General features: G+C 46.7%; 101 protein-coding genes (2 of these 101 cut by a window edge). 48 read left to right on the top strand and 53 right to left on the bottom strand.

Going from position 1 to position 115343, the window contains the following annotated elements:
* On the top strand, nucleotides 1-335 hold the end of the coding sequence (gene malQ, locus H6F73_RS05360; RefSeq protein WP_190757774.1) for a 4-alpha-glucanotransferase. It extends 1177 nt beyond the left edge of the window; 335 of the gene's 1512 nt are visible here — the last part of the coding sequence; its start codon lies off the left edge, out of view; its stop codon occupies nucleotides 333-335.
* Nucleotides 336-491: 156 nt separating this feature from the next.
* Here the strand turns inward: malQ and H6F73_RS05355 are convergent, their stop codons facing one another.
* Together H6F73_RS05355 and H6F73_RS05350 are read right to left on the bottom strand one after the other, a co-directional pair.
* Nucleotides 492-1292, bottom strand: coding sequence for a RodZ domain-containing protein (locus tag H6F73_RS05355; protein ID WP_190757773.1), 801 nt, complete (start codon nucleotides 1290-1292; stop codon nucleotides 492-494).
* Entirely contained in the window at nucleotides 1289-2083 is a 795-nt protein-coding gene (locus tag H6F73_RS05350) for a pseudouridine synthase (protein WP_190757772.1), read from the bottom strand. The genes H6F73_RS05355 and H6F73_RS05350 overlap by 4 nt, the downstream gene beginning before the upstream one ends.
* 1077 nt (nucleotides 2084-3160) lie before the next feature.
* Between H6F73_RS05350 and H6F73_RS05345 the strand changes: the two genes are divergently transcribed.
* Nucleotides 3161-3907: a DUF2993 domain-containing protein gene (locus H6F73_RS05345; protein WP_190757771.1), complete on the top strand. Its 747-nt coding sequence runs from the start codon at nucleotides 3161-3163 to the stop codon at nucleotides 3905-3907.
* Between the two features lie 101 nt (nucleotides 3908-4008).
* On the opposite strand, the gene H6F73_RS05340 is transcribed toward H6F73_RS05345, so the two are convergent.
* The 3 genes from H6F73_RS05340 to H6F73_RS05330 form a co-directional block, all read right to left on the bottom strand.
* Nucleotides 4009-4878: a phosphatidate cytidylyltransferase gene (locus H6F73_RS05340; RefSeq protein WP_190757770.1), complete on the bottom strand. Its 870-nt coding sequence runs from the start codon at nucleotides 4876-4878 to the stop codon at nucleotides 4009-4011.
* Between the two features lie 330 nt (nucleotides 4879-5208).
* On the bottom strand, nucleotides 5209-5802 hold the full coding sequence (cbiT, locus tag H6F73_RS05335) for a precorrin-6Y C5,15-methyltransferase subunit CbiT (RefSeq protein WP_147689069.1): 594 nt from the start codon (nucleotides 5800-5802) through the stop codon (nucleotides 5209-5211).
* Nucleotides 5803-5881: 79 nt separating this feature from the next.
* Nucleotides 5882-7357 carry an aminotransferase class I/II-fold pyridoxal phosphate-dependent enzyme gene (locus H6F73_RS05330; protein WP_190757769.1) on the bottom strand — a complete coding sequence of 492 codons (1476 nt, stop codon included), beginning with the start codon at nucleotides 7355-7357 and terminating at the stop codon, nucleotides 5882-5884.
* A gap of 403 nt (nucleotides 7358-7760) precedes the next feature.
* Here H6F73_RS05330 and H6F73_RS05325 point away from each other — a divergent pair, with 403 nt between their 5' ends.
* The 4 genes from H6F73_RS05325 (at nucleotide 7761) to H6F73_RS05310 (ending at nucleotide 10698) form a co-directional block, all read left to right on the top strand.
* Complete coding sequence (locus H6F73_RS05325) at nucleotides 7761-7925, top strand: hypothetical protein (RefSeq protein WP_190757768.1); 165 nt, start codon at nucleotides 7761-7763, stop codon at nucleotides 7923-7925.
* A 40-nt stretch (nucleotides 7926-7965) separates the two neighbouring features.
* Nucleotides 7966-9057, top strand: coding sequence for a redox-regulated ATPase YchF (gene ychF, locus H6F73_RS05320; protein WP_190757767.1), 1092 nt, complete (start codon nucleotides 7966-7968; stop codon nucleotides 9055-9057).
* Between the two features lie 35 nt (nucleotides 9058-9092).
* Nucleotides 9093-9296, top strand: a complete 204-nt coding sequence (locus H6F73_RS05315) for a hypothetical protein (RefSeq protein ID WP_190757766.1) — start codon at nucleotides 9093-9095, stop codon at nucleotides 9294-9296.
* A gap of 376 nt (nucleotides 9297-9672) precedes the next feature.
* Nucleotides 9673-10698 (top strand): site-specific DNA-methyltransferase, encoded by a 1026-nt coding sequence (locus tag H6F73_RS05310; RefSeq protein ID WP_190757765.1) that lies wholly within the window; start codon nucleotides 9673-9675, stop codon nucleotides 10696-10698.
* Here the strand turns inward: H6F73_RS05310 and H6F73_RS05305 are convergent.
* Together H6F73_RS05305 and H6F73_RS05300 are read right to left on the bottom strand one after the other, a co-directional pair.
* Nucleotides 10695-11285, bottom strand: coding sequence for a ScaI family restriction endonuclease (locus H6F73_RS05305; RefSeq protein WP_190757764.1), 591 nt, complete (start codon nucleotides 11283-11285; stop codon nucleotides 10695-10697). The genes H6F73_RS05310 and H6F73_RS05305 overlap by 4 nt on opposite strands.
* Nucleotides 11285-11503: a helix-turn-helix transcriptional regulator gene (locus H6F73_RS05300; protein ID WP_190757763.1), complete on the bottom strand. Its 219-nt coding sequence runs from the start codon at nucleotides 11501-11503 to the stop codon at nucleotides 11285-11287. The genes H6F73_RS05305 and H6F73_RS05300 overlap by 1 nt, the downstream gene beginning before the upstream one ends.
* A 1192-nt stretch (nucleotides 11504-12695) precedes the next feature.
* On the opposite strand from H6F73_RS05300, the gene H6F73_RS05295 reads away from it, so the two are divergent.
* Together H6F73_RS05295 and H6F73_RS05290 are read left to right on the top strand one after the other, a co-directional pair.
* Nucleotides 12696-13235 carry a DUF1269 domain-containing protein gene (locus tag H6F73_RS05295; protein WP_190757762.1) on the top strand — a complete coding sequence of 180 codons (540 nt, stop codon included), beginning with the start codon at nucleotides 12696-12698 and terminating at the stop codon, nucleotides 13233-13235.
* A gap of 77 nt (nucleotides 13236-13312) precedes the next feature.
* Nucleotides 13313-14278, top strand: coding sequence for a TIGR03885 family FMN-dependent LLM class oxidoreductase (locus H6F73_RS05290; RefSeq protein ID WP_190757761.1), 966 nt, complete (start codon nucleotides 13313-13315; stop codon nucleotides 14276-14278).
* Between the two features lie 90 nt (nucleotides 14279-14368).
* Here H6F73_RS05290 and H6F73_RS05285 read toward each other — a convergent pair whose 3' ends face one another.
* From H6F73_RS05285 to H6F73_RS05270, 4 genes are all read right to left on the bottom strand, one after another.
* Nucleotides 14369-14554 carry a hypothetical protein gene (locus tag H6F73_RS05285; RefSeq protein ID WP_190757760.1) on the bottom strand — a complete coding sequence of 62 codons (186 nt, stop codon included), beginning with the start codon at nucleotides 14552-14554 and terminating at the stop codon, nucleotides 14369-14371.
* Between the two features lie 249 nt (nucleotides 14555-14803).
* A complete protein-coding gene (locus tag H6F73_RS05280; RefSeq protein ID WP_190757759.1) occupies nucleotides 14804-15388 on the bottom strand; it encodes a hypothetical protein in 585 nt (194 codons plus the stop codon).
* 99 nt (nucleotides 15389-15487) lie between these two features.
* The gene (locus H6F73_RS05275) at nucleotides 15488-16399 is read right to left on the bottom strand and encodes a pentapeptide repeat-containing protein (protein WP_190757758.1); all 912 of its coding nucleotides are present in this window, start codon (nucleotides 16397-16399) and stop codon (nucleotides 15488-15490) included.
* Between the two features lie 89 nt (nucleotides 16400-16488).
* The gene (locus tag H6F73_RS05270; RefSeq protein ID WP_190757757.1) at nucleotides 16489-17127 is read right to left on the bottom strand and encodes a hypothetical protein; all 639 of its coding nucleotides are present in this window, start codon (nucleotides 17125-17127) and stop codon (nucleotides 16489-16491) included.
* Nucleotides 17128-17745: 618 nt separating this feature from the next.
* Here H6F73_RS05270 and bla point away from each other — a divergent pair.
* Nucleotides 17746-18711 carry a class A beta-lactamase, subclass A2 gene (gene bla / locus H6F73_RS05265; protein WP_190757756.1) on the top strand — a complete coding sequence of 322 codons (966 nt, stop codon included), beginning with the start codon at nucleotides 17746-17748 and terminating at the stop codon, nucleotides 18709-18711.
* Nucleotides 18712-18807: 96 nt separating this feature from the next.
* Here the strand turns inward: bla and H6F73_RS05260 are convergent, their stop codons facing one another.
* The 5 genes from H6F73_RS05260 to tkt all read right to left on the bottom strand — a co-directional run bounded on the left by H6F73_RS05260 (nucleotide 18808) and on the right by tkt (nucleotide 24369).
* Complete coding sequence (locus tag H6F73_RS05260; protein ID WP_190757755.1) at nucleotides 18808-20415, bottom strand: hypothetical protein; 1608 nt, start codon at nucleotides 20413-20415, stop codon at nucleotides 18808-18810.
* Between the two features lie 283 nt (nucleotides 20416-20698).
* Entirely contained in the window at nucleotides 20699-21010 is a 312-nt protein-coding gene (locus H6F73_RS05255; RefSeq protein WP_190757754.1) for a hypothetical protein, read from the bottom strand.
* An 18-nt stretch (nucleotides 21011-21028) separates the two neighbouring features.
* Nucleotides 21029-21220, bottom strand: coding sequence for a hypothetical protein (locus tag H6F73_RS05250; RefSeq protein WP_190757753.1), 192 nt, complete (start codon nucleotides 21218-21220; stop codon nucleotides 21029-21031).
* 359 nt (nucleotides 21221-21579) lie between these two features.
* The gene (locus H6F73_RS05245; RefSeq protein ID WP_190757752.1) at nucleotides 21580-22059 is read right to left on the bottom strand and encodes a hypothetical protein; all 480 of its coding nucleotides are present in this window, start codon (nucleotides 22057-22059) and stop codon (nucleotides 21580-21582) included.
* 297 nt (nucleotides 22060-22356) lie between these two features.
* The gene (gene tkt, locus H6F73_RS05240) at nucleotides 22357-24369 is read right to left on the bottom strand and encodes a transketolase (protein WP_190757751.1); all 2013 of its coding nucleotides are present in this window, start codon (nucleotides 24367-24369) and stop codon (nucleotides 22357-22359) included.
* Nucleotides 24370-24410: 41 nt separating this feature from the next.
* Between tkt and H6F73_RS05235 the strand changes: the two genes are divergently transcribed.
* A complete protein-coding gene (locus tag H6F73_RS05235) occupies nucleotides 24411-24563 on the top strand; it encodes a hypothetical protein (protein WP_190757750.1) in 153 nt (50 codons plus the stop codon).
* Here H6F73_RS05235 and fabF read toward each other — a convergent pair.
* The 3 genes from fabF to H6F73_RS26880 all read right to left on the bottom strand — a co-directional run bounded on the left by fabF (nucleotide 24560) and on the right by H6F73_RS26880 (nucleotide 26494).
* The gene (gene fabF / locus H6F73_RS05230; protein ID WP_190757749.1) at nucleotides 24560-25810 is read right to left on the bottom strand and encodes a beta-ketoacyl-ACP synthase II; all 1251 of its coding nucleotides are present in this window, start codon (nucleotides 25808-25810) and stop codon (nucleotides 24560-24562) included. The two genes, H6F73_RS05235 and fabF, sit on opposite strands and share 4 nt — an antisense overlap.
* A 134-nt stretch (nucleotides 25811-25944) precedes the next feature.
* A complete protein-coding gene (gene acpP, locus H6F73_RS05225) occupies nucleotides 25945-26205 on the bottom strand; it encodes an acyl carrier protein (RefSeq protein WP_190757748.1) in 261 nt (86 codons plus the stop codon).
* A gap of 154 nt (nucleotides 26206-26359) precedes the next feature.
* Nucleotides 26360-26494: a hypothetical protein gene (locus tag H6F73_RS26880; protein ID WP_277882581.1), complete on the bottom strand. Its 135-nt coding sequence runs from the start codon at nucleotides 26492-26494 to the stop codon at nucleotides 26360-26362.
* A 66-nt stretch (nucleotides 26495-26560) separates the two neighbouring features.
* On the opposite strand from H6F73_RS26880, the gene H6F73_RS05220 reads away from it, so the two are divergent.
* The 4 genes from H6F73_RS05220 to H6F73_RS05205 all read left to right on the top strand — a co-directional run bounded on the left by H6F73_RS05220 (nucleotide 26561) and on the right by H6F73_RS05205 (nucleotide 33401).
* Nucleotides 26561-27466, top strand: coding sequence for a CoB--CoM heterodisulfide reductase iron-sulfur subunit B family protein (locus H6F73_RS05220; protein WP_190757747.1), 906 nt, complete (start codon nucleotides 26561-26563; stop codon nucleotides 27464-27466).
* Between the two features lie 110 nt (nucleotides 27467-27576).
* On the top strand, nucleotides 27577-29262 hold the full coding sequence (locus tag H6F73_RS05215; RefSeq protein WP_190757746.1) for an alpha/beta fold hydrolase: 1686 nt from the start codon (nucleotides 27577-27579) through the stop codon (nucleotides 29260-29262).
* A gap of 108 nt (nucleotides 29263-29370) precedes the next feature.
* Entirely contained in the window at nucleotides 29371-32130 is a 2760-nt protein-coding gene (locus H6F73_RS05210; RefSeq protein WP_190757745.1) for a tetratricopeptide repeat protein, read from the top strand.
* Nucleotides 32131-32228: 98 nt separating this feature from the next.
* The gene (locus H6F73_RS05205) at nucleotides 32229-33401 is read left to right on the top strand and encodes a GNAT family N-acetyltransferase (RefSeq protein ID WP_199330430.1); all 1173 of its coding nucleotides are present in this window, start codon (nucleotides 32229-32231) and stop codon (nucleotides 33399-33401) included.
* A gap of 180 nt (nucleotides 33402-33581) precedes the next feature.
* On the opposite strand, the gene mutS is transcribed toward H6F73_RS05205, so the two are convergent.
* From mutS to H6F73_RS05185, 4 genes are all read right to left on the bottom strand, one after another.
* Nucleotides 33582-36260 carry a DNA mismatch repair protein MutS gene (gene mutS, locus H6F73_RS05200; RefSeq protein ID WP_190757744.1) on the bottom strand — a complete coding sequence of 893 codons (2679 nt, stop codon included), beginning with the start codon at nucleotides 36258-36260 and terminating at the stop codon, nucleotides 33582-33584.
* Between the two features lie 438 nt (nucleotides 36261-36698).
* Nucleotides 36699-38072 carry a PIN-like domain-containing protein gene (locus H6F73_RS05195; protein WP_190757743.1) on the bottom strand — a complete coding sequence of 458 codons (1374 nt, stop codon included), beginning with the start codon at nucleotides 38070-38072 and terminating at the stop codon, nucleotides 36699-36701.
* Between the two features lie 239 nt (nucleotides 38073-38311).
* Entirely contained in the window at nucleotides 38312-39352 is a 1041-nt protein-coding gene (locus H6F73_RS05190) for an AI-2E family transporter (protein WP_190757742.1), read from the bottom strand.
* Between the two features lie 389 nt (nucleotides 39353-39741).
* The gene (locus H6F73_RS05185) at nucleotides 39742-41082 is read right to left on the bottom strand and encodes a diguanylate cyclase (protein ID WP_190757741.1); all 1341 of its coding nucleotides are present in this window, start codon (nucleotides 41080-41082) and stop codon (nucleotides 39742-39744) included.
* A gap of 325 nt (nucleotides 41083-41407) precedes the next feature.
* Here H6F73_RS05185 and H6F73_RS05180 point away from each other — a divergent pair, with 325 nt between their 5' ends.
* Nucleotides 41408-42445 carry an ABC transporter substrate-binding protein gene (locus H6F73_RS05180; RefSeq protein ID WP_190757740.1) on the top strand — a complete coding sequence of 346 codons (1038 nt, stop codon included), beginning with the start codon at nucleotides 41408-41410 and terminating at the stop codon, nucleotides 42443-42445.
* Between the two features lie 55 nt (nucleotides 42446-42500).
* Here H6F73_RS05180 and H6F73_RS05175 read toward each other — a convergent pair whose 3' ends face one another.
* Nucleotides 42501-42935, bottom strand: coding sequence for an NUDIX hydrolase (locus H6F73_RS05175; protein ID WP_190757739.1), 435 nt, complete (start codon nucleotides 42933-42935; stop codon nucleotides 42501-42503).
* A gap of 135 nt (nucleotides 42936-43070) precedes the next feature.
* Entirely contained in the window at nucleotides 43071-43442 is a 372-nt protein-coding gene (locus H6F73_RS05170; RefSeq protein WP_190757738.1) for a hypothetical protein, read from the bottom strand.
* 515 nt (nucleotides 43443-43957) lie between these two features.
* On the opposite strand from H6F73_RS05170, the gene folD reads away from it, so the two are divergent.
* The 3 genes from folD (at nucleotide 43958) to H6F73_RS05155 (ending at nucleotide 46430) form a co-directional block, all read left to right on the top strand.
* Nucleotides 43958-44836 carry a bifunctional methylenetetrahydrofolate dehydrogenase/methenyltetrahydrofolate cyclohydrolase FolD gene (gene folD / locus H6F73_RS05165; RefSeq protein WP_190757737.1) on the top strand — a complete coding sequence of 293 codons (879 nt, stop codon included), beginning with the start codon at nucleotides 43958-43960 and terminating at the stop codon, nucleotides 44834-44836.
* Between the two features lie 118 nt (nucleotides 44837-44954).
* Nucleotides 44955-45887 carry a geranylgeranyl diphosphate synthase CrtE gene (gene crtE, locus H6F73_RS05160; protein WP_190757736.1) on the top strand — a complete coding sequence of 311 codons (933 nt, stop codon included), beginning with the start codon at nucleotides 44955-44957 and terminating at the stop codon, nucleotides 45885-45887.
* An 87-nt stretch (nucleotides 45888-45974) separates the two neighbouring features.
* Nucleotides 45975-46430 (top strand): divergent PAP2 family protein, encoded by a 456-nt coding sequence (locus H6F73_RS05155; RefSeq protein ID WP_190757735.1) that lies wholly within the window; start codon nucleotides 45975-45977, stop codon nucleotides 46428-46430.
* A gap of 21 nt (nucleotides 46431-46451) precedes the next feature.
* Here H6F73_RS05155 and H6F73_RS05150 read toward each other — a convergent pair whose 3' ends face one another.
* From H6F73_RS05150 to H6F73_RS05130, 5 genes are all read right to left on the bottom strand, one after another.
* The gene (locus tag H6F73_RS05150) at nucleotides 46452-46598 is read right to left on the bottom strand and encodes a hypothetical protein (protein WP_190758384.1); all 147 of its coding nucleotides are present in this window, start codon (nucleotides 46596-46598) and stop codon (nucleotides 46452-46454) included.
* Nucleotides 46599-46620: 22 nt separating this feature from the next.
* A complete protein-coding gene (locus H6F73_RS05145) occupies nucleotides 46621-46950 on the bottom strand; it encodes an MgPME-cyclase complex family protein (protein WP_190757734.1) in 330 nt (109 codons plus the stop codon).
* An 80-nt stretch (nucleotides 46951-47030) separates the two neighbouring features.
* Nucleotides 47031-47753 (bottom strand): pyridoxine 5'-phosphate synthase, encoded by a 723-nt coding sequence (locus tag H6F73_RS05140; RefSeq protein WP_190667231.1) that lies wholly within the window; start codon nucleotides 47751-47753, stop codon nucleotides 47031-47033.
* A 148-nt stretch (nucleotides 47754-47901) separates the two neighbouring features.
* Nucleotides 47902-48915: a hypothetical protein gene (locus H6F73_RS26875; RefSeq protein ID WP_190757733.1), complete on the bottom strand. Its 1014-nt coding sequence runs from the start codon at nucleotides 48913-48915 to the stop codon at nucleotides 47902-47904.
* Between the two features lie 158 nt (nucleotides 48916-49073).
* Entirely contained in the window at nucleotides 49074-49871 is a 798-nt protein-coding gene (locus H6F73_RS05130) for a hypothetical protein (RefSeq protein WP_190757732.1), read from the bottom strand.
* A 198-nt stretch (nucleotides 49872-50069) separates the two neighbouring features.
* Between H6F73_RS05130 and H6F73_RS05125 the strand changes: the two genes are divergently transcribed.
* Nucleotides 50070-50234 (top strand): hypothetical protein, encoded by a 165-nt coding sequence (locus H6F73_RS05125; RefSeq protein WP_190757731.1) that lies wholly within the window; start codon nucleotides 50070-50072, stop codon nucleotides 50232-50234.
* Between the two features lie 166 nt (nucleotides 50235-50400).
* Nucleotides 50401-52479: an ABC transporter ATP-binding protein gene (locus H6F73_RS05120; protein WP_190757730.1), complete on the top strand. Its 2079-nt coding sequence runs from the start codon at nucleotides 50401-50403 to the stop codon at nucleotides 52477-52479.
* Nucleotides 52480-52662: 183 nt separating this feature from the next.
* Here the strand turns inward: H6F73_RS05120 and H6F73_RS05115 are convergent, their stop codons facing one another.
* The 3 genes from H6F73_RS05115 to H6F73_RS05105 all read right to left on the bottom strand — a co-directional run bounded on the left by H6F73_RS05115 (nucleotide 52663) and on the right by H6F73_RS05105 (nucleotide 53977).
* Nucleotides 52663-53424: a WecB/TagA/CpsF family glycosyltransferase gene (locus tag H6F73_RS05115; protein ID WP_190757729.1), complete on the bottom strand. Its 762-nt coding sequence runs from the start codon at nucleotides 53422-53424 to the stop codon at nucleotides 52663-52665.
* A gap of 68 nt (nucleotides 53425-53492) precedes the next feature.
* On the bottom strand, nucleotides 53493-53672 hold the full coding sequence (locus tag H6F73_RS05110) for a hypothetical protein (protein ID WP_190757728.1): 180 nt from the start codon (nucleotides 53670-53672) through the stop codon (nucleotides 53493-53495).
* Nucleotides 53669-53977 carry a hypothetical protein gene (locus H6F73_RS05105; protein WP_190757727.1) on the bottom strand — a complete coding sequence of 103 codons (309 nt, stop codon included), beginning with the start codon at nucleotides 53975-53977 and terminating at the stop codon, nucleotides 53669-53671. The genes H6F73_RS05110 and H6F73_RS05105 overlap by 4 nt, the downstream gene beginning before the upstream one ends.
* Nucleotides 53978-54117: 140 nt before the next feature.
* On the opposite strand from H6F73_RS05105, the gene H6F73_RS05100 reads away from it, so the two are divergent.
* The gene (locus H6F73_RS05100; RefSeq protein ID WP_190757726.1) at nucleotides 54118-57342 is read left to right on the top strand and encodes a glycoside hydrolase family 15 protein; all 3225 of its coding nucleotides are present in this window, start codon (nucleotides 54118-54120) and stop codon (nucleotides 57340-57342) included.
* A 170-nt stretch (nucleotides 57343-57512) separates the two neighbouring features.
* Here H6F73_RS05100 and H6F73_RS05095 read toward each other — a convergent pair whose 3' ends face one another.
* Nucleotides 57513-58559, bottom strand: a complete 1047-nt coding sequence (locus H6F73_RS05095; RefSeq protein ID WP_190757725.1) for a S1 family peptidase — start codon at nucleotides 58557-58559, stop codon at nucleotides 57513-57515.
* Nucleotides 58560-59214: 655 nt separating this feature from the next.
* Between H6F73_RS05095 and H6F73_RS05090 the strand changes: the two genes are divergently transcribed.
* Nucleotides 59215-60585, top strand: a complete 1371-nt coding sequence (locus H6F73_RS05090; RefSeq protein WP_190757724.1) for an ATP-binding protein — start codon at nucleotides 59215-59217, stop codon at nucleotides 60583-60585.
* Nucleotides 60586-60618: 33 nt separating this feature from the next.
* Here the strand turns inward: H6F73_RS05090 and H6F73_RS05085 are convergent, their stop codons facing one another.
* The 7 genes from H6F73_RS05085 to H6F73_RS05055 all read right to left on the bottom strand — a co-directional run bounded on the left by H6F73_RS05085 (nucleotide 60619) and on the right by H6F73_RS05055 (nucleotide 64673).
* Entirely contained in the window at nucleotides 60619-60963 is a 345-nt protein-coding gene (locus H6F73_RS05085) for a DUF86 domain-containing protein (protein ID WP_190757723.1), read from the bottom strand.
* Complete coding sequence (locus tag H6F73_RS05080) at nucleotides 60960-61250, bottom strand: nucleotidyltransferase family protein (RefSeq protein WP_190758315.1); 291 nt, start codon at nucleotides 61248-61250, stop codon at nucleotides 60960-60962. The genes H6F73_RS05085 and H6F73_RS05080 overlap by 4 nt, the downstream gene beginning before the upstream one ends.
* Before the next feature lie 153 nt (nucleotides 61251-61403).
* Nucleotides 61404-61652: a type II toxin-antitoxin system VapC family toxin gene (locus H6F73_RS05075; protein WP_199330429.1), complete on the bottom strand. Its 249-nt coding sequence runs from the start codon at nucleotides 61650-61652 to the stop codon at nucleotides 61404-61406.
* On the bottom strand, nucleotides 61639-61917 hold the full coding sequence (locus H6F73_RS05070) for an AbrB/MazE/SpoVT family DNA-binding domain-containing protein (protein WP_242072340.1): 279 nt from the start codon (nucleotides 61915-61917) through the stop codon (nucleotides 61639-61641). The genes H6F73_RS05075 and H6F73_RS05070 overlap by 14 nt, the downstream gene beginning before the upstream one ends.
* A gap of 286 nt (nucleotides 61918-62203) precedes the next feature.
* Nucleotides 62204-62554, bottom strand: coding sequence for a hypothetical protein (locus H6F73_RS05065; protein WP_190757722.1), 351 nt, complete (start codon nucleotides 62552-62554; stop codon nucleotides 62204-62206).
* Nucleotides 62555-62799: 245 nt separating this feature from the next.
* Entirely contained in the window at nucleotides 62800-63504 is a 705-nt protein-coding gene (locus H6F73_RS05060) for a DUF4157 domain-containing protein (RefSeq protein ID WP_190757721.1), read from the bottom strand.
* A 506-nt stretch (nucleotides 63505-64010) separates the two neighbouring features.
* A complete protein-coding gene (locus H6F73_RS05055; RefSeq protein ID WP_190757720.1) occupies nucleotides 64011-64673 on the bottom strand; it encodes a sigma-70 family RNA polymerase sigma factor in 663 nt (220 codons plus the stop codon).
* Between the two features lie 284 nt (nucleotides 64674-64957).
* Here H6F73_RS05055 and H6F73_RS05050 point away from each other — a divergent pair, with 284 nt between their 5' ends.
* From H6F73_RS05050 to H6F73_RS05025, 6 genes are all read left to right on the top strand, one after another.
* Complete coding sequence (locus tag H6F73_RS05050; RefSeq protein WP_190757719.1) at nucleotides 64958-65536, top strand: glyoxalase-like domain protein; 579 nt, start codon at nucleotides 64958-64960, stop codon at nucleotides 65534-65536.
* Nucleotides 65537-65789: 253 nt separating this feature from the next.
* Nucleotides 65790-71075 (top strand): PAS domain S-box protein, encoded by a 5286-nt coding sequence (locus H6F73_RS05045; RefSeq protein WP_190757718.1) that lies wholly within the window; start codon nucleotides 65790-65792, stop codon nucleotides 71073-71075.
* On the top strand, nucleotides 71050-71511 hold the full coding sequence (locus tag H6F73_RS05040) for a response regulator (protein ID WP_190757717.1): 462 nt from the start codon (nucleotides 71050-71052) through the stop codon (nucleotides 71509-71511). Before H6F73_RS05045 ends, H6F73_RS05040 begins: the two co-directional genes overlap by 26 nt.
* A 213-nt stretch (nucleotides 71512-71724) precedes the next feature.
* On the top strand, nucleotides 71725-74169 hold the full coding sequence (locus H6F73_RS05035; RefSeq protein WP_199330428.1) for a GAF domain-containing protein: 2445 nt from the start codon (nucleotides 71725-71727) through the stop codon (nucleotides 74167-74169).
* Nucleotides 74135-75664: an ATP-binding protein gene (locus H6F73_RS05030; protein WP_190757716.1), complete on the top strand. Its 1530-nt coding sequence runs from the start codon at nucleotides 74135-74137 to the stop codon at nucleotides 75662-75664. Before H6F73_RS05035 ends, H6F73_RS05030 begins: the two co-directional genes overlap by 35 nt.
* A 304-nt stretch (nucleotides 75665-75968) precedes the next feature.
* Nucleotides 75969-76469: a KTSC domain-containing protein gene (locus H6F73_RS05025; RefSeq protein WP_190757715.1), complete on the top strand. Its 501-nt coding sequence runs from the start codon at nucleotides 75969-75971 to the stop codon at nucleotides 76467-76469.
* A gap of 74 nt (nucleotides 76470-76543) precedes the next feature.
* Here the strand turns inward: H6F73_RS05025 and H6F73_RS05020 are convergent, their stop codons facing one another.
* Nucleotides 76544-78805 (bottom strand): bifunctional (p)ppGpp synthetase/guanosine-3',5'-bis(diphosphate) 3'-pyrophosphohydrolase, encoded by a 2262-nt coding sequence (locus H6F73_RS05020; RefSeq protein ID WP_190757714.1) that lies wholly within the window; start codon nucleotides 78803-78805, stop codon nucleotides 76544-76546.
* A gap of 292 nt (nucleotides 78806-79097) precedes the next feature.
* On the opposite strand from H6F73_RS05020, the gene patD reads away from it, so the two are divergent.
* On the top strand, nucleotides 79098-79466 hold the full coding sequence (gene patD / locus H6F73_RS05015) for a heterocyst frequency control protein PatD (protein WP_190757713.1): 369 nt from the start codon (nucleotides 79098-79100) through the stop codon (nucleotides 79464-79466).
* Between the two features lie 274 nt (nucleotides 79467-79740).
* Nucleotides 79741-81417: an ABC transporter ATP-binding protein gene (locus H6F73_RS05010; protein ID WP_190757712.1), complete on the top strand. Its 1677-nt coding sequence runs from the start codon at nucleotides 79741-79743 to the stop codon at nucleotides 81415-81417.
* Here the strand turns inward: H6F73_RS05010 and H6F73_RS05005 are convergent.
* Nucleotides 81384-82268 carry an Npun_R2479 family HD domain-containing metalloprotein gene (locus H6F73_RS05005; protein ID WP_190757711.1) on the bottom strand — a complete coding sequence of 295 codons (885 nt, stop codon included), beginning with the start codon at nucleotides 82266-82268 and terminating at the stop codon, nucleotides 81384-81386. The genes H6F73_RS05010 and H6F73_RS05005 overlap by 34 nt on opposite strands.
* A 1029-nt stretch (nucleotides 82269-83297) precedes the next feature.
* Here H6F73_RS05005 and H6F73_RS05000 point away from each other — a divergent pair.
* Nucleotides 83298-84917, top strand: coding sequence for an MFS transporter (locus H6F73_RS05000; RefSeq protein WP_190757710.1), 1620 nt, complete (start codon nucleotides 83298-83300; stop codon nucleotides 84915-84917).
* A gap of 67 nt (nucleotides 84918-84984) precedes the next feature.
* Here H6F73_RS05000 and H6F73_RS04995 read toward each other — a convergent pair whose 3' ends face one another.
* From H6F73_RS04995 to H6F73_RS04985, 3 genes are all read right to left on the bottom strand, one after another.
* Entirely contained in the window at nucleotides 84985-85152 is a 168-nt protein-coding gene (locus H6F73_RS04995) for a hypothetical protein (protein ID WP_190757709.1), read from the bottom strand.
* A gap of 335 nt (nucleotides 85153-85487) precedes the next feature.
* Nucleotides 85488-85934 (bottom strand): hypothetical protein, encoded by a 447-nt coding sequence (locus H6F73_RS04990; RefSeq protein ID WP_190757708.1) that lies wholly within the window; start codon nucleotides 85932-85934, stop codon nucleotides 85488-85490.
* A 364-nt stretch (nucleotides 85935-86298) separates the two neighbouring features.
* Nucleotides 86299-86913, bottom strand: coding sequence for a hypothetical protein (locus H6F73_RS04985; RefSeq protein WP_199330427.1), 615 nt, complete (start codon nucleotides 86911-86913; stop codon nucleotides 86299-86301).
* A 180-nt stretch (nucleotides 86914-87093) separates the two neighbouring features.
* On the opposite strand from H6F73_RS04985, the gene H6F73_RS04980 reads away from it, so the two are divergent.
* Both H6F73_RS04980 and H6F73_RS04975 read left to right on the top strand, forming a co-directional pair.
* Nucleotides 87094-88260 (top strand): FAD-dependent monooxygenase, encoded by a 1167-nt coding sequence (locus H6F73_RS04980; protein ID WP_199330426.1) that lies wholly within the window; start codon nucleotides 87094-87096, stop codon nucleotides 88258-88260.
* 269 nt (nucleotides 88261-88529) lie between these two features.
* The gene (locus tag H6F73_RS04975; RefSeq protein ID WP_190757706.1) at nucleotides 88530-89066 is read left to right on the top strand and encodes a GNAT family N-acetyltransferase; all 537 of its coding nucleotides are present in this window, start codon (nucleotides 88530-88532) and stop codon (nucleotides 89064-89066) included.
* 267 nt (nucleotides 89067-89333) lie between these two features.
* On the opposite strand, the gene H6F73_RS04970 is transcribed toward H6F73_RS04975, so the two are convergent.
* The 3 genes from H6F73_RS04970 to H6F73_RS04960 form a co-directional block, all read right to left on the bottom strand.
* Complete coding sequence (locus H6F73_RS04970; protein WP_190757705.1) at nucleotides 89334-91646, bottom strand: amylo-alpha-1,6-glucosidase; 2313 nt, start codon at nucleotides 91644-91646, stop codon at nucleotides 89334-89336.
* A gap of 80 nt (nucleotides 91647-91726) precedes the next feature.
* Entirely contained in the window at nucleotides 91727-92242 is a 516-nt protein-coding gene (locus tag H6F73_RS04965) for an isoprenylcysteine carboxylmethyltransferase family protein (RefSeq protein WP_190757704.1), read from the bottom strand.
* A 224-nt stretch (nucleotides 92243-92466) separates the two neighbouring features.
* On the bottom strand, nucleotides 92467-93411 hold the full coding sequence (locus H6F73_RS04960) for an aldo/keto reductase (protein WP_190757703.1): 945 nt from the start codon (nucleotides 93409-93411) through the stop codon (nucleotides 92467-92469).
* A gap of 215 nt (nucleotides 93412-93626) precedes the next feature.
* Here H6F73_RS04960 and H6F73_RS04955 point away from each other — a divergent pair, with 215 nt between their 5' ends.
* Entirely contained in the window at nucleotides 93627-95093 is a 1467-nt protein-coding gene (locus H6F73_RS04955) for a BCD family MFS transporter (RefSeq protein ID WP_199330425.1), read from the top strand.
* Nucleotides 95094-95107: 14 nt separating this feature from the next.
* Complete coding sequence (locus H6F73_RS04950; RefSeq protein WP_190757702.1) at nucleotides 95108-95959, top strand: inositol monophosphatase family protein; 852 nt, start codon at nucleotides 95108-95110, stop codon at nucleotides 95957-95959.
* Between the two features lie 78 nt (nucleotides 95960-96037).
* On the opposite strand, the gene H6F73_RS04945 is transcribed toward H6F73_RS04950, so the two are convergent.
* From H6F73_RS04945 to H6F73_RS04935, 3 genes are all read right to left on the bottom strand, one after another.
* Nucleotides 96038-96922, bottom strand: a complete 885-nt coding sequence (locus H6F73_RS04945; protein WP_190757701.1) for a ChaN family lipoprotein — start codon at nucleotides 96920-96922, stop codon at nucleotides 96038-96040.
* A 197-nt stretch (nucleotides 96923-97119) separates the two neighbouring features.
* Entirely contained in the window at nucleotides 97120-97422 is a 303-nt protein-coding gene (locus tag H6F73_RS04940) for a DUF2973 domain-containing protein (protein WP_190757700.1), read from the bottom strand.
* Between the two features lie 137 nt (nucleotides 97423-97559).
* Nucleotides 97560-97901 carry a DUF2605 domain-containing protein gene (locus H6F73_RS04935; protein ID WP_190757699.1) on the bottom strand — a complete coding sequence of 114 codons (342 nt, stop codon included), beginning with the start codon at nucleotides 97899-97901 and terminating at the stop codon, nucleotides 97560-97562.
* 381 nt (nucleotides 97902-98282) lie between these two features.
* Here H6F73_RS04935 and thrS point away from each other — a divergent pair, with 381 nt between their 5' ends.
* The 7 genes from thrS (at nucleotide 98283) to H6F73_RS04900 (ending at nucleotide 110609) form a co-directional block, all read left to right on the top strand.
* Nucleotides 98283-100109, top strand: coding sequence for a threonine--tRNA ligase (gene thrS / locus H6F73_RS04930; RefSeq protein WP_190757698.1), 1827 nt, complete (start codon nucleotides 98283-98285; stop codon nucleotides 100107-100109).
* An 856-nt stretch (nucleotides 100110-100965) separates the two neighbouring features.
* Nucleotides 100966-103791, top strand: coding sequence for an ATP-binding protein (locus H6F73_RS04925; RefSeq protein WP_242072370.1), 2826 nt, complete (start codon nucleotides 100966-100968; stop codon nucleotides 103789-103791).
* 17 nt (nucleotides 103792-103808) lie between these two features.
* A complete protein-coding gene (locus tag H6F73_RS04920) occupies nucleotides 103809-104177 on the top strand; it encodes a response regulator (protein ID WP_190757696.1) in 369 nt (122 codons plus the stop codon).
* Nucleotides 104178-104211: 34 nt separating this feature from the next.
* Entirely contained in the window at nucleotides 104212-105624 is a 1413-nt protein-coding gene (locus tag H6F73_RS04915) for an ATP-binding protein (protein WP_190757695.1), read from the top strand.
* Nucleotides 105625-105642: 18 nt separating this feature from the next.
* Nucleotides 105643-106569 carry a homoserine kinase gene (gene thrB, locus H6F73_RS04910; RefSeq protein WP_190757694.1) on the top strand — a complete coding sequence of 309 codons (927 nt, stop codon included), beginning with the start codon at nucleotides 105643-105645 and terminating at the stop codon, nucleotides 106567-106569.
* Nucleotides 106570-106910: 341 nt separating this feature from the next.
* Nucleotides 106911-108533: an NAD(P)H-quinone oxidoreductase subunit 4 gene (locus H6F73_RS04905; protein WP_190757693.1), complete on the top strand. Its 1623-nt coding sequence runs from the start codon at nucleotides 106911-106913 to the stop codon at nucleotides 108531-108533.
* A 204-nt stretch (nucleotides 108534-108737) separates the two neighbouring features.
* Nucleotides 108738-110609: a PAS domain-containing protein gene (locus tag H6F73_RS04900; protein WP_190757692.1), complete on the top strand. Its 1872-nt coding sequence runs from the start codon at nucleotides 108738-108740 to the stop codon at nucleotides 110607-110609.
* A gap of 36 nt (nucleotides 110610-110645) precedes the next feature.
* On the opposite strand, the gene H6F73_RS04895 is transcribed toward H6F73_RS04900, so the two are convergent.
* Complete coding sequence (locus H6F73_RS04895) at nucleotides 110646-111014, bottom strand: translation initiation factor (protein WP_190757691.1); 369 nt, start codon at nucleotides 111012-111014, stop codon at nucleotides 110646-110648.
* Between the two features lie 106 nt (nucleotides 111015-111120).
* Between H6F73_RS04895 and H6F73_RS04890 the strand changes: the two genes are divergently transcribed.
* The 6 genes from H6F73_RS04890 to H6F73_RS04865 all read left to right on the top strand — a co-directional run.
* A complete protein-coding gene (locus tag H6F73_RS04890) occupies nucleotides 111121-111498 on the top strand; it encodes a hypothetical protein (protein WP_242072339.1) in 378 nt (125 codons plus the stop codon).
* 91 nt (nucleotides 111499-111589) lie between these two features.
* Nucleotides 111590-112843, top strand: a complete 1254-nt coding sequence (gene trpB / locus H6F73_RS04885) for a tryptophan synthase subunit beta (RefSeq protein WP_190757690.1) — start codon at nucleotides 111590-111592, stop codon at nucleotides 112841-112843.
* Between the two features lie 8 nt (nucleotides 112844-112851).
* Nucleotides 112852-113478: a CAP domain-containing protein gene (locus H6F73_RS04880; RefSeq protein WP_190757689.1), complete on the top strand. Its 627-nt coding sequence runs from the start codon at nucleotides 112852-112854 to the stop codon at nucleotides 113476-113478.
* Between the two features lie 253 nt (nucleotides 113479-113731).
* On the top strand, nucleotides 113732-114889 hold the full coding sequence (locus H6F73_RS04875) for a methyltransferase domain-containing protein (RefSeq protein WP_190757688.1): 1158 nt from the start codon (nucleotides 113732-113734) through the stop codon (nucleotides 114887-114889).
* A 15-nt stretch (nucleotides 114890-114904) separates the two neighbouring features.
* Nucleotides 114905-115189 carry a hypothetical protein gene (locus tag H6F73_RS04870; protein ID WP_190757687.1) on the top strand — a complete coding sequence of 95 codons (285 nt, stop codon included), beginning with the start codon at nucleotides 114905-114907 and terminating at the stop codon, nucleotides 115187-115189.
* Between the two features lie 81 nt (nucleotides 115190-115270).
* A protein-coding gene (locus H6F73_RS04865; RefSeq protein WP_190757686.1) for a ribonuclease D crosses the window boundary here: on the top strand, nucleotides 115271-115343 show its 5' portion. Its footprint extends 551 nt past the window's final position; only the first 73 of its 624 coding nucleotides appear in the window; the start codon lies at nucleotides 115271-115273; its stop codon lies beyond the right edge, outside the window.

Genomic DNA, 115343 nt, shown 5'->3' with positions numbered 1-115343 from the left:
ACACCGGCACCCACGATAATGACACAACCGTTGGCTGGTTCAGCCAAGCGTCTGAACAGGAAAAAGAGTCTTTGTCGCGTTATTTAGGTTGCACCGGCAACGATGGAATTCATTGGGATCTCATCCGTTTAGCCTTGAGTTCTGTCTCTACCCAAGCCATTATTCCTCTGCAAGATATTTTAGGACTAGGCAGCGATGCCCGGATGAATTTTCCCAGCAAAGCAGAAGGAAATTGGGAGTGGCGCTATTGGCACAACGCGTTAACCGACGACTTGCGAGATCGCCTCAAAAGCTTGACAGAAACCTATGGCCGAGTTCCGAAAAAGAGTGACTAGAGGTTAGGGGCTAGGGGAAGAGTGAAGCAGGACTAATCTTCAGTCCTTAATCTCCCTTCTGGCGGACAGGCGAGGATTGTCACTCTGTCTATGTTCAATCCCCCATGCCCCATGCCCCTACCTTTAGGTTGGCGAAGCCTTGACCCATTCCCCTCTTTAAGACTGAGGATTCGCCTTAACCGTTACTTCTTCAACCTTTCCGGGTTCGCCCATTTGCTTGGCTTGCCCGTCATTAACCGCGACTAAAACGCCCCCCGCATTGCCGGCGATTACAACCAGTTGCTGTTTGGCTTCCCAACTGCGCTGCGTTCCTTCCGACAAAACCCCCTCAAACTCAATTTTGCCGTCGGCAACAATTTGTATCCAAGATTCCGCCTTTAAAGTAAGCCCAACTCTGACAGCCTGATTGGAATTTGCGACGTTTTTCAATAAGCTAGCGTTCTCTACCTTTGCCAGTTGGCCGGTTGGCGCTTGGTTTCCCTGAGGCGGCTGGTTCTTTAACTCCTGCTTATTGTCCAAACCGCTCACCTGCACAACAGAACGGTTGATCATATAAGACATCCCGTTAACTGAGCACATAATGAGGAATATGTAAACCAAATACAGATGAATTGGTCTTAATTGAGGCGGGGATAAGTGTATCCAAGAAGAATATTTGAACAATCGCATATTCGTTTCCGTGGGGAAATCACTCGCCAGGGCGGCACCATTCAACCCTAGGGCATCAGCAAACCGGCGGATAAATCCCTGAATGTAAACCGGCTCTGGCAGGTGTTGTAACTTGCCTTCCTCAATGGCGTGCAGCATTCCCGACCGGATCATCGTCCTAGCCGCAACATCTTCTAGGGACAAATCTTGGTTTTCACGGACTTGACGCAGGTGTGATCCCAGCTCTGAAAGCTTTTCTGCGCGTTCTTGCTCGAAATTGCGTATAGGTTTTTTCTTATTCTTCATCATAAGGTGTGCTCCTCAATGTCTGCTGGCACATTAACTGATGTTAGGTTGAGCTGGGTTTGCAAGAACCTTAGCTCAAAATCTTTCAGAGGGCGGTAAGTACCAGGTTTCAACATTGGTTCTCCGGGGGGTTCCAATAAAATGGGTCCTATTGCCGTGCGGTGCAGGTTAACCACTGGATATCCTAACTGTTCTGCGACCCGTCTAATCTGCCGGTTTCTACCCTCTTTAAGAATTACTTCCAAAAGTGTTTGAGAACCAGGATACTTTGCCAGGGCACGGACTTGGGCGGGTAATGTTTTTTTGCCAGACAGGATAACGCCTCTACGCCATGCTTCCAAAACCGATTCGGGGGGATAACCCTGCACCCAGACTTGATAGGTTTTGGGAATGCCGTGACGGGGGTGAGTGAGGCCAAATGTCAGCCCTCCGTCATTAGTCAGCAGCAACGCTCCTGTTGATTCAGCGTCTAAGCGTCCGATGGGATGCAAGCCCTGACCTTTGCGAAGTGATGCCGGCAGTAAGTCCAACACTGTAGACCGCTTCCAGGGGTCGCTACAGGTAGATACTACTCCCTTGGGCTTGTGAAGCAATAGATACACCGACTGAGGACGATAAGCCGGCTTGAGGGGGACTCCATCAACTTCAATTTCATCGCGCTCTGGATTGGCTTTTTGCCCCAGCTGCACCACTTGGCCATTCAGCCGCACTCGCCCTTCTAGAATCATTTTTTCAGCTTGCCGGCGCGAGGCAACTCCCCATTCAGAGAGAATTTTTTGCAGTCGTTCCTCCATGCTCAGACAAATGTGTGAGGTTTTGAATCGTTTAATTGAGCGGTTAATCTGTCGTCAGCACAGACTATGTACAAATATTACAAGACAGGTGGTTCTAGAGGCGTCCCTGTTGTCACGAGGTTTCGCGAACTGTTCCCCAGCGCAAAAACTCTAAGCCAAAGCTCGTGAGCTGTAAAGTGGTGCTTCCACCTTCTGGCTCAGAACTAAGACTGCCGGTATCTACCCTATCAACTGCTCAGCTTTCACACAGACCAGAGCTAGGGATTGAGCGTGAGCGGCTAGCTGAGAAGCCAATCGTTTCTGATGACTGAGCGATCCTCCGCCTCTCCTCGCTCCCACCCTCTTAAGAAAGACGGTTATGCTGTCTACAATATTTTGTACGGAAATAAGACATGAGTGGGTCTTCGTTTAGCTAAATCAGCTAAGTTTCAAACCTTGGGACTTGTCCGGACGTAAATAAAATCCGGGCAAAGCCTCAGTTTTTTCTACCAGTTTACATACTTATTTTTTGAATGATAATTGAATCATACCGGAGAAAGCTCCAGATCGCACATTATTTTAAACAATCTCAATCGCATTAGCAATCGTCTGAGCCAGAAATTATAAGTAAACTTGATAGTCTTTCTAGAAATAGGGATATCTCTGGATTAGATCGGCGATTCAAAAATTTTCAGGAGGGTAAAAAGGTAAGAAGATATACCTTTTCGCCGGCTGCAAACCATTTAAGGCTCAAGCGGGCCTATGCAAACGGCTGGCCTTCCTTTTTAAAAAGAGTGATATGACCCTAACCGGCTGCAAAGCAAAGCGGGACAAAACTAGCCAGACAACCCGACATTTCAGCAGAACCCAGGTGCTCGCAGAGAAAGGAAACAGAAGTTTAATCTGCAGTAATCATTGAGTAAAATGCTCTCATCGTTATTAGCCCAAACTTCGTCTCAATCCTTTGAGGTTAAAACTTGAGTTCAACAAGATTGGGCCGGCACGTTTGAACAGATTTTTTTTAACAATCGTTCGCACATATAGACTTTAATTCCGTACAATCGAAGTTTATCTCTCAGGAGGCCGATCAATCTGTCAATGCACAATCAAGATCCCAATTCACAAGCCTTGACGCAAAAACAGAGCCGGCTGATCGGTAAAGTTCTATCTCCCGCAGTCGGGCTATGGTTGCGCTCACAAGTCGAGCAAGTCGAACATCTACAAGTAAAAATTGAGGGAGGCGACCGGCAAATCCTCTCAGGCTGTATTCCTGGCGTATCCATCACCGCTAAAGGTGCAGTCTATCAAGGATTGCATCTGGGGGAAATTCAGCTCACCGGCACCGGCATTCGCATCAACATCGGCCAAGTCATCAAAGGCAAACCTCTACGCCTTCTAGAACCGATCCCCGTTGCCGGTGAGCTGAAACTGCCTGAAGCCGATCTCAACGCCTCCCTGCAAGCTCCCTTACTGGCTAACGCTTTAATCGAGTTTCTGCTTCCCCTACTACAAACCAACGATCCTGCGCCCCAACCGGCAGCCTATCGCTTGCTAAATTCCCGAATGGCCCTAGATAGTGGCCAACTAACCATTAGCGCCCAGTTAGTGTCTGCTGCCGGCAACCCGACGCCCTTTGTCCTGCGTAGCGGCTTGCAGCTAGCCAGCAGTCATGAATTGCAGTTTGTCCGCACCCACCTGCAGACCTCACAACCATTGCCGGCGGCCAATTTAGATGGCTTCATTCTCGATTTAGGCCCAGAAGTTGATATTCAGGAACTCAGCCTCAGTCCCGGACTCCTCACTTGTCGGGGCCGGATCATGGTGATCCCACTGGAAGAGAGTTAAGGATTAGGGTGAACAGAGAGGGAGAGACTCAGCACTCAGAACTCTCTCACTCTCCCACTCTCTCACTCAGGACTCAGCACTCAGGACTCAGCACTTTCCCTCTAGCTTTGCAACAGCGGCAACAAAAGGGTGACGAAGTAATAAACTAAGGGAGCTGTAAACACATAGCTGTCAGCACGATCTAGGATGCCGCCATGTCCCGGAATCAACTGGCCAGAATCTTTGACACCGGCATCACGCTTCATCATTGACTCGGTTAAGTCGCCCAGCAAACTCGCGATCCCGATCAGCAAGCCCAGCGCCAAACCTGTCCATTCCCAAGCCGGCCACTGTAAATACCACGCCCCACCTAATGCCACCGCCACACTGCCGGCAACTCCAAAGACTGCTCCTTCAACCGTCTTCTTCGGGCTAATTTCAGAAAGGCGAGTCCGTCCAAAAAATTTACCGAAAGTGTAAGCGCCAATATCTGCGGCCCAAATACAAAAGAAGGCCAGCACAGTTACGATCAATCCCTGTGGCATTGTTTGCAGATGCAGGCCGGTTTCTGGCCAGTATCCGCCCATTGGCAGGTTACTACATGAAGCACTGCCTAATGAGCGTAAACGCACCCAATAACTGGGTAAATAACCCCCATAAAACAGCCCTAAAATTGAAGCAGAAATATCAGCAATTGTGGCGAATTTTGGCTGAAACAGCAGATAGAAACAAATAAACGTCCCCGCTACCGGCACGACTGCGTCAGCGAGTGGAGAAGAAATGGTAGAAATTACTAACAAGGCTTGGCTGACGACTAAGGTAGTTTTGCCGGCGGGCGCAATTCCTTTGGCTCTAACCAACTGGAAGTATTCTAACTGGCCTAAATATACAATAATGGCGAAACCGAGGGTGAAGTACCACCCTCCCAGGAGAGTCATCCCCAGAGCAAGGGCGATCGCAACAATTCCACTGAGGATACGAGACCAAGGCATAGGACGCTTTTCTCTTGAAGACAGCAATAATTAATTAAAAATTACAAATTACAAAAAGAAAGTTTTTCTTCCTGTTCTAATTTATAATTTTCCTTTTTTAATTAATTCTCTAGAGGCAGGCTGATTAAATGGCCGGCAGGCACTTTGGTAGCCGGTCGCCAACACAGGTAGAGAGGTTAATTAAAGGTTAATACTATTTTCCTAGGTCGGTGTCTGGAACGCTATAAATTTGATTTATTCGTTCTCAAAGCCTGCCGGATAGAATAACCTTGCTAGGAGTTGGGGAGAAGAGATGGGCTAAGAGGAAAAGTGTAAGCCGGCATGGAGGGATCAATCCAATTTTTCCCCACTAAGGATAAAGATGGGATTGACAGCAGCAAACACCTGATGAGTGCCGCGCGTCTCCAGCCGGTTGACGGCAGACTGGACAATCTCAATATTGCGGACTTGCAGTTCGGAAAAACTTTCTGAGATGGCATATAAACTCTCCAGATTGGCTGCTGTCACCACAACCCGACCTTGCGGCAGCAAATAGCGCCACACTTCTTGCAAAATCGGTTTAATCGGACGTCCTCCCTCAATGCACACGCGGTGAGGTTTTTGTGGCAGGCTTTTGAGACACTCTGGGGCACTGCCTTCAATAATGTCTACATTGCGGACACCAAAGCGCTCACAGTTACGCTGGATTAGGCTAACGACTTCCTCATCCCGTTCGACAGCGATAATTCGACCTTGGGGACAAAGTAAGCCGGTTTCCACGGGGATCGTGCCGGTGCCGGCACCAATATCCCACAACACAGAATCTGGCTTTAACCGCAGATGAGAGATGATCAGCAACCGAACTTCTCGCTTGCTTAAGGGAATTCCAGGCAAGCGCTCGAACAGCTCATCCGGAATGCCAGGGGTGATATAAGGCCAAAGCATAGAAAGTTTTGCGAATTGTTCATTATAAATTGCTAATTGCCAAGCCCGACCGTTAGCCCTTAGCGACAAAGGATAGTCTTTACTCTCGCACAACCTTAAGCGTTTTAAGGTTAGGGTCACTACACCCTGTTATTGTCCCACCATTACGCTGCACCTGTTGCAAGTAGTCCAGGGCTGTTGCGGTAATGGTTTCACCGGCTATTAAAACGGGAATACCCGGAGGATAGGGACAGACACTCTCAGCGCTGATGCGAGTACAAGTTTGCTCCACCGGCAGCGTTTCTGTTGCAGCAAAAAAGGCATCACGAGGAGAGAGTGCTGAGTGCTGAGTGCTGAGTGCTGAGTGCTGAGGTGGAGGAGTGGGGGAGAGTGTGGCTTTATTTTCTGCTGCGTAATCGGGCAAGGTGGTGAAGGCTTGCACTAGGCGTTCGATATCTGCCGCAGTGTTACCCAGGCTGATGATAAAGGTTAGTTGGCGCAGGCTGGGCAACTCGGCAGTGACACCTAGTTGTTGATGGAGAATTTCATCCGCTTGGTAGCCGGTGATCCCCAAACCGGCAACGCTGACTGTCAGGCGTGTAGCATCGAGAGCGACAAAACCGGCTTGAGTGGGTGCCGGTGCTTCTAAAACCGATAGTCCGGAAATTTGGGCAATTCGCGCTCTTGCTTCCTGTGCTAGCTGCAATGTCTGGGTTAAGAGTTGCTTGCCTTCTGTAGCCATTTGTTGCCGCGCTGCATCCAGAGAAGCCAGCAATAAATAGCTAGGGCTGGTGGATTGCACTAATTGCAAGGCTTGAGCCAGCCGGTGCCGGTTAATGCGGTTGCCCTGGACGTGCAGCATGGATGCTTGAGTCATGGCTGCCAGAACTTTGTGAATCGATTGCACGGTTAAGTCGGCACCGGCAGACAGTGCAGAGCTTGGCAAGTCGGGGTGAAAGGCAAAATGTGGGCCGTGGGCTTCGTCTACCAAAAGGGGGATATTGTGCCGGTGCGCCAGCTCTGCAATTGCCGGCAAATCACCACAAACGCCTTGATAAGTTGGGTAAAGCATCATCACCGCTTTGGCATCTGGATGCGCTGCTAAGGCGTCTGCAACGGCTGCCGGTGTGATGCTGTGGGCGAGATCCCAAGCCGGGTCATATTCAGGATTAACAAAGATGGGGATCGCGCCAGAGAGGATCAGTCCTGAAATGGCAGAGCGGTGGGCGTTTCGAGGCAGAATAATTTTGTCGCCGGCCCCACAAGTCGCCAAGATAGATGCAATAATGCCGGCGGTCGAACCATTGACAAGAAACCAAGTTTGTGCAGCACCAAAAGCCGCTGCCGCGAGTTGCTGTGCTTCTGCGATTGCGCCTTCTGGGGCAAATAAATTATCGAGTTCTGGCAGTTCCGGCAAATCCGCTTGAAACACCGGCAACCCCAGAAAGTCTGCTAGTCGCTGGGGTGTTCCCTGTCCCCGTTTGTGTCCCGGTGCGTAGAAGGGAGCGTCAGGCTTGCCGGCACACTTTTGCAGGGCGTCTAAAAGCGGCGTAGTGGCTTGAGAGTCTTTTGGCATGAGGCAAATTATATGTGAAGTCAGTGCTGAGTTTTCAGTGCTGAGTGCTGAGTGCTCAGTTGAGTTATAAAAGACGAACGCTCAGACTTTCCCATTTAGGGCTGGGCATTGGGCATTGGGCATTGGGCAAGGCTTCGCCAACCTAAAGGTATGGGCAAGGCTTCGCCAACCTAAAGGTATGGGCAAGGCTTTGCCAACCTAAAGGTATGGGCATTGGGCATTGGGCATTGGGCAAGGCTTCGCCAACCTAAAGGTATGGGCAAGGCTTTGCCAACCTAAAGGTATGGGCACTCAGGACTCAGGACTCAGGACTCAGGACTCTCCGCTCACATTCGCTATTTAGGAAGATGTACTAACACTCGATTTCCCCCTATTTTGAGAAAGATGAGTTCTTGAAGTCGCTATGATCAATCCCGTTCCTAACCCAATGCCGCAGCCACCTTTCCCCACTCCAGAGCCAACGCCGGTGCCCGATCCAATGCCGGCACCCATTCCGCAGCCGGTGCCAACTCCTATTCCGCAGCCGGTGCCGGCACCCATTCCTCAACCAATTCCCGAACCCATATAAACTGGGTTTAAGTTGCTGATTTTCTAACCCTCAAACACAGATGCTAAGAGCCGGTATTGTCGGACTTCCCAACGTAGGCAAATCTACCTTATTTAATGCTGTAGTGGCCAATGCCAAGGCGCAAGCCGCTAATTTTCCTTTCTGCACAATTGAACCGAATGTAGGCGTTGTGGCGGTGCCAGATGAGCGGTTGCAAATGCTGACTAAACTCTCGTCATCCGAGCAAACGGTGCCAACGCGGATGGAATTTGTGGATATTGCCGGCTTGGTGAAGGGCGCAAGTCAGGGCGAAGGATTGGGCAACCAGTTTTTATCCCACATCCGAGAAGTAAGTGCCATTATTCATGTTGTGCGATGTTTTGATGATGATGACATTATCCACGTTGCCGGCTCTGTAGATCCAGCGCGAGATATTGACGTGATTAATCTAGAGCTTGCTTTGGCGGATCTCGCGCAGGTTGATCGACGCATTGATCGCACTCGCAAGCAAGCTCGTACCAATAAAGAAGCGCAGATAGAATTAGGGGCGCTGGAAAAGTTAAGCGCTGCCCTGAATGAAGGCAAGCCGGCTCGTCAGGTGACTTTAAATGAAGAGGAAGCCGAGTTGGTGCAGCCACTCAATTTACTGACGAGCAAGCCGGTGATTTATGCGGCAAATGTATCGGAAGATGACTTAGCAACGGGCAATGAATGGGTGGAAAAAGTGCGAGCGATCGCAACAGAAGATAACGCCCAAGTTGTCGTTGTTTCCGCCCAAGTTGAGTCAGAATTGGTAGAATTACCAGAAGAAGAACGCGCTGATTTTCTGCAATCTCTAGGTGTTCAAGAAGGTGGGTTAAAATCCCTGATCCGGGCGACTTATCAACTGTTAGGTTTACGAACTTTCCTGACAACCGGCCCGAAAGAAACTCGCGCTTGGACGATTACCGCAGGAATGCTAGCACCTCAAGCGGCGGGCGTGATTCACTCGGATTTTGAGCGAGGGTTTATTCGGGCAGAAACGGTTGCTTATAATGATTTAGTAACCACCGGCTCAATGACTGCTGCGAAAGAAAAAGGCTTAGTTCGCAGTGAAGGGAAAGAGTATGTGGTGCAGGAAGGGGATGTGATGTTATTCCGGTTCAATGTATAGAAACACTAAACTCAAATTAGACTTGGGAGGTTAGGGTGGAAAACAAAGTAGACTGCGCTGTAGCTTGCGTGAATGGCTGCATTCTAGGGGATAAATGCCCTAATAAAGAATATGCAGCAGCCACATCAGATTTTATCAGCAGCACTTCGCTGGATAAAATGCTAGAGATTGCTGAAGCAGCGCGAATGAAAAAAATGTCGGCACCCCCACAATGGGTTTATCCCGATTTTCCTGAATAGGAGCGGGGTAGTTAAGAAAAGATGAAATAATCTATCTTCAGATAGATGTCATAAAATTGCTGACGCTTTCTTGATTTTTATTTAAGAAAGCGTCTTTTGTTTTGGATCTTTGCACAATGCTTTTTCGGGTGTGATTTATCAGCATTTGAGCTAAAATAGCACACCATCTGTCTAGCCTTCGATAGGGAAAGTTTCTGCCGGTTGACCCCGATCTAGGGTAATATGGAAAGCTATCTGCCGGCTCGCCTGATGTAGGGTGATATGCGTGAACTTTCTAGTCCAAAAAGCAGTTAGATGGCATGAAATACTTCTAATGAGTATCAAACAGACTTTGTTTTAGTAAGCTTTTAATAATTGATTGAGAAGACTACCTAGAATGAAAAAAATTGCAATAACTGAAGACAGCTCAAGGAAAATAGCCAGCAAAGACAAAAATGCTTATGTTGCAAAGGGTATTGATCCACATCAAGCAACGCAAGTTGCTCCGTCTACATTACTGCAACCCTTCTCTAAGGAAATAGAAAGCTGCATTCTCTCTAAACATCTATCGGTTGAAAAAACTCTGAAATCACAGCTCGGTGAGCCGTTTTACTCGGATGCAGGTTTTATCCTTTATCAAGGAAACTCAACTGAGTTTTTGGACAAGTTATCTTCTACAAACCTACATATCGATCTCACAATTACGTCACCACCGTACAACATTGGGAAAGAATATGAACACCCAATGTCTGTGGATGAATATGTAAGTTGGTGTTCTGGTTGGATGCACCAGATACACAAGGTTACTAAGGCGACTGGCGCGTTCTGGTTAAATATTGGTTATTTACAAGTACCTGATAAAGGTCTCTGTGTACCTATTCCATATCTTCTTTGGGACAAGTCCCCTTTTTATTTGTTGCAAGAAGTAGTCTGGAAATATGGAGCTGGTGTTTCAACAAAGTACCGTTTGAGTCCCCGCAATGAAAAATGGCTCTTTTACATCAAAAATTTCCAAAAATATACATTTAATTTAGATAACATACGTGATGCAAATGTAAAGTACCCTAATCAGAAGAAAGATGGGAAATACCGCTGTAATCCTTTAGGGAAAAACCCTTCAGATGTTTGGGAGTGTCCGAAGGTTACTACAGGCAAGAAACGTAGTTCAAAGGAGAGAACCGGACATCCCGCTCAATTTCCATTGGGAGTTGTTGAGAGAATTATACAAGCCTCATCTAACCAGGTTGAGATAGTTCTTGATCCCTTCGCAGGTTCTTGCTCAACAGGAATAGCTGCTTTTGGATTAGGTCGTCTTTTTATAGGCTTTGAGATTAGACAAGATTACTGTGATATGGCAGTTCAAAGATTTAAGGCATTTCAGAAAGAAAGACGTACTGCATATAGTCAAGCTTTATTACTCTAAATTTTTCTGTATAGCTGGAGAAGTTTATAATTTTCTACATCTGATGAAAGGCGTGATTGCTGTCCTGTCGCAGCTTTTTGTCCAATCCAATCATTGGAATCAATCCAACCGAACCGAATAAGTCGAATGCTTGAATTCCTAGTATCAGAAAATTTCTCAAAGTTAACTGCGAGATAGTATCCAGACTTACCTTTTTTACCTTTACTAGCGCCTTGTGCGTAGCTCCTATTGCCATATATATGCTTGGGATCAGATGATGTTTTCACTTCGATTGAAAAAGAATCATCTGGTATATACACAAGGTCCTTATCTGATGAACTGGTATCTCCTCGCCAATTATTTGGATGTTTTGCCGCTAGTTCCAAAGGTATTAATTCATGAAGTAGAAAGCCCATAATTTGGGGTTTTGGAAAAATATCTTTACCAATGCGAAAACCCTTGGTTCCTAACCTTGAATCAAGAATTGATTCCCAGGAAGCTAAAACTGCATCAACAATTTCTTCAGCAGACAGTGGATGTCTCTCAACAATCTCTTGAGTAACTCGCAGCCATTCACTAACTGACAAGCCTGAATAAGGAGAATTCATTAAAAGATTCCTTCCAAAAGCTCTGCGGGTTTTATGTTGAGGGCACGAGCTAGTACAACAATATTAAGGAGGCTAACGTTTCGTTCACCGCGTTCTACAGCACCTACATAAGTCCTGTGCAAACCACAAACTTCAGCAAGCTTCTCTTGAGACATTCCTGCCTGTTTGCGAAAGTTGCGTATATGGCCACCAAAAATTTGTCTTGGATCTTCACTCATAGGAAGAAAATCTTACAAATGATGACAATAAGTCTACAGACTATAAGTAGCAAGTCTGCCTTAAACACTAGGAAATGAAACTGTACTAGCAGCTGAAGCTGCAATGGCACCTAACAATGGCTTGGCGCGGATGGAACAGAGGCTGTCTGCAGGAGTTCAAGGCGGCTTAGCCGCACAACTTCACCGTTAGGTTTCTCAAATTGTCGGTGTAGACGGTACGGTACTCTAGAGTCACAGGTTGGGATGCCATAGCCTGAAGACGTTAGCTCATAGTCCGATGTGGGAACAATTATTTGGCACATACTGAGCTATGACTTGCTCAAAAGACAGGGAGATTATCGTAATGGTTGGCTTTGCAGACAAATTCAAATCTCTTGTAGATCAGGCACAACAAAAGGTCATGGAGATCCAGAGCAATTAACAGTTGAAGGGGTCTAGTCAGTCAAGTACGGGAAAGGGTTTCAGATTACTCATATCTTGCCCAGACAAAGCTAGAAGAGTACAAAGCAAACTCAGAAACGCGAAGACTGGAGACTCCTGCTACTCATGCATCTAATCACAACTACCAGAAAGCGGTTAATACTCTAGAACTGAATATGCTTCACCGACTGTCTAGCGTTGTGTATGTGGATAATTAAGGTTCAGCGATTATTCTCGTCTTCTATGCCGGCACTTTCATTTTATGGCACACCTTAACAGGGGATTAAGAAAAGGTTAGGCCAATCAACCTTTATTGAGTCATTAGAGGAAATTTATAACAGCAATGTCTGCTTGTTTTGTCGATTGGCTTAACCACAAGAGGGACGTATTTACCGCTAATAAAGTAAGTTTGGGCTTGACAATTTGTTTAAGTTGCGTTGTCAATCTACCTAATTTAAGCGCTTGCGTAAGTCAAAAATGTTTCCTTTGGGAGAGTGAAGCGCTTTCAAAAGCTTGATATCGTATCGGCAACGAGAGTTTACATGGTTCGCGAGAGCGTTAGTTGTTGTGTTTGCTTAATTCACTGGAGTTATTTGGGGTGGATGTGTATCCGGAAGCAATTAAATATTAAAAATTAACTGAAGAGAGCGCTAATTTTTAATTGATTGCTGGAAGGAACAGACGAAGCTCAAATCAAACAGATGTCGAATGCAATCATTACTAAACAATTTGCGGATGTAACTGCTTGTTTTAACAACAGAAGGAGAGAAACATGAGTTTGGGTTTACCAAAATGCGGCATAGGTGCATTTTCCAGCCGGCAAGAAGTAGAATCGGCTCTCACAGAGTTGAAAAATTCTGATTACCCGATGGATAAAGTTTCTGTTGTGGTGCGCGATGCCAATCCAGAGGATGAACTCACCAGTTCCGAGAGTGAATTCGTTCGGGATAAAACCGTTGGGGGTCTGGCAAAAGGTGCCCTCACAGTCGGCGCTTTGGGCAGTCTCGGTGGCTTATTAGTTGGACTGAGTACATTGGCGATTCCTGGCTTGGGTGCAGTCGCAGTTGCCGGCTCTAAAGTTGCCCTAGGGGGTTTGTTTGCCGGCGGCTATTATGGCACAGCAGCCGGTGGCATTATTGGCGCAGCACTTGGCAACGGCATCTCAAAAGAGCAAGCCAGAATTTATGACGAGCATCTGGCTAAAGGTGATTATTTAGTCATCCTAAATGCCAGCGAAGACGAACTCACTCATGCTGAATCGATTCTGAATAATCAAGGGATTCAGCAGTGGGGAACTTACACGACAACCTGAAGAGATCAGCGAAGTTTGTGCGGTAAAAGGCACTACTAAATACTTACCCAAATTGTTCTTAATTCAAGCAATTAAACATGGCAAAGTTTGGATATCACGCTTCTCACGAACAGTTCAAACCCAGCGCTCTGCTAGAGTGGGCGCAGATGGCTCAGCAAGCCGGCTTCACGGCTGCTTTATCGTCCGACCATTTCCACCCTTGGAGTGAGGCACAAGGAGAAAGCGGGTTTGCTTGGTCTTGGCTGGGTGCGGCAATGCAGGCAACATCCCTCTCCTTTGGGGTTGTTTGCGCTCCCGGACAGCGCTATCATCCAGCGATTATCGCCCAAGCGGCGGCAACCTTGGCTGAGATGTTCCCGGATCGCTTTTGGGTGGCCCTAGGGAGTGGTCAGGCGTTGAATGAACAAATCACCGGCGCTCTCTGGCCGGCTAAATCGGAGCGCAACGCCCGTCTCAAAGAATGCATTGAAATCATTCGCGCTCTATGGGCCGGCGAAACTGTAACCCATCACGGGCGCGTTTGCGTTGAAGAAGCCAAGCTTTACACTCGCCCTCAGACGCCACCGCGCATCATTGGCGCAGCCGTCACACCCCAGACGGCTGAGTGGTTCGGGAGTTTTGCCGATGGCTTAATCACCACGTCTCGCCCGCCGGACAAGTTGCGGCAGGTTGTGGAAGCCTTTCACCGAGGCGGCGGAGAGGGGAAACCCATGTACCTGAAGGTACAGCTTTCTTATGCCCAAGATGAGGCGACAGCAAGGGCAAAAGCGCACGAACAGTGGCGCAATAACATTTTTGAAAATATCTTGCTGACAGAACTGCGGACACCGGCACAGTTTGATGCTGCCGGCGAGTTTGTGCAGCCAGAAGAACTGGACGAACACGTCAGAATCTCAGCAGATCCCCAGCAGCATATTGACTGGCTTCAGAAAGATTTGGAACTGGGATTTAGCGAGTTGATTCTGCACAATGTTAACCGGGATCAGCAGCAATTTATTGAAGTTTTTGGGGAAAAAGTGCTGCCGGTGCTTGCACAAGGTTAACTAGCTTGGCAACTTCTCTAACAACCCAGGCTAGAGCTTTTAATTCAGCATTGAGTTAACGCTTTAGTTGGGGTGAATTAACCGGCCCTATTAATCTTCTGCGCCTCCCTCTTCTTCCTCACTATCCTCCTCAGTGCCGGTAGGTTGCTCCTCTTCCTGGCCAGTTTCTTCTTCTTCTTCTTCTTGTTCGTCCTCTTCAGACGCAGCCGAGTAACGATCCCCTATAACCTCACGGTTATCAGCATTTGGAGATTCAGCTTTGGCGGGACTGTCCATGCCTACACTTACGAGACCTAGGAGAAGGGCACTTAAGAGACTGAGTAGGGTAATTTTTTTGAAATTTGTTTTCAAAAACATTGCTTAACATCCTTGAAGAAAATTGAGTTTGGATGTTTCTATTTTCAATCACTGCCTGCAAGAGTTCACCTGTCAAAAGTTGTTAATAAATTTCTATAGGCGATAGAAATTTTTTTAATGAATTTACACAAGATATTCCTACAGGTAGATGATAAGCAAGCTTCCACTTTAGCGCCGGCCCGCTTCTGCCTGTTGTTCCGCATCGGTTGCTTCTTGCGGACGAATTTGCACTTGCAACGCCCAGAGGCTTACAAGTGCCGCCACCCCAGCCCCAAGGGTGTCCATGATCAAGTCCCCGATTGTGTCATCAATGCTATTAATTAATGCTGTTACCCACTCAAATATTTCCCAAATCGCACCGATAGCAATTCCGAAGCTGGTGATCGTTAGGAGGTAGAGAAGCCGGTGGTTGCGGAAAACGGTAAGCATCGGATTGTAAACCAAAAAACTCAGCGCTAAGGTGATGGAAAACGTTGTAAAGGCATGGGTAATTTCGTCATAAGGCCCCGGCTGGTAAAATAAACCCCAAACCCATCCCCCTGCATTGAGTAGCGCTGCGATAACAAAAAGAAAATCAAACAGTGTTGGCAGTCGGTTGTCCATGACTACAAAAGCAAGTGAAGCGCCCAGGAAGCCGGCTAAGATGATCACCCCCATCCAGTTTCCCTGCGTCACCGATACGACAATGGCGATCGCCAGAAGAAACTGTCCCACCCATGCCGCTATTCGATAACCTCGCCAATTGGTACTCATTGCTCACTCGCTTAAGGATTTTTCAGATCGTTGGCTGATTGCTATTTAAAGAAATTTAGAGGTCAATGACTTGCTATTCCAGCCTTTAGCAGCTGCAATTTAAGGGTGAATTGCCCCATCCGGCATCACTGTCCTGTGAAGCTTTGTATTACTCAGATTAGCCTGTTCAAGGTTAGCCTCAATGAGATTGGCTTCCTCAATATTTGCTTTGCTGAGGTTAGCGCCTCTGAGGTTAGCCCCTCTTAAATCAGCCCCAGCCAAGTTCGCTTTGCTGAGGTTAGCGCCTCTGAGGTTAGCCCCTCTTAAATCAGCCCCAGCCAGATTTGCTTTGCTTAAATTTGCCCATCTAAAATCAGCTTTGTAAAGATCGGCCAAACTCAAGTTAGCCCCAAAGAGGTAAGCGCTACTGAGATGCGCCTCGATCAGATTTGCTTTTTGCAGGTCAGCTTTGTAAAGATGGGCGTTGATCAATTCAGCTTCGTGGAGGTTGGCATTGCTGAGGTTTGCATGGCTGAGGTTTGCTGCAATCAACTTAGCGCTGCTGAGGTTGGTTCTGTTAAGCTGAGCATCACTGAGATCGGCGCTGCTGAGGTTCGCTTCTCTGAGGTTCGTTGCGATTAGGTTAGCATGAGTGAGATCGGCACTACTGAGGTTAGCGCCAGTGAGATCGGCTCCCACCAAGTTAGCATTTGTGAGATCAGATCGCGTCAAATTCGCTTTGATCAGGCTAGCAATGCTGAGGTTCGCTTCAATCAGGTAAGCATCGATGAGTTCAGCTTCGTAGAGGTTCGCGCTAGTCAGGTTAGCATGGCACAGATCGGCTGCAATGAGTTTGGTTTTGCACAAATCAGCCCCTCTTAAGTTAACGCCGCGCAGGTTGGCACCTCTGAGGTTAGCATTGCTGAGGTTTGCTTCGCTCAAGTCCGGTTCTAAGTCTGGGTTTTTCGTTTTCCACTCAATCCATCTCACTGCACCTTTCTCCAGTTGTGCGAGATGCTCTAGGTTTGCCATCTAAAGTTTCCTTTGCTTCAAATCCAGCAGTGCCAACAAAGACTGTAACAAGTTGTGATACCAAAATTTACGCTGACCTGAGAGGTTGGTTATTCGTTTCCACCGGCAGGATTTTCTCGCCCAACTACATTTTCAATCGCTGCCACCGCTGCTTGAGAGCCGGCCATAATATCTCGTTCTTCTCCGCCCAAATAGAGGCGTCCAAAGCTGCCCACTGCTTGAATTTCCAGGATATTAATCAAGGCGGCTTTTTCTGCTTCATTCGCGGCTAGGGCGGCGTATGCTGCCGGCTGCACTTCTAAGACATAAAGTGTTTGCCCTGCTAAAATCATCTGTCCGCGTCTCGTGCGATTAATCAGTTGGGTTTGGTGGGCATCGATGTTACGGATAATTTGACTAGAAACGATTCGGGGTTTCAGGCAGTCCCTTGCACTGACTCCCAAAGCGTCCAAAATCGCTTTACCGGCAGTTCGGGTGTCGCCTTGCCGGCTGGAATGAATTTCTAAAAGCCCATAAAGTCGTTCCACAACTTGCACCCCAGGACGTACCGAGGTGGCTTTCAGTGCAATATCGGTAATGCGGTTAATTTCAATGCCAGGTGAGATTTCAATCCACAAGGAAGTATCACCGGGCAATGGCAGGAAACCCAACGCAACTGTCCCCATATAAGCCGCGTGCTGAGGCTGCAAGCTGTCTAAAAATACATAACTGCGAAGTTCTATACCCAAGCTTTAAATCTCCGTACAGGGGAAACCCGATTCAACGTGCAACATCTGAGTTTACCCTAGAGCTATTGCAAAAATCTTAAAAACCCACACGAAGGGCGCATCCGACTGTCAACCCTATCTGCTCTACGCTAAGTTCTTCACTAGATTCGAGTAGAGCGATGGGATGGAGATAATGAGTTTAAGCATCTCATTTGCTTCCAATAAAATGAATTTCGCTTCTGATGTTCAACCTCTGTTTCGACTTGAGCTTTAACAAGTGCCGCCTACAGTCTCAAAACCGGCAATTATTTAGGCGACTGACTTAGCAAGTTAGCTGAGCAAGTAGATTCTTTTCTAGAAACCAGGCAAATGAAAATGACACTGGGAAAAGTTTTTATCAGAGTTCCTAGCAAGTTCCCATAAAACTATAGCAATCCTAAATAGGTTGTCAGATTTCTAGCGGGCAAGATGCCGGCACTCGACAAGTTTTTTTTCCTTGATGATCATTAGACCTCTGGCGGAAAAAAGAAAAGTGGGTTAAATCAAACAGGAGAAGCTAATATATTAACTTGGATAGATGTCGTACTCCTAACTTTTTCTATCCTTAATACGGCTTAACCCTAACCAAGAAGTATTGACATGATTCTAGTGATTAAAAAAACTTGGCTTTACACATTTTGCTTGTTTTTACTGACTATTGGTTGCACAAGCATTAACTCCAGTAATAGAGAAGACACCCCCAACAACCAAACAAGTGCGCCGAGCGGGATCGCAACATCCAACGCTGATCGCAGGAACGAATTACGTGAGCGGATTGAACAAATCTCTCATGCTGCTCAAGGGCGGGTTGGGGTTACAGCCACAGTGCTAGAAACCGGAGAATCAGTGACTCTGAATGGAAATCAGCAATTTCCGATGCAAAGCGTTTACAAGTTTCCCATTGCAATGGCTGTTCTGGCTCAAGTAGACCAAGGAAAACTGAAGCTAGACCAAAAAATTCGTATTGAAAACAGCGATGTCGTCCAGGGTAGTCGGATTCTAGATGAGAAATCACAGGGAATGGAATTTAGTCTGGCTGAACTATTGAAGTACACGGTTTCTGAAAGTGATAATACGGCTTCTGATGTGCTGTTACGACTCATCGGTGAACCCAGGATTGTCACCCAGTATTTGCGTGATCTTGGCGTAAACGATATCGTTGTTGCTAACACGGAGAAGGAGCTAGGGCAAGACACAACAGTGCAGTATCGTAACTATGCAACGCCTGATGCCGCCGTTGTTTTGTTACGCGCTTTTCATGAGGGAAAAGGGCTTTCAAAATCTAGTCAAGCTTTATTGCTGCAATTGATGACAGAGACAACGACAGGTTCAAAGCGCATTAAAGGACTGTTGCCTGATGGGACGGTTGTGGCGCACAAAACGGGTACTTCGGCTACTGTAAATGGAGTGACGGCTGCAACAAATGATGTGGGACTTGTGACGCTACCGAATGGACGACATTTAGCAATCGCAGTTTTTGTTTCAGATTCTAAGGCAAACGATGCGATACGTGAGGAAGTCATCGCAAAAGTGGCGAAGGCAGCATGGGACGAATGGAGCAAATAGACATGAAAGGTTATAGCGAACTGTTTATTTAGTAGACCTGTTGCGGAATTAGGATAATCTTGCTGATTTCAGTCCATAGTCTTGAGTGGAGAGAATTTATGGACGCTGCAATATTTTAATTTGACTATTGCGAGAGTATGGATCGCCGATCATCCCGGCTAATAATTTGCCATCAGGACTAATCACTAAATTCCTCATCTTATGTTTGTCCAAAATGGTTTCTAATTCCGCTGTTTGCAGATTCCACACCGCCAGCCCCTTGTAAGTGCCGGCAATGATGCGATCTTGACTGAGAATAATGTTAGAGAGATGATTTTCTTTCGGAGAAAAATTCAGCTTTGTACGTGCCTTAACCTTTCCCGTTTTCAGATCCCATACTTTCAGATTGACTGGTTTGCTAGACGATGAAGTGGTGACGACTGTTTGTCCATCCAAACTGATCCGTGAAGTGCCAATCGATTCAAAATTCCATTTTTTAGGGAGAATTGTTTGCCGGTTGGTCGCCAAATCCCACACCACCAGTTGACTGTCCAATTCTACCAATGCTATTTTGCCATCCGGACTGATGGCTAAGGGATAAAAAGGTGGAGGCCCGTTTTTAATCGAAACTGAACCAATTGTGAACTCTGTTGGAGACGAATTAGGCACTGTTGCTTTTAGCTCGCCGGTTGTCAGATCCCACATTTTAAGTTCCTCATAAGCGCGACTAATAATGGTTTTTCCATCAGATGAAATCTCGACCTGACGGATATCGCTAGAATGTCCCTTGAGGATCTGGGGGCGCTGGTTTGAGGTAATATCCCAGATGCGAACCATGCGATCTCCACTGCCGGTGACAACGGTTTTACTATCGGGAGCAATTGCCACAGCGTCAATTTTACCTGAATCGCTCTGAAGTGTTTTTCTTAACTGTCCGGTTTGCAAATCCCAGATTTTAATCGCTTTATCTTCCCCCCCACTAACCAGGGTTTTACCATCAGCACTGATTGCAAAAGTAGAGGCTGCGGGATGTCCTTTTATGGTGCGAATAACGGAGAAATTGCAGTAAGGGGACTGGGTTGTCTTTTGAGAACAATAGTTCGGGACGATAGAAGACGATCTTTGTTGATGAAAAATTGGGGAAAAGTGCCAAAGGAGAATGTTCGAGAGAAGAATGACGGCTACCATTAGAATCCGCGAGCCGGTAAAAGAGGCTTTACCTGACTGATTAACGAGTGGTTCTCCTAAAATAATTTGGGTTAACTCGTGCCGGCTGCGATTTGCTTCATACCAAAAGCCGCACCACAAGGCAAATAATATAAGAACCGGCAGTCCTACAAATTGGAAGGCTAGGAAGGCATCCACATCCCCAGATAACGCCCCGAACAGAAAAAACGGGATCGCAATGCTGTACCAGACTGCACACCAAAAAAGTAGGAAAGCGATGATAAAGGGAGGCAACCGCAGGGTGACATGAATAAGTGTTCCTTGAGAGAACGGCTCAAATCTCCCCCGGATCTTTGGTAAAAACGAGTTTCGGTAGTGAATAATGCGACGGATATCAAATCCCGAATCATTGATCGTGCCTTCATAGGGAGCATGATTGCGAGAAACACCCCATCGTATTGCCTTTGGCGCTTCGATTTGGGCATTGAGCTTGTCGATGACAGCCGGCAAGGAAGCTTGGGTTTTAACGGTAAAGCTAGAGTAAGGTAATAACTGCATAACCGGCTCCTTTTCCGATAGATCTACAACGGGTAAGATTTCCTGACTACTGGTTTAACTACAAACTTAAACTTGGGGTTTTCGCATTTAGCTAGGCACTTTATTCAATTTCCTGAAACTGAGCTATTTAATGTTGTTAGTGGCAGACTAATCGCTCAATTTTTGTTGAAACCCGGCTAAAATTCCTACTCCCCACAGGAATCATCCTCTTGCAACTAGACTCAAACTGAATTGAAAATTGCCCTAATTCTACATGGGTTTCAAATTCTTTGCTGACGGGTAATTAATTAGAAGAAAAAGCAATACAGCCGGCTGCATTAAATTGCTCCATGACCCGATAACCTTCAGGCCAATCTCTCCAAAATGCACGAGTCCGCACTTGAGCCGGCGCAAATAAACGATAAACGTTCACGCCTGGTTGATTTCTGCTCCCTGCAACTCCTGCATAGTTTCCTTCTAGGAAAATGACTTCATGGTTGTCACTATAGATTCGCTGATTAAAAACATTTCCTAAACTCAAACTAACTGCTTGTGCAGTCCCATAGTGATTAATTATACAGACCTGACCCTCTGTGGTTGAAGGATAAATATTCATTGTTTCTTCCCATGCTGACTATTTTTCTAGAAAAGAAGCTATGGCTAGCCCATGTACCCAAGTTGCGGCAAATGCTTTAGCCTCCTTTTGACGTTCAGGTTCCTTATATTGATTCCAATATTCAACTTGCCGGTAAACCTCAGGCATCAATTTTTGGATTTCTTCATCGGTTGGATATGACTGAGTTTGTGCATAAGTAAACTGAGTCATTAGGCCAGAGGCGATGATGACAGTAATGCAATTGAGTTGTTTCTTCCTTTGTATTAAGTTGTGCTTAATAAAGTTAGGATAGTTTAAGGAATATTCCCGTAAAAAGAATGCGGAATTTGTTAGAAAAAAATTGAGTTGGTCCGCGACAATTGAGCGAGATCTGCTGCACTGCTGTGTCACTCAAACTCTACAAACGGCTGACAAGTATTACTAGCGCATAGGATTGACTTGCTTTAACGGCTCAGGTGATGAAGTGAGCGCTCTAAATTCCCCTATCGTTTAGTTTAAGCACCTGAGAACCCCTGTATAATCTAAACCAACCGTAGGGGAATTTATGTGCTATAACCTTTTAGGCCGGCTCAAATATCGCACCATTCTTCGCCCCAGGAGGGACGGGCTGTTCTCCGATCTTTAAGCAGACATTGAAAGTTTTGGATACTACCATCTTTCATCAAACCAACCGTAATAAGCCACGAAGTTTGATATCGATTAAAGGTAACTGCACCCACAGAATTGCAAGATTTGATAATTTCAGAGGTGATTGCCCTGCGAAACACTGGCGATACCATGATTGAGTCAGCAGCGATACCATCAACTGCAATCATAACAATCCTTGGGCGATTATCAGGGTGATCAGGATATTTTTTACTGGCATCAATAACATTCGTGATGACTGTGATATCTCTCCCCTCTTCGATGCGATTTTTTGCATTTAGAATGCCAAGTTCACAAGATTCTTTTGTTTCCTGGCTTCTTGCCGGTGATGGCAGGATTAAGGCAGATAGACCTAAAGTTCCTGCGGTAATAACAGCAAGAGCTTCGATGAGGTATTTGTGCATGATCACATGAGTTTATTGTGCATGAGCAAGCTTAGCCATCATACCAAACACATTTGTGAGTGAAATGCAGATTAATTGCTTCTTCATTGATATCAAGTCCAGTTGATGAATAATCATTAAGCTGTAACCTGATGCCACCAATAATCTTTAGTAAATGCACGGATTGGTAGTGGCCGGCACAATAATACCCAACAGCCCTAAAATAATACTTATTCCCATTCATCCGGGCTATCTTCGCTACCCATAAAAAAAGGGGCAGGCATCATGCCTACCCCACAAGAAACGATTACTTAGGTTTTAGCCCAACAGTGCTTTTGCCTTCGCTAAAACATTGTCAGCGCTGAAGCCAAACTTCTCTAGACAGACACCGCCAGGAGCAGAAGCACCAAAGCGATCAATACTGACTGTATCGCCTTCCATTCCCACGTACTTGTGCCAGCCGAAGCTAGCGGCAGCTTCTACAACCAAGCGCTTGGTGACAGATTTCGGCAGAATAGACTCTTTGTAAGCCGCATCTTGTCCATCAAACACTTCGGTTGAAGGCATCGAAACGACACGGACTTTTTTACCTTCAGCCGTGAGTTTCTCGGCTGCTGTTACGCACAGGCTCACTTCTGAACCCGTACCAATCAAGATAATATCCGGTGTTCCCTCAGACTCAACCACCGTGTAGCCACCTTTTGCCACGCCTTCAATCGATGTGCCGGCTAAATTCGGCACATTTTGACGCGTGAAGGCTAACAAGGTGGGATGGTTTTGCTTGGCTTTTTCAATCGCTAATTTATAAGCACCAGAACATTCGTTTCCGTCTGCGGGACGAATCACCGTCAGGTTAGGAATCGCACGCAAAGAAGCCAGCGTTTCAATCGGTTGGTGTGTCGGGCCATCTTCACCTTGTCCGATGGAGTCGTGGGTCATCACCCAAATTACCCCAGCTTGGGACAAGGCAGATAAGCGAATGGCAGCCCGCATATAATCTGTGAAGATCAAGAAGGTTGCGCCGTAGGGAATTAATCCAGATTGATGCAGCGCGATCCCATTACAGATTGCGCCCATACCATGTTCCCGCACACCAAAGTGGATGTTGGGGTTTTGGTATTGCCCTTTCTGGAAGTCACCACTTCCCTTGATTTCAGTCAGGTTAGAGTGGGTTAAGTCAGCCGAACCACCGATGAGTTCAGGTAAAACGGATGCCAGTTTGTTGAGGCAGTTTTCCGAGTGCTTGCGGGTGGGCAGTGCCTTGTCTTCGGCGGTGTAGGTGGGGAGTACCTTATCCCAACCGTCAGGCAATTGGCCGGTGATGTAGCGGTCGAATTCAGCCCCTTCTTGGGGATATTTAGCTTTGTAGTCAGAAAAAGTCTTGTTCCACTCTGCTTCATAACCTGCGCCGCGTTCCACTGCTTTGCGGGTATGGTTGAGCACATCTTCTGGGATTACGAAAGGCTCGTGTTGCCAGCCCAGTTTTTCGCGAGTTAATGCAATTTCGTCTGCACCAAGGGCAGCACCGTGAACACCGGCAGTGTTTTGTTTGTTGGGCGAACCATAACCGATGATGGTTGTCACCTTAATCATGGTTGGCTTGTCGGTGACGGCTTTAGCTTCGTTAATTGCTTTCTCAATGGCGGCTAAATCGGTATTGCCATCTTCGACGTGGAGGACGTGCCAACCGTATGCTTCAAAACGCTTGGAAACATCTTCGGTGAAAGCCACATCGGTAGAACCATCGATGGAGATGTGGTTATCGTCGTACAGCGCGATGAGTTTACCTAATCCCAGGTGGCCGGCGAAAGAACACGCTTCACCCGAAATGCCTTCCATGTTGCACCCATCACCCAAAATCACATAAGTGTAGTGATCGACGATTGTGCTATCGGGCTTGTTAAACTTGGCGGCTAGGTGAGCTTCTGCCATTGCCAAACCGACGGCGTTGGCAATTCCTTGACCGAGAGGACCCGTGGTTACTTCCACACCCGGAGTCATAAAGTTTTCCGGGTGTCCGGGGGTTTTGGATTCCCACTGACGGAACTGCTTGATGTCTTCTATGCTGACGCTGTCGAAGCCCATCAGGTAGAGCAGGGCGTACTGTAGCATGGAGCCATGTCCAGCTGAGAGCACGAAGCGGTCGCGGTTAAACCACTTGGGATTTTTTGGGTTATACCGCATAAAGCGATCCCACAGCACAAACGCCATCGGCGCAGCGCCCATCGGTAGCCCTGGGTGACCGGACTTTGCCTTCTCTACGGCGTCAACGGCCAGAAAGCGGATGGAGTTGATGCAAAGTTCTTCGAGTGATTGGGTGGCAACAGGCATGATCGTTTTCTTGAGTGCAAACGGTGTGAGAGATCGATTGAATGACCTTGGGTGTTAGCGCTCTGGAATCGCCCCAAGACGTTCTCACCCATCATCCCATTAGCGGGATCGATGGGCAAGTATTTCTTATGGGGGATGGAGAATGGGGAAATGGGGCATGGGTTAGAAAAAATCACCGATGCCCGATGCCCTAAACGTACTTTTTAAACGCGAGTGTGACGTTATGACCACCAAACCCGAAGGAGTTGGACAGCGCCACTTCAACTTTTTGAGCGCGACTTTGGTGGGGCACATAATCTAAGTCGCAGTTTGGATCGGGATTGTCCAAATTAATCGTCGGCGGAATTTGATCGTTGGCGATTGCCATTGCGGTTGCTACGGCTTCAATGCCGCCAGAACCGCCCAGCAGGTGGCCGGTCATTGACTTGGTTGAGCTAATGGCCACTTTGTAGGCACTCTCTCCCAAGGCTGTTTTAATAGCGGCGCTTTCTGTGGGGTCGTTCATCGGCGTGCTGGTGCCGTGGGCGTTAATGTAGCTGATTTGATCGGGGGTGATTCCCGCATCTTTCATCGCTAGCCGCATTGCCCGTGCCGCCCCTTCGCCACCGGGCACGGGGGAGGTCATGTGATAGGCGTCGCAAGTCATGCCGTAGCCAACGAGTTCGGCATAGATGCGAGCACCCCGACTGAGGGCGCATTCGAGTTCTTCGAGCAGGAGGATGCCGGCACCTTCGCCCATGACAAACCCATCCCGATCTCGGTCAAAAGGCCGGCTGGCGTGGGCGGGATCGTCGTTGCGCGTCGAAAGTGTCCGAGCTGCTGCGAAACCGGCAACAGACAGGGGCGTTACCGCCGCTTCCGTTCCGCCACAAATCATGGCTTGGGCGTAGCCGCCCTGAATCAGACGAAATGCTTCGCCAACTGCATTTGAGCCAGCCGCGCAGGCGGTGACGGTGCAGGAATTTGGCCCTTTTGCGCCGGTGTGAATGGCGGTTAAACCGGCAGCCATATTCGCAATCATCATGGGAATCATGAAAGGGCTACACCGATCTGGGCCTTTCGTGAGATAGATTTCTTGTTGATCTTCAAGAACTTTTAGACCCCCGATGCCGGTGCCGATGATCGCGCCCACCTGTTCTGCATTCAGGTCATTAATCGTAAATTGGGCGTCGGCGATCGCCTGCTTGCTCGCTGAAATCGCAAACTGGGCGAAGCGATCCATCCGCTTGGCTTCTTTGCGCTCCAGATACTCGTGGGGGTCAAAGCCCTTCACTTCGCCGGCAATTCGACAGTCGTGCCGTGATGCGTCGAACAAGGTGATGGGGCCAATGCCACTTCTGCCGGCAATCAACCCTTCCCAATATTCAGCGAGGGTATTGCCAATTGGTGTGATCGCACCAAGGCCGGTGACAACAACACGTTTCCGTTCAAAGTTGGTCATGATTCAATTTGCGGGCTTCCACACCCAGAACGCAAAACACAGGGGCACGGGAGAAGGAAGTAAGACTGAATGATCAAGGCTGAATTGATGCTTCAGCCTTTTTACTTCAGCCTTCATCCTTCAGCCTTGAGCGCTCACTCCTTCACTGCGGAGGCTGAAACTTGGCTGTTGATGTAGTCCACAGTTGCTTGAACTGTGAGAATCCCTTCTGCGGCTTCGTCCGGAATTTCGATATCAAATTCTTCTTCTAAAGCCATTACCAATTCCACAGTATCTAAAGAGTCAGCTCCAAGATCGTTGGCAAAGTTGGATTCTGGCTTGATGTCGCTCGCCTCAACTTCCAGTTGATCCGCCACAATTTTCTTGACTCTTGAAAAAATTTCCTCTTGACTCATAGGGATGTCCTCAGTGTGCCGCAGCTGCTTATAAATTCGTGCGTTGTTAGTTTTTGTCTAACATTTATCCATTTGCCTTGACCTGTAAAGGTTTCACTTGTCCCTGGCAGTCGCTAGAACTTGGGAAAGGATTTTTACAGGTCAAGGCATTTGATCATCTTATCGGAAAGGGGGATCGCAAGGGAGACTGATCGCAGACGGTTTTCAAATTGACACGCTGCCGGTCAAAACTTCTGGGATTAAAGCTTTGTAAGGAATCACTGCCGGTTGCTTGTCTGGAAGTCATCATAGAAAGAGTGTCCGCTCTGCTTACCCAGATTATCCCAGGCTTAACGCTCACTAGGGAATTCCAACTATGCCATCCTCAACACTTAGATATGCTTACTTTCCCGGCTGTGTTGCCCAAGGAGCCTGCCGGGAGCTTTATCAGTCTACTCAAATTCTGACTGAAACTTTGGGCATTGAACTGATTGAACTCAAAAAAGCTTCCTGCTGTGGTTCTGGCACGTTTAAAGAAGACTCTCAGCTGCTAGAAGATACGGTGAATGCTCGCAATATTGCTTTGGCGGAGGAATTGAATCTGCCGCTGCTGACTCATTGCAGCACTTGTCAGGGTGTCGTTGGCCATGTGGATGAGCGCCTCAAGGACTTGCAGAAAACTGACTCGGCTTATATTGAGCGGGTGAACGGGTTGCTGAAAAAAGAAGGCTGTTCGCCTTATCGGGGAACGACAGAGGTTAAACATCTCCTGTGGGCCTTAATCGCAGATTACGGTTTGGAGGAAATTCAAAACCGCGTTACGCGCAAGTTGAGTGGCCTAAAATGTGCAGCGTTTTACGGTTGCTACCTGCTTCGCACCCAAACTTCGATGCCTTTCGATGACCCCTACAAACCCGAATCAATGGAGAATGTGTTTCGGACGGTTGGGGCGACACCGATTTATTATCGAGGGCGCACGCAATGTTGCGGTTGGCCCCTTTCTAGTTATGCCCCGGTTGAGTCGTTTAAGATGGCCGGCGCTCATATTCAAGAAGCGCTTGACGCGGGGGCGGATTGTATGATAACGCCTTGTCCTTTGTGTCACCTTAATCTGGATTCTCGGCAACCAGAGGTGGAACAGGTGATTCAACGCAAACTGGGGCTGCCGGTGTTGCATTTGCCTCAGTTAATCTCGCTGGCTTTAGGCGTTGATCCGAAGCACTTGGGACTCGACCGGCATATTGTTTCAACCAAGCCGGTGTTGGAGAAATTAGGGCTTTAGGGGCATGGGTCAAGGCTTCGCCAACCTAAAGGTAGGGGCATGGGGCATGGGTGAGGGAGAAATTCATCCTTCATCCTTGATCCCTCATTTTTGGGTTAGGGGCATGGAGTATGGATGAGCCAACAAAAGTACGGAATCCAAAACTTAACCTTTTTGGACACATCACCGGCTTGTTTTTAAGCTTTGTGCTGCTTGTTTTTGGGCTAGTGCTTTGTTTCGTTTTTAACCCAGTCACAATTCAATCAGAATCCCTCGCTATCCCAGTTGAAGGCAACCGGCAACTCGTCGCACGCCTATTTATTCCGAAAGCGGCTGCTGCCCCACATCCAGTTATGGTGCTCTGTCATGGCATCAATGCTAGCAAGGAGGTGATGACGCCCTTAGCAGTGGAATTGGCGCGTCATGGAATTGCAGGACTCGCTTTCGATTTTGGGGGATCAGGGGAATCTTACCGGCTTTCGGGGGGTAAGGGCGCGATCCAAAATCTTGAGGAAAGTAATCTCGCGGATGCCCAGGCAGTTCTGGCTTATCTACGGGCAAATCCTGAGCGCTTTGATGTTAAGCGCATGGGAATTGCCGGCCACTCTTTGGGGGGCACGATTGCTTTACAGCTAGCTCAAACAGACCGGCAGTTGCGCTCTACGATTGTGATGGGAATGAGCGGAGAAGCGGCACCTTCTGTGCCCAAAAATCTTTTTCTGGGCGTGGGTGTGTATGAACAGCTTAATCCTGTGGCAGATGTTCGCCGGATGTACCAAGCTGCAACTGCCGGCAAAAATCAGGCAGGCGAGATTGTCGGAGATTTTAATGCCGGCACTGCCCGGATGATGGTGATTTCTCCCACGGCTGATCACGTGATCGAACCCTATGATTCTTTTTTAATCGGGCAGGCGGTGAATTGGGCGCAACGATCTTTAAATGTGCCGGTTGTGCGTCTGCCGGCAGTATTTCCTGGCTATATTTTAGGACTGTTGGTTGCGTTCACCGGCGCTGTGGCAACCGGCGTTTTGATGTTTGTGCGAACTGGAAAGCCGGTGGAATATCCGCCCGCCCGACAGCTTTTCCGGCGCTTTGTGGCTTTTACGATTGTGGCGCTGATGGGTGTGGTGTGGAGGTTGGGAAACAGTGGTTTAGGCCCGTCTAGAGCGGCCAGTAATTCGCTAATTTTATGCTACGTGCTGTTATTGGTTACGAATTACGCCCTCCTTCATTCTGAAAAATGGAAGCCGGCTTTACGGGTTGCCGGTTTATATAGTTTGGTATTTTTAGAACCGTTTATTTTACCGGCTTTACTGAGTGGCAGCAGCGAAGTTCTTAAAAATCCTGGTTATCTCATCGATTTGCCGCAATTTCTGCTGCAATGGCCGGTGTTTTTTATCTATAACTACACAACAGTTTTAAAACTTGCGTTGTTGCCGGCTTACACGTTGAAATTGCAGCCAAGTTGGTTATTTTTTCTGCTGATACTGGTGGAATTTGTGTGGCCGGCAATCACTTTAACAACACTGGAACGGGCTGTTAAATGGGCTGTGGGACAGTTGCGCCGGCCTTTTAGAGTTGCCGGTTATGGTAGCATTTCCCGCCGTTCAGTCGGCCTGCTGGGGGTGCTGGTGCTGTTGCTGGTTCTGATTGTGCATCAGCGTCTTCAGGATGGCGTGTTCTCCCTGGCAGCCGGTAGCGGGTTACTCGTCTTGCAGTTAATTAGCCAGATGGTGTTGCTGCCGGTGGGGGTAATTGTGGTGATTTTGCGATCAGCTTGGTTTCGACGTTTAGAGAGCCGGTGTTTAGAGAGATGAGGGAGAGAGAATAAAGATTTAGGAATTAACTCGTTGCAAAAGGGAATTTAAAAACTGCTTTAGTAATATCAGGAAAATATTCAGAAACCACACGTTTTATTAATAATTATGCACAAAGATCAACAAGACATTGCTCAAGCTTGGTTTGAACAGGGCATAGCATTAGCCAATGTAGGACGCTATGAAGAAGCAATTGCTTCTTACGATAAAGCTGTAGAAATTGAACCGGGCCATCATGAAGCTTGGTACTGGCGGGGCGTTGCCTTATTTAATTTAGGACACACTGAAGAAGCGATTGCTTCCTTCGGCAAAGCTGTTAAAATTAAACCGGACTATCATGAAGCCTGGAATTACCGGGGCAATGCCTTATTTAATTTAGGACGCCCTGAAGAAGCGATTCCTGAATACGAAAAAGCACTTGAAATTAAACCAGACGCTTACTATGCCTGGTACAACCGGGGCGTTGCCTTGGGAATGTCAGGACGCGATGAAGAAGCGATTGCTTCCATCGACAAAGCCCTTGAAATTAAACCGGACTATCATGAAGCCTGGCGGAACCGGGGCATTGCCTTAGGTAATTTAGAACGCGATGAAGAAGCGATTGCTTCCTGGGTTAAAGCCCTTGAGATTAAACCAGACGATCATATTGCCTGGAACAACCGTGGCCTTGCCTTATTTAATTTAGGACGCTATGAAGAAGCGATTGGTTGCTTCGATAAAGCTGTTAAAATTAAACCGGACTATCATGAAGCCTGGGACGCCTGGGGTCTTGCTTCAGTAAAGTTAGGACGCTATGAAGAAGCGATTGTTTCCTGGGATAAAGTTGTTAAAATTAAACCAGCTAATCACTATGGCTGGTACAACCGTGGCCTTGCCTTATTTAATTTAGGACACGATGAAGAAGCGATTGATTGCTACGATAAAGTTGTTAAAATTAAACCGGACTATCATGAAGCCTGGAACAACCGTGGCCTTGCCTTATTTAATTTAGGACGCGATGAAGAAGCGATTGCTTCCTACGACAAAGCTGTTAAAATTAAACCGGACTATCATGAAGCGTGGTATAACTGGGGCGTTGCCTTATTTAATTTAGGGCGCTATGAAGAAGCGATTGATTGCTACGATAAAGTTGTTAAAATTAAACCTGGCGCTCATGAAGCCTGGGACGCTTGGGGCGTTGCCTTAGTTAATTTAGGACGCTATGAAGAAGCGATTGCTTGCTACGACAAAGCACTTGAGATTAAACCGGATTTTCATACTACATGGAGCAACCGGGGCAGTGCATTAGGAAATTTAGGACGCTATGAAGAAGCGATTGGTTGCTTCGACAAAGCACTTGAAATTAAACCGGACTATTATGAATCCTGGTACAATCGAGGGCTTTGTTTAGTTAATTTAGAACGCTATGAAGAAGCGATAATTTCCTACAAACAAGTTGTTAAAATTAAAGCCGATTATCATCATATTTGGTTCAATCAAGGTCTTGCTTTATTTAAGTTAGGACGCTATGAAGAAGCGATTGCTTCCTACGAAAAAGCACTTGAAATTAAACCAGATTATCATAATATTTGGTTCAATCAAGGTCTTGCTTTATTTAGTTTAGTACGCGATGAAGAAGCGATTGCTTCCTGGGATAAAGCACTTGAGATTAAACCGGACTATCATGAAGCCTGGTACAACCGGGGCAATGCATTAGGAAATTTAGGACGCATTGAAGAAGAGATTGCTTCCTACGACAAAGCACTTGAAATTAAACCGGACTTTCATGAAGCTTGGTACTGGAGGGGCGTTGCCTTATTTAATTTAGGACACACTGAAGAAGCGATTGCTTCCTACGACAAAGCACTTGAAATTAAACCGGACTATCATGAAGCCTGGTACAACCGGGGCAATGCTTTAGGTAATTTAGGACGCTATGAAGATGCGATTACTGAATACGAAAAAGTACTTGAAATTAAACCGGACGATCATGAAGCCTGGTACTGGCGGGGCATTGCCTTAGGTAATTTAGGACGCTATGAAAAAGCGATTGCTTCCATCGACAAAGCACTTGAAATTAAACCGGACGATCATGAAGCCTGGAACACTCGCGGCTTTGCCTTAGATAAGTTAGGACGCTATGAAGAAGCGATTGCTTCCTACGAAAAAGCTGTTGAAATTAAACCTGACTATTATGAAGCCTGGAACAACCGGGGCCGTGGCTTAGGGAGTTTAGGACGCTATGAAGAAGCAGTTGCTTGCTTCGACAAAGCACTTGAAATTAAACCGGACGCTCATATTGCCTGGTACAATCGGGGCAGCGCCTTATTTAATTTAGGACGCTATGAAGAAGAGATTGCTTCCTACGAAAAAGCTGTTGAAATTAAACCTGACTATCATGAAGCCTGGTACTGGCGAAGCGTTGCATTAGATGATTTAGGGCGCACTGAAGAAGCGATTGCCTCCTGGGACAAAGCACTTGAAATTCAATCAGACATTCATGAAACCTGGTACAACCGGGGCAATGCCTTATTTAACTTAGGACGCTATGAGGAAGCGATTGCTTCTTACGAAAAAGCTGTTGAAATTAAACCTGACAAAGATGAAGCTTTGTACAACCGGGGCAATGCCTTATTTAATTTAGGACGCACTGAAGAAGCAATTGCTTCTTATGACAAAGCACTTGTAATTAAACCGGATAAAGATCAAGCCTGGTATAACAAAGCTTGCTGTTATGCTTTACAAGGCAACATTGACTTAGCCCTGGAAAACCTCCAACACGCTATCCAACTCAACCCTGACGAATATCGGCAACTTGCAGAAACCGACTCAGACTTTGATAGCATCCGAGAGGATAGCCGATTCCAGATGCTTCTTCAGGGGAGATGAGGGAGAGAAGGGTGCCGGCATCTTCTATCATCTGTGTGCATCTGCGGTTAAGATAAAAATTTCCAACTTTGGCACGACATTTAATTTGAGTTGAGATTATGCCTAATTTTGAATTTGGCAATGTGTCGAATCCTGAAGAAGCACAACGCCTAGGGGAAATTCTCTGCCAGTGCTTCAACTTTCCCGCGAAAGATTGGCCTTTTTATCGGGATCGTTTGGGATTGGAGAGTTTTCGAGTTCTGCGTCAAGATGGCAAAATTGCCGCCGGCTTGGGAATTTACCAGATGGGGCAGTGGTTTGGGGGGCAGTCTGTGCCAATGGCGGGGATTGCGGCTGTCGGGGTGCCTCCGGAGTATCGCGGAACCGGGGTGGCATTTGAACTGCTGAGTCAAACCCTCAAAGAACTTTATGACAGTGGGGTGCCGGTTTCCTCGCTTTATCCCGCCACTCAGCGCCTTTACCGGAAAGTGGGATATGAACAAGCCGGCACTCATTGCACCTGGGAGTTGCCAACTCAGAGTATTCGTATGAGTGAACGCAGTATGCCGGTTCGTTCTGTAGAATTATCTCAGCATGAAGTTTTTCACGAACTTTACCGGCAGCAGGCAACGCGAAATAACGGGAATTTGGATCGCAATACCGCAATTTGGGAGAACGCAGTTCTGCACCCAGAAAATGCGGTTTATGCCTATATTGCCGGCAGTGAAAGCCAACCCGAAGGTTACATTATTTTTAGCCCCAAAAAGGAAGCCGGGAGCAATGTGTTATCGATATGGGATTGGGCGGCTGTAACGCCGGCAGCGCAACGCCGTTTGTGGGCATTTTTAGCAGATCATCGCTCTCAGATCGACAAGGTGATTTGGCAAGGTTCTACTCTCGATTCTCGTCTGTTTTTGCTTCCCGAACAAACCGCTAAAATTTGCAGTTTACAAATCTGGTTTTTGCGAATCGTGAATGTGGCGCTGGCCTTGGAAAAACGTGGCTATCCGGCGGGTTTGGTTGCCGAATTAAATTTATCTGTCACCGACGATTTACTGCCGGCAAACAATGGCAACTTTGTTTTAAAGGTTTCTGGCGGGCGAGGCGAAGTTACTAGCGGCGGTAAAGGCGAGTTGCAAATAGATATTCGCGCACTGGCACCGCTTTATACAGGTTTGTTTACAGCTTATCAACTGCAAGCCAACGGCCAAGTGGAAGCAACTGAGAATGCGTTATCTGTTGCGGATCAAATCTTTGCCGGTTCTCAGCCTTGGATGCCAGACTTTTTTTGATGATTATTTTAATTAGGGAGTTAATGTGCCTTAATTTAAAACTCCCCAATATTCTAAATCATGCCCATTAGTAAAAATAGCAAAAACAGTTATTTCTATTCAATTTTTACCTGGGCTTCTGCTCAATGTCGATAAATTTATCTCGATTGATTATTCGTTTTCATAGAACATTCTTCTGTTTTACTTTTCAAAGATATCTAATTGTTCGAGAACCGGCTGTCCGTTTTTACTTTCTTTTTTCGCCCCACCTTGACGCAAACCGACCGCTATTTTACTGTGCTTTTCGATTTGGCTCATAACTTGCCTTGCGCGTTCAATTACAGAAGCCGGCAACCCAGCTAATCTTCCCGCTTCAATTCCATAGGAACGATCAGCACCTCCGGGATGAACTTGATGCAAAAACACAATTCTATCCGGAAATTCTTTGACGGTTACTTGATAGTTAGCGACATTCGATAAAATTGATGCCAATTCATTTAATTCATGATAATGGGTGGCAAAAATTGTCCGCGAAGCGATTTCTGTAGCTAGATATTCCGCAACCGACCAAGCAATTGAAAGACCATCAAAGGTTGCGGTTCCTCTGCCAATTTCGTCGAGAAGAACGAGGGATTTTGGCGTGGCGTGGTTGAGAATATTTGCGGTTTCATTCATTTCTACCATAAAGGTAGATTGGCCTGTTGCTAAATCGTCAACAGCACCGACACGGGTAAAAATGCGGTCTGAAATTCCCAAGGTTGCAGAAGTTGCCGGCACAAAACTGCCAATTTGTGCCATTAATTGAATTAAACCAATTTGTCTTAAATAACAGCTTTTTCCGCTGGCATTTGGGCCGGTAAGAATGATTAAATCGGGGGTGGGAGAGGCGGCTTCTGGGGTTCCCAAATGTGCTGAATTGGGGACAAAGAAACCGGCAGGTAAAGATTGCTCAACAACTGGGTGACGCCCGTCAATAATTGCAATTTCTCGGCTTTCGACCATCGTAGGCCGGCAGTAACCTTGATGCACGGCAACTTCTGCTAAACCACACAGTACATCGGCTGCGGCAACGGCTTTGGCGACTTTGCGAATGAGTTCTGCTTGTTCTCCCACTTCTGCACGCAAGCCGGCAAAAACTTCGTATTCAAGTTGGTTTAAATCATCGCGTGCGGTGAGAATTCGAGCTTCTCTTTCTTTTAAATCTGTAGTGATATATCTCTCTTCATTCGTTAGTGTTTGTTTGCGGAGATAATCTTTCGGGGCTTGCTCGGTTTTAGACTTACTAATGCTGATATAGTAGCCAAAGGTTTTATTAAATCCAACTTTGAGATTGGGGATGCCGGTGCGTTCTCTTTCGGTTACTTCTAATTGAGCAATCCATTGCCGATCTTCCTCAACTTGCTGGCGCATGGCATCAAGCTGGGGGTGAATGCCAGGGCGAATTAAATTGCCTTCAGTGAGATGGATGGGGGGGGAATCAACTAAATGTTCGCGCAGGTGTTGTGCCAGTTGTTCAAGTACCTGCGGCACATTTTGTAAGGCTTTGAGATAAGGCGAGGTGCCGGCAGATGCCAACCTCGCTAGTTCCGGAAGTTTTCCTAAAGATTCCGCTAAAGTAACTAAATCTTTTGCGTTAGCTGTGCCAGAACCGGCTCGTCCTGCCAATCTTTCAATATCATAAATTTGCCGCAATAACTGTTGTAAATCTTGGCAGAAGGAATTGTTTTCTACTAATTCTTGAATCGTATCTTGTCGGGCGCTGATGCCTTTAATATCTAGCAAAGGTTGCAACAACCACCGGCGCAATGCCCGCCCACCCATTGCAGTGCCGGTTTTATCCAGCGCCCACAGCAGTGAACCATAAAAAGTGCCATCCCGAACGGTTTGGGTAATTTCCAAATTGCGCCGGCTCTGATGATCAATAATCAGAAAATCAGCAAGTGTGTAGGTTCGCACCGGCTGTAAAGGAATTTTGGTTCTTGCTGTCAATTGGGGATTTGAAGATTTCAAATTTTCCCCGGTTCCCTGTTCAAATGTATTTTCCAAATATTCCAGCAAACCGCCGGCGGCGCGGACTGCCAGGGGTAAATGTTCGCACCCCATTCCTTCCAAGGAACGCACTTTAAAGCGTTGCAACAGTCGTTGACGCGCTTCCACTTGAGTAAACGGTCTTTGCGATCTCAGCGCATAACAAAAGGAAGGTGGCAGGCAGCTAGGCAAGTGTTCAGAAGTTTCGCCGGGACGCAGCAAACTGCCAATATCCGGCGCATCGGTGGGAATCAGCACTTCTGAGGGTTGCAGCCGCATCAGTTCTTGGCTTAGCTGTTCTAAGTCATCGGCTTGGGTGGTTAAAAATTCGCCTGTGGAGATATCTGCATAGGCTAAACCCCAATGGGTGCCGGTGATCACGGCGGCGGCAAGGAAGTTATTGCGCCGCGCTTTCAGCATTCCTTCTTCTAGAACCGTCCCAGGCGTGATGACGCGGGTAATTTGGCGTTCAACGATGCGACGTTCTGCTGCGGCTTCTGCGGCGTCTTCCACTTGATCGCAGACTGCGATCGCATAGCCTTTTTCAACCAGTTGCGTGGAGTAGCGATCTAAGGCATGGTGAGGAACCCCGGTCATTGGCACACGCCCCACTTCTTTACCCCCTTCTTTGCTAGTGAGGACGAGTTCGAGTTCTCGTGAGACGGTAATGGCGTCTTGAAAGAAGGTTTCAAAGAAGTCCCCAACCCGATACAGCAGGATCGCATGAGGATATTTATCTTTCATATCCGCATAATGCCGGTACATGGGTGATAGCTGTTCACGATCTATCAGCCGGTAGTCCGCATTTTTGATCGTGGGTTGGTTGGGGGTAGATGCAGAATAAAGGGTCATGGCCAGAAGTCAGCAGCGAGGGTTAGGATCATTGTAATAGGCCGGTTTTTGAAGACAAGCCTCTGTACCATTGCTTTATACAGTAAAATTTCGATTTTTAGTCGTAAATTTTATAACGGCTTATTTAGGGACACTGCGCTTAATGATCTTTGATGCGATCAGCACAATTTTGACTTAATTTTTGGTTCAGAGGGTTCATTGCGGTGTTGTGCCAGTTTTTTCCTGCCGGTTCTCTGCATTATTGAGGCGTTTGAGGAACAGCAGATTAGAGAATCGCTTGATGGAGTCCATCGGATTCAAGAGTCTCGACACCTATAATTTATCGCAGATTATGTCTATTTTTGAGCGGAGTTCAGGAGCAGCAAGCATAATTTTGGAGATCTACGTTTTGGTGCATATCTATAATTTTGTATTTTCCTGGGTTTTATACTTTATAACTTAGATAAATTTAATTGGCTTAAATATGGGCATAGACAATCCATTTTCAGGATAACTAAAACATAACTCTCCAATAATAAAACCAACATTATTAATTTCTTGTTTTTTTAGGTTTTTTGAAACCATTTTATAATTTATTTCACTAAGTTCTAGAACATTATTTTTCAATTCATTCTCTAAATTATTGTTTATTATATAGATTGAATAAAATTCATCTAGCTTTAGAGTCGTCATATATTTCAGTATTTTATATATCAGTATCTTTCGAGATTGAGAACCCATTAAGAAGTTAGCAGCATATTCAACTTTATATCCTATTTTAGAATTATCTTCTGTTAAACGCAACAAATCAACTTTTTCATGAGAAGAGATAAATTCATCATTTTGATATTCAGACTCTAACCATCTGGCAACAGCCTGTTTAATCTCGTTGCCTTCCTCAGCTCTTAAGTTTCCTCTGTTGTATAAAAGGTTACTTCTAATAGCAGAAATCTCTTCTACTTGTTTTATAGACTCTTTTTTAACATCCACTTCAATATATTTCTTAGCAAATTCCAGAAAACGCTCTGGAGTATACATATAGAAGATAGATGCTCCTTCTTTACAGATTTCTTCAACTAATTCAGGACGCGCACCGATAGTCTTTCCTTCTTCTTCACGCCACCAGTCTTCTTTACGATCATCAGTGATAAAAATAACGTATTTTCTGTTGTTATCTTTCACCTCCTTAAGAATTTCTTTCCACAGAATTAAATCACCATACTCTCTTTTAAAAGACATTCCATTATAAAGATAAGGAGTTCCTTTTTTCTTATTGTTTAAATCTTGAAATCCCGGAGGATATTTCATTGGGTATCTTTTTTCTCCATCTTTATATATATCATTCAACTCTTGTTCAGTCGGAGCTTCACCAATTTTACCTTTAAAAAGGTCGTCAATAACATCTCTTATAAAATCTTGATCCTCTGGCTTAAGTTGTCGAGTTTCAAGAGATTTATTTTCTTCTAAAAATTCATTAAATAATTTGTTAAGCTTTACAATAAAATTTTCATAATCAATAGATGGAAATTTACGAAGTTTACCTTTAATTCGAGATTCTTCTTCTACTAATATTTCTTCTATAGTTTTAAATTTATTGTCTTGTTCATTAATTACTGTATTGCGATTTTCTTGGAACTCAAGAGCAACTTGATGAGGAATCCACAAACGATTCTCTATTTTACGAAGAACATTGATAAAATCTTTACGAGTTTCCTCATTATAACGATATAAATTCAAAATAGAATTCGTATCTATAATAAATACACAATTTTTCCAAAGTTCAACAAATTCCTCTTCACTTAAACTGTAATATCCTGGAAATAAATCTTTCATTTTTATAATTAATAACGCTGGTTTTCCTGCTCAACAAATAAAGTTTACGGTTTCTCGTACAAATTTGCCACATCTCATCGGCAACAACCGGCTCTGATTCACACTACCCTGCCGCTGGGGATAAATTATTCAAAATTCCGTCTCACCACCCTATGATAATCGGGCAATATCTCAATGTCCAGTAGCTCCTGTAAAAATGCCGGCAAGCTCTTCATTTCCGAATTAAATACCTTTAAATTTTAATTCCAGGTGCCATCGCGTAAACTATCAGCCGTACTTTTAATAAAACTCGCTAACGGGACAGCTATTAAAAGTCCTAAGACTCCGCCTATTTTTGCCCCTAATAATAACGAGACTAAAATCCACACAGGATTTAAGCCGGTGAATCCTCCCAGAATTCGAGGAGCAATAAAATTTGCATTAATCCAATCAATCGTGAAAGCAACCAATAAAACTTTTATCCCCAACCAAAAGTTTTGTAATGCCAAAAGTAGACCAACTAAACTGATCCCAACTCCAGTCATTAAAGGAAACAAACCCATCACACCCAATCCGAATCCAAACAGCAGCGCTAGGGGAACTTGTAAAGCCAAAAATGCTAAAGTTATTGCCACTCCGCTCAAAGCAGCTAATGTTGATTGACCGATAAAATAATTGTGGAAATTTTGGCGAAGAGAACGCCGTACAATCGGCCCAATATGAGGCGGAAACCACTGAAAAATTCCATCCCAAAGACGCTCGCCGTGCAAAACCAGATAGAAAGTCAGAACTGCCGTCAGAAATAGATTTAAGACACTACCGAGCGTCTCGAGAGCAAATCCTAGAAATTTTCCTGTAACACTATCAATTTGTCCAGACAATCGCTCCGTTTGCTTGGTTGCAACTTCACTTAAATCAAGAGGTAAATTGCGCGTTACTGCCCATTTGTTCAAAATTTGAAGTTGTTTAATTCCCGAATCTATCCAGCTTGGCAGACGTTTAGAAAATTCGTTTAACTGTTCTATGATTAACGGAAAAAGAGTAATTGCTAAAGCCAAAAATATCACTAATGCAATTAAAAAAACTAAAACAACTGCATTATTCCTTAGTACGCCTTTTTTTTGTAAAAATTTAACTGGGTAATCTAAAATAAAAGCTAATAAAATAGAAGCAATGAAAAGACTGATTAGTGGTTGAAAATAATTAAAAATTAAAAGAGCCAGCCAGCCATATAGAACAAATACTGGAAAAGCTAATGTCCAAACTATGTATTTTGGCAGGTTTCTAAAAAGAGCAATCATAATTTAGTGTCTACTTGCTGGTGTTATTTCAAAAATAAATTTTATCAAACCTCTTAAGAAATGATTTCATGGGCGTTTATTTGCGGTTAAAAAATCCCTGTTTTATCAGGCGAGCAAATCAAAAAATGTTTGTCAACTTACCTAGCAATCCTTCAAACAAAGCCGATAATTTGCACATACGCTAAATGACTGGTAAATTTTGAGGAATTTGACTTGTTTAGCTGCGTAAATTTTTAACTGCGTAACCGATCTAAGCAAATCTAAGATAGATTCACCGGCTCTCGATAAACGTGATTGCTGTAAATTTTAACAAGGATAGCTGAGAAAGCAAGTAAAGCATTTTTGCAAGAAATTTTAGACGCGTCAAAAAGGCTTTCGGGCATTCTGACTTACAGTGCGCCATCTTCACCGGCATCGGCAAAGCAGCGATCACGTCCCCTCGTTTTGGCTTGATACAGCGCCCGATCCGCCGTAGCAATCAAATCAGCTACACTCCCATTGGGTGCCGGCACCACAGTTGCAACACCGGCACTGAGCGTAACACAATCACTCACCGCAGATCCCGCATGGGGAATTGCCACCGCCTTCACCGCCTCTAAAATCGCTTCCGCCACATCAATTGCTCCCTCTAAATCAGTCCCTGGCAAAACCACAGCAAATTCTTCACCCCCATAACGAGCAACTAAATCTACTGGATGCGCGAGAACCTGACTAATCGCAGCCGCCACTTGTTTAAGACACTCATCTCCGGCTTGGTGTCCGTAAGTGTCGTTGTAAACCTTAAAAAAGTCAACATCGCACAGCAGCAGGGACAAAGGCATTTGTTCACCGGCACATTTGCCCCACTCCTGCTTCAAATACTCATCAAACCGGCGGCGGTTGGCAATCTGCGTCAAACAATCACACCACGCCAACCGTTGGAGTTCTAGATTCGCCAACGCCAGGTGTTGGTAAAGTTCCGCTTGGTGAATCGCGGTTGCTAGCTGATTCCCCAGAGATGCCATCAACTCAGTTTCCAACAGCTGCCACTGGTGGGGTGCACGACAGTGATCGCAGATCGGCAGTCCCCAAACATGAGAAGACGGAGAGAATGCCCCGGTTGCGTTGCCCCACTCTACAGCAACCCTGCTGCCCTGTCGAATAGGAACAAACCGCAACTCTCTAGCCTGATCTTCAGGATGCACCAAAGTTGTGCACACGTTGAGGTGATTTTTAACCTCATCCTCATACCCCAGCATTTCCTGCCACCGCGCTGAATAGAAGGCATCATTTTTTGCCATCTCTTGGTTATCTGAAGTCATTGTTGTGGAAAACACACACTCTGAAGTGAGTGGTGAAAGCATTGGATAGTCCTGTTCGATCTGCCGGCGATCAGTGATATCCTGCGCCACCGCACAGGCGTTGTTTTCGTTAATAAACAAAACGCGCCAAGCCAACCACCTGTAGCTGCCATCTCGGTGCCGGCAGCGCTGCTCAAACTCCCTCACCGTTTCCGCCTCACAGCCCTCCATAGCCGCTAAACTGGCAGCAATATCCTCTGGATGCACGAATTCTATCCAAGGCTGCGCTCTCAATTCATCTGTAGTCCAACCGAGCACTCGTTCCCAAGCGCAATTGAGCGGTTGCCAGTATGCGTCCGATCCCCACAAGCAAAACAGCTCAGAAGACAAGTCTAATAGCGCTTGCAGATGTGTGAAGTTAGTCGTCGCATCCCAAAAACAAAAGTTCATATTGCCAGATATCCACAATCGAATCTAGTTCAATATCGGTGTTTTTGCGGAAGAGTCTGGTGATAGGGATAATTGTGCCGGCGTGATAATTTGGCCCCTCGCGAAGGATGCAAAGCGGTGTGTTCGGGTGATCGTTATCACGGCGAGGCCCAATCAATCTTTTTTAGGGTGATGGAGAAGATTACTACTAAATTAACGAAGAAGTGCCAACAGAGATTTCAAGCGAGGTTCGCAGACAATGGAATGCGAGGGATTGCAAGGCTTTTAGCCTCGATCTGGTAAGAATGCTATACTCTTGCTCGGTGTGCGAGGCGCGAGCAAAGCAATGAACCGATTGGGAGATTCAATGAGTTGTACGCGCCGGCAAGCGCTGTGGTTTCTCGTTGGTGCTGCCGGTGCCGGTGTCCTCCACGCTTGCACCACAGCCGATCCCACCCCCCAAGAAAACACCCTTTCCACTTCAATGGGACTCGTGACTTGGATAGGACTGACACCGTTTTACATCGCTCAGCAGAAAGGTTTCTTCAAAGAACTCGACATCAATTTAGAAATTAAAGACTTCAGCGCTAGTGCCGATTCTCTGGCAGCTTTTGCAGCAGGACACCTTAAGGGACTCGCGCCGGTGACATCAGAAGCAATGCTGCTGGCTGCAAATGGCGTTGATTTTCGAGTTGTTTTAGTTGAAGATATTTCGGTTGGTGCTGATGGAATTTTAGCACGGAATAGCATTGCAGACATTAAAGATTTTAAAGGCAAACAAATTGCTGTAGATCAAGGCAGTGTCAGCCACTATTTCTTGCTGCAAGTGCTTAACGAATTTGGATTAAGTGCTGCCGATATTGCCCTAGTGGCGATGACCCCAGATGCGGCAGCAACCGCTTATGAAACCGGCGAAATCGATATTGCGGTAACTTACTCGCCTTATTTAGATAAAGCAAAGATCACTCAGAAAGATGGCAGAGTGATTTATGATTCTTCCCAAATGCCAAGCGCCATTGTTGATCTTTATGTTTTCGAGACGAAGTTTATTGAAAGCTATCCGCAAGCGGTGGGTGCGTTTGTGCGAGGCATTTTTCAAGGTTTGGATTTTTTGAAGACAAACCGGCAGGAAGGATTGGAAATTGCGGCCAAATACCTTGATATTACCCCGAATGAGTTAGATGAAGACTTAAAATTGTTGCAGTTTCCAGATGTTCAGATGAATTTAGAAATGCTGGGAAACCCTGCCAGCGAGCGGTACTTGCTGAAAACTATGCAAAATATGACAGAATTCTTAAAGCAGCAAAATCAAATTAACCGAGTCCCCAACTTTTCTGCTTTATTAGCACCTGAGTTTGTGAAAGCGGTTGCAGCTAGCGCTTAAAAAGCCAAGAAATTAGAAAATTCAAATTAACACCGGCTTCCTCTGCCTGAAGTTTTTATTTCTTTGTGCCGGCCATAAAATCTAATAAAATTTGCTGGTGAATTTGTCCTAATGGTCGCACTTGGCCGGCACGTTCTGAATAACGCTCACCCGCCCTAATTTCTTCGGGAGTCAATAACCCCATATCCCACCCTTCATTCAGCACTAACTCGTTTAAATCCACCGTTAAAGGGCCATGATAGACATGGCGGATTGCTTTAGCATCTGAATACAAACCAAATTCTGAAACTACCGATGCAGTGTAAGTAATTTCTTCTAGGAGTTCCCGCTTCAAGGCATCTTCTGGGTTTTCGCCGGCTTCGATATGCCCCCCAAAAAATCCCCAATACCCTGGGTAAGCAATTCCCGGAATATTATCTCGCAACTGCAAAAGAAACTTGCCTTCACGATATAAGATTGCAATCGCCACATGAACGCGTTCATCACCCATAACTACAGGTTTTTCCTTTAATATTTTTAAGGCTAATTATCACAAATAACCCTTAAACCTCAAAATTTTAAGCAATTCTTACCAAAGTCTCCCTCTGCCCAGCCCTAGCTTCCCTCTAAAAATTGTTAGGGGACGCTACAGTTTCTCAACTTCCGTTACATAAACTTCTCCTAAATCTTGTCCGCCCACCGGAATGCTTTTATACTGAACTTCACCTTTGATCAAAACCTCATCTCCTTTGTTGGGTAAAGCTTTTGTGGTGATCACCCAAATACTGCCGGTAGCATCTCGCACTTCATAAGCGCCGGTGCCTAAGAAAGGTGCTTGATTTTCTACACGCCCTTTTAGGTAAACTGTCGAATAATTTGTCCGATTTTGCTGAAGATCGCGGATGTTCGTGATATTAACATTCGCACCAATTTTGGCTAGCTGCCCGCAGCTAATCAACCCTCCTAGCAGCAGTGTGAGGGTTCCAAGCTGCCATCGCTGTTGCTTTGCTGTCATCATTGCAGTTCCCACGTTTGATTCACTCTCCACACTTAATGTTTTATACCGCGCCAAACTGGGGAATGCCCAGCCTGTGCCGGCAGCCGACAATCTTCAAATATTGCCATCGTTGTCTGAAAACATCAAGAAAATTATTCCAGAAGGCTGATAAGGTAGAGCCGGCAACCGACAGAAGACTTTTTGACGCTTGTTCAGAAGTTTTCAATCATTTAAAATTGATAACACTCTATTTTATGAAAGATGACAGATAGGCAGGAGAAAAGCACTCACAAAAGTTTGTCACACTCTCAAGGAGGACGCCGTTCCCTCTCCATTATTCAAGAAAAAAATAACCGCAATTAATTTCTCTCCCCTTATCCCCTCTCCTCGACTCCCCCTCTCTTTTTCCTCAATCCCAAGAAAGAGCAACCGGCAGGAATTAATATTACCCCTAGAAAAAGTATCAAACAGTAACTAAATCTGCGAAACTGGTAGAGCGGAAACGCACCGCAGATACAGACGCTGTTTGAACCTCGATGGATGCCAAAACTGCTCAGATATTAGATGGTAAAGCGCTCGCCCAGAAAATCCAAGCCGAACTGCGAGATCGCATCCAAACCCTACAAGCACAACGGGAACGCCCGCCGGGACTCGCCGTGGTCATGGTGGGAGATAATCCTGCTAGTGCAGCGTATGTCCGCAATAAAGAGCGTGCTTGTGAGAAAACCGGCATTGCTTCTTTAGGCAAACATTTGCCGGCACAAACCACCCAGACAGAATTAGAGCAATTAATTGAGCAGCTCAATCAAGATGAGCGCGTGGATGGAATTCTCGTACAACTGCCACTACCTGAACATCTGGACGCTGTGGCGGCACTGAATAAAATAGAACCCAAAAAAGATGCCGACGGACTCCACCCGGCTAATATGGGGCGACTGGTGCGGGGAGAAGCCGGTTTACGCAGTTGCACACCGGCAGGGGTGATGCGACTGCTGCAAGAATATGACATTGACCCAGCCGGCAAACACGCGGTAATTATCGGACGCAGCATTTTGGTAGGTAAACCAATGGCGCTGATGCTTTTAGAGGCAAATGCCACGGTTACGATTGCCCATTCACGAACGCCAGACTTAGCCGCAATCACTCGCAGCGCTGATATTCTAGTAGCGGCAACAGGACGCCCCGAAATGATTACAGCAGAGATGGTTAAACCGGGGGCGGTGGTGGTAGACGTGGGGATCAACAGCGTCAGTCAGGGTGCCGGCAAAAGTCGCTTAGTGGGAGATGTCCACTTTGAATCGGTTCAAACCGTAGCGCAGTTTCTGACGCCGGTGCCGGGTGGGGTTGGCCCGATGACGGTGGCGATGCTATTGTGCAACACCGTTTTCAGCTACAGCCAGGGTGGGGACGTTTAGATTTTAGAGCAATCCCAGCTCCAAAATTTAAAATCCAAAATTCGGGCATCCCCAAGCCACGTAGAATGATGAGAGGCTGAATTCAGCAGTGGTATCCAAAAGCACAAAGGTGATCGGGATGGTATCAATAAAGAACATTCATTCGCCTCAGCAGGAAGAGGAATCGACCTTTGACTTATCGGCCTATTTAGCAGGGCGACAAGTTCAGGTGGAAGCGGCGCTTGACCGTGCCATCCCCCTCACTTATCCTGAAAAAATTTATGAGGCAATGCGCTACTCCCTCTTAGCTGGGGGCAAGCGCCTGCGTCCAATTTTATGTCTAGCGACGTGTGAACTGGCCGGCGGCACGATGGAAATGGCCATGCCAACCGCCTGCGCCTTGGAAATGATCCACACCATGTCGTTGATTCACGACGACCTGCCGGCAATGGATAATGACGATTACCGCAGGGGCAAACTCACCAATCACAAGGTGTACGGCGAGGATATCGCAATTTTGGCAGGAGATGGCTTACTGGCTTATGCCTTTGAATTTGTTGCCGCCCAAACTCAGGGCGTTCCCGCCGAAAGAGTGTTACAGGTGATTGCTAAACTGGGCAATGCAGTTGGGGCTGCAGGATTGGTCGGGGGCCAAGTGGTGGATCTCGAATCTGAGGGCAAGCCGGATATTTCTTTGGAAACCCTCAACTTCATCCACACCCACAAAACGGGTGCGCTACTGGAAGCTTGTGTAGTTTGTGGGGCAATTTTGGCCGGATCGCCGGCTGAAGATTTGCAACGGTTGTCTCGCTATGCCCAGAATATTGGCTTGGCGTTTCAGATTGTCGATGACATTCTGGATATCACCGCCACCCAAGAAGCACTGGGCAAAACTGCCGGTAAAGACTTGCAAGCCCAAAAGGCAACTTATCCCAGCCTTTGGGGACTAGAAGAATCTGAACGCCAAGCCCGCCAACTCGTAGAAGCCGCGAAGGCAGAACTTGCAAGCTTTGGGCCAAAGGCTCAACCGCTTCAGGCAATCGCAGATTTCATTACCAACCGCAATCATTAAGCGAGAATGAAAAATTAAGAATTGAGAAAAAGCAATTTAATTTTTCATTCTTCATTCTTCATTCTTCATTCTTCATTCTTTACTCTTATGCAGGACTTTGGCCGTATTCTCGACAACCAGGTGCTGGTGGTTGCACTCACCGCCTGTCTGATCGCTCAAATATTAAAGGTGATCTTTGAATTGGTCACACATGGCAAGGTAAATCTGCGCGTCCTAGTAACCACCGGCGGAATGCCTAGCGCTCATTCGGCGCTGGTGACTGCCCTAGCTACCAGTGTCGGGCAGTCTGTGGGATGGGAAACACCTGAGTTTGCCGTTGCGGCAATTTTTGCGATTATCGTCATGTACGATGCAGCAGGCGTTCGCTTAGCTGCCGGCAAACAGGCACGCATCCTCAATCAAATTATTGATGAGCTGTTTCAAGAACACCCCAAGTTTAACGAAAACCGCCTGAAGGAATTGCTAGGGCACACTCCTGTTCAGGTGATCGTGGGTTCCACTCTCGGCGCTGCCATCTCTTGCTTAGCAGGGCCGGCTTATTAAGTTGTCCCCTTAAGAGGATATCTATGGGGGAGGGAGTGCTGAGTTCTGAGTGCTGAGTTCTGAGTGGGGGAGAGGAAGTGCCCCATGCCCCATGCCCCATGCCCAATGCCCCATGCCCCATGCCCAATCCCCAATGAGGAACTGCTGCAGTGTCCATACAAAAGACACTACAGCACTCTCCTAATGCTGCTTAAGATGCCGGTGTTAGGGATGCTAGGGGTTCTGGGATCGCCTCGGAAGGTGCTTGAAATTCGCCGGTATGTACAAATTCCAGGCGCAATTTTAACCAGGTAATAAACTGGGGATTGGTGGAAATGACCGCAACTGCCGGCTGTGGACATTTGGCTTTAACGGGTGCCATCGCCGGCGCTTCTAAAAATGCCGGCTCTTTGACTAGCCAAAAATCAATTTCTTTTTCCAGTTCTTTGTAGTGACGGTGACGCTCTTGGAGAACTTCTTCAAAGGGTTCTTCCTCTAACAAAAAGCGCTGGCTGGCTAGAACGAAGTAGTAAGTTTGCATCTCAAATTATTCCAGTTGTTGTCAGATGTGGCTGTTTGAGTTGAAATTTTAAATTCTGAATTCATTCAAAATTCAGAGATTTAAAATTCTCCCCGCATGGCTTGCTTCATCTCGCGGACGGCTCGCTCCATACCCACTAAAACAGCTCGACTGATAATTGTATGACCAATGTTGAGTTCTTCCATGCCTTCAATACCGGCAATGGGATAAACGTTCCAGTAGGTCAAACCGTGGCCGGCATTGACTCGCAAGCCGGCGGCGAGTGCTTGTTCGCAGCCTTGGGCTAACACCGCTAATTCTTTCTGCCGGCTCACTTCATCTGCTGCTTCAGCATAGCGACCCGTGTGCAGTTCAATAAATTTCGCCTTCACAATCGCCGATGCTGCTATCTGAACGGGATCAGCGTCAATAAACAAGCTAACCGGAATTCCCGCCCCTTGCAAAGTCCCCACAATCTCACCTAGGCGGTGCATTTGGCCGTTAATATCCAGCCCTCCCTCGGTGGTCACTTCTTCTCGGCGTTCCGGTACGAGGGTGACGTAGTCCGGTTGAATATCGAGTGCGATGGCCACCATTTCCGATGTCGCTGCCATTTCTAAATTCAAATGGGTGCGAACCGTCTGCCGCAGCAAGCGCACATCCCGATCTTGAATATGCCGCCGATCTTCTCGCAAATGCACGGTGATGCCATCAGCACCGGCAAGTTCTGCCAGCACCGCTGCGGCAACCGGATCTGGCTCAACCGTCCGCCGCGCCTGCCGGATCGTGGCAATGTGGTCAATGTTGACGCCAAGTGTAGGCAAGCTGAATCTCTCCCTCAAACCAGAGTTTTTCGCCTTTGATCTTACCTGAAATCGCTCCAGCCTCTTGATCCTACTAACCCCTGGTGCCAAAAGTGCTGATTTCAAACGGTTCGCGCCTGGGGGAAAGAGGCGCGAAACCGCTCAACACTCAGTAGCTATTCCCTGCATTTTGCTGAGCGTAGTTGAGGTTAGACTGATAGCTGGCTACCCTATCTTGAGCTGCTTGATAATTGGGGCTGGACTGGGGCACCTTTTTCATCAAGTCGATCGCTTGCTGCCACTGAGTCGCGACTTCGTTCCACTGAGCCTGAGTGCTAGCGGTTTGAGCCAGATTTGCCGCCCTAGTGGCGCTGTTAACTCCCTCGCGCCAGGGATCGGACTGCGCTGCCGGCGCGGGAGCAGGAGCTGCCGGCTTATTGGGTGTTGCTGTCGGTGCGCTTGCCGCCGGCTTATTGGGTGTTGCCGCCGGCACGGGAGTTACTGGTTTGTTCCCTGTCGCTGCCGGTGCTGCCGGCTTGGCTGGGGCTGCTGTCTCGGTGGCAGCCGGCTCTGAAGCCTCTTCCGCTTCATTTCCAAACAAACCGGGGATCGGCGGCTTGAGCACGGCAATTGCCCCAATTGCTGCAATAGCAACAAGTGCCGCAATGCCTCCTAGCAGCAGTCCTTTATTCATTGGACGCTTAGCCTTAGCCGGTGGGGTTTCTTCTTCTATTTCTTCCCCTTCTTCCTCAGTTTCGTAGCCATCGATATCGTCAATTCCTGCTGACTCAGGATATTCGTCATCCATTCCCGGTGAGTCTAGATCCTCGTAAGATTGAGTCTCCTCAATAGGCGGCATCACGTCTGAGTGGAATAGAGAAGCAGTCTCTAAGCCGAATTCATCGCTCCAAGCGGGAATATCTTGTCCGTTCTGATATCCGTCAATTCTGACACTGTGAATGGCTTCACTCTCCAACTTCGTCATTCCCTGATGGATGAAGGTAACAACGGCTTGTTGATTGGGCACTTGAGCCGCCTTCAGAATGATGTGTAAAAAACCATCTTCCTGCTCAGCTGAGGCGGTGATACCTTTGGGTTGAAGGGTGCGGTTGAGCAGGGCGGCGATGGCGTTCGGATCGCCCTGTTTAGCAAGTTCGAGGGGGTTAGACTTTGATGATGACATAGGTCGCAAGGGTAGGCGCACAGAAGTGGGTGAGTGTTCTTACCAATCAGAATACCCTCTATTTAACGGCTGCTTTGCTTGCTTGCGGTGTGCGTCATGCAGACGCCTGAGAGCTGAATGCAGGGGTAGCCGTGCTGAGGGGCGAACTAACCTCAAGCTTAGGGGCTAGTCTTTGCTTTTTGTTGGGCATATTCTAACTTGCGCTGATACTCCTTTACTTTTTGCTGGGCTAACTTGTGTTTGGGATCAGACACCGGCACCGCTTGCATCAACCTCAGTGCTTCCTGCCACTGAGTGGCAATTGATTTCCACTCTTGTTGCGTTTTAGCGGTTCGAGCTTGGTTGGAGGCGCGGGTGGCTTGGTTAACAGCTTGCTGTAAGAAATTTGCGGACTGCGACGCGGTTGCCGGTGCCGGCACAGATTGGGTTGGCAAAGACGGTTCTCGATTTAAGTTAAACAATAAAATTGCGCCGGCAACGATAAAAACTGGCAAAATAACCAGCATTTTCCCTTGCTTTGTATCTAACCAACTGGCAGGTTGCAGTTTTGCCAAAGCGCTCACTGATTGATCTACTTTATTCGTTGCTGGCTCAGCGATTTCCCAACCGGCAGCCGAGGTGGTGATCCCACCCCAATCTGGGGGCAACTTGGCCTGTGGCTTCAGGGCAATTTCTTCATAACATACGGGTGAACTTTCTCCAGGTAAATATACAGAAATCTTTACAGTTTTAATTGCAACTACTCCTAAATTTAAAATGACTTTGCGAATAAAAACGATTAAAACTTTTAAGTTGGGGACTTGATTTGCCTCAAAGATTACGTGCAAGCAATTCTCTTCTCTGGTTGCTTTTGCAGTCATTCCTCTGGGTTTTAGCCAACGATTCATCAAGGTTGCGAGCGCTTGGGCATTTTCTTGTTTGGCAATTTCTAGGGTATCCGGCGTTGATTTTGTCATAATAAAAAGTAATAATTGACGAAAAAGTTTTCAGTAATTTCACTCTTGAAGTGAAGCAAAACTTCCTGTAAGATGGGTGAGTTTTAGATAGCAGATCGTCCTTGGTTCTTTATCCTTCGCTTTTTGTCAAGGGCGTAAATGACGAATTGCAAATAACGAATGATACCCAGGACATCGCATAAAATCAGAGATAAATAGATGCTATCTAAACTGTATGGCAAATACTGGGAAATTGGCGATACCGGCCTAGAATCTAAAAAACGATGTCGGGTGCGTTCATTTGGCTCTAGCAGTTCGCCACACTCTAGAGTTCCCCAGCGCAACGAGGGTGCCGGCAGATGTGGCCTTTGCAACAATATTTAATGCAAATGGGCAAAAATTCGGAGGATGCCGGCACTCGCCAACAGACAACAATCTCAGCTTGCCGCCGGCATCTCCCCATCAAAAATTCAAAAAAGTATAAATTGAAGGAATCAAAACTGGAGACGCTGTTAAAATCCAGTTAACCTCTGTGCTGAAGCTCCATGACATGACCGAAACCGTTTTAGATGTTCGCAACCTGCAAGTCCTGTTTCAAACCGACGAGAAACTGCTCAAAGCCGTTGACGGCATTTCCTTTGAGGTCAAGCGAGGCCAAACCCTAGGGATTGTGGGCGAATCGGGTTCAGGTAAATCCGTGACGTCCCTCGCCGTCATGGGTTTAGTGCCGAGTCCACCGGGCAAAATTGCTGGTGGCGAAATTTGGTTTCGGGGGGTAACGCCGGCAGGGGAACTGCAAGAACCCGTGAATCTGCTACAGTTGCCGGCAGAAAAAATGCAGCAGTACAGAGGGGGTCAGCTAGCCACGATCTTCCAAGAACCGATGAGTGCACTTAATCCGGTGTATGACATCGGATTTCAGCTCACAGAAGCGATTCGGCTGCACCAAAATGTCTCGCCGGCACAGGCACGTCGTCTAGCTACTTCCTTGCTGCAAGAAGTGAAACTCCTCCCCAGCGATGAAGAATTGCGGCAGCGTTACCTAGAAACTCGCCAAACCTCCGATGAGCGAGAAATTCAGCAGCACATCAACGAGCAAAAACAAGCCATTCTCAAACGCTATCCCCACGAACTGTCCGGCGGCCAGATTCAGCGGGTAACGATTGCAATGGCTATTTCCTGCAATCCCACGTTGCTGATTGCCGATGAACCCACGACTGCTTTGGATGTGACGGTGCAAGCAACTATCTTGGCGCTGCTGCGGGAGTTACGGGATCAGCGGCAGATGACGATGATGTTTATCACCCACGATTTGAGCGTCATTGCCGAAGTTGCTGATTCGGTGGCGGTGATGTACCGGGGAAAAATAGTCGAGTACGGTTCGGTGTTAGAGATTTTCTCAAACCCGCAGCATCCTTATACCAAAGGGTTGCTGGCTTGCCGGCCCCAGTTAAACCGGCGGTTGCGCTATCTACCAACGGTTTCTGACTTTATGGAAGTTGTTACCACCGGCACCGGCGAAGTCGAGATTCGAGAAAAGACTCAAGGGAATGCCGGAGTTGGGACAGCGCTTCCGTACTTACCGGGTGAACAGAACCGTGCCGGTAGCACTCCTGTACCCCCAAGCGGTGCGCCGGTGCCATTGACGAATAGTGCCCCCCTGCTTGACATTGGCACAGAAGAAGCGCCGGTTAGGGGCACTACCTATGAGATTGCCGACGAATCGGAAGTAGAGCCGGTGGAGGTGAGTGAGGCGGAAATGGATCAACGGCTGGCAAAATTGCAGCAGCAAGCCCCCCTCGTCAGCATCCGCGACCTTCAAGTTGGCTTCCCGGTCAGGGGGATGTTCGGCCAAACCAAGCGCTATATGATGGCAGTGAATGGGGTTTCCTTTGATGTTTACCCCGGTGAAACCCTTGGTTTGGTAGGCGAGTCGGGTTGCGGCAAAACCACTTTGGCAAGAACCTTATTGCGGCTGATCGAACCGATGGGCGGTCAGATGATGTTTGAAGGACAAGATATTACCAGCCTTCAAGGGAATGCACTGCGCCGGCTGCGTCGGGAGATGCAAATTATTTTCCAAGATCCGTTTAGTTCTCTTAACCCGCGCATGAATATTGGCGACGCGGTGATGGAACCGTTAGTTATTCACGCTGCCGAGAAAAATGGCCGGCAGCAACGGGAACGCGCCGCCTATTTGTTAGAACGGGTGGGTTTGAATCCGGGGTTAATGAAGCGCTATCCCCATGAATTTTCGGGGGGACAACGGCAAAGAATTTCTATCGCTCGTGCTTTGGCTTTAAACCCTAAGTTTATTGTTTGTGATGAATCGGTTTCTGCTCTGGATGTGTCGGTGCAGGCACAAGTGCTGAATTTGTTAAAAGAGTTGCAGGGTGAGTTTGGTTTGACTTACATCTTTATTTCTCACGATTTAAGTGTGGTTAAATTTATGAGTGATCGCATTGTCGTGATGAATAAAGGGAAAATTGAAGAAGTTGGCTCATCTGAGCGACTTTATCGTGAACCGAAACAAGCTTACACACGCCAGCTCATTTCCTCGATTCCCACCGGCACCTTGGAGCGAATTCAGCAGCAGCAAGCGGCACGGGAAGAATTAAAAGTGAAGTAGGTTGGGTTGACGAAGGAAACCCAACGTTAGCTGATCTTCGTAGGTTGGGTTGACGAAGGAAACTAACCTACTTCCTTTAGCGTTAGATTTGGTTTGTCGTCAGGGATTTTGCCTCTGGTGTTGGGTTTCGCAAGGCTCAACCCAACCTACTTCCTTTAGCGTTAAAAATTAGCAATTATGATCTTAATTCTCTTGGCTAATCGCTTTTCTCTGATCGCGTGTTGCTAATAAAGCTCTCCACGCAAATACGGGTAAAACTAACATCCGCCGCCAGCGCCAAGGTTCTTGATAGAGCCGATAGAGCCATTCTAAGTGAAGATTTTGCATCCAAACCGGCGCACGAGTTTTGATGCCGGCCCAAATATCGAAACTGCCACCGACGCCGATCCAGGTTGCTTGGGGACACAGGTGCCGGTGTTGAGCGATCCAAAATTCCTGACGCGGAACACCTAAACCCACTAAAATTAAACGCGGCTGGAGCGTTTGCAGGGTTTGACACAGTTGTTGCTGTTCCTCTGGGGATAGATAACCGTGCTGCACTCCCACCAAGCTTAAGCCGGGAACTTGCCGGTGCCACAACTCGGCTGCTGTCTCAGCCACTCCCGGTGCACCGCCAAAGAAAAATACGGGACACTCATTTCCCATTTGTCCTGCCTGTCGCACAAGGGAATCTGCAAGTTCAATTCCGGGACAACGCTGTACGGGTTGGCCTTTCAGCCGCGAGTAAAGCACAATGCCGGCACCATCTGGAATCACCAGTTCCGCCTGATGAATCACATTTGCCAAGGCTGGATTCTCGGTTCCCTGGATGGTCATTTCCGCATTCAGCGTCACCACATGACATCCTAGCCCTTGATGCAAACGCGACGTCAACCAGTCTGGATAGTTATCTAGCAAATGAACCGGCAGTCCTAGTACCGAAAGTTGTTTTGGCACTTCTGACATTATCCACTCTCTCACAACCACACCTCATCAACCTATTATCTCGAAGGACGGGCTTTTAGCAAGGGGCGTCAGCAATTATTGATGCTTTGCTCTGTTGCTAAAAGCCTTATTTGCAATTGCTCTGTGTACTGCTCCATCCCCCATTTGTTTACAATTGCTTTGATACAGCCATCTGATGATTTCACCGGCACGACTTCGACTTTGCCGCTACTGCTGACTTTAAATTGGATACTTCTGAGGACTATCATTGTTTTTGCCGGCACTGATTAAGCATATTAAGGCTTAATGTCTGTTCAAAGTGAACGATTAAAAGATTTTTTTGCCAAGTCTTTAAAGAAGTTGCTTTTAATTTTAAACTTTTCTTAATCTTATTTCTATTTTCTCCAAAATCAGTTAAAGATAAGAAAGGGATGAGTCGGCTTTTGATGAAGATTTGGATAAACAACGGGCTAGCGCCGGCAGGCAGTCGTTTTTCATCCGTTCCGATGCCGGTGGGGTAAAAGACGGGTTTAGGAGAAAATTCAACGCTACCCGTTAGCCGAAGATCCGACAACTTTTTTTGCTGACAATGTTTACACACAAGAAATTCGCAAAGCTAAAGCTGAAGAGAATATCTTGCAAGCCTGTCCCTCAATTATTGATCAATCAGTTCAACCTGAGTGTGTTAAAGTCCGGAAATTGCCGGTGAATACTATGTCAAAAACAGCAACCCAACTGCAAGCCCGTCTTGATGATTACTATCACCAAATTACGACAGTGATCGTCGCCCGTCAGAATCCCATCACCGGCTTGCTGCCGGCTTCTACGGCAGTTAATGCTCATGGCGACTATACCGACGCCTGGGTGAGAGATAACGTTTACAGCATTTTAGCGGTTTGGGGATTAGCCCTGGCTTATCGCAAAATCGATGATTATTCTGGACGCAGTTTTGAACTTGAACACAGCGTTGTCAAACTCATGCGGGGATTGCTGTTTTGCATGATGCGGCAAGCTGACAAAGTTGAGCGATTTAAAGAAACGCAATCCCTATTAGATTGCTTGCACGCCAAATATAACACCGGCACGGGTGATGTTGTGGTGGGGGATAGAGAGTGGGGGCATTTGCAAGTAGATGCGACTTCGCTATTTTTATTAATGCTGGCGCAAATGACCGCTTCTGGGTTGGACATCATCTATAGTATTGATGAAGTTAATTTTATTCAAAATTTAGTTTATTACATTGGCAGAGCTTACCGGACGCCCGATTATGGAATTTGGGAACGAGGCAACAAAATAAATGTCGGCAATCCTGAATTAAATGCTAGTTCAATTGGCATGGCAAAAGCCGCCTTGGAAGCAATTAATGGTCTCAATCTTTTTGGGGTAAGGGGTTCTCAGGCATCGGTGATTCATGTGCTACCAGATGAAATTGCACGGGCGCGGATGACACTGGAATCGTTGTTACCTAGGGAATCACTATCCAAAGAAATTGATGCGGCTTTGTTAAGCATTATTAGTTTTCCGGCGTTTGCCGTAGAAAACGCTGATTTAATGAATCGCACGCGCACGGATATTATTAACAAACTTCAGGGAAAATACGGGTGCAAACGCTTTTTGCGAGATGGACATCAAACGGTCTTAGAAGATACGAAGCGCTTGCATTATGAACCCTGGGAGTTGAAACAATTTGAGCATATTGAAAGCGAGTGGCCGTTATTTTTTACCTACCTATTTTTAGATGGCTTATGCCGGGGAGATAGGGAACAAGCCAAGGAATATCAGGAACGTTTAGAATCTTTATTAGTGGAACGGGAAGGATTGCGACTGCTGCCAGAGTTGTATTATGTGCCGGCGGAAAATGTGGAAGCAGAAAGACAAAATCCTCAAAGCCAAACGCGCTTGCCAAATGAAAATCTTCCCCTGGTTTGGGCGCAGTCTTTGTTCATGCTTGGTCAGTTACTAAATGAAGGATTAATTGCCGTTGGAGATATCGATCCGCTGGGACGTTATTTGTGTGTAGGAAAGTACCGGCAGCCGATTGTGCAGATTGCTTTATTGGCAGAAAATGAGGAGTTAGGAGACAAATTAGCAACGCATGGAATTGCCACCCAAACACCGAAGCAAGTGGGACCCATTCAGGTGCGTCAGGCAACAGAACTTTCGGCAGCTTACACTCAAATCGGGCGTAATGATAAACTCAATCTTACTGGCAGACCTGTGCGCCGATTGCGAAGTCTCACAACTTCAAGAGTGTTTCGCATTAAAGGAGAAACGATTGCTTTCCTGCCGGCATTCTTAGATTTACAGCAGTTTTATATTACGCTGGATTATCACTTTTTGGTTGCCCAAATCAAAAGTGAACTAGCTTATGTTTATCGTCATTGGTATCAGTTAGGGCGACCCTTAATGACATTATTATTAACGGAAGCCATGCTGGAATCTGGGACGACAGCGCTGCTGGAACTCATGCAGGAACTGAAAGGAGGCGAGTGTAATGGGGTGCCGGTGAGGTTAGGGCAGTTAAATCAACTCATGCTAACAGCAGGAATTGAGCGTATTGATTTTCTGCATGATTTTGATTTTACCCAATCGCCGGTGAAAGATGCAGCGCCAAGCTGTTATTATTTAGCGTATCAACCGGGGAAAAATTGGCCGTTAAATCATACCCAAGAATTCACATTAGAAACGGAAACCAATTTAAGCTTATTGCTGAAAAGTTTGCGCGAATCTGAAAACTTATACGAACAAATTGAGTTATTGCACACCCTAACTCGCCGACAGGGATTAGAATTTGATACCGGCTTTGGAGGGCCAAATGATCGGGTAACTGTGGCAGATTTACTCAATGAAGTGTATTCCAAAGCCAGCCAAGGTTCGCAATCTGAAATCGCTTGGGCGGTGGTACGTCGCGCTGCCGGCTTGTTGAATAAGGTTGATATTAGTTTATCCGATTCGGTCACAGATATTTTAGTGCGACAGAAACAAATTGCGGTGGGTAGGGCGTACAGTGAAGCCTCTTTAATGACTCGTCCAAAGCCACACACGGAAATTATCGAGAAAATTGCCCTATTCTGTCGCGAAGATATTCGAGATCGCGTTCTTACTCAAGAAATTCTGATTTACTTGGGAATCTTAATTAAGTCGGAACCTGAATTATTTGATGGGTTACTGACGCTGCGCGTGGGATATTTTATCTTGTTGCTGACAAGCGAACTGGCGCAAGAATTAAGGGTGACTCAAGATGAAGCTTATGAGCGATTAATGCAATTAAGTCCCTTTGAAGTGAAGATGCGGCTGCGGCAGGTTTTGGCTGGATATGAGGGGATGAACCGGCTATTACAACAGCAAGAATCTTTGCACGTTAAACAGCAAGAGCAAGAAATTGAATGGGTGGTGATGCCGGCAGAGAATGACACCCAATTAGCAGCCGGCAACTGGCACCGGCATCGGCAAATGGACGGTTCACGGGGTCGTGTTCCCGAAGACTTTTTCAAGCGAATTTGGATTTTAATGAAGCATTGTAAAGGCTTGGTAATTGGGGATAAATTAGAGCGACGCAATCGCTTAGATAGCGAATTAATTCTCTCAGAAATGACACCTGGAGAAAAGAATTTTGCCCTCAAAGTCGAGCATTTGCTGAATAAAATTGAAGCGCCAGAATATCGGCAAGCGAATATTGAGACGCTGATGGAATTGGCGGCAATTGTCGAACGTAACCCGACTTTGCAAATTGAAGAATACATCGTTCTTGATGTTTTAATCGGTCATGCGGTGCGGCAAGCTTGGTTAGAAAGCTTTCCTGACAAGGCGGATCGATATGATGAGGATAAGGCATCGGCATGGCGGGCTTTTTATAACACGTCCCCAACTGAGTGTGCCGGTTCTATTGTTAAGGCATTCCGCTTCTTAACTCGATTTGGAGGCGGAATTGCCGGTTAGCCGAATTGATTAAATTTATAGGGAATGGGCAAAGTTACGATTGTTTCATTCCCTGTAATTAATCGTTTTATTTTTGCGAATAGTATCAAGAAAGGAGTTTGCCCTCACACCGGCAAAATTGTATTGATAAAAGCTTTTAATTTAGGGTATCCTTGAAAGGAATTATTGAATTACTTGCGCCGGCGCAACAAACCTAGCAAGCCACCTAACGAAAGCAAACCAACCGCTGTGGAAGGTTCAGGCACTTTGGCAGAGTTACTATAAATATCCTCATATATGGCTATTGTCAGTAAATCTTCTAATCGTTCCGAATCTGATATATCCGCAGCCATTAAAGTATTAGAAGTGGAAGTGGTTGTCGGATTGCCGGCAGTGGTAATTCCCGGTGATACCAATCCCTGACTCATCACATTTTGAATCCAGTTATTAAAAGATGAGACGCGAGTTGCCAGGGAGAAATCGCTATAATCACTCCACATGGAATTCCCGTTGCTGTTATAAACGACTGTGCTAACACCGGCAAGACGTCCATTTATAAACAGTCCCCCGCCGCTATCTCCTTGGGCGATGCTGTATTCTACATTTCGGGCATTTGAACCGGCAATTCGAGGATCGCTAAAATCCGAGATCAGTAAGTTGCTAGACCAATCCAAGACACTACCATTGGCGATTGTATTTTCCCCCGCACGTTTGGTGCCGGCAGTCCCTGCAATTTGGCCGGTTAAACCTGTCCCCCGGTTGCCAAACCCAACGTAAGTTCCTACTTGCAACGCTTCATTTGTGCCGGCGAACCGCGAAGCCGCAGTGACATTCGAGACATTACTACTGAGCTGCAAGAGTCCAATGTCAGCGCCGGCAGTTGGATTGCGATTGTTATTTAACCAGCCACTATATTTAACGCCACCGCGAACGGAATAACTGTTACCGCCAATAAAAAAACTCCCAGTTGTAACGTTTTGGGAATTTGCCGCTTGATCTTCCAGGCAGTGGGCGGCGGTGAGCAACCAATTTGAACCGATCAGCGTTCCCGAACAAGTCCAAGCGCTTGCAGGGCCTCTTAAAGACAGTCGGCCTACGCTGGGAAACAAGTTTGCCCGGGTTCGGTAGTCATTATCAGATCGGTCGTGACGAATCGTGCCGGCTTCAGCAATCGCGCTCATGCCGGCTGTAGCGACTGCGGCAGCAAGTGTTGAGGCGATTAGGCGATTAGTTTGCACAGCACCCATCTTAGGTTAATTTTTTTGGTGTTCTCTGTATTTACCGTAACATTGATTTTTCGGATGGCATTTAAAGCTTGTATAAAGTCTTCCGTAAGTTTTATTAATAATTGGTAAAGGCAGGGTTCTGCTTTGCTTACATCTGTTGAGGGATTAATTTTAAAAACCCTTGGTGTAAGCTTTTCAGGATGCCGGCTTCACAGATAAATCTGATGGATAAATGAAGCTCAATCTTCTATCTGGGAATTTTTGCAAGAAGTTAATTGTATAGGTTTATTGATCCCGTAGTCTTAAATCGGGCCGATTTTGCTTTATTTGCATATTTAATGCTTTTAGTCAATTGGTAACATTTACTTAGCCAGAAGCTAACTTGAGCCGGTTGCAGGAATCGGGATGATTTGGGCAGCGCAAGGCAACGGCAAAATTAGGGTTTTGTGCTATAAGTAATAGTTGGTTATCTATGAGTGCGTAGACAATTAATTAGAAATCAACTATAAAAAATTAATCTGGTTTACTATAAAAACATAAAACTTAAAACTTGTCAAATGGCGTGAAATCGTTAAAAAAATAAGAAAGATTTTCAATAAGATTTTACAAAATTTATAATAAAAGTTTAAATGTTAAATCGAGAAGGAAAAATTTAAAAGCAATTCTTATGTTTCAAGCGACTCGCCGGCGTTTAGCAATTTGGTATAGTGCCGTAACTGCTGTGCTGCTATTGCTATTTGCCACCGGCGTCTATCTTTACGTCCGCAGCACCTTGATTGAGCGGATTGATGACACCCTTAACCATGTGGTGGAAGTGGTGGAGCGGTCGCTTGTGATTGAACCCGTCGGGCCGGCAACCGCTGCGGCACCACAACTGCGAATCAATGTGGAAGCCAGTTTTCGAGACAATTCAGACGCATTAGAAGACGACCACATCGACCTGGAATGGTTCAGTCCCACCGGCGACTTGCTGTGGTCAACCCTGCCGGTGCGAATCAACATTCCCCTGCATCCCAACCGCACCGGCGAAACCGTACAACTCCCCGGCAGCCATCTATTGCGACAGGTGACGGAACGGGTAGAAATCGGGCGTCAAGTGCTGGGATACCTGCGCGTCAGTCATCCTTGGTTTGAGGTAACAAAACCGATCCGCCAGTTGCTCGTCGATCTCAGCTTAGGCACAAGTTTCATGGTGCTGGGTGTCGGCGGGATTGGCTGGTTGCTTTCCGGACTCGCAATGGAGCCGGTGCGGGAGTCTTACCAAAGGTTAAAGCAGTTCACCGCCGACGCCTCCCACGAACTGAGAAATCCCATCGCCACGATTCAAACCAATGTGCAAGTAGCGCTTTCAGACCCAGAGTTAAACTCGCCCCCCCACCGGCAGCAACTCCAGCTCATTGAAAGGCTAACGCGCCGGTTAGGGCGTCTGGTGGATGATTTACTATTTCTGGCAAGACAGGATAGCGGCATGGTGCAGCGCAGTTGGGTTGAGGTGCCGTTGGACGCGCTGCTGATGGAAGTGATGGAAGAACAGCAGGCAATTGCCACAGAAAAAGGCGTCACCCTTTCTCTAGACTTGCTCGATCCGCCTGCCCCACTTGCCGGCAACTTTGAACTGTCGAATCTCTTCACCCTCCAGGGAGACTGGGATCAGTTAGCGCGGCTATTTACCAATCTTGTCAGTAATGGGGTGCAATACACCCCTGCCGGCGGACAGGTGCGGGTGGAATTGCGTGCCGGTTCTCTCCTCTCCCGCAGCACCGGCAGCCATTTACAGATTATCGTCAGCGACACCGGCACCGGCATTCCCGAATACGCCTTGCCTCACCTCTTTGATCGCTTCTATCGAGTCGATCCTGCCCGTACACATGGGGCAACGGCAGGATCGGGGTTAGGGTTGGCAATCGCTCAAGCAATTGTGGAGAATCATCAAGGACACATTCGCGTTGAAAGTCAGTTGCAGCGCGGCACGACAGTTACCGTTACGCTGCCGGTGCCTAAACCGGATGAATTGTGGTTGAATGTTGAAAAATTATAGAAATTGGGGTTAGAAGCAAGAGGTTTTGCAATTTCAAGTCTTATCATCTATTTCCGATAAAATTTGTACAATTTTCGGTTTTAACTCTGGCAAATTCCGTTCAACCACATTCCAAACTTCATCTAAATCTATGCCGGTGTAGTCGTGAATCAGGACATCTCGAAATCCAGCGATTCTTCGCCAAGGAATTTCTGGATAAGTTTGCCTCAACTTGGGAGAAAGCCGCTTCACCGCTTCTCCTATCACTTCAAAGTTGCGAATCACTGCATCTTGAATTAAAGAAGATTGCCAAAATTCTGCTTTTCCCCCTTGAGTATAAGTCTCAATGCGACTGATGCGCTCACAGATATCTTGTAAATACATCCTGTCATCTGTCATAGGGGGATAGCTTGACTCAAAATTCGTTCTCGAAAATATTCCCGCAATCCCTTAACCGTTGCCACATCAACTTTCCGTCCTAACAAGTCTTCTAAATCTTGGATTAAACCAATCCGATCAAGTAAACTGCGATCACTATTCATGTCCACCAGAAAATCCACATCGCTATCCTCTCGTTCTTCGCCTGTGGCGACTGAGCCAAATATCCGCACGTTGGATGCTCCATGTTGAGCAGCGATTTGTAGAATCTCTTGCCGCTTTTGTTGCAGGAGTTCTCTAATTTTCATACTCTCAATCGTGGTATTATTGTCGGAGTGATTAAGCATAGTAATCTACAACACTTCCCATTAAAACTTTAATCGCATTTTGCAACCCCAAGTGATTACTCCAATTAAATAATCAGAAAAATCGGCTCCACCTTGTTTATAACGCTGTAGGGCTTAGTCAACAGTAGAACGACTTTCAAATTCAAAAGCCGCACTGTGTAACATTGCCTCTAAAGTCTGGATAATTTCATTTTTACTAAACCCGTAGTTTCCTCCTCTGAGAACCCACACTAATTCGCAGAGAACGATATTGGCAATAAACCCCGGCTGGTTTTCTTGAATGAGGTTAACCGCTTGTTGCCACTGCTGCTCATCATCTTTGGTGAGGTAGCGAACAAGGATATTGGTATCAAGTCCAATCATTGGCTCCCTCAGAAATAGCAATATCCATTTCTTCGAGGGTCGCTTTTTTGATACCAGGTCGGTGTAGGATTCCTGATAGTTCTTCGACAGGAACATTTAGGGGAAAGAGTTTAACTTGCCCGTCTTCATCAATGATGAAGCTGATTTTACTGCCGTTAACCAGTTTCAGGCGATCGCGGATTTCTTGAGGAAGGGTAATTTGTCCGGTGTCCGAGACAGTGGCACTGAGCATAGCGGGAATTGTGGTAAGTAGGGTTTTTCCCATATTCTAGCGCGAGAGTTGGGCTGCCCAGAAACCAGGTTGCTTAATCAAATCTCAGTTAAGCTGATACGCAGCTTTATTTATATTTTTATAATAAGCTAAATTAGCAGTCTTTAAAATATATACCAGCCTCAAATCATCTATATCTTTAAATTTTATTAAAAAATTAACTATTATCCCAAAAAAAAGATAGCAATTCGGGCAATAAATTACTGAGCATTTATCACCCGAATGCTTTGCCTTTACAAAATTGGGATGCTCATCCACAATCTAAAAACTAAAAGGGTACTTATACTGCAAGACTTGTCTGAGCAGTGCAAGCCGCACACCCACACCGAAGCTGATCTTTGATTGAATCACCGGCACCTGAATTTCCGATCAGTACCGCATCTGAGAATTCCCCATGATTTAGCCAAGCTTGAGCGATGCTACCGCGCACCGAGTTAAGTGACTTTGCCGCAGCTAAAGTATTTACGCCACGGTTGGGTTTGGCCGTGTTTAAGTTAAGCTGATGCGTAGACGTTGCAACAAAGCTGCCGGTGTCGTAAGCAGCTAAGCGGGGTTGTGCTAACCCAACAAATAAAGCAATAGCAGCGGTTAAGACGAAAGCCAGACAAGAAGAGAGGATTGCTCGTTTCATACTGATAAACTAGAAGGACAATTTGACTTAACTGCAATAGCCACCGGCAGACAATTTCCCTAAATTTATGCCGGCATTAATCTCTGAGAATCGCTTCGCTGACAGAGAGTTCCCGATTTTTAACACACCTGCTATTATAATCGATACTAACGCTGGCTTGAATGGAAGGAATGCCGGTAGATCCCAATCCAACAGCAATATCAGCAAAATTGCTGAATTCTTAGAAATTAAATTCAGTGGTTTTGTCAGTCAAGTTGTCGGTTTTCAAACAAGTCTTTTTTTAAATCCAAAACTTTGGGCTTCTCATAAGGCTTTCTCAGTTCCTGAGATAGCCACTTGGCAAACTCCGCTTCAAACTCAAAAGCCTCCCGTTCCATGATATTGTGCCGATAGCTTTGTCCTGCTCGCTCGTATTCCTTAAAATATTCATAACCAAATTCATTTAAACTGCCCAAATTTTCATATTGCTTAACGTGAACCAGCTCGTGGGCGAGGAGAATTAATTGCTTAACGTTCCCTCTTTTATAGGCAGATTTTACATAAATTTTATCTCCATAAACTTGAGCGTTAGACTTACCAAAATTTAATCTTAAACTCGCAGCCGCCCATTCATCCAGTAGCGTGGCATTATAAATAACATCTACTCTATCAACCAAATCTCCGAAATGGGGACGCAAGTATTCCTTCTGAATTTCATCTAAGGGTTGACCTTTTCCATTATTTGCTGTCATCCATTGGGCTGCCGCCTGATATCCGCCGGCACCCACCTTTCCCCAAGCTGCCTCGGAATACTTTTTGGGGACTTTTCCTTTACCCAATTTTACGGCAAGAGTTTCAGAAGAATATTCAATATCAATTGAATTATGAGCTAAAGGATAATAAATCCCCAAAACAAAAATCGCTAAGCTGAGCAACGCTCCGCCAATGCCAATTTTTTCAGATAGTTTCATAATTTAATCGCTCAATCCCTTCTCTATTTATTCTTTAAAATATTTTCCATTTCGTCAAAAATTTATATATCTTAAAATTTAAATATTCACAGTAAATTTACTTAATTTAAAGTTAATAAACGGTTAAATTACATTTTTATACTGCTCCCGTACTCAACTTTCCGCTTACCGGCGCATTATTGCCGGTCTTGAGCGCTTCAAAAAAGCAGCGCTATCAAGTCTGGGCGTTAAAACCGGCTATTTCCCCCTAATATTCGTACTGCATTAATATGCAATTTAGATGTGGACAAGTAGAAGCTTGACTGGACTAGTGCCCACTGTCAGGGCAAACTTGAAGGCACAGCAGCCTCAAGCAGACACATCCATAACGCTCAGCTTGCTCGCACCAAAATTGGCGACGCTCATTGAGCATCGCCGGTTCCAAGGCTATTCAATAACCGCAGATTGATAGGATAAACCTTGCAGCCGGCTCATCTAAAAACCGGCAGCCAGACTTTTATCCCCCTTCAAGCCTTAATCGCAGAGGTTTGCCCAAATTCAGCGGGAAGGGTATCGAGATATATCTCTCGAATATCCACCGGCAACTCTTTTTCTAGCAGGTGGTAGCCTTCTTTAAGCACCCGTTTAATCTCAGCGGGTGTAATTTCGTCGCCCTCAGCTTGCAAATAGCCGGCAATACGGGTTTCACTCCACTGGAAAGTCTCAGCCATTAAAACCACCACCCGGACCAAAGCCGGTAGCAATTCCAGCGCTTGTTGGATATAACACCATAACGGTGGGGATGCCGCCTGCAGCGAATAATGGATCGACTCAACCGGCGGCAACTCCACCGAGTTAACGCACAACGCCGTCATGTTAATCAACCAATTTTGTAGCGTCAAAGCCGGCTCATTCGCGCCATTTTCTTGATTTTCGCGCAAATCCAGACCCCGCAATTCATAATAAATATGCCGCCAAGTCAAGGCAAACAGATAATCCGCCTGCACAGGCGACTTGCAAGCGTGGGAAATCAGGCTATAGACAATTGGACTGTAGCGGCAGAAAATTGCTGTAAAATACTTGCCCTGCTCAGGATGGCGCTGAAACAGCGTCAGCAACTCCCCATCCGAGTGATGAAACAGGGACTTGACAAGAGGATGATTGCTTTCAGAAAAATTAGGCGGTTGCACAGTTTCTACCCACCAACAGCGATTTCTAAATAAATATATCCAGTGTTTCCCACAATTACAAACTGCCTCGCTGCCAAAAAAACAGAAAAATCCCTGTTGCGCCTCCACTTTGCGCGGCTTTCCTGGGGAAGCGCTGCCGCAGCTGAAAACTCATCGAGACGCAACCAGATCGATGCAGCCTTGATAAAATTATTAACAATGCTATCGTTTTGTCCTATAAAATCCCAGACAGCAGACCGGCTGCCGATTGATACCGCTGAGTGTTGTTCATCCCTTCTTGGTTCATGATTCTAACCTTTAGTATTACTCCTACCTTGAGTGCCTTTTTGCCATCCCTGCCCCTGGATAGCCTGTTATCCACCCAGGGGATCATGGTGATGCTGCTGGCTGCCTATGCCGGGGCGATGTGGATGTTTCTCACCAGCGCCCCAAAAGTTCACACCATCATGGTGTCCGATCTGGAAGTCGCGCGACAGTTTTATGAAGGTTTGCTAGATCTGCCGGTGGCAGATGTGCCCCTGCACTATTACTACAACTACGAGCAAACCCTCGGTGCCACCGGCATCGATCCCCTGTATATGTCCACCAATATGGGAGCAACCACCACAAAAAACCTTGATACTCCGGATGGATTGTGGTATCAAATGCAAAAAAATACCCAATTGCACGTCATCTCAGGGGCGAGTATCGGTCAAAAAAACCGGCAGCGTCATGTCTGTTTTGACAGCGACTGTTTGGAACTGGTGCTAATGCGCGTCCAGACACGAGGCATTAAATACAAAATTCGTCGGGAAAAGCCGCTGAATTTTTTGGTCAAGGATCTTGAAGGTCGCGTGCTTGAGATATCTGAAGTCTCTAATTAAAAAACTGAGACTTTCCAACTTTCCCTATCACCTATTTTCAATACCCTATCAAGGCTGCAACCTTTACTCGTTAAGGGTTGCAGTCAAACTTTTTAGGAAAAAAAACAACAGAATTCATCAATAAATAACGATGCCCTTACGGTTGTGCAATCAGCTGTCAAAATTTTTATTTTGTAAAGCCCCGCCCTTTGCCAAAGGAACAAGCGTTAGACTTTAGCCACGGCTTGACTGACGCTTCGACTCAGGACTGACGATGAACCTCCACACCGGCTCTCTAGATCCTAACCCTTCTGAGGATTCACAGACTTCCCTGCGGCAGCAGTTGGCACAGTCGCAAGCGAGATGCCGGCAAATGGAAACCGCCTTAGCGCAAACCGAAGCCCAACTCAAACAATGCCGGCAGCAGGTGGAGTATCTGGCGCAAAATAGTGCCATCACTCCAGATATTACAGAATGCCAACACACCGAAGCAGCACTGCGGGAAAGCCAGCAGCGATTATCTACCATCACCGGCAATTTGCCTGGAGTCGTCTATCGCTGGGTGTTTGATGCCGACGGCAAAATTTCCATCCCCTACGTCAGCGCCGGCTTGTTAGAACTACTCGGCATTTCGGCTGAGGAAAGGATGGCACATCCTGAACGGCTGTTCGATACGGTTCATCCTGAGGATCTTGCGCCCCTGCAAAAAGCACTCGCAACCTCAAGGGAAACCCTGGCACCCCTCAATCATAAATACCGGCTGATTAATTCTTCAGGACAACTGAAATGGCTTCGCACGATCGCACGGGTACACGCCACTGACACTGGCGACATCGTCTTTGATGGACTAAGCCTAGATATCACCGCCCACAAGTTTGCTGAAGAGGCGCTGCGCGAAAGTGAAGCAATGAATCGCGCTTTAATCTCGGCGCTGCCTGATTTGCTGTTCCGCATCGCCAGAGATGGCACCTATCTGGACTGCATCCCAGCAGCAGATATTCCGATGTTTGTACCGCCTCATGAGTTCTTAGGCAAAAAAGTGACAGAGGTGTTACCAATTGGGCTAGCGATGGAATTGATGAGCGCCATCGAGCTAGTGCTGCAAACGGGCAACACCCAACTCGTTGAATTTCAGCTGCCGGTTCAAGGCCATCTGTACGATTACGAAACTCGGATCGCCGTCAGTGGCAAAGATCGAAATGAAGTTTTAGCGATTGTGCGCGACATTACAGATCGTAAGCAAGCTGAGCGCTTGTTGCAAGTGCAGATACAGCGCACGGATGTGATTCTGCAAACCGCCATTGATGGCTTCTGCATTCTCAATCTACGCCGGCAGTTTCTGGAAGTTAACCCCGCATTTTGCGCCCTTGTCGGCTACTCGCGGCAAGAACTATTGGGAATACACATCAGTATTTTAGAAGCCGTTGAAAGCCCTCTAGCCAGCCCCAAATACATCAAAACCCTGATCCAAACCGGCTCGGCTCGGTTTGAGATTGCGTTGCGCCATAAAAACGGGCAAACGGTGAGTGCAGAAGTCAGCATTACCTTTGCCGAAATTAACCAAGAAAGATTTTTCTTTGCCTTTGTTCGTGATATCAGTGAGCGGAAACAAGCGGAAGCGGCACTTCGGGAAAGTCAAGAACGTTTTCGCCAGCTAGCAGAAAACCTCAGCGATGTATTTTGGATGATGAATGCCGGCAAAACGCAGTTCCTCTACATCAGTCCCGCCTACGAGCAAATTTGGGGCAGAACTTGCGAGAGTTTATACCGGCAACCTTCCTCTTTTTTAGACGCCATCCATCCAGACGATCGCCAGAGCATCATTACCATCTGTAAAAACCAAAACCAAGACAATTTTGATCAAGAATATCGAGTCATTCAGCCCGACGGCTCAGTTCGTTGGATCAGAACCCGCGCCTTTCCAGTTTGTAACGAACGGGGAGAAGTTTACCGCATCGTTGGTATCTCCCAAGACATCACCCTCGCCAAGCAAGTAGCAGAAGAACGCGATCGCTTTTTTAGTCTTTCGCTTGATATTTTAGGAATTGCCGATTTCGACGGCTATTTCAAGCGTGTAAATCCCGCCATCTCCACCATCCTTGGCTATACCCCTGAAGAATTTCTTTCAATCCGATTTCTAGACATTATTCATCCCGACGAGTACGCCGTTACTTTAGCAGAGCTAAAAAAATTAAAAAAGGGAAACCCAACTTTTTATTTTGAAAACCGCTACCGCTGTAAAGATGGCACTTACAAGTGGATATCTTGGACAGCATTTCCGGTTCTAGAAGAACGGTTAATTTATACAGTTTCTCGCGACATTACAGAAAAAAAGTTAACTGAAGTAGCCATAAAAGAAAGCCAAGAAAAATATAAAATTTTATTTGAAACTTTTCCAATTGGTATTTCAATAACCGATGAAAATGGCAATATTATTGATGTGAATCCGGCTTCAGAAAAAATTTTGCATATTCCAAAGAAAGACCACATTAGAAGAAATTTTGAAAGCCCAGAATGGCATGGATTGCAAGCCGACGGAACCCCGGTGGAATTTAATAAACTCCCAGCCGTAAGAGCATTAAAAGAAAACAAAGTTTTTGAAAATGTAGAATTAGGAATTATTAAAGACGATCAGGAAGTTACCTGGATCAGTGTTACTGCCGCTCCGATTCCCCTAAAAGGTTATGGCGTAGCAATTGCCTACACAGACATTACTGAACGCAAACAGGCAACCGAAGCATTACGCCGCAGTGAACAAGAATTTAGAACCCTAGCCGAAAATATTCCTGATATTATCACTCGCTTCGATCAACAATTATGCCACCTCTATGTTAACCCAGCTGCTGAAGAGGCAAGTGGATTGCCTCCTCAAGCATTAATCGGCAAAACAAATCGTGAGTTAGACTTTCCCGAATCCATTGTATCTGCTTGGGAAACCGTGATGAAGCGAGTCTTCAAAACCGGCTGCGAAGCACTCATGGAATTTGATTTCCCCAGCCCGAATGGACATAACTATTATGAAGCTCGAATCGTGCCGGAATTTTTGATAGATGGAGAACGGCATCCAGACGGGGAAGTGCAATCAATTTTGTGCATTACTCGCAATATGACTGAGCGCAAACAGATGGAAAATTCGCTGAAAATTGCTCAGGCACGTCTGGAACATTTGCTCACTGCTAGCCCAGCCGTTATCTACAGCAGCAAAGTATCAGAAGATTACGGTGCCACCTTTATCAGCAAAAATATCAAGATTCAGCTCGGCTACGAAGCACAAGAATTTACAGAAAACGCAAGTTTCTGGAGTGATCATATCCATCCAGAAGATGCCCCTGGTATTCTTGCTCAGATGCAAATTGTGCCAGAAAAAGAGCAGCGCACCTTTGAATACCGCTTTCAACATCAAGACGGAACTTATCGGTGGATGTACGATCAGGTGCAGCTTGTGCGCGACGAGTCCGGCAACCCCTTGGAGATGGTTGGTTTTTGGATAGATATTACGGAACGCAAGCAGGCTGAAGCGCAGCTAATTCGCATCAGTCAAGCGGTAGAAAGTGCCACAGATGCAATCAATATTGCAGATATAACCACGCAGCACATCTACCAAAACCCAGCATTTCAGGAATTATTTGGCTATAGGATTGATGAACTTTTCGCCCTTGGCGGCGCGTCGGTTCTTTTCTGTGACAAGGCTGTTGCAAACGAGGTGTTCGAGACGATTAGTCACGGGGGCTTTTGGAGTGGAGAAGTTAAGATGCAAAACCGGCAAGGAAAAATTTTAGATATCTTGTTGCGGGCTTATGCAATTAAAGATAATTCCGGCCAGATGATCGGACTGGTGAGTGTCCACACAGATATTAGCGACCGGAAGCGGACTCTGGAAGCGCTGCAAGAACGAGAAATGAGGTTTCGCACCTTAACAGAAACCGTAACAGCCGCAATCTTCATTTCCCAAGGCACTCAACTGCGCTATGTCAACTCGGCAGCCGAAGAACTCACCGGCTACACGCGAGAAGAGTTGCTTGCCGGCGGCACAGAACTGATCCACCCCAAGTTTCGAGAATTCTTTATCAATCGAATGGGAGAGGGATTTTCTCTGCCTTACCTGCGCCAGCAAGATCAGCAACTCGCTTCGCGCTATGAATTGCAACTGCTCACCAAAACCGGCCAAGAACGTTGGGTTAATCTTTCAGTTTCTCTGATGGAGTTTGATGGGCAAATTGCTGCCCTCTCTGCTGCTTTTGATATTACCGAGCGCAAGCAGGCAGAGCAATCTCTTAAATATCGCCTTGTATTAGAACAGCTGATCAGCGATATCTCTACTCATTTTCTCAATCTGCCGCCGGCTGAGATTGATCGAGGCATTAACGAGGCGCTGTATGCGCTTGGAGAATTTATCAATGTTGAGCGCACCTATGTGTTTTTGTTCAGCGAAACCGGCACCGAGATGAGCAACACCCATGAATGGTGTGCCCCCGGCATTGAGTCCCACATCCACAGATTGCAAAATTTGCCGGTGAGTGCCTTTCCTTGGCTAGTGGAAATCCTTCGCCGGGGCGAGGTGCTTCAAATCTGTGAGCTGGCTGAACTGCCACCGGAAGCAAGGGCGGAAAAAGCTGAGTGTGAGTTGGAAGGCATTCAATCAATGCTGAATGTCTCCCTCGTTGCCGGTGGAGAAGTTGTGGGATTTATGGGCTGTGATAGTGCCCACCCACACAAAACCTGGACAGAAGATCATATTACCTTGCTAAGAATTGTTGGAGAAATTATTGTCACGGCAATGGAACGCCGGCGCGCCCAAGAGGAAAAAACGCAACTGATCGCCTCTCTCCAAGAACGGGCGGCAGATTTGGCGCGTTCCAATGCCGAGTTAGAACAATTTGCTTATGTTGCCTCCCACGACTTGCAAGAGCCATTGCGTGCTGTCACCGGCTACACTCAGCTCTTAGCCAGACGCTATAGCGGCCAACTCGATACCAAGGCTGACGAATATATTGCCTTTGCCGTCGAAGGCGCAACTCGGATGCAGAAACTCATTCAAGACTTGCTGCTGTTTTCGCGCGTCGGGAGGCGGGGTAAAGCCTTTGGGCCGGTGAACTTGGGGAATGTGTTGACTACGGCTGTGGCGAATCTGCAGGTTGCCATTACAGAAAATAACGCTACCATTACCCACAGCGAGTTACCAACTGTCAAGGGCGATCCGACACAATTGGTGCAATTGTTACAAAACATTATTAGTAACGCAATCAAGTACCGCAGCTCAGGTCCACCAATCATTCATGTCAGCGCTCAGCGACAGGACGAGCAATGGCAGTTGTCTATTTGTGATAATGGGATCGGGATTGACCTCAAATACGCCGAGCGGATTTTTCTCGTATTTCAGCGCCTGCACACGCGGGAAGAGTACCCCGGCACCGGCATCGGTTTGGCTATTTGCCAAAAGATTGTTGAGCGGCATGGGGGTAGAATTTGGGTTGATTCGCGTCTAGCTGAAGGCTCAACCTTTTATTTCACGATTCCTGATGCGAAAGAACTTCATGAGGAACACGACAGCCATCAATAAACCAATTGAAATTCTATTAGTGGAAGACTCCCCCAGCGATGCTTACCTGATGAACGAAATTTTCAGGGAAACTAGCTCGGTTGAACACTTGCACGTTGTCCGTGACGGCGTTGAGGCGCTGCAATTTTTGCGCCGGCAGGGTGACTATCAATCCGCGCCGGCTGTGGGTTTGATCCTGCTCGATTTGAACTTGCCTAAGCTTGACGGTAAGGAAGTGCTACAGGAAATAAAATCCGATCCCCTTCTGCAAACAATCCCCGTGGTGGTTCTCACAACCTCTGCTGCCCCTGCTGATATCCTTATCAGCTATAAATACCATGCCAACTGCTATATTATCAAACCTTTAGATTTAGATGAGTTTATCAAGATCGTCCAAGCAATTACCCATTTTTGGCTCAGTGTTGTTACCTTGCCCTCAGATGCAGGGATGGACTGATTGATTTCAAAACAATTTTTTTATTTTTTTTTGAAATAATTTATGTTATGCGCTCTAGGTGCAATCGCGAAACTTATCTTAAAATTTGTAATAGCAGAAACTCACGGGAAAGCGAGCTAAAGAGCAGCAAAAGAAATCTGCCCCATAAGCCGAACGAACCCTATAGAAAGTCTGAATTGGCATGGTTGCCGACAACGTGGCTGGCTTACAAGTATGAAAAATGCTTTGATTCAACTTCTTTTAGTAGAAGACAACCGCGCCGATGCGGCTATGTTAAATGAGCTTTTGGCAGAAGCTCCAGCAGTGCCGGTTCAAGTAACGCAGGAAAAACGTCTTACTGAAGCGCTAAGCCGGCTTCAGACACAAGCGTTTGACATTATTTTGCTGGATCTGTCACTTCCAGATGCCCAGGGGCTAGAGACGCTTTCACAGGTGCAATTGGCAGCGCCCGGTTTACCGATTGTGGTGATGACCGGCCTAGATAATGAAGAGTTAGCTCTCGAAGCGGTTCGGCAAGGAGCGCAAGACTATCTAATTAAAGGCGAAGTGAACTGCCAACTACTCGTGCGTGCCATCCGCTATGCCATTGAGCGCAAACGAACCGCAGAAGCTTTGCGGCAGCAAGCTGAGCGAGCGCATCTTTTGGGGTTAATTTCCCAGCGTATCCGTCAGTCGTTGGATTTAGGGGCAGTTTTGCACACAACGGTCACGGAAATCCGGCATTTTCTCCAGACAGATCGCGTGCTGGTTTACCGCTTTAACCCAGACTGGAGTGGGATTGTCGTTGCAGAATCCGTAGCTAACGATTGCAACGCAATTTATGGAATTACGATTCAAGAAACCTGCTTTATTCAACAAGGCTATGCGCGGCGCTACGCAGAGGGACGAGTGCGGGCTATCGAGGATATTTATGAGGCAGATATAGATCCGTGTCATCGTAATTTATTGGCTAGTTTACAGGTAAAAGCGAACTTGGTTGTTCCGATTCTTTTCAATGAAGAATTAAAAGTTAAACAGGGAGAAAAAACCCTCGATTCTCCCACCTCAACACCCAAGTCGCAATTGTGGGGGCTGCTGATTGCTCACCAGTGTCGCGGCAACCGATCCTGGCAACTTTGGGAACTGGATCTGCTCACTTCCCTCGCAACCCAAGTGGGAATTGCGATTCAACAATCAGAACTTTATCAGCAGGTACAGCATCTCAACACCGGCTTGGAAACCCAAGTGCAAGAACGTACCGCCCAGCTAGAACAAGCCCTTGAACAACTGCAACAGGCGCTGCATCTGGAGGCGATGTTAAAGCGGATTACCGACAAGGTGCGCGATAGTTTAGATGAAGACCAAATTTTGCCAACGGCTGTGCGGGAATTAGCTTTAGGATTGGGCGCACAAAGTTGTCAGGCGGCTTTATATAATCTTGAGCAAGGAACCGCCACGATCCGCTATGAATACAGCCAAATAGAGCCGGCGCGGACGGGGCGTGAGGTGGATTTGTCTGACTTTGCCGAGATCTACTCTCAGTTGTTGCCTGGTTTAGCCGACGAGGACGCGGACAAGCCGGCGGTTCAATCGAGAAGCTTTCAACAAAATCTACCCTTTCAGTTTTGCGAGTTTGTCCCCACGCGCAATGAGTCTCGTTCGATGATTCTTGCCAGCGCTTTAGTTGATGATCAAGAAGTGCTGGGCGATTTGTGGTTATTCAAGCCGGCAGATGAAATTTTTAATGAATTAGAAATCCGGCTGGTGCAGCAAGTCGCAACGCAATGCGCCATCGCCTTGCGGCAAGCCAGACTCTACCAGGAAGCGCAAGCGCAAGTTAAGGAACTTGAACGGCTTAATCGCTTAAAAGATGATTTTCTTTGTACCGTTTCCCATGAACTCCGCACACCAATTGCCAACATAAAAATGGGAATTCAGATGTTGGAAGTCGCCATCAGCCACCAGCAATCTGCTGTCGGCTCTCTGCTGTCGGCAGCAGATTCTCCAGTGTACGATCACGCTTACACTTCAATTACTGATAAAGCCACTTACTACTTCGAGGTGCTGCATGACGAGTGTAACCGAGAAATTAACTTGATCAACGATCTGCTCGACTTACAAAGACTCAATGCCGGTGTTCAACCTTTAGAGTTGAGCGAGATTCAAATGCAAAATTGGATTCCCCATGTCGTTGAGCCATTTACACAACGAGTAGAGAACAGCGAGCAAATTTTATATGTTGATATTTCTCCTGAACTGCCTCCAGTTGTCTGTGATGTTTTAGGGTTGGGTCGCATCTTGACAGAGTTGCTGGATAATGCATTTAAGTACACACCTCAAGGCGAGCACATCGCACTTAAAGTCTACGCTCAAGAAGGTAAATTGCTATTACAAGTCGTGAATTCAGGCATTGAAATTCCCAGCACTGAATTATGCCGCATTTTTGATAAGTTCTATCGTATCCCCAGTAACGATCCCTGGAAGCAAGGAGGAACCGGCTTGGGGTTAGCCCTAGTAGAAAAACTCGCCGAACATTTAGGCGGGACAATCGAAGTGGCGAGTGCTTTGGGTGAGACTTGCTTTACAGTAAAATTGCCGCTCACCCCAGCCGACGCCGCACCGGCTTTGGAGTTACAGGCAACAGATGCACGATCAAACTATCAAGATTCTGCTAGTTGAAGATAACCGCGCCGACATCATCATGCTGCAAGAGTTGCTCTCGGAAGTCAGCACGGTTCAGTTTGAAGTCGTGCCGGCAACCCTTCTCAGTGCAGCAACCACCCAGCTGAAACAAGCCAGTTTTGATGTCATTTTGCTGGATCTCTCGCTCCCAGACGCTCATGGGCTGGAGACGATTGTACAAGTGCAGGCACAAGCGCCTTCTGTCCCAATCGTGGTAATGACAGGCTTAGACAATGAAGAGTTAGCGGTGGACGCAGTTCGCCAAGGGGCGCAAGATTACCTCGTTAAAGGGCAGGTAAACTCGCATTTGTTAGTTCGCGCCATCCGCTATGCCATTGAGCGTAAGCACAGCTTAGAGGCGCTACGAGACAGTGAGGAACGCTTCCGCCTGCTGGTTGCCGGTGGCAAGGATTATGCGATTTTTACCCTCGCCCCCAACGGATGTGTGATGAATTGGAATGCTGGGGCGCAACGCACCCACGGCTACCCAGCTGAAGAAATTATCGGCCAAGATTTTTCCTGTTTCTACGTGCCTAAAGAAATTGATGCCGGCAAGCCGCAGCGAGATTTACAATTAGCAACGGCTGAAGGGCGATTTGAGGAGGAAGGCTGGCGGGTGCGCCAAGGCGGCTTGCGGTTTTGGGCGGCGGTTTCGATCAGTACATTACGCGATGAAAGTGGGCAGATACGAGGCTTCGCTCAAGTAACGCGTGACTTAACGGAACGGCAGCGAGCTGAGGCGGAAATTCGCAAGCTGCATGAAGATTTAAAGCGTCGAGCCGTTGAATTGGAATTTGCCAACAAAGAATTGGAAGCTTTCAATTATTCAGTCTCCCACGATCTGCGGAATCCCCTGTCAGTAATTAATGGGTTTAGCGCCTTGCTATTAAAAAATTATTCCCAAAAGCTAGGCGAGAAAGGGCAAAACTACCTGCAACGGATACATAACGCCTGCAAGCGCATGGAGCAACTGATTGAAGATTTACTGCTTTTGTCGCGCATCTCTCGCACTCAGGTACATATTGAGACGGTTCAGTTAAGTTCCCTAGTGCAAAAAATTGCGCTGGCGTTACAGCAAACACAACCGCAACGCCAAGTTGAGTTTCGCATTGCTGCCGGTGTAATGGCTAAGGGCGATGGGCGTTTACTAGAAATTGTGCTGGAAAATTTATTAGGAAATGCTTGGAAATATACCGGAAAAAAAGCGCATACTTGCATTGAATTTGGCACGATCCAGCAAGAAGGGCAAACTGTGTATTTTGTGCGCGACAACGGTGCCGGTTTTTCTATGGCTGATGCGGATAAATTGTTCTATGCTTTTCAGCGGCTGCACCAACAAAGTGAGTTTGAAGGCACCGGCATTGGGCTAGCGACTGTACAACGGATTATCCACCGGCACGGGGGCAAGATTTGGGCTGAAGCGGTTGTTAATGCCGGCGCGACGTTTTACTTTACGCTGGCACAGGGAGGAGTCCTGAGTGCTGAGTCCTGAGTCCTGAGTGAAGAGTGAATTAGGAGCATTATTAGCTACGTCCATATAAAAAATGACTGAATTAAGATATTGACTAAAAAATCAACATCGTTTATAATAGAGTTTAGTAAGCCCAATTCATAGCCAGTTACAAGTTTCCGAGACACAGGAAGAAAGCGGGTTTAAGAGATATTCTATTCTTTTAAAACTGAGGTGATTAGCTGAAATCTCCCTTGAGAGATTGTCGGCAATTTACTGATGTCAGAACCGCTGAATAACTCAGGCTTGCTCATTTAATTGCTCAATTTTTGGAGGAAAAATTCGCATGAAGTTATCCAAAATTGATTTAACCAATATCCTCGCTATCGGTCATTCTAACGGTCAGTTGGGGCTATTAATCGACCGGGGGGAAGACGTGGAATATATTGAAATTTCTGCGCCGGCAGCCGCTTACAATGGACTGCAACAAGTTCATTACATCGCAAATAATGAAATAAGCGCGTTCCCGCCTAACCTGGAAACCCCCGAAGAAATAGAAAGCTCTCAGTCAATTGCCATGTTGCCGGTTTCTTCATCTATGGCGAATGGCATTGGATATGATGAGGAGCGAAAAGTTTTACAAGTCGAATTTAAAAACGGGTCGGTTTATCAGTATAGTGAAGTCGAGTCTGAAACTTGGGAATCTTTTCAGAGCGCGGATTCAGTCGGACAGTTTTTCAATGCTGAAATTAGAGGCAGTTATTACTCTGAACGCATTGATGAGGTTAATATGATTGCCACCGGCACGTTGGATTGCAGCAATTTTGAAGAAGATTGCCCAGATTAATCGAATTTTTAGGCTGTTGGAGTTGCCGGCACTCTAGCCGGATTCAAACAGCCTGATTGCAACAACCGTAAACTTTACTCTTCAACTTGAGTAAGCCGGCGCAAGTTCAAGATATCGCTCATCTTTTTAATTTGACAGAACGTGCGTTCAAGTTGATCAAGATCGCGAATATCAATGCAGAGGTTAATCAAAGCCGGGAAACCTGGATAAGTTTTGACTTGAGCACTGCGAACATTGATATTGTTATCCTTCAAGCGAGACAAAATATCGTTGAGTACACCGACACGATCAATCGCTTCAATTTGAACATCAATCGGGTAAGTTTTCGGACGGGCGCTTTCGGTGGTAGGATTCCAGCTCACCGGCACAACGCGATCACCTTGGACATTTTCCACATTGGAACAACCTTGCCGGTGGATAGAAATGCCGCGACTGCTACGAGTCACGACCCCGATAATCGATTCACCGGGGATCGGGTGACAACAGCCGGCAAGGTGATAAAGTAGCCCTTCAACCCCAGCGATGGGGGATTTACCGCCCGGTGTTGAAGGGCTGGTTATCTCCCGCAGCGCCCGTGTAGACGAAGCCGGTGGGGGTAGCGTCTCAGCGTCTGCTTCCATCGGCTGTTTCGCCTTAACCGCATCGCGCAGCCGGTTTACCACTTGGTTAAGCGGCACTTCCCCATAACCCAAGCCGGCGAGTAAATCATCAACACTGTGATAGTTGCAGCGATGGACTACCGCCTGCATTGGCTCAGATTTGAGCAGCGCTTCCAGGCCATTTTTGCCCAGTTCTTTTTCCAGCAGTTCTCGCCCACGGGCCACATTTTCATCTCGGTGTGAGCGCTTGTACCACTGGCGAATGCGGTTACGTGCGCCGGTGGTGACGGCAAAATTCAGCCATCCCAGACTCGGACGGCTATTTTTCTGCGTGATGATTTCAACAATGTCACCGTTTTTCAGCTGGGAGTCTAGCGTCACCATGCGCCCGTCAACTCGTGCGCCGGTACAGTGATTTCCCACCTCTGTGTGAATGCGATAGGCAAAATCGACAGGTGTGGCACCGCGACTGAGTGCAACGACATCCCCTTGAGGCGTAAACACATAGACATCATCTTCAAACAGGTTATCCTTAACGCTTTCCAGGTATTCTTGAGCGTCCTTGAGGTCACTCTGCCAGTCCAGCAATTGCCGCAGCCAGGTGAATTTCTCCTCTTCTGCCTTCATCTGGGTGTGGCTGGATGAGCCGGTTTCTTTGTATTTCCAGTGCGCGGCGATCCCATATTCCGCGACATGATGCATTGCTAAGGTGCGGATTTGGATTTCTAAAGGACGCCCGGTGAAGCCAACGACAACCGTATGCAGCGATTGATAGCGGTTGGGTTTGGGTAAACCGATGTAGTCTTTAAACCGGCCTGGAATGGGGCGGAAAGCATCGTGAACGATGGCCAAAGTTCGGTAGCACTCATCGTTGTTTTGCACGATGATTCGCACCGCTGCAATATCGTAAATTTCATGGAATTCTTTCTGCTGCCGCTGCATCTTTTGGTAAATTCCATAAAGGTGCTTAGGCCGGCCACTAACTTCGACACACCCGATCCCCACTTGATCGAGGCGTTCCCGCAGAATTTCCGTCACTTTCGTTAATCTGGCTTCCCGATCCGCTCGTTTTTCTGCAACCAACTCCTGGGTTGCTCGGTAGGCTTCGGGTTCAAGATATTTAAAGGCTAAATCTTCTAATTCCCACTTAAAACGACCGATCCCCAAGCGATTTGCCAAAGGCGCAAAGATTTCTCGTGTTTCCTGGGCAATTCGCCGGCGTTTTTCATCGGGCAGGTGTTCCAGCGTCCTCATATTGTGGAGCCGGTCTGCCAGTTTCACCACAATTACCCGGATATCCTTTGCCATTGCCAAGAACATTCGGCGGAAGTTCTCGGCTTGGCGTTCGGTTTTACTAGAAAATTTAAATTTAGACAGCTTGGTGACGCCTTCAACCAACAGGCGCACTTCCGTACCAAACCGCTGCTCAATTTCTTCTAAACTGACTTCTGTATCTTCTACTACATCATGCAAAAAGCCGGCGGCGATCATGGCGCTGCTGCCTCCCAGATCCCGCAACAAGCCGGCAACCGCGATGGGATGGCAAATGTACGGTTCGCCTGATTTGCGACACTGACCTTCGTGCAGCCGATAACCAAATTCAAACGCCCGACAGATTAAGGAGTTATCTGCCGCTTCGGGTGCTGTAGAGTCAGAGGATTGTTGCTGGGTAAGCAAACACGCTTGCAGCCAGTCAGGAAGTTGAACAATGGGGCAAGTAGGGGCAGTGGTGTTCATAGTGTCACACTTAAAGCTTATGAATAGGTGGACGGGTGATTGGAGGATCTGCCAATTCTACGGCATTTATTGTATTCAGGGATACAGACACGCCGGCAGCGTTAAGGATTTCGTCTGCAAACCTGGACGGTAGAATTAAGACTTTGCTGACAGGGGGATGAATCAGGAGCGGCAGCTATCAATAATGTTCTCAGACATAACATCGCTGCAACCCAAAGTTCTATCTTCCTTTAAGCTTTATAAACCTTAAAGAGAACCCCTTTCATACAATATAGACAAAATTCTTTACATCATGCTGCCAGAAATTCACCGCCAACACTATCAGCGATTGTACGAACTGCTAGAGAGGCTGCGACAGATCGCTCTCCCAGAGACGATTCCAGATAGGGCGACCCTCTCAAAAGCACTTCCAGAAGTGTGGCAATTTTTTCAGGAGAAAATTTTGAGTTTGCCGGCAGATGAGTTAGACCGGCAAACCGCATCAAGGGTACAGTCTTACCAAATAGAAATGCACAAGCAACTGAAGCTTTTAGACACAGACGTAATGTTTTTGCAAGCGTCGCGGCAGCCGGCAACCATTCAACAACGGCAGGCTCAGCTAGGGGATCGCATTAAAACTTTAATGGGATACTGTGAGGCGGTATTGGGGAGTGAAGAGTGAGGGATAACAAAGGAGAGGGCACACAGACGTTTCGCGCAACGCCCTAGAGAGATAGGGAGTCCTGAGTCCTGAGTCCTGAGTCCTGAGTGGGAAAGTGTTGAACGCTGAGTGCCGAGTCCTGAGTGGGAGAGGAGTCAAGAGGAAGGGGAGAGTGGGAGATGGGGTGAGGGGGAGAAGGGGAAAGCGAACCGTTTGCTAGATCGATTAAGGGTGGAACCGATATAAACGGATAAAACCCGCCACACAACTAGACAACTGACAAGTGACAAACAGAATGAGCGAAGCGTTATTTTGTGTCGAAAATCTGCGGGTTTCCTATCCTTATGGGCGGGTTGCCGGCGAAGCGAGCTGGGCGGTGGATGACGTGTCTTTGACGCTGCAACCGGGTGAAAGACTGGGATTGGTGGGAGAGTCGGGTTGCGGGAAGTCAACGCTGGGACGGGCAGCGATGCGGTTGTTACCGGCATCAACGCGCATTGAGGGACAAGTGAGATTTGCCGGCCAATCGGTTTTTGACCTGACACCGGCACAGTTGAGACGCTTTCGCGGAGAGGCGGTAGCGCTGATTTTCCAAGATCCGATGACGCGCCTCGATCCCCTAATGACGATTGGGGATCACTGTGTGGAAACGCTTTTAAGCCACCAACCCCAGTTAAGCCGGCGGCAAGCAAAAGATAAAGCAATTGAAACCCTAGCAGCCGTCAAAATCCCGGCTTCGCGATGGACACAATATCCCCATGAATTTAGTGGCGGAATGCGGCAGCGGGTGGCCATTGCCCTGGCGCTGATGCTTGATCCCAAGATGATTGTGGCGGATGAACCAACCACGAGTTTAGATGTGACGGTGTCGGCTGAAATCTGTCGCGAACTGACGCGGCTTTGCAACGAACGGGATCTGGCGCTGCTGCTGATCTCCCACGATTTGGCAATGGTGGGGGAATATTGTGATCGCATTGCGGTGATGTATGCCGGCAAGGTGGTAGAAACCGGCAAAGTTCAAGACGTTCTCCAAAATCCCCAGCATCCTTATACCCAATCACTGCTCAAGGCAGCGCTGCACATTCAGGCAGTCGGTGATCAGGGTGAAGGAGAGAGGGATAGAGGGGGAGACAGGCTTGCAGACGTGATCCCCACTGCTGAACCTCCTTTACTGCGTGTCCATGAATTGCAGCAGCATTACACCTTGGAAGCGAATTTTATTGAGCGGCTATTTGCTGGGCAAAACCAGACAATCCGTGCAGTTGATGGGGTCAGCTTCGATCTGTATCCAGGTGAAATTCTGGGATTAGTGGGAGAATCGGGTTGCGGAAAAAGTACGCTATCTCGCACCATTTTGCAACTGATTCGCCCCACCGGCGGCAAGGTAGAATTTCTCGGTCAAAATTTAATGCAATTGCCGGCAGAATCGTTGCGGCAGCGCCGGCGGCAAATGCAGATGGTGTTTCAAGATCCCCACGCTTGTCTTAATCCCATGATGACAGTGGGGCAAAGCATTGCTGATCCCCTGTTCATTCACCAGCTAGCAACGCCGGTAGAAGCGAAAGAGCAAGTCAGGCAGATGCTGAAACGCGTGGGATTAAGCCCAGAGGAATTTTATCACCGCTATCCCTCTGAGCTGTCTGGGGGGCAGCAGCAGCGGGTTGCCATCGCACGGGCGCTGATTACCCGCCCCCAACTACTGATTTGTGATGAGCCGGTGAGTATGTTGGATGCGAGTGTTCAGACGCAGGTGCTGGAGTTGATGCTGGAGTTAAAGCAGGAATTCGAGCTGACGTATTTGTTTATCACTCACGATCTCTGGGTAGCCAGATTTTTCTGTGATCGAATTGCTGTCATGAATAGCGGTCAGATTGTGGAAATTGGCCCTACCCGGAAAATTTTTACCAATCCCCAGCACCCTTACACCCAAACCCTGCTTCAAGCGGCACCGTTACTGGCGCGTACCAGCTGAGCTTCTTCAGACTCTTCATTGCCAATCTGTTCGTGTTCTAAAACAAACACATTTGCTTGCAGGTTGGCGATGATTTGTTTGCCCTGTTGTGTCAGCGATAAGTAGCGCAGTGCATCTTGAATATAGGGGTAAACACTACGCCAGAAATATTTGGGGTAGTGATGGCGTAAATCTCCAGGGTTGCTGTAGCCTAATTCTTTGGTTAAACCGATTTCTTCAAATTCATAGTACAGCGCTCCAATCTTTTTAAAGTAGCGGGGATCGCTGAGTTGACCGATTAATGCAGATGCGCGTACCAAGCCAGGAAAGTTCACGCTATCAAGTTCGTCCGCTCCGCTTGGCATTGGGAAACGAGTGAGTTCAATATTACGCTTAATTTGCTCAACATCGATCAGTTTATGACCGCCAAAGCGTTCATCAACAAATAGTTTTCCTCTATCCACACGGTAGGGGGTAAGGCTGGCATCAGTGGAACCATCGGGCAGGACGACGGTTTTCCCGTCTCTTCCGGTTGCATAAGCACCGGCTTGATCCTGCCGGCAAACGCCTTTAACATAGCCAATGTTATGGCACACCAAGGAGATGATGAAATGCAACCAATCCTCACAGGTAACACCTCCTTCACGAATGTGTTTGCCTCGCAGAATTTCTTGCCCAACTAAGCTCACTAAAATGGTGTGTTCCATGTTGTGATAGAGGGCATCGCTGTTGGCGAGGTTCTCTAACGCCATGTTGCCGGCCCAACCGATGATATCTTCATACTGAGGTTTGTAGCCTCCGTAGGTGCGGTGGTAGCCGGCTTTCAGCTTGTCTACGAATGCGTCTATCAGCAGTTCAACGGTATTGAACATATCCTGTTCTCCTGTTATACCAATTTCCTGTAAAGGGTCAATTTTTAATGGTTTGTTGCTGTCTTTGATTCAAGTTATTAATCAAAAAATCTCCCAGTTATTAAATATTTGTTTCCCCACTTCAGCACTGGATATGCGCTTGCTTTTGAAAGCACCGACGCTGTCAAATTATTTCCACTGGCTTCCGTGTCAGTGTCACAGCGCTAGGCAAACTGGCCGATAGAGAGGCTTGAAGTCTTTTAAACCTTTACACTCTCATACTAAGCCGGCTCTGTCTACAGCATAAGACCCTCAATGGATGTAACTCAGCGAAAGGAGCGTTTCATCCAGGGGAACCTTCTCAGGGTCACATACAAATCTAGACGCATCACAGAGCGATTGTCTAGGCTGCCAGACTTCCTTTGGGAAATTTCCCGGTTCAGCCTGTAAAAATACCGAGACATCTCGTTAGTTAGTTTCACGCAATAGCTGCCTTTTCACTGCTACCTAGCACCGGATTCCTGAATGAAGCCTACTTGACAAAACTTTGGCCAGCTCAATATCGGCACTCCGTCAAGGCTGTCGGTTAGCACGATATTGTTGCAATTGGGAATATCCCTATATTTCATTGTAGTAAATATATCTGCTGGTCGATCAAAATAACTCGATTGTGGTCATTGATACCATTTTAGATTCTTAAGATATTAGTTCCGGGTGAAAATGGCTAAGTCTCAAGTTGCCAAATTCTGTATTTTTACTGGCTAAAGTCAGAAAATCGAGAATTGTTTGAACAAGTCAAAAAGAATAAAAAAAATCAGATAGTAAGTTCCTCAATAATTAATCATGAAATTTATATAGCTAAATATCTGTAAATTATCCAAACAAATCTATACCGTAAAAACTATGTAATTCTATGAGCTTTAGTTAGAGTTCTCATGAATAAACAAGCTTAAAACTCAGGTCGCGTTGACCTCGGCTTGTATAGTAAAGACAGCCGGTTTACAGGATACTGAGCCAGTTCAGTGCTAACGCCATCGTTCATCCAATTGCATGACCTCACCAACCTTATCTATCTCAGCTTGGAGTCCCCTAAGACAGCCGGTATTTCGCGCCCTCTGGATAGCGTCTGCGGTGTCATCAACCGGCACTTGGATGCACGATGTGGGGGCAGCATGGCTGATGACTTCCCTTTCACCCTCACCGTTTTTGGTGGCGCTGATGCAGGCGGCAACAAGCCTACCATTTTTTCTGCTAGCACTGCCGGCAGGCGCACTGGCAGATGTCATTGATCGCCGGCGGATGCTTTTATTTACCCAAACTTGGATGCTCATCGCAGCCACCCTTTTAGGCGTGATCACGGTTGCCGGCATCACGACTCCTTGGATGCTTCTGGTACTCACATTTGCTCTAAGTGTGGGGAGTGCTGTGAATATGCCGGTGTGGCAGGCAATTACCCCAGAATTGGTTGCGAAAGAAGAACTTCCCTCAGCTGTTACCTTAAGCGGAATTGCGATCAATTTGTCTCGCTCAGTTGGGCCGGCATTGGCGGGGATCATTATTGCGGCTGCGGGAACCGGCTTTGTTTTTCTCCTAAATGCCGCTTCATTCGTGGGAGTCATTTTGGTGATTTATCACTGGCAAAGAATTCCCCAAAAAAGTGGTTTACCGGCAGAGCGATTTGTAGGAGCAATTCAAGCCGGTGTTCGCTATGCACGCTATGCGCCGGCTCTGCAAATGGTGTTGATCCGCACGGGAGCATATATTTTCTTTGCCAGTGCTTTGTTTGCTCTCCTGCCACTGTTGGGGCGCAGAGAGTTGGGTTTAGATGCCCTTCAATACGGCATTATTCTTGGTTTTTGGGGAGTTGGGGGGTTAGCCGGCGCGTTTATTTTACCCAAAGTGCGGCAGCGCTTGTCTACTGACTGGCTGGTAGCGGGGGCATCCGTCATCTTTGGGACGATGATGCTGGTGCTGGCGTCTGTTCGCAATTTTTACTGGGTGTGCGGCGCAATGAGCGTGGTGGGGGTGGCGTCCCTCGCCGCAATGGTGAGCTTTAATGTCGCCGCGCAAACTGCTGTTCCCACTTGGGTGCGTGCCAGAGCTTTATCGCTGCATTTGCTATTATTTCAAGGATTTATGGCCTTGGGGAGCCTGTTGTGGGGGGCGCTGGCGCAACGCACCGGCATCTCGACGACGCTGACATCTGCGGGGATCGGGTTAATTGCGACTGTGGCGCTTACCTTTCGCTACCGGCTCCGATGTGCAGAGAAATTGGACTTAAGCGCATCCCTGCACTGGCAGCAGCCGGCGCTTGCCTTTGAGCCTTGCCCGAATGATGGGCCGGTGTTAGTGACACTGGAGTTTCGCATCGATCCCGCCAATGCAGAGGCGTTTACAGAAGCGATGCAAATGCTCAGTCAAATTCGCCGGCGAGATGGGGCAATTCAGTGGGGATTGTTTCACGATTTAGCCGATCCGGGTCGATTTGTGGAAACATTTGTGGTGGAATCTTGGGCGGAACACAAGCGACAGTTTGAGCGAGTTACGAATGCGGATCGAGCAATTGAAGATCGGGTTCGCGCGTTTCATGCCGGTGATCGCCCTCCCAAGGTTTCGCAAATGATTTATGCGAATGCCGGTAATGCTAGAAATCCCGAACAACCCTGCTAAAAATTTCAAAACTGTTGTTGAATGAGCCTTTGAAAGGGCAACCATAGAAACCAGAAGGGCCGGCTTTTTAACAATCACTTCGATAGTGTTGCCAGTTTTCGTCTATGCCGTAAGGAATGTGAATGGCTCTCCAGTAAGTGTTTTCTTTAAGCATCCGACGGAATGCAAGAGAGATGGCTCGTTCTGTCGGGTTCAAACTTGCAGCGAGATCAATCCCTTCTGTTTGCTTGAACATTTCGAGCTTTTCTGTTGTAGTCAATGAACGGAATCTTACGCTTTGGAGAGGCGGCCTAAACCTCTGCTGTCGCCATCACAGATTTGTAAGGCAGCTTTGCCATGCGAAGCCAGGTTTCTAGCTTCATCCCTTACATTAAAGCTGGGTAGTCCCCATAAAGATGGGGCAGTGTATAAAGTAATCATGTGTGTGATTGTTATCTAAAGAGCATTCAATTCTTTCGGGACTCCTTAGTCAAAATCAAAATTGCTAGACAGCTTAATTTTTTTTTGTTGCGAAAATTTTTTTTGACTAATGAGGCGATTACCCCTTGAGGATAACTGCTTTGCAATGCTTTAGGGTTTCTCACAATTGACAACGGCAGCAGTATCAGCTTTACGCATCGACAACTTGACTTCCCAGCCGGCTAGATCCCACCAATTAACACGCTTGTTCGGCTGTATCCAGAAATCCAGTTGCTTAATCTTGCCATCCTCAAACACCAGCTTTGGAAACGCGGGATAGCTGGTATCATCAGTTTCGCTATAGTTGCGTCCAAAATAATTCATGCAAACAGTTAATCCCTCAGCTACTCCCAATTCTTCGGTTCCAGTGCCTTTCAAGGTTGCATCATCGTAGCTGAATCTGCCATTGAATGTGTTACCGGCTAACGATCCTTGGGTAACGTTGACGGTAAAATCATAGGTAATCGTAGAAGCGTGGGCTTTACTGGTTGTTATTACAGCAGTGTAGAGAGCAGCACTGGCAACCGCAAAGGAGTGTCTTAAGAATGGGTTAAACATTGTAAGATTAATTTGCTGAGATTAAGTTAAGTTTAATCGGTTTGGGCAACATTATCTGAAGTTTTGAACATCTTTCTGCTGATCGCGCTCATGCTACAGGGTGCTTTGAAAGTAGTATAGTTCTCCGTCTTCTCCTTCTCTTAGAAGAGCGACGTCATAGTTTGGGTCATAATTTTCTATACTTCTATAAAATGTGGGAAGACCATAACTGCTTCTCGCAAATTTTTTTAAGGGAGCTTTTTTCTTTTTTGATTTAGCCATGATTTCCAGTTCCCCGCTGGGTATGGAATATAATTTTTTTGGACAGCTAGAATTAGCCTAAATCGTTTTTGTAGATGCACTTCAAATTTTAGGCATGAGCCGCCTATAACTCTTGAATTTCTGATTTATAGATGCATAGAAAATTCTCGGCATGAGTGCATCCTAACGCTTGAATCTCTGGAGGAAAAGCGGTTAGAGGAGCAATCTTTCCTTCGATACCAAATTTTTTTGCAGCCTCAGCCGTTCCTGCGTGAAGGTAGACAACGTTGGGTGATAAGTCCAGCCACATCCCTAGGCGTTGAGCGACATCGTAAGTTGTCATGGCTCCAAGACCCTTGACCCGATAGGCAACGTATTCTAACCATTTGTAAAGTTCCTCGAACGTCTCGAAGTGCTCAGGCAGCGCAGCATCTTCTTGCGAAACTTTCAATCCTTGCGCCAAGTTAGATGATACTCGACATTGATGTGGGTGCATTTTGCCATTTGCAGACTGAGAAATCCAAGCTCTCTTTAATGCACCATCCCAATTGAGAGTTTTGTCACCCCACCATTCTTTTTGAGTTTGGTAGAAATCGTTGTATTTTTTTAGATAATCTTTCACCCAATATGAAAGCGTTTTTGCCTCGCCTAAAAGCGTTTCTTCATCAGAATTAGAAGATTTTCTACACTGATTTACAGATTGATTTGCTGTATTTTTCTTTTGGCGGCAGCTCATCATTTCACCTAGATCAGGAATAGTTTTATTTTAGCATAATCTTGGATTGTCTGCAATGCTAAAAAGTGTTTTATATGAATTTTTAAAAATTTTGATTAAGCAAAATTAAAAGATTTAACTAATTTTTATATGCAAAACTTCTAGGGTATTATCATGAACGCTAGTTTCAAGGGAGATAACCCAATGAACATTGCTATCATCGGGGGTGGAATTGGCGGTTTAGCGACTGCAATCACCCTGCTAAAACACGGATTTAATGTGCAAGTCTACGAACGAGCACAGGCGTTGCGACCCATTGGTGCCGGCCTGACCTTGACCCCGAATGGATTGAATACCCTCAATGCTATTCAGCCGGGCCTGGTTGAGTCGTTGAAACAGGCAGGCAGCCAAATGAACACTTTGATACTGAAGCGAAGCACCGGCGAGATAATCGCGTCAAAGCCGCTTACGGCCCTGGAACACTATGGACAACCCCTGTTGAACATTCAGTGGTCGCGCCTGCAAGCCATCCTCGCATCGTTACTGCCGTCAGATATTATTCATCTCAATCATCAATGTATTGGTTTTGAACAGCATGAAAGCAGTGTTGAAACTCATTTTGAAAATGGAAAAACAATCCAGTCAGATTTGCTAATTGGGGCAGATGGAATCAACTCTGTTGTCAGGCAAAAGCTAATCGGTGATGGTTCTCCTCTTTATGCCGGTCGAATGTCTTGGCGTGCCGTCATTCAATATCCCCACCCCCTGTTGACTCCTAACTTAGCGACCTTAATCACGGCAGCCGATGGCAAAAATTTCTTGCTGGTCGATGTGGGCGAGGGATACACCTTTTGGAGTGCAGGTGCGCTATTGGCAGACGATTCTGTTTGTCAACGTGCAACTGATGCCAAGGCTCGTGTTTTGGAGATATTTGCAGAGTGGGCAGACCCTGTGGAGGCGATCATTCAGGCAACCCCTGCCGATGAGATTGTGGAGCGACCGATCTGTGACAGAACCCCCTTACAACGCTGGAGTGAAGGCAGAGTTACGCTATTGGGCGATGCTGCTCATCCAGTTGTGCCATCTCTGGGGCAAGGAGCAAACACCGCGTTTGAGGACGCTTACGAACTTGCAGAGTGCCTTTCTCTTGCACCTAGCATTGAAGCTGCTCTGGATGCTTACGAGCGCCATCGCATCCCTCGCACAGAAGTGATCTATATTCGCAGTGCAAATCAGGGGAACCGCTCCTACAAGCCAGAAAGCGAGACAACATTGCAGGAAATGATGAAATCATCCCAAATGAATCAAAATGAGTTTGAAGAATGGCTCTACAGCTACAAGCCTTCTGAAAACCGTAAATTTGTAATATGAATGTCATCTTCTGTCAGGGGGTGTCTGCTTCTACTGCCGGCATCCCTTATTTTTTTACGTTTTCTTTCTACTTGCTAGATTGCTGCCTTTTCTCTGCTTTAGTATAAAGTCCAGAAAAAGTAGACACTGAATTTAAAATTATCATGGGTTTTATTCAGCAAAATCTGAACAGTTATTATTTTTAAATATCCGGCAACTACGGTACAATAATAAACCTTCTTAGATTTTGCAAATTTAAGAAAGGGTGATCAAAGAGTAATTGAGAAGATATGACGATCCGTGATGCTGTTGAAAGTGATTTGCCGGCTATTATTGCCATCTACAATGCTTCCATTCCCAGCCGTATGGCAACTGCTGATTTACAGCCGATTTCAGTGGATAGTCGCCTTGCTTGGTTTGCCGAACACACCCCCACTCGTCGCCCACTTTGGGTAATGGAAATAGACGGATGGGTGGCTGGGTGGCTAAGTTTTCGCTCATTTTATGGAAGACCGGCTTACTCTGCAACTGCGGAACTTGGGATTTATGTTGACCCAACTTATCAGCGCAGTGGAGTTGGCCGGCAACTCCTATCACGGGCAATTGAGCAAAGTCCAACTTTGAATCTTAAGACTTTACTGGGCTTTATTTTCGCTCACAATGAGCCGAGTTTATTATTATTTGAAAAATTTGGTTTTGAACGCTGGGGCTATTTACCCAAAGTTGCAGAACTCGATGGCATTGAGCGGGATTTGATGATTATGGGTCGGAAAATTGAAACCGGCATTAGGGGATTAGGAGATGGCGAAAGAGGGGGAGAAAGATAGATCAGTTTTATTAGCAGCAATTAGAAAGTTAGAAGCTTATGTTGTTTATCATACTTAATTCGGTTTACCTACCTCTTTTTCTTAAGTTTGCACCGGCAGGCTTGATTTAAGCGAATTCAGTCACTCAGACAAAATGAATTCTTAATAACAAAGCACTTCCCTGAAAGGGAGATATTTTAATTTGCAGAGGTTGAGAATTTGTTACAGCATTCAATAAGAAGGGCGACTGTAAAAATCGCCCCTCCTATTGCACAAAACGAGTGAAATCTAAGCTTCAATCACAACCCGCAGGTTGCCCCGTTTCTTGGCAACGCGGCAGGCAGTAGTTGTGCCGGCCCGCTCAAATTCCAGATCAAGTAAAGTGTTGCCGACTTTCAGGTTATGCAGTGACAGCTTATTGATCGACTCTGGCAAAGTGGGGTCAATAATTCGCAAGCAATTATTGTGGGCATCAGGCACCAAATTAACCATCATTTGCAGCAGTTGAAAAACACTGCCGGTGGCCCAAGCTTGAGGAGAACAGGCGACAGGATACTGCACCGGCTCGTCATCACCTGTGCGTTCATAACCGCAGAACAATTCAGGAGGACGCTTGTAGGGTTGCTTGCTAGTCATATCGAGCAATCCTTTAGCAATTTCCAACGCTTGGTCAACCACGCCGAGAGAGCGCAAACCCATTGCAATTAAAGCATTATCATGGGGCCAAACCGAACCGATATGGTAGCCCATTGGATTGTATGCCGGCGACAGACTGCTGAGCGTGCGAATGCCCCAGCCATTAAACATATCTGGCGCAAGCAGCCGCTCCGCCACACTCAGAGCTTTATCCTGAGTCAGAATGCCTAGGCTCAAACAGTGGCCAGGATTGGAGGTAATGCCGTCTATTTGGTTGCCATCGCCATCCAAGGCGGCAGCGCAGTACCCTTCCTCTTCCATCCAAAAATCCCGGTTGAAGCGGGTTTTTAGCTCGCGTGCTTCCTCTAGCCACTGATCTGCCAAGTCGAGGCGCTTTTTCATCCGGGCAATTTCGCTGAGGCGCAATTTCGCTGCGTAGACATACGCTTGCACTTCAGACAGGGTGATCGGGCCTGCCGGCTGCACGCCTTGGCGGTTGACGATACAGTTTTCCGAGTCTTTCCAACCCTGATTTGCTAAACCGCGACTTGACTGCCGGTCATAGCTGAGGTAGCCGGTATGTTTGCAGTTACGATCAATCCAATCCATTGCCGCCAAAGCATTGGGCCACAGATGCTCTAGGGTGTCTTTATCTGCTGTCCAGGCGTAGTATTCGGCGTAAAGCATCACCCACAACGGCGTAGCGTCTACAGTGCCATAGTAAGGGGTGTGCGGAATTTCCTGACATCTGGCCATTTCCCCCAAGCGCAGTTCGTGCAAGATTTTTCCCGGTTGCTCATCGCGCCAGTCATCATCTTTTTTACCCTGGTACTCCGCTAAGATGCTCAAAGTTTCACGAGCAATTGTCGGGTTGAGCATTAAAATTTGCGAGGCTGCGATAATCGAGTCCCGGCCAAAGAGGGTGGAAAACCAAGGAACGCCGGCAGAGAGTACGGTGTTTTTGCCAATCGACTGCCGCATCACATAAAGGTCTTGCTCAGCTCGCTCAATGACTTGATTAAAGGTGTTTTTATCTGAGCGGATCTTGGTAATTTCGTGCGTCCACTGTTCCTCTTCTAAATATTCAGCGGCTTTGGCTTGCACAAAAGTAGCCGGTGGGTTCACCTTAGAAGTGGGGCGACCGTTGGTGAACATTTGCAGCCGGTAGCCGAGTTTTTGGGTTTCGTGGGTCGCCAGTTCTATTTGCCAAATGGCTGTGTAACCTTGGAAATAATCTGGATGCCGGTGATCGAAACGAATGCGAGATTCCATCAGGCAACCATCTAAACCTTGGTATGCCAGAATTAATTCTTCCTGTTCCAGGAGGGAGGGAGGAGGACTGAGGACTGAGGTGTGAGTTGTGAATTCTGCTTCCTCCACTCCCCGGTTGGAGAGATCCTGCGATCCTGTGATTGTGCGTTCTCCTGTTAGGGGAATTCGTCGTAAAATTTGCCCGCGTTTTTGCCGGCCAAACCCCCGCACTTCAAATAAATCGACAAAATCGGCATCAAAACTGATGCTAACTTGAAAACTCACAGTCTCGGTGCTGTAATTAGAGATTTCAATTTCTGAAAACAGCGCTCCATTCAACATTAAATCCCGCTTAATTCCGATCGTTTCCGGCGGGAGATGATTTTCAATTCTGGGATTCGTACACAAAACCGACAGACCAAATCCTTTATCGGCGGTGCTGCTCAGTAAAACCGGCGATCGCCCTTCAATCTGCAACTCTAAACGATTTAGAAACCGCGTATCGCAGCAGAATAGCCCCATACTGGCGTTTGTGTCATTGCCCAAACAGCCGGCGATGTTACCCAAAGTATCGGTAACTAAAAACATATCATTGTCTTTAATTGTGAGCGTTGGCTGAGGACGCTCACTCAAAACGCAAGGCCATTCTGGAAGCGGCAGATTTTCGGCTGGGACAAAAGATTTACCGTCTAGTTCAATGGTATCCGGGGTCATGCTGGAGATTCTTCTTTGAGGTTACAAGTTTCTACATTCACGTCGGGGCAAAAACAAAATTTCTGAAAACAATGGCTATTTTAGTAAAGCCAAGGAATCAGCTTTTTGACCCGGTTTTGATAATTTGGGTAGTCTGGATACTTCTGGCTTAGCCAAGCTTCTTCTCGGCTGGCTTTGGCATTAAGAAAGGCAAACAGAATTACTCCGCCGGCTAGGTGAAACAAGCTCTGTTGCCAAATCGCCCAGCTTAGCGCTGCTAAAATTAAGCCACTGTAAAGCGGATGACGCACTAAGCTGTAGATGCCGGTTTGGACAAGTTGGCCATTTTCTTTAGGATAGGGTAAGGGTGTGAGGTTGCCGCCTAAATCCAACAGTCCTTTAATAATTAGAACGAATGCCCCCACGCCTAGGATCGCTGCGATGCCCCAAATCCCATACAATAGTGCCGGTGAGTTGATATTTAACCCAGCAGGCCGGTAGACCGGCAGCATCACAAGCGCGATCAGCAGCAAACCCTGAATTAATACCAAATATTCACCGCGCTCACCACTTCGCCACCCTTGGCGGGTAAAACCCCAATCTCTCAAAAGTTTCATGAGAATTTGTGGTTACCTCCCCTAAATTTGTCCGATATTATCTGTCCTTTATCCTGTGTAATTCGTTCAGGCAAGATGTGAGCTATTGCAGACTCAATCTTGACAAATTTGTGATTTTGTGGATTAACTGAACAGTTTTACGGACGAGGGCAAGCAAACTAAGGTGGGAACCTAAATTAACAGACTCACACCCGTCCACTACACAGGTAACACAGGTGTTGAGTTTAGCTCAGCCAAGGCCGGCTAACCTCTTCCAGACGGAGGATTTCCTCTGGAGAGAGTTCCCAACCCAATGCGCCGGCATTCTGCTGCGCTTGCTGGGCTGTTTTTGCCCCTGGAATTGGAATCACGCTGCCTTGGGCAATTAACCAGTTGAGGGCAACTTGTGCCGGCGTGCGTTGGTATTTTTCACCAAATTGACGCAACAGAGAAAGCACCGGCTCAATTTTCTGCAAGCCGCTGCGGCTAAATTTGGGGTCCCATTGACGAGGGCCGGCAGGCGGTTTTTCAGCAGTATACTTGCCGGTGAGCAATCCTTGCGCCAAAGGGCTGTAAGCAAGGAGGGTAATACCTAACTGATGCGCCGCACTCAAGATCCCTTGGCTTTCAATTTGCCGAGTTAACAAAGAATAGCGCACCTGATTCACGGCTAAAGGGACGCCTCGTTTCGCCAATAGCTGGTGCGCTTCCCGCATCTCCTCAGCTGAGTAATTACTTACACCTACAGCCTCGATTCTACCCCGCTGTACCTCATCGGCTAAGGCGTTCATCAGGGTTTCCTGACTCATAAAAAAGGTGAACGGCCAGTGTACCTGATAGAGGGTGACGCGATCCATCTGTAAGCGCTTTAAACTGTCCGTCAGGGCATCAGAAACCGAGTCGCCGTTAAAGCGCCAAGGAAGCGGGGCAAATTTGGTGGCAATATGCACCGGCTGTCCGCTTTCTTTGATAAACTGCCCCAAGAGTTTTTCTGACTCACCTGGGCCGTAAACCTCGGCGGTGTCAAAGAAGGTGATGCCGGCAGCGAGTGCGGCATGGAAAGCTTCTCGTACCTGCGCTTCGCCGTAGTCGCTGCCGTAGTTCCAAAACAGCTTATCACCCCACGACCAAGCGCCAATGCCCAAGGCGGTGACAGCCGGCCCATTTTGTCCTAAAGTTGTTGTTTGCATCTTTGATGAGTGCTAATACTTAACGTTTAAAAGTGTAGCGCTGCCGGCAGTTTGTCGTCTTTTGTACATTTGAGTGAGAAGATTGCCAGGATCAGAGGATTTGGAAACGTCCCTGTTGTGGGAAAAATTTACAGATGAACGCGTTGGAACCGGCAATCCGCGCATATAAAATACAAAATACTGTTAATGCTTGATCAATTAGGTGGGGTATAGAGATGAATCGCGATCATTTACCAGATTCTGAGCCGGTTGAATCAGAGAAGCTACTGCCTAAACTTAATTTACTGACAATGTTCCGGCTGAGCTTATTCCAAATGGGATTAGGCATTATGTCACTCCTAACTTTAGGGGTGATCAACCGGGTGATGATTGATGAGTTAAACGTGCTGCCATTAATTGCTGCCGGTGCCATTGCAATGCACCAATTTGTTGCGCCGGCACGCATTTGGTTTGGTCAATTATCCGATTCTAAACCGCTTTTGGGCTACCACCGCACCGGCTTTGTTTGGATTGGGGCAGCGGTATTTGCAATTACCTCTTTTATTGCAGTGCAAGTGGTGTGGCAACTCGGCGGCAGTTTGCAAGCAACCGGCTGGAGTTTTTCAACCTATGCTTGGGTTGCAGTTCTGGCTTTAGTTTTTGCAATCTATGGATTAGCACTCAGTGCAAGTTCCACTCCGTTTGCAGCTTTACTGGTGGATGTTTCAGATGACGATAATCGCTCTAAATTAATTGGCATTGTTTGGTCGATGTTGATGGTGGGAATTGTGATTGGTGCGATTACAATTTCTAAGTTATTACAGATGCCAGAAGCAGGCGAAGAAGCGATTACCAATTCCGCTTCGGCAAATCTTGCGAATATTCCTCAATTACAAGCCACCATTAATCCAGTTTTTATGATAGTGCCGGCTGTGGTATTTGGATTGAGTGTCTTAGCAACTTTTGGAGTCGAGAAAAAATATTCTCGCTTCAACTCTCGCTCAACTTTAGTGGATCGAGAAGATAAAATTACCTTGAGTCATGCGCTGCGGATTTTAACAGCTAACCGCCAAACCGGGTTATTTTTTAGTTTCTTGTTGGTGCTGACAACAAGCCTGTTTATGCAAGATCCCGTGTTGGAACCCTATGGTGGGGAAGTGTTTGGCATGAGTGTTTCACAAACAACTCAACTCAATGCCTTTTATGGAATGGGAACCCTGATCGGTATTGCTTCCACCGGCTTTTTACTTTTGCCTCGTTTAGGTAAACACAGAACAACCAAATATGGATGTACAGCCGCAGCCATTAGTTCAGGATTAATTATTCTCGCCGGATTTACAGCTAATCCAGGAATGCTGAAAGGTAGCTTATTATTCTTTGGGTTAGCATCGGGAGTTTTGACTGCCGGCGCAACCAGTTTAATGCTAGATTTAACGGCGGCAGAAACAGCCGGCACATTTATTGGTGCTTGGGGTTTATCTCAAGCAATGGCGAGAGGCTTGGCAACCGTATTTGGTGGGGCAGTTTTAAATTTAGGGAAGAATTTGTTTCCTGTGCCAGTGCTTGCTTATAGCATGGTTTTTGCACTGCAAGCGGTGGGAATGATTGTTGCAATTTTTCTATTGCGGCGCGTTAATATTAAAGAATTCCGCGAGAATGCAAAGAGTGCAATTGCTGCGGTGATGGCCGGAGAATTAGATTAATTTAGGAGAATTGGATGGAGGCGAGACTTGAGGAATTAGGGGATTTTTGGGCGCAAGTTTTAGAGTTTGCAGAGAAGACGGCTGTTCGAGTTGGCACTCAGTTAATGGCTGATTTCGGTCAAGTTCAAGCAGCAGAAAAACTAGATGGAAGTTTAGTAACCCAATCCGATAAATGGGCAGATCAGGAAATTCGAGAAGCCATCGCTGCGGCTTTCCCCACTCACGGAGTTTTAAGTGAAGAAGGAGAACACGTTTTTCCAGATACTGAATGGTGCTGGATTATCGATCCTTTAGACGGAACCACAAACTTTGCCAGAGGAATTCCGATTTGGGGAATTTCAATGGGATTATTTTATCAAGGTTTTCCAGTTTTCGGCTATGTTTATTTACCGCCGTTAAAGCAAACTTTCTCGGCATTTTGGAACAAGGAATTAGAAAAGTCTTTAACGCAAAACACTCAAGGCGCTTTCCTGAATTCTCAGCCAATTCATACAAGCAGGGATTCGCTATCTAAAAATCACTTTTTTAGTTTTTGCACTCGCAGCATTTCCGCAATTGAACATCCCTTCCCCTGCAAAATCCGAATGCTAGGCGTCGCAACGTATAACTTTTTAATGGTAGCCGCCGGCATCACGTTAGGAGGCGTAGAAGCAACCCCCAAAATTTGGGATATTGCCGCAGTTTGGACAATCATTAACGCCGCAGGTGGCGTTTGGGTTCCCCTAGAACAAGAATCCATCTTTCCCTTAGAAGCCGGTAAAGATTACAGCAATCGATCTTACCCAACCTTAGTTCTAAGCCAGCCTGATTTAGTGCCGGTGTTTCAACCATTAGTACAATCACTCAATAAATCTGCAAAACCTTAGATCCAACAGATAAACCATCTGTGTTTATCTGTGTGCATCTGTGGTTAATAAAAACAAATATTCGCTTTCGCGAAAAAACTACTCACTCTTCCAAAAAAAATCAGCAACCGGCTTATCGGAAACAGAGGGAAAATCCGAGTCAGAATTAAGCAAAATTAACCGCTGCTGAAAAGACTCACCGGCAAACCCAGCCATCCGCCGTTCAACCCGACTCGGAATCCCATATCCATAAATAACATGACCTTGACCGGCAAGCACAACCACTTGATAGCCTGGATTCTGTTTTAAAAATTGAGCGATCACATCTGCCATTGTTTCATCCCACAAAACTTGTGCCAGAAAAAATCGCTCAAAATTAGCACTAGAACCGTGACCGGCTTGTTGATGCTGCTTAAAAGAATCTAGCACCATTTGCCGGTATTCCGCATTGCTAAGGTCGATTTCCGTAGCCGTGGGAATATACTGCCGATCCGTTTCAGCTAAACCTTCCAAACCTTCACGAACGACTTTTCGAGTGACTTCCGACGGCGTATTTAAAGCTAACACCGGCAGCCGATTTGAATTCGCAAATTGCAAGATCGGTGCATAATATTCCCAAGGAAACCCCCACCGCTGATTATACTCACTTTTTTCTACCAGTTCAGTTTCTGTTAACTGGCCGGCAAGATATTGATCAATAACATTTTGATAGGGACGCTGAAACATTTCCATTGCAATCGCAATTTTGGGATTTTGCCGATGCAATTCTTGCAAAATCGCTAGCTGAGCTTTATGATCCTCTGCGCTATCATGGGTTTCTCCCAGATACACGACACTTGCCTTGCTGAGTTCCTGCAAGACTTCTTGCCGGCTGTGAGACTCCTGAAGCGGGCTAGAAATTCGTTGAGCAAAAGTAGTGCCGGTGTACAATAGAACCAGTCCCAACGACCAAGCAAACAGTTTAGAAATTTGGGATATTTTCATAGAATTATTTTGTCTCACACGACTTCTGTGTTGCAATCAAGTTCCACTAACCGGCATTGCAAAATTGTATAGAAAGCTCAGATGCCGATTCTAAAAGTACAGAAAGCAAAGCCGGCAATTTCAATCAAAAATCCATTAAAAATAGGGGCAATTTATAAAATTTACCCCTATCGTATAAATCTGATTATCTTAAACTTTTAAGCGTCGTCGCGAGCTTCGTTAGGAGAACCTGGAGAAGAATTGTAGAGGGCATCTAAATGTTCGCGGGCATCTTCTACCGTCATCGACTTCATCACCATCAGCGGCTCATTCACAACTTTCCCATTAGAATCAAGTAATTCTGGGTGAGGGGTTCCCCGATACCGGCTTATCGGCGATCCTGATATGGGTGAGTAAGGGCGTTGAGACTCGGCACTCAAGGTGATCAAGCTGCGAATTAAATTACCGACCGCCAAGAAAGCCAAAGTCGTAAAAGCAAGAATGTATAGCAAGTGTAACATCGCATTTTCCTCCAACAACACAGTTTATTTACAAGTTTGAACAGATGTTTAAGAACAAAAACCGCTGTTAAATGAACGTTTGTTTAAATACGCGGGTTTTGCCAGACCTTTAATTTATAGTCTTAGACGCCTTTTGCTCAGCCTACCTGTGGTGGCTGCGCGTTGTTGGACTTTTCCATGCGGTTCCGCATCGACACCTGCCAACATTCGGTGAGCAGTTTGTGCCACGGCATCAAGACTTCCATTTCCACCCCAACTTTGCCATCTGTGGCGTTTAGAAGCATTTTAGCCGTACTCACTTCCTGCTGAGCCTGCACCACTCTTGCCAGTAAGTCAGCTTGCCCCTCGGTGCCGAGAAAAGAAATTTCTTGGGTTTCTAGAAGCGAGCGCGAGCGCCCAAACCAATACTGAAAGTCTTCTAAGAGCGGCTGTAAAACCGTCTTGAGCAAGTCGGGTTCAGGCAGATTTGGATTCAGCATAAATTAAAAATGAGTGACTGAGCTAACCTAATCTTAACGCAATTTACAATTTGTAACATTTACTGCACTTTTTTTCAATCACCGAGTCGTCAGTCAGCATTGCAACACCGGCATATTAATTACAGCTATAGAGGATTGACATTTAAGCCAAGACATGGATTAAAAACCAACAACTCCGTTATCAAGCAACCGCAGTCAAGTTAAGCGGTTAAGCTCGATTGAAATTGACGCAAGCAAACAATCCAAAAGCAGTATTTTGCTGAAAACCGGCAACCTTCCTTAAAACCCATCAAGCATTGAAATGCAATAAAATAAAACAGCAAAACAGTAAATCCTTATCCGGGATTGAAATACCAGGGATTGGAACGAAATCAATAGCCGATGGTTAGCTCATCTCCCGCTTCCCCAGAAGAACAACCCGAAAAAATCCATCTGCCGCGCACCGGCGAATCAGTAGCCTTGCAAAAAATTCGCCACACCGCTTCCCATGTGATGGCAATGGCAGTGCAAAAATTATTTCCCAAAGCGCAAGTCACTATCGGACCCTGGATTGACTATGGCTTTTACTACGACTTTGACCATCCAGAATCGTTTACGGAAAAGGATCTCAAGGCGATCAAAAAAGAGATGATCAAGATCGTCAACCGTAAACTGCCGGTGGTTCGGGAAGAAGTGAGCCGTGAGGAAGCCAGAAAGCGGATCGAGGCCATTAATGAGCCTTACAAACTAGAAATATTAGAAGGCATTCAAGAACCGATTACCATCTACCATTTGGGTGAAGACTGGTGGGATTTGTGTGCCGGCCCTCATGTCGAAAACACCAGCGAACTCAACCCCAAGGCATTTGAACTCGAAAGTGTTGCCGGTGCTTACTGGCGCGGTGATGCCACCAAACAACAGCTACAGCGAATTTACGGCACTGCTTGGGAAACACCAGAACAACTCGAAGAATACAAACGCCGCAAGGAAGAAGCACTTAAGCGTGACCACCGGAAATTGGGTAAAGAACTCGGTTTATTTATCTTCGCCGATCCCGTAGGCCCAGGATTACCCCTGTGGACACCGAAAGGCACCATTTTGCGGTCGATCCTGGAAGATTTCCTCAAACAAGAACAAATCAAACGCGGCTACCAACAAGTCGTCACCCCGCACATCGGCAGAGTGGACTTGTTTAAAATTTCCGGTCACTGGCAGAAATATAAAGAGGATATGTTCCCCATGATGGCGGAGGATCAGGAAGCCGCCGCCGCCGAACAGGGTTTTGCCCTCAAGCCGATGAACTGCCCTTTCCACATCCAAATTTACAAGAGCGAGTTGCGTTCCTATCGGGAATTGCCCATGCGCTTAGCTGAATTTGGCACCGTCTACCGCTACGAACAATCAGGCGAACTTGGTGGTTTAACACGGGTACGCGGCTTTACCGTCGATGACTCTCACCTATTTGTCACACCAGAACAACTGGATGATGAATTTTTGAAAGTGGTGGATTTGATTCTGTCGGTGTTCAAGAGTCTGCAACTGAAGAACTTCAAAGCAAGACTGAGTTTCCGCGATCCGGCTTTGGATAAGTACATCGGTTCAGATGAAGCGTGGGAAAAAGCCCAAGGTGCGATTCGTCGCGCCGTGGAAACTCTCGGCATGAACTACTTTGAGGGAATTGGAGAAGCGGCATTTTACGGGCCGAAACTCGATTTTATCTTCCAAGATGTTTTGGATCGCGAGTGGCAGTTAGGGACGGTTCAAGTTGATTACAACCTGCCGGAACGCTTTGATTTAGAGTATGTAGCGGCGGATGGTTCCCGCCAGCGTCCAGTGATGATTCACCGTGCGCCGTTTGGATCTTTGGAACGGCTGATCGGGATTTTGATTGAAGAATATGCCGGCGATTTTCCGCTGTGGTTAGCGCCGGTGCAGATTCGCCTGCTGCCGGTGAGTAATGATTTTCTGCCTTTTGCGGAAAATGTCGCTGCTCAGATGAAAGCGCTGGGGATTCGTGCTGAAGCAGATATCAGTAGTGAGCGTTTGGGTAAACTCATTCGCAATGCAGAGAAGGATAAAATTCCCGTGATGGCAGTGGTGGGAGAGAAGGAGGTTTCTTCAAATAGCCTCAGCATTCGCACCCGTGCTTCTGGGGAATTAGGTTCGATGCCGGTGCCTGATGTGATTGAGCGGATGAAAAGCGCGATCACGGATTACAGCAACTTTTAGCAGAACTCTCTGCGGTGGGCAATTCGGAACTCCGCTTCGCCCACCCGATTGCTGATAGAAAAATAGCTCTAATTAACAAGGCAAGCGAGCGCCGTAAAAGTTGCCCATTCAAGTGATTTGCTTGGGGCAGCTTACTTTTTTGGTAATCTATTGATTAACAATCAGGGACTTCAATTGTTTTCACAATCACTGCCGGCAAACTAGCTGTAGTTTAGGGAACGTTTGAACCGGCTTCATACTGTTCGCGTTGTCCCAGAGGTTACCGACTTCAGTTTTATCTCACTCGGTATTCTATAACAAATGAAATTAAATTACTAGACTGCGTAATTATCCTGATTCAAATTTTATTGAGAAAGTTTAAATTAACAAGAATGAACTCCAAGAACTTGTTCTGGGACTCTCAGCACAGATCGCGCTTACTTTGCAATGTGCAAACCCTCGTTTGTCTGAAGTAAACAAAGCTCAAAATATTTTGTGGCAATTGCCAGACAATAGGGCTAACCTCACATATTCGACTCAAAGCCGGCCACAGGGTAAGACAAAGTTTATTCTGCGTCTATGTGCCAAAATGGAAATTAACCGAACTCAGCAATTTATAAAAAATACAATACAAAATTAACAATTTAACCGTTACCAAGCAATAGCTAGGGAAACTCTAAACAACGATATTAATCGTGACGCTGTCATTTTATAAAGATTGAAATCGGCTGTATTGCCCAACAGAGTAGCAACTGTGTTTTACAGAAGACGGTAGGTAAAATTGATGCCGGTAGAAACCCAATACGAACCTCCCAACAACTCCCACTTACAACCATCTCACCTAGAGCAGTGTAGAGAACCTCATAAGCGCGCTCCCATGCGCCTCCACCGAACCTTAAGTCCTATAGAAACCTGGGGCTTTGGCCTGACCGCTCATCTCTCCTGGCTTAGTATTGCTCCAGTAATCCACGCAGCTATTGGCCCTCAAGCCATTTTCGTCTGGTTGCCTGGAGTAATAGTTGGTATGTTGCTCAACTTGCAAGTTAAACGCTTAGGAGAGCATTTTCCTGACATAGCAGGGGGAACGCCTAACTATGCCACCCGATTGCTGAGGAATTATCCGAGGCTAGGACGCTATGCAGCGATCGGATACTTTTTTAGCTGGGTATCGACTCTGCCAATTAACGCCGTTGTCCTGACAGAGCTAATCAAGGTTCACCTTGAACCTTTGGGCATTAGCTTTCCCGATCCCATCCTCAAAATTGGCTTCACAGTGCTCGCGTTTATTGTGGCGTTTAGCGGCACCCGCGCCTTAAGTATCTTGCACTCATTTTTCATCATTCCGGCGCTCGGACTGCTATTGGTCTTTATTGTGCAAGGTTTGGGCTGGTTAGCTTTTTCCCCTAACAGTCCCGGCTTTTTCCCTACCAGTTGGCCAAGCCTCACCTTTGTGGACTGGGCTAAGTGGTTCTTCTTCTCAACCTACGCAGTGTACGCTTGTGAATCTAGCTCTGCGTTTGTCGCCGATAGCCGCCGGCCGGCTGAAACATTGCGGTTTTTGAGCCTTGCTGCTTGGCTGATGCCGCCGATATTTTTGGGGGGATCGTGGGTAGTCATGCGTTTGGCTAGCAATCCAGAACTGGGTGAAGATCCTGTCTTGATCCTGTTAGCCGCTTCTCGACCTTTCTGGGGTCAGTCAGGTTTATTGATTTTAACCTTCCTGATTGTCGCTAGCAGCCTTCTCAGCTGCGCGACGGTGGTTTCCAACTGCCCCCGTATGCTGTACCAACTCGCCTTGGATGGACACATTTCACCCGTCTTCGCTGTTGTGTCCCGCCGGGGTGTCCTAGGGCCGGCTATTGTACTGACGTTATTGCTCAGTCTCCTCTGTCTACTTTGGGGAAATGTGCCCCAGATCGTGATCGTCAGTAATATTGGTTGGTTTGTCTCGATCATGTTAGTCCATTTGGGACTGTGGCTGCGCCGAGGTAGGCCGGAGGTCTTGCTTTCCAGGTTGGCGCTGGGCTTGTTTTTAATAGAAATCGTTATTTTGGTTGTTGGCGGATCTGCTTGGGGTTGGCAAGAGTTTCTCATAGGGTTCCTGTTTCCCCTGGCGATCTTAGCTGCGGACAGGGCGATGCGTCGCATTGCATTTGCGCCCTTTCATCCAGCCTGGTGGATTCAGCGTTACAAGGCGCGAGTTCATGCTCAAGCAGTAGATTTTGTGGCGCTTGAAGTGGTCGTCCTGATCATACTGATCTGCAGTGCCGTTACTGTTAGTTGGGTGCTCGGCATCAAATTAAATGCTACCTCTGCATTTGGCTCTCCGCTTTTAGTCGTGCTACTGCTGATCATGGCATTTGTTGGGGTGGCAATCGCCTGCTGGACGAGCTTACCCCAGGTTGTGGCGATGGACGAAGCACGAGAGGCAGCGGAACAGCTCTTTATCATTGCCCTCGACGCCATTGTGGTGCTGGATGAAAACGGTGTGATTCGTAATGCAAACCCAGCTGCTGAGCGCTTGTTTGACGTAACAGCCGGCCAGTTAATTAGGCATCAGCTAAACCAACTACTGCCCGGATTGGCGAATGAGCCAGATGAGTGGCTCAGTCGTAGCGAACAAACTTTAAACCAGCCTGATAAAACGTCACGCATTCTTGAAGTTGCGATTTCAGACCGATTCTTCCAAGACGCTTCAGCTTCAAACCGGGATTTACAAGAATATGTGGTGATTTTACGCGATATCACCGAGCGCAAGCAGGCTGAGGAGGCGCTGCAAAAAGCGAATGAGAAGCTAGAAAGCCGCGTTGAAAAGCGCACAAATGAACTCAGGCAAACTGTTGAGCAATTGCAGACGGAAATACAAGAACGCCAGCGGGCGGAAGAAAATCTCAGGGCGATGCAAAACCAGATTGTCGTGCAAGAAAAGCTGGCTTCTTTAGGAAGTTTAACCGCCGGCATTGCTCACGAAATTAGAAATCCTTTAAACTTTGTCAACAATTTCTCTGAACTTTCTGTGGAATTAGCACAAGAACTGTTTGAAGAAATTGAAAATCAAGCTGAGCGATTGGATGCCAATACAACTGACTATCTAGGTGAGCTGTTAAATGACCTCCAACAAAATCTGCAAAAAATTAATCATCACGGTCAAAGAGCTGATAGCATTGTCAGTAATATGCTTTTGCATTCTCGCGGGCAAAGTGGTCACTGGGAACCAACTGATATTAATAAGCTGCTTGCAGAATATGTCAATCTTAGCTATCACGGGATGCGGGCAAAGGAGGCTGATTTTAACATTACAATCACAACCGCGTATGATAATGAAATTGGGCAAGTAGAAGTTGTACCGCAAGATATCAGCCGTGTTTTCTTGAACATTATCAACAACGCTTGCTATTCAACTCATAAAAAGAAACAAACCCTGGGAAATGATTTTTCACCTTTGCTGGATGTCAAAACTCAAAATCTGGAAAATCGAGTGGAAATTCGCATCCGCGATAATGGCAAAGGGATGACGTCAGAAGTGCGAGATAAAATTTTCAATCCGTTTTTTACAACGAAGCCGGCAGGAGAAGGAACCGGCTTAGGTTTATCGATCAGTCACGATATTATCGTCGGGCAGCATCGAGGAGAACTGAGGGTCGAATCAGAAGCCGAGCAGTATGCGGAGTTTATTATTGTTTTGCCGAAAAAGCCGATTTAAATTAGGAGAGGTTACCCATGAAAATAATTGTTGTAGATGATGAGGAAGATATTCAATCGCTGTTCAAGCAAAAATTTAGAAAGGAAATTAAAGCCGGCCAAGTTGAATTTATTTTTTTCCTCTCGGCAGAGACGGCGATAGAGTATTTGCAAAGCCAGGGAAAAGCCGCCGTAGTCCTGATTCTCTCAGATATTAATATGCCAGGGATGAACGGGATAGAACTCCTCAAAATTATCAAACAAGACTTTTCCGAGTTAAAAGTATTTATGATTACCGCTTATAGCGATGAGGAAAATTATCAAATAGCAAAAGCAACCGGAGCGGATGATTATATCACGAAACCAGTTGATTTTGGAACTTTAAAAGAAAAAATATTCAGTTTATAAATTTCTTAAAATCCGGCTGTTTAGGGAGCGACTTGTGTCAATAAAAATTTTATTTGTAGATGATGAACCCGATCTAGAGCTGCTAATTCGTCAAAAATTTAAAAAAAAGGTTTTTCTAAAAGAATGGCAGCTAATTTTTGCCCAAAATGGTGTAGATGCGTTGGAAAAATTGAAAGAGCATCCAGACACAGACATGGTACTAACCGACCTTAATATGCCGGTGATGGATGGTTTAGCTTTGCTCGCTGAACTGAATGAGGCAAATCCCACGATTAAAATAGTGGTTATGTCCGCCTACGGCGATATGAGAAATATCAGAAAGGCGATGAATTGCGGAGCTTTTGATTTTTTAAATAAACCGATTGATTTTCACGATTTAGAACTTACGATTAACAAAACATGGCAGTGCGTACAGCAGCTAAAAGAAAACTTACGCGAGCGACAAGAACAACAGAAAAAGTTACAACGCTCAGAAGCCATCGCGAGAGAACAAGCAACCAACCTAGAACAAGCTTTGCAAGATTTACGGCGAACCCAAGGGCAATTAATTCAAACCGAGAAAATGTCCCTTCTCGGTCAATTAGTTGCGGGAGTGGCTCACGAAATTAATAACCCAGTAAACTTTATTTATGGCAATCTATCTCACGTAAGCAAAACGGCTAAAAGTTTACTGGGTTTAATCGCTTTGTACCAGCAGTGCTATCCATCTCCCGCTCCTAAAATTCAAAATGAAATTGAAGAAATTGAACTTGATTTTTTAATAGAAGATTTGCCAAAAATGCTTTGTTCAATGCAAGTTGGGGCTGAGCGAATTCGCCAAATTGTACTGACGTTGCGAAATTTTTCACGCGTTGATGAAGCGGAAAAGAAGTTGGTGGATATTCATGAAGGAATTGATAGCACAATCATGATTTTGCAGAATCGCCTCAAGGCTAACGGAGAGCGACCTGCTATAGAAATTGTTAAGGAATATGGGGATTTGCCCAAGGTAGAATGCTATGCCGGCCAACTCAATCAGGTATTTATGAATATCATCAACAATGCCATTGATGCCTTGAACCAGTCTAACAAAAATCGCGCTCCAATTGAGATTAAAAATTTCCCGACTAGGATTACAATTTCTACGCAAGTTATCAACTTTGATTGGGTAAGAGTCAGTATTAAGGATAATGGGCCGGGAATGCCGGCAAGCGTCAAAAAACGATTGTTTGACCCCTTCTTCACGACTAAACCAAGCGGTGAGGGCACCGGCTTGGGATTATCTATTAGTTATCAAATCGTTGTAGACAAGCACTACGGGCAGTTGCAGTGCTTCTCAGAAGTCGGACAAGGGGCTGAGTTTGTGATAGAAATTCCTATCAAGCAAAGTTGTGAGATGCGGATGCAGGTGAGTTCAGCGCCGGCAAAGATGACGGATGAGCATCTACATGGGATGCTGGTAGATTGATTATTGAGTGTTGAAAGGATGTCTGCTGTTTCCACCGTTACTGTTAGCGTGCCGGCTACTACTGCTAACTTAGGGCCGGGTTTTGATTGCATTGGGGCCGCTTTAACGCTTTACAATCAATTTCAGTTCACCCGTCTCGATACAAATGAACCGGCGCTTAAAATTAGTGTCACCGGCATCGAGGCTGATCGAGTTAAGACAGATGAGAGCAATCTGGCTTATCAGGCATTTGTGCAGCTTTACCAAAAACTCGGTCAAACGCCGCCGGCAGTCCATATTGAGATTGCGTTAGGCGTTCCCCTCGCCAGAGGTTTAGGCAGTTCCGCAACCGCGATTGTTGGCGGCTTAGTAGGTGCGAATCAGCTTGCCGGTGCGCCTTTAAGTGAAATTGAAGTGATGCAGTTGGCAATCGCAATGGAGGGACACCCAGATAATGTGGTGCCGGCACTTTTGGGTGGTTGCCGTCTCGCGGCGACAGCATCATCAGACGGCGGCTGGGAAATTTGTGAGATTCCCTGGCATTCTAATATTGTGCCGGTGGTGGCGATTCCCGATTTTGAACTTTCTACTGCAGAAGCGCGGCGGGTTTTGCCGGCAAATTATTCTCGTGCTGATGCGATTTTCAATACTGCCCATCTTGGTTTATTGTTGCGCGGCTTAGAAACCGGCACCGGCAGTTGGCTACGCGCAGCAATGCAAGATCGCATCCACCAACCTTATCGACAAGCTTTGATTGCCGGTTACGAAGCCGTGTTTGCGGCTGCTTTGGATGCCGGTGCTTATGGCATGGTGATTAGCGGCGCTGGGCCAACGCTTTTGGCGCTTGTTGAGACGCAATTGGGTGAATCAGTTGCAACTGCAATGAAGGCAGCGTGGGCGCAACAGGGCGTTAGCGCTGAAGTTATGTCAGTAAAGCTTGACACCCAAGGAGCAAGATTCTCCTAACTGTCGTTGACAAATTGGCCTATTTTTTCCCACAGCGGTAGCAAAAGCTACCGTCTTTTTTTACTTTATCGATTCTTTACAAAACTTAATTTATAAAATCCCGTTTAATTTATTATTGAAAATTTCTTCCATAAATTCATTAATAAAACCGTAAAATAATATGTTTACAATACCATAATTTAGCACTAATCAAGCGGAAAACTCCTTGATTTGCCTGAAATCGGCTCTTTTATCAGCCCAGCGAAATATAAAGATTGTTTTTTAGCGTGAACTTTCCTTTACAAAAGTTCATCTAACTTAATAAAATAAAACAAGTATGGAATAGGTATTTATTCTCAATCATGCCGCTCATGGAAATGCCCTGGCTAAGCACTATTATTTTGTTGCCCCTAATCGCTGCCCTCGCTATCCCCTTCATACCGGATAAGAACGGCAAAACCGTTCGCTGGTATGCCTTGGGGGCTGGTTTAGCAGACTTGGCGCTGACTGTCTATGCCTTTTGGCAACACTACGATTTACAAAATCCAGACTTTCAACTCGCTGAAACCTATGCCTGGGTGCCGCAACTAGGGCTAAATTGGTCGGTAGCGGTGGATGGACTCTCGATGCCGCTGATTGTCTTAACCGGCTTAGTCACCACCTTGGCAATGCTGGCCGGTTGGAACGTCACCACCAAGCCGCGCTTGTTTTACTTCCTGATGCTGGCCATGTACAGCGCCCAGATTGGGGTGTTTGCCGCCCAGGATATGCTTCTGTTCTTCCTGATGTGGGAACTAGAGTTAGTGCCGGTGTACTTGCTAATTTCCATTTGGGGCGGCCCAAAGCGCCAGTATGCGGCAACAAAATTCATTCTTTACACAGCTTTAGGGTCAATTTTTATCCTGCTAGCCGGCCTGACAATGGCCTTCTATGGCAGTAATGTCACCTTCGATATGGCGGAAATTGGACAGAAATATTTCCCCATGTCGTTGGAAGTGTTACTTTACGCGGCTTTACTGATTGCCTTCGGAGTTAAACTGCCGATCTTCCCTCTGCACACTTGGCTACCCGATGCACATGGCGAAGCTTCAGCCCCCGTGTCGATGATTTTGGCCGGCGTTTTATTGAAAATGGGTGGCTATGCGTTGATCCGCATGAACGTTGAGATGCTGCCTCACGCCCACATTTACTTCGCGCCGGTTTTAGCAATCCTCGGTGTCGTCAATATTGTTTACGGGGCTTTAACCGCCTTCGCTCAAGATAATCTTAAGCGCCGGCTGGCTTGTTCCTCGATTTCCCACATGGGTTTTGTTCTCATCGGTATCGCCTCCTTAACCGATGTCGGACTCACCGGCGCGATCCTGCAAATGCTTTCCCACGGTTTAATTGCAGCCGCGCTGTTCTTCCTCTCAGGTGTAACTTACGAACGTACCCACACGCTGGCGATGGAAAAAATGGGCGGCATGGCTAAATCGATGCCCAAAGTGTTTGCCTTATTCACCGCCGGCTCAATGGCATCTCTGGCATTACCCGGAATGAGCGGATTTATCGGTGAATTGACGGTATTCCTCGGCTTCGCAACCAGTGATGCGTTTAATCCCACCTTCAAAGCAGTGGTGATCGTGTTGGCTGCAGTTGGATTAATTGCCACGCCGGTTTATTTACTCTCAATGTTGCGCCGAGTCTTTTATGGGCCAGAAAATGCCCAGCTAACGATTGATCCTTGGTTGCTTGTGGATGCCAAACCGCGTGAAATTTTGATTACGCTGTGCCTGATCCTTCCGATTATCGGAATTGGCTTGTATCCCAAAATTGCCACTCAAACCTACGATGTGAAGGTAGTCGAAGTGGCGGCAAATGTCCGCGATGCGCTGCCGGTGGTGGCGCAACAGCGAGAACGCCTCTACTCTGGCTTTATCGCACCTAAATTAGGCGAACCAACCCAAGGATTAGTGAGTGTGGCTGATTTGGGCAAAGGTGCGTAAGGTTGAGTTCTGAGTTCTGAACAGCCTAAGATTAGTTAAGATAATACAAACAAAAAGAAAGCCTGCTGGTACGGGCTTTCTTTTTTTTCGGTTGTCGTTGTTTAATCGCTTTTAATTTTTTTTACATTTGTTTAACATCTAAGAGAAGGGGCACGCATCACTACGCACGATCTCTCGGATTTAACCTTCATAAGCGGCTCAGCTATGCTCAAAAACATATCAGAAACCTCCGAACACCGGCACGTGCTGGAAATGCTATGGCTGTGTGACCGTGCTATGGCAGCAACCAGCACCGGCATTGTGATTGCCGATGCAACCAAACCGGGTAGACCTCTCATTTACTGCAATTCAGGCTTTGAGCGGATGACAGGTTACTCCCGCGATGAAGTGATTGGGCGCAATTGCCGGTTTTTGCAGGGATCTGATAATGATCAACCGGCTATTGAGCAAATTCGCCAAGCCTTACGCGATCAAACTGAATGCCGGGTCATCTTAAAAAATTATCGCAAAGATGGCACTTTATTTTGGAATGAATTAACCATTTCGCCGGTACTCGACAGCAACGGACAATTAACTCACTTTATCGGAGTGCAAAACGATATTACCGAACGCGTAGAAGCAGAAGCCGCGCTGAAGCGAACAACCCAAGAGTTAGCCAATTCTGAAGCCGCTTTACGCAAGCAAACTAACATTTTACAATCTCTCCTCGACAACCTAGCTGAAGGTGTCGTTGTTGCCGATGAAGGTGGTCAGTTTGTGCTATTTAATCCCGCAGCACAAGCGTTGCTTGGCAAAGGTTTAACCAATGTATCATCTGAAGCGTGGACAGATCAATACGGCTGCTATTTGCCTGATAAATTAACTCCCTATCCTCCTCAAGAATTACCCCTCGCACAAGCAATTCAGGGAAAATCTGTTGATTCAGCAGAAATTTTTATCCAGCCCTCACAAAACTCCGAAGGGGTGTTTATTTGTGTGAATGCAAGGCCGTTAAAAGATGAAATCGGCAGTTTAAAAGGCGGTGTTGCAGTCTTTCGGGATATTACAGAAAGAAAGCGTTCTGAGGAAGCTTTGCGGCAATCGGAAGCGCAATTGAGAGAGCAAACAATTCAGCTCAAACAAGCTTTGTACGACTTGCAACAAACCCAAGCGCAACTGCTTCAGTCTGAAAAAATGTCAAGTTTGGGGCAGTTGGTTGCCGGCATCGCTCATGAAGTTAACAATCCGGTTAGTTTTATTTATGGCAATCTTGCTTATGCAAACGAATACATTCAAGATTTGCTAAAGTTGCTAAATCTATACCAGCAGCAGTACCCTAATCCGGGAACAGAAATTGAAGATGAAATCGAAGAAGTTGGCTTAAATTTTTTGCTGGAAGATCTGCCAAAGTTAATGTCTTCCATGAAACAGGGAGCCGAACGCATCCGTCAAATTGTGATTAGCTTGCGTAACTTCGCCCGCTTGGATGAAGCTGAAATGAAATCAGTGAATATTCATGAAGGCATTGACAGTACATTGCTAATTTTGCAACACCGGCTCAAACAACAACCGCTAGATTCTGAGATTGAGATTATTAAAGAATACAGCAAGTTACCCAAGGTTGAATGCTATCCAGGGCAACTCAACCAAGTCTTTATCAATATCCTCAATAATGCAATTGATGCTGTGGAAGAATCAGCACTCAAGCGAGGAGAAAAAGGACAAATTATAATTCGCACCGGCATCCAAGACGAGCGCGTATTTATCAGCATTGCAGATAATGGCGGGGGCATGAGCGAAGAAGTGAGCCGACATATGTTTGACCCGTTCTACACAACAAAGCCGGTGGGGAAAGGCACCGGCTTAGGATTATCGATTAGTTACCAAGTTGTGGTAGAAAAACATGGAGGCCGGCTGCAATATATTTCCGCACCCGGAAAAGGAACCGAGTTCAGAATTGAAATTCCATTGCGCCAAAAAAATCAGACATCCTTTGCCGTTCCAAATTACCTATCGGGAAACGGGAAAAATGCGGCAATAGAAAGATTGGGAGAGGGGAAAACCGGCGTCAGTAATCTTATTTCCCAAAGAGAGTAAAACGACAGGGCCGGCAGGAACTGCAAGTTTTGAAGCTCAGCCCCCACTAATTTTGGCTTTATAGCCTAATTGAGTCAGAAATTGCAGAAGCTTTTGGGTGTGATCGCCCTGAATTTCAATTTCTCCATCTTTAATCGTACCGCCGGCACCACATTGAGTTTTCATCTGCTTAAGTAGAGATTCCAAAGTTTCAGGTTTAACTTGAAAACCGCTGATAACGGTAACAGTTTTTCCCTTGCGCCCCTTTCGGGATGCCTGCACTCTGACATTTTGCTGAGATGCCGGCAGTTCTGTCGCAGGGCGTTCTAGGGCAGATGGGTTGACATCAGCGCCAAATTCTTTATAAATAAAGCGATCGCCGGTGGAAGCATTGCTATCGTTGGACTTGCGCTTGGAAGTGGCCATAACAGTGAGCGGGGGCTAGGAGCAAAAAGAAAACAGTTTGCGGTTTTTGTGGATACCTACTCAAAGCATAAATCAGTAACCGAAATCTTGTACCGGCATCACGCAGATGATGAATCTGGCCGGCATAACCCACATAACCGGCCTAATCCACATAGCCGGCATCGATGCATCGGCACACCAGTCAGCTAAACTAAGTCAGAAGCAAGCTTTGTTGGAGCACCGGCAGATGGAATCGAAACAACATCCCATAGAACAGCAAGTAGAGGAAGGCAGACAACGTGCTCACGTTCATGCAGAACGAATTAATGAACTTGCAGAAGAACTTGCCCAGGAAATAAAAGCCCTCAAAGACATTGCAGATGAAATCAGCCCCAGTTACTGGCGGGTCTATTACAAACCTTTCATCACCGGCTTTAACAGCATCTCAGTTCCCTCCGTCCGTTCCGATGGGGATGTTTGGACAGTCTTCAACCGAGTCGTTTAAGACAAACCCCAGGGACATCTGCATCAACCTTTATCTGAGCCGGCAAAACTGGGACTTATAATTAAATCTGTCCAGTCATTTCCCTGTTGCCGTGACCGCTACTCCCCTCTCCTCTAATCCTCAAACCGACGCCACCAGTAACGCCCAAAGACCCGACCCGTTAGGTCGCTTTGGTCGCTTTGGCGGCAAGTATGTGCCTGAAACCTTAATGCCGGCTTTGACTGAGTTAGAAGCCGCATTTAAGCAATATTGCCATGATGCCGATTTTCAAGCAGAACTTCAGCAGCTGTTGCGCGACTATGTGGGACGCCCCAGCCCTCTGTATTTTGCTGAACGTCTCACCAGTCATTACGCCCGTCCCGATGGCAGTGGCCCTCAAATTTACCTCAAACGGGAAGACTTAAACCACACCGGCGCTCATAAAATTAACAATGCCATCGCTCAAGCATTGTTGGCAAAGCGCATGGGCAAACAGCGTGTCATTGCCGAAACAGGTGCCGGTCAGCATGGCGTCGCCACAGCAACCGTGTGCGCCCGGTTTGGATTGGAATGCGTGATTTATATGGGCGTTCACGATATGGAACGACAAGCCCTCAACGTATTTCGGATGCGCTTAATGGGGGCAGAAGTGCGCCCCGTAGCAGCCGGCACCGGCACCCTCAAAGATGCCACATCAGAAGCCATTCGCGACTGGGTGACGAACGTAGAAAGCACCCACTATATCCTCGGTTCAGTAGCCGGCCCTCATCCCTACCCGATGATGGTGCGTGACTTCCATGATGTCATCGGCTTGGAAACCCGCGCCCAATGTCTGGAGAAATGGGGAGGACTGCCGGATATTCTCCTCGCCTGTGTGGGCGGCGGTTCCAATGCAATGGGACTATTTCACGAATTTGTTAGTGAATCCGAAGTGCGGTTAATTGGCGTTGAAGCTGCCGGCGAGGGCGTTGATACAGACAAACACGCCGCCACCTTAACACGCGGACAAATCGGTGTTTTGCACGGCGCAATGAGCTATTTACTGCAAGATGACGATGGTCAGGTTGTGGAAGCCCATTCAATTAGTGCCGGCTTAGATTATCCTGGTGTCGGGCCAGAACATAGCTATTTAAAGGATATCGGTCGCGCTGAATATTACAGCGTTACGGATGAACAAGCTTTAGACGCCTTTAAGCGCTTGTCTCTACTCGAAGGAATTATCCCTGCCTTAGAAACCGCCCATGCGATCGCTTATTTAGAAACCCTCTGCCCTCAACTTGCCGGTAATCCCCGCATCGTGATTAACTGTTCCGGTCGCGGCGATAAAGATGTGCACACGGTTGCCAAATTCCTCAATCCAGCTTAATTGCTAGAATGCTGATACCAAATTTTGTTTTTTCTAGTTTAAAAAAGCAAAAAAGTCAACAGATACAAGGTAAAAGACAACAAAAGAGTTATCTCTTTCTTTTACCTTTTTACTGTTTCCTTTTAACATTCTTTGCCGGTGGCTGTGTTGTCGTCCTCGACAGCAATAAAACCCCTGAACAAGCCACCAAACCAGCCACAACAACCGCACCGGAATCAGCGTCTAAACCCTTAACAGCCACCGAATTTGCTGCCTTGGAACAGTCTGTTCATGAACAAGTGAATCAGTATCGCGCCTCCCAGAAATTGCCGCCGCTGAAGCTCGATCCTCGAATCAGCGAAGTGTGCCGGCAACACAGCAAAGGAATGGCTAGTGAGGGCGTTCCCTTTGGCCATGAAGGATTTGAGCAAAGAGCCAACGCAATTGAGAAAAGCATTGCTTATCGCTCAGTGGCAGAAAATGTTGCATATAATTCCGGCTATAGCAATCCCGGTAAACAAGCCGTTGAAGGATGGATCAAGAGTCCGGGGCATCAGAAAAACATGGTAGGCAATTTTGATTTAACCGGCATCGGCATTGTTAAAAATGCTAAGGGAGAATATTACTTTACTCAGATTTTTGTGCGCGGGCAGTAAGAATTGGGCATGGGGCATGGGGCATGGGGCATGGGGCATCGGGGATTGGGCATGGGGGATTGGCTGAAAAGATATTGCTTTGATTGAAGGCTGCCGGCTGAGCATTTTTTAAGGTTCTCCTATCAGCTTGATTTTCCTTAAAAAACTCCTCCTGTAAATGATGGTGTGACGGGTTATCAAAGCCAAAATTCCCTAATACCAGATTTTTTTAGAAATTCAATACTTTAATTTTACTTTCTGCGAAGGTGAACTTATGAACAAACAAAGTGAGCATTCTATCCTGCCAAAAGCTAACCACGATGAACTGGCACGACAAAATTTTGTGGGAAGTTTAAAGGTTTATTTGGCAAGGAATATTACGCCTGGGAATCAGATTGTTTATGAAAAATTAGCGAAACCCAAGTTTGAACAAGAATACCAACGTGCGCCGCAAAACCGGCATGAAATTCGGCGGCTGATGGAAAATGAATCTTACTATCGCTGGTGGAGTGCTTTGCGGCGCACGACTCAGGAGATGCTGTGGGATTCGGTAAACAGCAGTATTGAGCGCCAGTTGCCTGAATTGGTGGAGTGTACTCGCCGGCAAGGAAATAAGCTTGGTTCATTAACATTAAATCCTGATTTGAAGATTCCTGCTTATCAAACTGCGGTAGATATTCACTGTATGCCGGGAGGGTATCAAGGCGAATTTACAGAAGATGATGTGGCTGCCGGCGCTTTATATGATCGCGGGGTTTATTTGTATGCCTTAGGACAGTTAGGCCCATTGAATGATGATATGGGTCAGTCTGTGGTGCAAAATTACTTGAAAAAGCAATATCCTGACTTTCAACCGGCACGCATTCTTGATTTGGGTTGTACAGTGGGTCACAGCACTTTGCCTTATGTGGATGCTTACCCAGATGCGGAAGTCTATGCGATCGATACCGGCGCAGCGCTGTTGCGTTATGCTCATGCACGCGCAGAGGCAATGGGTAAGCGCGTTCACTTCTCGCAGCAAAATGCTGAGCGCACTAACTTTGCCGATGGGTCATTTGATTTAATTGTTTCCCATATTCTGTTACATGAAATGCCGGTGTCTGCGATTCGTAATGTTTTGCAAGAGTGTTACCGGCTGCTTGCTCCCGGTGGGATGATGGTTCATGCTGAAGCTCCCCTCTATGGCCATATGGAAGCATTTAATGCTTTCATGTTCGATTGGGAAACCAAGAACAACAACGAACCATTCTGGAGTGCGATGCGGGATCTCGATTGGATGGAAGTCGCTGTTGGTGCCGGTTTTGAGAGCGAAAAGGTGATTCAAACTTTTGCCGCTAACGGTGTCTGGAAAGAAAAGTTTGCTGGTGGCAAGTCTCAAAATGACGGTTTTGGCCGGCGCGGCACTTGGTTGATTTTAGCTGCTAGCAAATAATACGGCACAACGGTTATGGCAAAGAAGGCAAAAGGCAAACGACCGATTTATTTTGATGATCCTCAAACCGACAAGTTGCTAACCATAATTTTGGCACTTGCCGGCGAGGTTTCTGTGCTGCACGAACGACTCGACACCTTAGAACGTTTAGCTGAAGCGAAAGGTTTAGTTAACCTTGAAGAAATCGAGACTTACGAGCCAGATGAGCGAGTCGCCCAAGAGCGAGAACAATGGCGTCAAGCTTATCTTGAGCGGGTGTTGCGGGTAGTGCGGGAGGAGTTAGAAACCTTGAACGGGTGATTGGTGTGTCTTCTGCAACAGAGAATGGGAAAATTGTATTTCCCATTCCCTAGTAGATGAACATTATTGAGGAGTTAACTGTTGGAAGATTTTCAGATTTGCGAACGCGATCTATCTGATGCCTATCTATCTGAGTATTTAGAAGCTGAAGCGC

This window comes from Microcoleus sp. FACHB-68 (assembly GCF_014695715.1).
Lineage (GTDB): Bacteria > Cyanobacteriota > Cyanobacteriia > Cyanobacteriales > Oscillatoriaceae > FACHB-68.
Note: the sequence above shows the minus strand (reverse complement) of the source record. Positions and strands in the feature narration are given on the sequence as shown.

Bases quoted from the DNA above. Each gene is read 5' to 3' on its own strand.
- H6F73_RS05210 (WP_190757745.1), top strand. From the start codon at position 29,371: ATGCACAAAGATCAACAAGACATTGCTCAAGCTTGGTTTGAACAGGGC.
- H6F73_RS05260 (WP_190757755.1), bottom strand. From the start codon at position 20,415: ATGCAGTTATTACCTTACTCTAGCTTTACCGTTAAAACCCAAGCTTCC.
- H6F73_RS04920 (WP_190757696.1), top strand. From the start codon at position 103,809: ATGAAAATAATTGTTGTAGATGATGAGGAAGATATTCAATCGCTGTTC.
- H6F73_RS05295 (WP_190757762.1), top strand. From the start codon at position 12,696: ATGAGTTTGGGTTTACCAAAATGCGGCATAGGTGCATTTTCCAGCCGG.
- H6F73_RS05005 (WP_190757711.1), bottom strand. From the start codon at position 82,268: ATGTTCAATACCGTTGAACTGCTGATAGACGCATTCGTAGACAAGCTG.
- H6F73_RS05180 (WP_190757740.1), top strand. From the start codon at position 41,408: ATGAACCGATTGGGAGATTCAATGAGTTGTACGCGCCGGCAAGCGCTG.
- H6F73_RS05125 (WP_190757731.1), top strand. From the start codon at position 50,070: ATGCTATCTAAACTGTATGGCAAATACTGGGAAATTGGCGATACCGGC.
- H6F73_RS04905 (WP_190757693.1), top strand. From the start codon at position 106,911: ATGCCGCTCATGGAAATGCCCTGGCTAAGCACTATTATTTTGTTGCCC.
- H6F73_RS04900 (WP_190757692.1), top strand. From the start codon at position 108,738: ATGCTCAAAAACATATCAGAAACCTCCGAACACCGGCACGTGCTGGAA.
- H6F73_RS04935 (WP_190757699.1), bottom strand. From the start codon at position 97,901: ATGCTGAATCCAAATCTGCCTGAACCCGACTTGCTCAAGACGGTTTTA.
- H6F73_RS05195 (WP_190757743.1), bottom strand. From the start codon at position 38,072: ATGAAAGATTTATTTCCAGGATATTACAGTTTAAGTGAAGAGGAATTT.
- thrB (WP_190757694.1), top strand. From the start codon at position 105,643: ATGTCTGCTGTTTCCACCGTTACTGTTAGCGTGCCGGCTACTACTGCT.
- H6F73_RS05255 (WP_190757754.1), bottom strand. From the start codon at position 21,010: ATGAATATTTATCCTTCAACCACAGAGGGTCAGGTCTGTATAATTAAT.
- H6F73_RS05155 (WP_190757735.1), top strand. From the start codon at position 45,975: ATGCAGGACTTTGGCCGTATTCTCGACAACCAGGTGCTGGTGGTTGCA.
- patD (WP_190757713.1), top strand. From the start codon at position 79,098: ATGCTGCCAGAAATTCACCGCCAACACTATCAGCGATTGTACGAACTG.
- bla (WP_190757756.1), top strand. From the start codon at position 17,746: ATGATTCTAGTGATTAAAAAAACTTGGCTTTACACATTTTGCTTGTTT.
- crtE (WP_190757736.1), top strand. From the start codon at position 44,955: ATGGTATCAATAAAGAACATTCATTCGCCTCAGCAGGAAGAGGAATCG.
- H6F73_RS04965 (WP_190757704.1), bottom strand. From the start codon at position 92,242: ATGAAACTTTTGAGAGATTGGGGTTTTACCCGCCAAGGGTGGCGAAGT.
- H6F73_RS05190 (WP_190757742.1), bottom strand. From the start codon at position 39,352: ATGATTGCTCTTTTTAGAAACCTGCCAAAATACATAGTTTGGACATTA.
- H6F73_RS05340 (WP_190757770.1), bottom strand. From the start codon at position 4,878: ATGCCTTGGTCTCGTATCCTCAGTGGAATTGTTGCGATCGCCCTTGCT.
- H6F73_RS05305 (WP_190757764.1), bottom strand. From the start codon at position 11,285: ATGAATTCTCCTTATTCAGGCTTGTCAGTTAGTGAATGGCTGCGAGTT.
- H6F73_RS05070 (WP_242072340.1), bottom strand. From the start codon at position 61,917: ATGGGAAAAACCCTACTTACCACAATTCCCGCTATGCTCAGTGCCACT.
- H6F73_RS04990 (WP_190757708.1), bottom strand. From the start codon at position 85,934: ATGTTTAACCCATTCTTAAGACACTCCTTTGCGGTTGCCAGTGCTGCT.
- H6F73_RS04960 (WP_190757703.1), bottom strand. From the start codon at position 93,411: ATGCAAACAACAACTTTAGGACAAAATGGGCCGGCTGTCACCGCCTTG.
- H6F73_RS05060 (WP_190757721.1), bottom strand. From the start codon at position 63,504: ATGAAACTATCTGAAAAAATTGGCATTGGCGGAGCGTTGCTCAGCTTA.
- H6F73_RS05080 (WP_190758315.1), bottom strand. From the start codon at position 61,250: ATGAAAATTAGAGAACTCCTGCAACAAAAGCGGCAAGAGATTCTACAA.
- H6F73_RS05100 (WP_190757726.1), top strand. From the start codon at position 54,118: ATGTCAAAAACAGCAACCCAACTGCAAGCCCGTCTTGATGATTACTAT.
- H6F73_RS26875 (WP_190757733.1), bottom strand. From the start codon at position 48,915: ATGTCATCATCAAAGTCTAACCCCCTCGAACTTGCTAAACAGGGCGAT.
- H6F73_RS05280 (WP_190757759.1), bottom strand. From the start codon at position 15,388: ATGAGTACCAATTGGCGAGGTTATCGAATAGCGGCATGGGTGGGACAG.
- H6F73_RS05355 (WP_190757773.1), bottom strand. From the start codon at position 1,292: ATGATGAAGAATAAGAAAAAACCTATACGCAATTTCGAGCAAGAACGC.
- H6F73_RS04945 (WP_190757701.1), bottom strand. From the start codon at position 96,922: ATGAAAATATCCCAAATTTCTAAACTGTTTGCTTGGTCGTTGGGACTG.
- H6F73_RS26880 (WP_277882581.1), bottom strand. From the start codon at position 26,494: ATGATGACTTCCAGACAAGCAACCGGCAGTGATTCCTTACAAAGCTTT.
- H6F73_RS04980 (WP_199330426.1), top strand. From the start codon at position 87,094: ATGAACATTGCTATCATCGGGGGTGGAATTGGCGGTTTAGCGACTGCA.
- H6F73_RS05065 (WP_190757722.1), bottom strand. From the start codon at position 62,554: ATGAAACGAGCAATCCTCTCTTCTTGTCTGGCTTTCGTCTTAACCGCT.
- H6F73_RS05325 (WP_190757768.1), top strand. From the start codon at position 7,761: ATGATCAATCCCGTTCCTAACCCAATGCCGCAGCCACCTTTCCCCACT.
- H6F73_RS05000 (WP_190757710.1), top strand. From the start codon at position 83,298: ATGACCTCACCAACCTTATCTATCTCAGCTTGGAGTCCCCTAAGACAG.
- H6F73_RS04970 (WP_190757705.1), bottom strand. From the start codon at position 91,646: ATGACCCCGGATACCATTGAACTAGACGGTAAATCTTTTGTCCCAGCC.
- H6F73_RS05075 (WP_199330429.1), bottom strand. From the start codon at position 61,652: ATGATTGGACTTGATACCAATATCCTTGTTCGCTACCTCACCAAAGAT.
- H6F73_RS05220 (WP_190757747.1), top strand. From the start codon at position 26,561: ATGCCATCCTCAACACTTAGATATGCTTACTTTCCCGGCTGTGTTGCC.
- H6F73_RS04870 (WP_190757687.1), top strand. From the start codon at position 114,905: ATGGCAAAGAAGGCAAAAGGCAAACGACCGATTTATTTTGATGATCCT.
- H6F73_RS05090 (WP_190757724.1), top strand. From the start codon at position 59,215: ATGTTTCAAGCGACTCGCCGGCGTTTAGCAATTTGGTATAGTGCCGTA.
- H6F73_RS05025 (WP_190757715.1), top strand. From the start codon at position 75,969: ATGAAGTTATCCAAAATTGATTTAACCAATATCCTCGCTATCGGTCAT.
- H6F73_RS05310 (WP_190757765.1), top strand. From the start codon at position 9,673: ATGAAAAAAATTGCAATAACTGAAGACAGCTCAAGGAAAATAGCCAGC.
- H6F73_RS05170 (WP_190757738.1), bottom strand. From the start codon at position 43,442: ATGATGACAGCAAAGCAACAGCGATGGCAGCTTGGAACCCTCACACTG.
- H6F73_RS05110 (WP_190757728.1), bottom strand. From the start codon at position 53,672: ATGATAGTCCTCAGAAGTATCCAATTTAAAGTCAGCAGTAGCGGCAAA.
- H6F73_RS05020 (WP_190757714.1), bottom strand. From the start codon at position 78,805: ATGAACACCACTGCCCCTACTTGCCCCATTGTTCAACTTCCTGACTGG.
- H6F73_RS05245 (WP_190757752.1), bottom strand. From the start codon at position 22,059: ATGCACAAATACCTCATCGAAGCTCTTGCTGTTATTACCGCAGGAACT.
- H6F73_RS05120 (WP_190757730.1), top strand. From the start codon at position 50,401: ATGACCGAAACCGTTTTAGATGTTCGCAACCTGCAAGTCCTGTTTCAA.
- thrS (WP_190757698.1), top strand. From the start codon at position 98,283: ATGGTTAGCTCATCTCCCGCTTCCCCAGAAGAACAACCCGAAAAAATC.
- H6F73_RS05300 (WP_190757763.1), bottom strand. From the start codon at position 11,503: ATGAGTGAAGATCCAAGACAAATTTTTGGTGGCCATATACGCAACTTT.
- H6F73_RS05130 (WP_190757732.1), bottom strand. From the start codon at position 49,871: ATGACAAAATCAACGCCGGATACCCTAGAAATTGCCAAACAAGAAAAT.
- H6F73_RS04925 (WP_242072370.1), top strand. From the start codon at position 100,966: ATGCGCCTCCACCGAACCTTAAGTCCTATAGAAACCTGGGGCTTTGGC.
- H6F73_RS05250 (WP_190757753.1), bottom strand. From the start codon at position 21,220: ATGACTCAGTTTACTTATGCACAAACTCAGTCATATCCAACCGATGAA.
- fabF (WP_190757749.1), bottom strand. From the start codon at position 25,810: ATGACCAACTTTGAACGGAAACGTGTTGTTGTCACCGGCCTTGGTGCG.
- H6F73_RS05035 (WP_199330428.1), top strand. From the start codon at position 71,725: ATGAAAAATGCTTTGATTCAACTTCTTTTAGTAGAAGACAACCGCGCC.
- H6F73_RS05040 (WP_190757717.1), top strand. From the start codon at position 71,050: ATGAGGAACACGACAGCCATCAATAAACCAATTGAAATTCTATTAGTG.
- H6F73_RS04875 (WP_190757688.1), top strand. From the start codon at position 113,732: ATGAACAAACAAAGTGAGCATTCTATCCTGCCAAAAGCTAACCACGAT.
- H6F73_RS04940 (WP_190757700.1), bottom strand. From the start codon at position 97,422: ATGTTACACTTGCTATACATTCTTGCTTTTACGACTTTGGCTTTCTTG.
- H6F73_RS05115 (WP_190757729.1), bottom strand. From the start codon at position 53,424: ATGTCAGAAGTGCCAAAACAACTTTCGGTACTAGGACTGCCGGTTCAT.
- H6F73_RS05085 (WP_190757723.1), bottom strand. From the start codon at position 60,963: ATGACAGATGACAGGATGTATTTACAAGATATCTGTGAGCGCATCAGT.
- H6F73_RS05185 (WP_190757741.1), bottom strand. From the start codon at position 41,082: ATGAACTTTTGTTTTTGGGATGCGACGACTAACTTCACACATCTGCAA.
- H6F73_RS05145 (WP_190757734.1), bottom strand. From the start codon at position 46,950: ATGCAAACTTACTACTTCGTTCTAGCCAGCCAGCGCTTTTTGTTAGAG.
- H6F73_RS05010 (WP_190757712.1), top strand. From the start codon at position 79,741: ATGAGCGAAGCGTTATTTTGTGTCGAAAATCTGCGGGTTTCCTATCCT.
- H6F73_RS05330 (WP_190757769.1), bottom strand. From the start codon at position 7,357: ATGCCAAAAGACTCTCAAGCCACTACGCCGCTTTTAGACGCCCTGCAA.
- H6F73_RS05030 (WP_190757716.1), top strand. From the start codon at position 74,135: ATGCACGATCAAACTATCAAGATTCTGCTAGTTGAAGATAACCGCGCC.
- H6F73_RS04985 (WP_199330427.1), bottom strand. From the start codon at position 86,913: ATGATGAGCTGCCGCCAAAAGAAAAATACAGCAAATCAATCTGTAAAT.
- H6F73_RS05050 (WP_190757719.1), top strand. From the start codon at position 64,958: ATGATTCTAACCTTTAGTATTACTCCTACCTTGAGTGCCTTTTTGCCA.
- H6F73_RS04995 (WP_190757709.1), bottom strand. From the start codon at position 85,152: ATGTTCAAGCAAACAGAAGGGATTGATCTCGCTGCAAGTTTGAACCCG.
- mutS (WP_190757744.1), bottom strand. From the start codon at position 36,260: ATGACCCTTTATTCTGCATCTACCCCCAACCAACCCACGATCAAAAAT.
- H6F73_RS04890 (WP_242072339.1), top strand. From the start codon at position 111,121: ATGATGAATCTGGCCGGCATAACCCACATAACCGGCCTAATCCACATA.
- H6F73_RS05045 (WP_190757718.1), top strand. From the start codon at position 65,790: ATGAACCTCCACACCGGCTCTCTAGATCCTAACCCTTCTGAGGATTCA.
- H6F73_RS05290 (WP_190757761.1), top strand. From the start codon at position 13,313: ATGGCAAAGTTTGGATATCACGCTTCTCACGAACAGTTCAAACCCAGC.
- H6F73_RS05175 (WP_190757739.1), bottom strand. From the start codon at position 42,935: ATGGGTGATGAACGCGTTCATGTGGCGATTGCAATCTTATATCGTGAA.
- cbiT (WP_147689069.1), bottom strand. From the start codon at position 5,802: ATGCTTTGGCCTTATATCACCCCTGGCATTCCGGATGAGCTGTTCGAG.
- H6F73_RS05205 (WP_199330430.1), top strand. From the start codon at position 32,229: ATGCCTAATTTTGAATTTGGCAATGTGTCGAATCCTGAAGAAGCACAA.
- H6F73_RS04955 (WP_199330425.1), top strand. From the start codon at position 93,627: ATGAATCGCGATCATTTACCAGATTCTGAGCCGGTTGAATCAGAGAAG.
- tkt (WP_190757751.1), bottom strand. From the start codon at position 24,369: ATGCCTGTTGCCACCCAATCACTCGAAGAACTTTGCATCAACTCCATC.
- H6F73_RS04975 (WP_190757706.1), top strand. From the start codon at position 88,530: ATGACGATCCGTGATGCTGTTGAAAGTGATTTGCCGGCTATTATTGCC.
- acpP (WP_190757748.1), bottom strand. From the start codon at position 26,205: ATGAGTCAAGAGGAAATTTTTTCAAGAGTCAAGAAAATTGTGGCGGAT.
- H6F73_RS05275 (WP_190757758.1), bottom strand. From the start codon at position 16,399: ATGGCAAACCTAGAGCATCTCGCACAACTGGAGAAAGGTGCAGTGAGA.
- H6F73_RS05345 (WP_190757771.1), top strand. From the start codon at position 3,161: ATGCACAATCAAGATCCCAATTCACAAGCCTTGACGCAAAAACAGAGC.
- ychF (WP_190757767.1), top strand. From the start codon at position 7,966: ATGCTAAGAGCCGGTATTGTCGGACTTCCCAACGTAGGCAAATCTACC.
- H6F73_RS05215 (WP_190757746.1), top strand. From the start codon at position 27,577: ATGGATGAGCCAACAAAAGTACGGAATCCAAAACTTAACCTTTTTGGA.
- H6F73_RS04880 (WP_190757689.1), top strand. From the start codon at position 112,852: ATGCTGATACCAAATTTTGTTTTTTCTAGTTTAAAAAAGCAAAAAAGT.
- H6F73_RS05350 (WP_190757772.1), bottom strand. From the start codon at position 2,083: ATGGAGGAACGACTGCAAAAAATTCTCTCTGAATGGGGAGTTGCCTCG.
- H6F73_RS04895 (WP_190757691.1), bottom strand. From the start codon at position 111,014: ATGGCCACTTCCAAGCGCAAGTCCAACGATAGCAATGCTTCCACCGGC.
- H6F73_RS04950 (WP_190757702.1), top strand. From the start codon at position 95,108: ATGGAGGCGAGACTTGAGGAATTAGGGGATTTTTGGGCGCAAGTTTTA.
- H6F73_RS05235 (WP_190757750.1), top strand. From the start codon at position 24,411: ATGACCTTGGGTGTTAGCGCTCTGGAATCGCCCCAAGACGTTCTCACC.
- H6F73_RS05285 (WP_190757760.1), bottom strand. From the start codon at position 14,554: ATGGACAGTCCCGCCAAAGCTGAATCTCCAAATGCTGATAACCGTGAG.
- folD (WP_190757737.1), top strand. From the start codon at position 43,958: ATGGATGCCAAAACTGCTCAGATATTAGATGGTAAAGCGCTCGCCCAG.